Raw genomic sequence first — 110,422 nt, 5'->3', positions numbered from 1 at the left:
GGGCCACGGGCAGCACGCGCACATCGCTCAAGGGCTCACCGGGCGCGGACTGGAAGGCGAAACGGGCGTTCGTGCCGCCGATGTCGGCGAGCAGCCGGCCACCGGGGCTGGGGATGCGCTGGCTCATGGCGGCCGATGATAGGCCGCGCCCACTCAGCGGGGCAGGTGGGCGCGCACCCAACGCACGATGTCGGCCGCGCCCATGGCGCCGGGCTGGCGCGCGATCTCGCGGCCGCCCGAGAACAGCGCCAGCGTGGGAATGCTGCGGATGTTCATGGCCGCCGACAGCCCGGGCGCCTCTTCGGTGTTGAGCTTCACCAGCCGCACGCGCGGCTCGAGTTCGCGCGCCGCCGCCTCGAACTGCGGGGCCATCGCACGGCAGGGGCCGCACCAGGGCGCCCAGAAGTCCACCAGCACCGGCAGGCTGGAGCGTTCGATGGTCTTGCGCAGGCCGGCCTCGTCCAGCGCCACCGGCGCGCCCGTGAACAGCGGGGCGTGGCAGCGGCCGCAATCCGGCGCGCGGTCCAGCGCGTCGGGCGCGAGCCGGTTGGTGGTGCCACAGTGCGGGCAGACGAGGTGCAGGGGGGCGGCGGGGGCGTTCATGACCCCCAGATGAAGGCCGGCGCGCCGATTGCAAGCCCGCGGGCTCAGACCAGGTAGCCGATGAGGCTGGCGATGAAGCTCAGCAGCACGGTGCTGGCGAAAGGCAGGAACCAGTCGCGGCCAAAGGCGCGGAAACGCAGATCGCCCGGCAGCCGACCCAGGCCCAGGCGGCGCAACAGCGGCGTGGCCCAGCTGATGAGCAGCAGCGCCAGGAAGATGACGATCATCCAGCGGATCATGCTCAGAGCCGGTGGGTGCGGTCGCCCTGCGCGAAGCCGATCGGCGTCCAGCCCCCGGCGCTGGCGGGCGGCGCCAGCGCGATGACCTTGAACAGCTCGCCCATCTCGTGCTCAAGCACCAGCATCTGCATGCGCGAGCGCTCGCGCGGGTCGGCGCCCTGGGCGAGTTCGACCAGGCCCAGGTTGATGAGGAAGCGCCCCTGGCTGGTGTAGCCGATGACGTCCAGCCCCGCGTCCTGCGCCGCCAGCGCCACGCCGGTGAAGTTCACGTGCGCGGTGATGTCCTTCTCGCCCGGGTGATCGAGCACGGCGTCGTCGCTGCGGTGGGCGCGGTGCGCCACCAGCGTGCCCATGTGGCGCTGCGGGTGGTAGTACTCGGCCTCGGGGAAGCCGTAGTCGATGAACAGGGCCGCGCCGCGCGCGAGCCGGTCGGCGATGGTGCGCACGAAGGCCTCGACCTGCGGGTGCACCTCGGTGGTGTAGTCGTGCTCGCCGGGCACCGCCAGCGGCGGGCGCAGGGCGGTGGGCCGGTCCGCCCAGGCAAAGCCCTCGCCGGCGCGCACGACCACCCGCTCGTGCCAGACCCCGCCGAGGCGCGCCAGCGGCGTCACGGGAATGGCGTCGAGGATTTCGTTGCCCACCAGCACGCCCTCGAAGCGCTCGGGCAGCACCTCGACCCAGCGCACGCGGTCGCCGAAGGCCGCGAGGCGCTCGCGCTGGCGCTGGCGCAGCTCGCCCGGCAGGTCGACGATGGTGTAGCGCTCCAGGCGCTCGCCCGCCGCGTCCAGCGCCGCGATCAGCCCGGCCGCCAACGCCCCGCTGCCGGCGCCGAACTCCCACACCTCGCGCGTGCCCGTGGCCTGCAGGGCCTGCGCCACCTGGCGGGCCAGCGCGCGGGCGAACAGCGGCGTGAGCTCGGGTGCGGTGACGAAATCGCTGCCCTGGGCCGGGAAATGGCCGAATTTGGGCGTGGCCGTGGCGTAGTAGCCCAAGCCCGGCTCGTACAGCGCCATGCTCATGAAGCGCTCGAAGGGGATGTGGCCACCGGCCGCGTCGATGGCCGTGCCGATGCGCGCCGACAGGGCGCTGGCTACACTCCCGGGCTGGTTCACGAATGGGGCGTTCACGCGCCGATTGTCACCCATGCCCTCCCCTCATCCGCCCCGCACCGCGCTGGTCACCGGCGCCGGCCGGCGCCTGGGCCGGGAGATCGCCCTCACCCTGGCGCGCGCCGGCTGGAACGTGGCCGTGCACCACCGCCACTCGCTCGACGAGGCCCGCCAGACGGCGGCCGACTGCGAGGCCGCGAGCGGCCGCGCCGGCAGCGCCCACACCTTCTTCGCCGACCTGTCGGACGAGGCCGGCGCGCGCGCCCTGCTGCCCGCCGTGGCCGCGCGCTTCGGCGCCGTGGACGCGGTGGTCAACAGCGCCTCCACCTTCGAGCACGACAGCGCCGGCAGTTTCGACTTCGCCACCATGGAAGCCCACCTGCGCGCCAACACCGGCGCGCCCGTGCTGCTGGCCCAGGCCCTGCACGCCCACCTGGCCGAGCGCGACGCGCGCGGCGCGGTGGTCAACCTGCTGGACCAGAAACTGTGGAACATGAACCCCGACTTCTTCAGCTACACCCTGTCCAAGGCGGCGCTGGAGGCAGCCAACACCATGCTGGCGCTGGCCCTGGCCCCGCGCGTGCGGGTGGTGGGCGTGGCACCCGGGCTCACGCTCACCAGCCACCTGCTCAGCGACGAGCGCTTCGAGCAGCTGCACCGCCAGTCGCCGCTGGGCCGCTCCTCCACCGCGGCCGACGTGGCCGCCGCCGTGGCCTTCGCGCTGGACAACGGCTCCATCACCGGCACCACGCTGCTGGTGGACGGCGGCCAGCACCTGATGCGCTTCGAGCGCGACTTCTCCCTCATGTGAGGACCGCATGATCCCCACGACCGCCGCCACCCAGATCCTCACCCTCACCGGCCTGCGCTTCGACGCCAACCTGGGCATCCTCGACCGCGAAAAACACGCGCCGCAGCCCATTCAGGTGGACGCCGAGCTCAACCAGGGCACGCAGCCCCTGCTGCCCAAGGACGACGACATCACCCACGTGCTCGATTACCGCAAGGTGCGCCAGATCATCATCGACGAGTGCACCGCCGAGCACGTGAACCTGCTGGAGAGCCTGATCGGCAAGCTCACGCGCCGGCTCATGCAGCTGCCCGGCGTGATCGGCGTGCGCGTGAAGATCGCCAAGCTGGAAATCTTCGAGGACTGCGAGGTCGCCATCCGCATGGAAAGCGGGCAGTGGTGAACAGAGACACCCCCTGCGGCGCTGCGCGCCTCCCCCCTCCAGGGGGGCGATGCCGACGGCCCGGCGAAGCCGGCTCCGTGGCATCGCCGGGTTATGCGGGCTGGCGCTCGCCAAGGAATGGCCATGAACATTGAACTGGAAAACCACAAGCTCGAGAAGCGGCTGTGCCGCGAGGTCGGGCGCGCCATCGTCGACTACAACATGATCGAGGAAGGCGACCGCGTCATGGTCTGCCTCTCGGGCGGCAAGGACAGCTATGGCCTGCTCGACATCCTGCTGAAGCTGCAGCAGCGCGCGCCGGTGAAGTTCGAACTGATCGCGGTCAACCTCGACCAGAAGCAGCCCGGCTTCCCCGAACACGTGCTGCCCGAGTACCTGACGAAGCTGGGCGTGAGGTTCCACATCGAGAACCAGGACACCTATTCCATCGTCAAGCGCGTGATCCCCGAGGGCAAGACCCTGTGCAGCCTGTGCAGCCGGCTGCGCCGCGGCATCCTCTACCGCGTGGCCGACGAACTCGGCGCCACCAAGATCGCGCTCGGCCACCACCGCGACGACATCCTGCAGACCCTGCTGCTCAACCTGTTCTTCGGCGCCAAGCTCAAGGGCATGCCGGCCAAGCTGGTGAGCGACGACGGCAAGCACGTGGTGATCCGGCCCCTGGCCTACGTGCCCGAGAAAGACCTGGTGCGCTGGGCCGAGCTGCGCCAGTTCCCCATCATTCCCTGCACCCTGTGCGGCAGCCAGGAAAACCTGCAGCGCAAGCAGGTGGGCAACCTGCTGCGCGAGTGGGAGAAGAAGTACCCCGGCCGGGTGGAGAACATGGCCAGCGCGCTGCAGAACGTGGTGCCCAGCCACCTGATGGACCGCGCGCTGTTTCCGTTTGAAACGCTGCGCGCCACCGGCGTGCCGGACGACAGCGGCGACAAGGCCTTCGACGACGAGCCCGTGGCCGCGCCGGCCGCGCAGCCCTGCGCCGCGCCCGCGCCGCAGGGGAACCCGGCCGCGCCGCGCGCGGTCATACCCATCGCCACCGAAGCCAGCTGAGGCGCATCCGCACCACGCCAGCCACGAAGGGCCCCTCAACGCAGGAGACGTCCATGCCCTCGATCCGCCTTTTCGTCCTTGCCCTGGCCGCGCTGCTGCTGTCGGGCTGCGCGTCCGTCATCCTGGTCGACAACCAGGTGGAGAGCTTTCCGCGCTGGCAGGACCGCGCGGCCCATGCGACGGTGCCCACGCCGCCGCAGGTCTACCGCTTCGAGCGCCTGCCCTCGCAGCAACAGGACCAGCGCGCCGCGCGCGGCCAGGACGAGCTGGAGCGCTACGCCGAGGCCGCGCTGGCCAAGCTGGGCTGGACGCGCGCCGCCGCCAACGTGTCGGCCCCCTGGGCGGTTCAGGTGGGCGCCAGCAACGTGCGCCTACCGCGCGCGCCCTGGGAAGACCCCTGGGACACCTGGGGCTGGGGCCCCTTCGGATCGCCTTTCGCCATGCCCGGGCGCGACTACGTGGTCACGGGCACCGGCCAGGTGGTCTTCTTTCCCATGATGGCCCCGCGCTTCGAGACCCCCTACTACCAGCGCGCGGTGTCGCTGGTGATCCGCGACGCCGCCAGCGGGCGCGTGGTGTACGAAACGCGCGCCGCGCACGATGGCCGCTGGAACAGCACACCCGCGCTGTGGACGGCCATGCTCGACGCCGCGCTGCAGGGCTTCCCGGCGCCGCCCGCGGGCCTGCGGCAGGTCAACATCGAAGTGCCACGCTGAGGCGCCTCAGGCCGGCGCGGCGGCCAACAGTTCCCGGATCGCCAGCGCCAGCGCGTCCATGCTGTCCTGCTTGGACAGCACCTCGTGCACCCCGGCGGCGGCGGCCTCGCTCACCAGCCACTCGTTCACCTGCCCCGACACGATGGCAACGCGCAAGGCCGGGCGCAGCAGCCGCACGGCGCGCGCCACGTCCAGGCCCGACAGGCCTGGCATGTTCTGGTCCGTCACCAGCAGATCCGCGGGCTCATCGGGGTGGGCCTTGAGCCAGTCGAGGGCCGTCTCGCCCGAGGCGAACGGCGTCACCCGCACGCCGTGGCGGCCGAGCAGGCGCTGCACCAGCCCCACCAGCGCCTCGTAGTCGTCCACGTACAGCACATGCCGTCCGCTCAGGGCGTGCAGCGGCGCCGGGTCGGTGCGCGCTGCGGGCAAGGGCGCGACCGGGGCGCCGTCCCCCGCCGCCAGCGGCAGGTAGACATCGAACCGGGTGCCCTGCCCCGGGGTGCTGTCCAGGGTGATGGTGCCCTTGTGCGCTTTCACGATGCCGTGCACCACCGCGAGCCCCAGCCCCGTGCCTTCGCCGGGCGGCTTGGTGGTGAAGAAGGGTTCGAACACGCGCCGCCGCGTATCGGCGTCCATGCCGGGCCCGTTGTCGGCCACGCTCAGGCAGGCATAGTCACCGGGGCCCATGCCGCCCAGGCGCAGCGCCCGCGCGGCGTCCACGGATTCGGGGCCCAGGGCCACGGTGATCTCGCCGGCACGGCCCGAGAAAGCCTGCCAGGCGTTGCTGCACAGGTTCATCAGCACCTGCTGCACCTGGGTGCCGTCGGCCATGACATACAGCGGTTCCGGCGACAAGCGCGTGTCCAGGCGCACGCCCGCCGGCAGCAGTGTGCGCATCAGGCGCAGCGCTTCGTCCACCAGGGGCAATAGGGCTTGCCGCTCCATGGTCTGGGCCTGGCGGCGGCTGAAGGTGAGGATCTGCTGCACGAGCTGGCGGGCGCGGATGGCCGCACGATTGATCTCGGCCAGGCTTTCCTGCGCGGGATGCTCGGGTCCGACGTCCTCGCGGGCCAGCACCAGGTTGCCCAGGATGGCCGCCAGCAGGTTGTTGAAATCGTGCGCCACGCCGCCGGCCAGGGTGCCAATGGCCTCCATCTTCTGGCGCTCGCGCAACTGCGCCTCGAACTGGCGCTGCTGCTCCTCCGCCTGTTTGATCTCGGTGATGTCGGTGTGGGTGCCGACCAGGCGCGTCGGGCGGCCCTGGGCGTCGCGCTCCACCGCGGCGCCGCGCGTGAGCACCCATATCCAGCGACCATCGCGCGTGCGAACCCGGTGCTCGTTGCGGTAGGCGGCTATGCGCCCCTCGAAATGCGCCTGGCGCGCGACGAGCATGGCGGCCAGGTCGTCCGGGTGCGTGCGCTCGTCCAGGTCGGCGGCGAAGCCACGAAAGTCCTCGCGCGAATAGCCGTACATCGACAGCAGGCTGTCGGACAGGTATTCCTCGCCCGTGACCAGGTTCCAGTCCCACACGCCGTCGCCCGCGCTCTCCAGCGCCATCTTCCAGAGCGCCTCGCTGCGGTGCAGCGCCTCTTCCATGCGCTTGGGTTCGGTGATGTCGAGCAGAACGCCTACGCGGTGCACGCCCTCCTCGTCGCGGTAGACCTCGCAGGAGCGGTTGTGCACCCACTTGAGGACGCCATCGGGAGTGACGACGCGAAACTCGCCCGAGAGCACCGCCTTGCCATCCAGCAGCGCCTGCGTTTCGGCCGCCAGGCGCAGGCCTTCGTCCGGGTGCAGAAGGCGCGAGATCAGCGTGGGGTCGTCCACCAGGGCCTCGGGCTCGACGCCCAGCAACTCGCGTGCGCCCGAGCTCACGTAGCGGTAGCGGCGCGTGCCGTCGTGGCGCACGACGATGGAAAACACCACGCCGGGAATCTGGTCCGCCAGCGCCTGCATGCGCTCCTGCTGTTCCCGGAGGAAGCGCTGCTGCTGCACGCGCTCGGTGATGTCTTCCACCGTGCCTTCGTAGTGCAACACCTGGCCTGCCCCGTCGCGCACGGCGTGCGCGTTCTCGCTGACCCAGGCGCGCTCGCGCGTCTTGTGGCGGTAGACCTCCGACACGAAGCCGCGCACGAAGCCGTCGCGTTCGAGCAGGTGGCGGAATTCGTCGCGCCGGCGCGGGTCCACGTACCACTCGGAGGCGATGTCGCCGACGCCGGCGATCAGCGCGGTCTCGCTGTCGTGGCCGTTGAAGCGCACCAGGGCCTCGTTGGCCCGGATCATCCGGCCGTCGGGGGCGCTGCGGTAGGCGCCGATCGGCAGGAAGTTGAACAGCGATGAGAAGTCGCCATCGGGCGTGGCCATGCGCGGCATTGTCTCGCAAGGACCGGTACATTTCATCCAGATCGACCCACCCCACGGACGCCCCTTGCAAGTCACCCGCCTCCTGGCCGTGCGCCACGGTGAGACCGCCTGGAACCGCGACACGCGCATCCAGGGCCACACCGACATCGACCTCAACGACCACGGCCGCTGGCAGGCCGGTCGCCTGGCCGAGGCCCTGCGCGACGAGCCCATCGCCGCCATCTACAGCAGCGACCTCAAGCGCGCGCGCGACACCGCCCAGGCGGTGGCCGAGACGCGCACCTTGCCGGTGCACGCGCACATCGGCCTGCGCGAGCGCGGCTTCGGGCGCTTCGAAGGCCACACCTGGGACGAGCTGGAGCTGCGCTACCCCACCGAAACCCTGGCCTGGCGCAAGCGCATGCCCGACTTCGCGCCGCCCGGTGGCGAAACCCTGCTGGAGCTGCGCGAGCGCGTGGTGGGCGCGGCCCTGGAGCTGGCCGCGCGCCATCCGGGCGAGCAGATCCTGCTGGTCGCGCACGGCGGCGTGCTGGACGTGCTCTACCGCGCCGCCACCCGGCTGGAGCTGCAGGCCCCGCGCAGCTGGCAGCTCGCCAACTGCGCCATCAACCGCCTGCTGTGGTCGCCCGAAGGCCTGGCCCTGGTGGGCTGGGGCGATGTGGGCCACCTGCAGGTGAGCGACGACCAGGGGGTGCTGGATGAGCGCAGCGCCTGAGCGTTTCCTCGGCCTGGTCGGCCAGGGCGTGGCCGCCATCGACACGCCCGCGCTGGTGATCGACCTGGACGCCATGGAGCGCAACCTGCATCGGCTGGCCGACTGGTGCCGGGCGCGCGGCCTGCGGCTGCGCCCGCACGCCAAGATGCACAAGTGCGCCGAGCTGGCGAAGCTGCAGATGGCGCATGGCGCCGTGGGCGTGTGCGTGCAGAAGACCGGCGAGGCGCTCGCGCTGGCCGCCACCGGCGTCACCGACATCACCATCACCAACGAGGTGGTGGACCCGACCAAGCTGGCGCGCCTGGCGCGCGCCGTGCGCGCGGGCGGGACGCGCTTCGCCCTGGCGGTGGACAGCGCCCTCGGCATCGAGCGGCTCGCGCACGCCCTGGCCGAAGCCGGCGTGCGGGCGCCGGGCGCGATCGACGTGCTGGTGGAAATCGACGTGGGCCATGGCCGCTGCGGCGCGGCGCCGGGCGAGCCGGCCGTGGCGCTGGCGCGGGCCGTCGCCTCGCACGCCGCGCTGCGCTTCGCCGGCCTGCAGGCCTACCACGGCGCGGCACAGCACCAGCGCACGCCCGAGCAGCGCCGCGCCACCGTGGCCCGCGCCGCCGAGGCCGTGGCGCGCACGCGCGCGCTCATCGAAGGCGCGGGCCTGGCGGTGCCGCTGGTCACGGGCGCGGGCACCGGCACCTTCGTGCACGAGGCGGCCAGCGGCCAGTGGGGCGAGCTGCAGGCCGGCTCCTACCTCTTCATGGACGCCGACTACGCCGCCAACACCGCCGATGAGTACGCGCCAGGCTTCGAGCACGCGCTGTTCGTCAAGGCGCAGGTGATGAGCCGGCCCGAGGGACGCGCCGTGGTCGACGCCGGCCACAAGAGCCATGCCATCGACAGCGGCCTGCCGCGCGTCTGGCTGCCCGAGGGCCTGGCGTTCGCCAACGGCGGCGACGAGCACGGCGTGCTGCATGGCCCGGCCCTGCCCGCGCTGGGCGAAACGGTCTGGCTGGTGCCGGGCCACTGCGACCCCACCGTGAACCTGCACGACCACCTGATCGGCGTGCGCGGCGGCCTGCTCACGGGCCGCGTGGAGCGCGTGCTGCGGGTGGACGCGCGCGGCGCGCTGGACTGAGCGGCCGGCGCGCCCTCAGGGGCCGAACACGCGGGCCTCCAGGCCCAGGTTGCGCACGGTCTCGGCCGCGGTCTCGGCCTGCTCGCGCGTCTCGAACGGGCCGACGCGCACGCGCGTGAGCGGGCCGCGCGCCGACTCCACCGGGTCGCTGCGCACCGGCAGGCCGGCCTGGCGCAGCCGCGTGGCCGCGCGCTCGGCGTTGGCCGGGTCGCCAAAGATGCCCACGTTGACGCCGTGGCCGTGCCAGCGGGGGCGCGGCGCGTCGGTGGGGCCGGCGCTGTCGCCGCTCGCGCCGGGGGCCGGCGGCGCGGCAGCAGGCGCCGCCGCTGCGGGCCTCGCCAGGGCCGGGGCCGGCGTGGGCGCCGCCGCGGTCACCGTGCCCACCACCACCGCCCCACCGGGGGGGACAGCGGGGGACACCGGCGACACGGGCTCGATCACGCCCTCGGTGGACGGCGGCGGCGCGGGCGCGGCCGCGGGTACGGGCGGGGAGGCCGCCGGCGCCCCGGCCACCCCCTGCGGCGCCAGCACCGGCTCGGGCGCGGCCGCCACGGGGCCACCACCCGTGCGCAGCCCCAGCGTGCCCAGCAACGCCACCTGGGCCAGCAACGCCAGCACCCAGACCCAGCGCCCCGGCCCGCCGCGCTGCAACAGGCCGCAGGCCTCCTGCACCGTTCGCGCGCGGCGCACGGCCTGGGTCATGCGCTGGCGCACGTCGGCGTGCAGCCAGGCCGTGCCCCACCAGCCGGGCACCACCACCGCCAGCACGCCGATCGAGGCCAGCAGGCCCCAGCGCACGCCCGCCGGCCAGGCCGCCATGAAACCCCGCGCCCACCAACACAGCCCCAGCGCGGCGGCCAGGGCCAGGGCGTACAGCAGGGCCTGGCGCCACAGCCGCCGGTACAGCAGCCAGTTCAGGTTCAGCCAGGCCGCCGCGTGGTTCCAGTGCGTGCCCGCCAGGCCGCGCTCGTCGAAGCGCGCAAACACCGGCAGGTAGTCGGCCGTGCGGCCCGGGCCCAGCGCCGCGCGGTACAGCGCCTCGGTGGCGCTGGCCAGCGCCGCGGTGTCCGGGGGAGCGGGGGTCGGCGCGTTGGACATGGCGGGTTGGGCGGCTCAGTCGGCGGCGCCGAACAGGCCGCCCTCGGTGCGCGGCGGGTTCACGCCCAGGTGGCGGTAGGCCGCCAGTGTGGCCGTGCGTCCGCGCGGCGTGCGCTGCAGGTAGCCTTGCTGGATCAGGTAGGGCTCGATCACGTCCTCGATGGTGTCGCGCTCCTCGCCGATGCTGGCGGCGATGTTGTCCAGGCCCACGGGCCCGCCGTCGAAGCGGTGGATCACGGCCTCCAGCAGCTTGCGGTCCATCAGGTCGAAGCCCTGCGGGTCGACGTCGAGCATGGCCAGGGCGCGCTCGGCGATGTCCTTGCTGATGCGGCCGCTGCCCTTCACGTCGGCGTAGTCGCGCACGCGGCGCAGCAGGCGGTTGGCGATGCGCGGCGTGCCGCGCGAGCGGCGCGCGATCTCGAAGGCACCGTCCTCATCGATGGGCGCGTTGAGCAGCCCGGCGCTGCGCCGCACGATGCGCGCGAGTTCCTCGGCCGAGTAGAACTCCAGCCGCGCGACGATGCCGAAGCGGTCGCGCAGCGGGTTGGTGAGCATGCCCGCGCGCGTGGTGGCGCCCACCAGCGTGAAGGGCTGCAGGTCGAGCTTGATGCTGCGCGCGGCCGGGCCCTCGCCGATCATGATGTCGATCTGGTAGTCCTCCAGCGCGGGGTAGAGGATCTCCTCCACCACCGGCGAGAGGCGGTGGATCTCGTCGATGAAGAGCACGTCGTTGGGCTCGAGGTTGGTCAGCAGCGCCGCCAGGTCCTTGGGTTTTTCGAGCACGGGGCCGCTGGTCTGGCGCAGGTTCACGCCGAGTTCCTGGGCAATGATGTGCGACAGCGTGGTCTTGCCCAGGCCGGGCGGGCCGAACAGCAGCACGTGGTCCAGCGCCTCGGCGCGCTTCTTGGCGGCGCCGATGAAGATCTCCAGCTGCTCGCGCACCTTCATCTGGCCCACGTACTCGTCGAGCAGCTTGGGCCGCAGCGCGCGCTCGATCGCCTCTTCCTTGGGCGAACCCGCCAGCGGCGAGATCACGCGCGGCGCGGGGGCGAAGTCGTCGGTCTGGATGCTCATTTATTTGGCCAGCGCCTTCAGCGCCAGCTTGATGCCCTCGGCCACGCCCACCTCGGCCGGCAGGGCCTTGAGCGCGGCGGTGGCGTCTTTCTCGTTGTAGCCCAGGGCCATGAGGGCCTGCTGGATATCGGCCTGGGCATCGCTGCGCGCAGCGCCCGCGGGAAGGCCCAGGTCCACGCCGAGCTTGCCCTTGAGCTCCAGCAGCAGCCGCTCGGCCGTCTTCTTGCCGATGCCGGGCACCTTGACGATGCGCCCGGTCTCCTGCGTGCTCACGGCCTGGGCCAGGTCATTCACCGACAGGCCCGAGAGCACCGCCAGCGCGGTGCGCGGGCCCACGCCGCTGATCTTGATGAGTTGGCGAAAGGCGTCGCGCTCGGGCGCGGTGGCGAAGCCGTAGAGGATCTGCGCGTCCTCGCGCACCACGAAGTGCGTCAGCAGCGAGACCCGCTCGCCGCTGGCGGGCAGGTGGTAGAAGGTGCTCATGGGCACGTCCACCTCGTAGCCCACGCCATGGCAGTCCAGCAGGATCTGGGGCGGGTTCTTCTCCAGCAGCGTGCCGCTCAACTTGCCTATCATCGGTGTCCTTTTGGTCGTTCGCCGGGTCGCCCCAGGAACGACCGCGCCCCTCGCAGGGGCCTGGCGAAGCCAGGGTTGGGGGCCCTCTTTTTCTTCGGGATTATCGGCTTGATTCTCAGACACACCTTCAGCCCACCGGACAACACCCGCATGGCCCACCTGTGCGGGCCGCTCGACGCCCACATCCGCGCCATCGAGTCCGCGCTGCAGGTCAAGGTGGCGCACCGCTTCGAGCAGTTCCGCGTCGAAGGCCCCAAGGCCAAGGCGCAGCGCGCCATGGAAGTGCTGCAGGCCCTGTACGAGATGGCGCGCGGCCCGATCCCGGCCGAGCAGGTGCAGCTCATGCTCAACGGCAACACCGCGCTGGAACACCCCGGCGAGGGCGCGCTGAGCATGCAGACGCGCCGCGGCGAGGTGCGCGGGCGCACGCCCAACCAGGTGGGCTACCTGGAGAACATGGCCGCGCACGACATCACCTTCGGCATCGGCCCCGCGGGCACCGGCAAGACCTACCTGGCGGTGGCCTGCGCGGTGGACGCGCTGGAGCGCAGCGCGGTGCAGCGCATCGTGCTCACCCGCCCGGCCGTGGAAGCGGGCGAGAAGCTGGGCTTCCTGCCCGGCGACCTGGGCCAGAAGGTGGACCCCTACCTGCGCCCGCTGTACGACGCCCTGTACGACCTGATGGGCTTCGACCGCGTGCAAAAGGCCTTCGAGCGCCAGCAGATCGAGATCGCGCCGCTGGCGTTCATGCGCGGTCGCACGCTCAACCACGCCTTCGTCATCCTGGACGAGGCGCAGAACACCACGCCCGAGCAGATGAAGATGTTCCTCACCCGCATCGGCTTCGGCAGCAAGGCCGTGGTCACCGGCGACGTGAGCCAGATCGACCTGCCGCGCACCCAGCTCAGCGGCCTGATCGACGCCGAGCGCGTGCTCAAGCGCGTGCCGGGCATCGGCTTCACGCGTCTGACCAGCGCCGACGTGGTGCGCCACCCGCTGGTGGCGCGCATCGTCGACGCCTACGAGGCCCGCAGCCCGTCGCGCGAAGAGGCCGAACCGGTCCGCCGACGCGCCGGCTGACCCGCGCCAACCCCCAGGGAGGACCCGCATGCCACCGATCAGACCGCTCACCCTCGCCGCCCCGCTCGCCGCCGCCCTGCTGGCCGGCGGCTGCGCGCTGCACCAGCACCCGTCGGCGCCCGCCACCCAGGGCAGCATTCAGGGCCCGGGCTACAGCAGCGAGACCGTGCGCTACCGCTGCGAGGGCGGCGCCGAAATCGAGGTGGCCTACCTGGAGTTCGGCCATGGCGACAGCTTCGCGGCGCTGCACCACCAGGGCCGCACGGCGCTGCTCAAGAGCCGGCCCAGCGCTTCGGGTGTGCGCTACATCGCGCTGGACGAACAGCACAGCCTGCGCTGGAACACCAAGGGCGAGGAAGGCTTCCTGAGCTTCCTGGCGGCCGACCACACGGCACAGGAGCGCACGCTGCTGGCCAACTGCCGCTCGATCCCCTCCCTCAACGCCGGCAAGGCGGCCAGCTGATGGCCCTGCCCGCGCTCACCCTTTCGCTGCAGTTCGCGCGCTTCGACGGCGTGACCGAACACCGCGCCGCGCTGCCGCGCGCCTTCGTGGCGCGCTGCCTGCGCCGCGCGCTCGATGGCGATGCCGAACTCACCGTGCGCATCGTCGACGCTGAGGAGGGCCAGGCCCTCAACCGCGACTACCGCGGCCGCGACTACGCCACCAACGTGCTCACCTTCGACTATGCCCAGGAGCCCCTGGTGATGGCCGACCTGGTGCTGTGCGCGCCGGTGGTGGCGGCCGAAGCGAAACAGATGAAGAAGCCCCTGGCCGAGCACTACGCGCACCTGCTGGTGCACGGCGCGCTACACGCCCAGGGCTGGGACCACGAAACCAGCGAGGCCGACGCCGAGGCCATGGAGGCGCGCGAGACCGAGGTGCTGGCCGCGCTGGGCCAGCCCGATCCCTACGCCCGATCGCGCCGCCCCCGCAAGCCCGGGTAAATCCCCAGCAAAACGCCGGGGCACGGCGGCCGGCCGCCCCGCCCGCTCGCTAGCATGGGCTGGTCATCCACCCCAACCGAGGAGCGTCCATGGCAGGCTGGTACGAACTCACGAAGAACGGCAAAGGTCAGTATTCCTTCGTGCTCAAGGCGGGCAACGCGCAGGTGATCCTGCGCAGCGAGCAGTACGAGGCCAAGCCCTCGGCCCAGGGCGGCATCGAGTCGGTGCAGAAAAACTCGCCGCTGAGCGAGCGCTACGAGCTCAAGACGGCCAGCGACGGCAGCCCCTACTTCAACCTGAAGGCCTCGAACGGCCAGGTCATTGGCACCAGCCAGATGTACGCCTCCGAGGCCGCGCGCCAGAACGGCATCGACTCGGTGAAGACCAACGGCCCCAGCAAGGACGTGCGCGAGCCCTGATCCCACGCGACGGGCGCGCGACGGTGGCTCAACCGCAGTCGCGCGCGCCGTCCCAGCGCTGCACCGGAAAGCGCAGGCCGCCGGCGCCCAGGTCGCGCCCGGGTGGCACCAGCAGGTCCACCCGGCCCTCGCGCACGGCGTCGAACAGGGCCTGGTGGCCGGCCTGCGGCGCGCAGTTCGTGTCCAGGCCCTGGTCGGGCAGGTGGCCGCGCACGGCCCACTGCCCGCGCCCGTCGGCCCGCCAGATGCGCGCGCCGCCCGCCTCGCGCGCGCCCGGCGCCTGGCGCGCGAGCAGCGCATAGGCCCCATCGCCCAACACCTCGGGCGGCAGGCGCCAGATGAGGCAGGTCTGGGCCTCGCAGGCGCCCGGCAGGCCGCCGTCGCGCGCCAGGGCCTCCAGCAGCGCCGGCGGCGCCGTGGCGCCCGGCGGGAACACCGGCAGGGCGCGCAACCGTTCGGCCAGGCGCTCGCGCCGCGTCGTCGGGTCGCTCAGGGCGTCGCGCGCCAGCGCCTGGCGCGCGGCAGGCACGCCGCCGAACACCGGGTCGTCGGCGGCCAGGGCCTGCAGGGCGCGCCGGCCGAACACGCCGCCCTCGCGCGCGAGGTAGCGGATCGGGTCCTGCTCGTCGCTGGTGCCCCGCGCCAGGCGCTGCAGCTGGTCGTTCACGCTCACGCGGCGCGGGTCGATGGCGCCGCCCAGCAACGCCAGGATGCCCAGCACCACCACCGCCGCGGCCACGGCGTTGGTGGCGGGCACCAGGCAGCGTTCGGCACGGCCCAGCCACTCGGCCATGGCGTTGAGCGTGTAGCCCAGCGCGAACACCGCCACCACGACCGCCACGAACAGGCCCCAGAGACGGTCCACCGTCCAGCCGTACTGGCCGATGCGCAGGCCCAGCGCGTACAGCGCCACCGCCACCATGGGCAGCAGCACCAGAAGGCCGGTCGACAGGGCGCGGCGCAGCCAGCGCGGGTAGCGCGGCGCGTCCAGCCCGCCGCGCGAACTGGCGTTGACCAGCAGCACGCACAGCACCGCGAACCACAGCAGCAGGAAGGCCGCGCGCCGCGTCTGCAACAAGGGCTCGACACCCTGCACCAGCCAGCTCGCCACGAAGGCCACGCCCAATGCGCCCGCCAGCGGGTAGATCCAGCCGCACAGCTGCGTGAGCCGCTCGAACAGGAAGCGCGCCACGGTGCGCTGCGTGACCGCCAGCGACACGCCATAGGAAAACACCAGCGTGGTGGCGGGAATCCAGAACGCGCCGCGTTCGATGAGCTCGCCCAGGAAGGGCAGGCGCACCAGGCGAAACAGCGCCGCCGCGCTGAACATCACCAGCCAGAACAGGCCGGTGACCAGCCCGCCCTGCGCCAGCAGCAGGGTGTTGTGCAGCAAGGCGTCGAACCAGGACTCGTAGCGCACGCGGCCCTCGCGCGCCACGGCGGCGGCGGGCACGGCGACCATGAGCGCCAGGCCCAGCACGAAGGTGGGCCGCAGGTAGTCTTCCTCGCGGAAAGGCGCCTGCTCGCGCGCGCGCTCGGCCAGCCCGCCCACGGTCAGCCCGTGGTAGGCCCCGATGGCCAGGGCCAGCGCGCCCACGCCGAGTGCGATGGCCACGCGGCGCTGCAGCGGGGCCGCGCTGGCGAGGTAGAAGCCCAGCGGCGCCAGCGCCATCAGCAGGAACAGCGGCATGAAGGCCACGGCCTCGGTGGCCGGCCAGGCGCCGCGGCGCGCGGTCTCGTAGAGGGCGTAGGCCAGAGCGGCCTGCAAGGCCCCCACCAGCAGGTGGGCGCGGGCCTCGGATGCGGGGGCGGCGGGGGTGTGCAAGCGGTCCTCCTGAAAGCGCCCGGGCACCGGCGCGGGCTCAGGCCGTCAGGCGCATCGGGATCGACACCGGCCCGTCGTTCACCAGGTGCACCTGCATGTCGGCACCGAAGCGGCCGGTGGCCACCTGGGGATGCGCGGCGCGCGCGGCGGCCACGAAGGCATCGTAGAGCGATTCGCCAAGCGCGGGCGGCGCGGCGTGGGTGAAGCCCGGGCGGTTGCCGCCCGAGGTGTCGGCCGCCAGGGTGAACTGGCTGACGATGAGCAGGCCGCCGCCCACGTCCTGCAGGCTGAGGTTCATCTTGCCGGCGCCGTCGGCAAAGACGCGCAGCTTGAGCACCTTGTTGAGCAGCTTCAGGCCCACGGCCGGCGTATCGGCGGGCTCGGCGCAGACCAGCGCCAGCAGGCCGGGGCCGATGGCGCCCACGGTCTGGCCGGCGATGTCGACACGGGCCTGGCTCACGCGTTGCAGCAGGGCAATCACTGGAGGGTCTCCTCGGGTTCCTTGACGGCCAGCGCTTCCACGCCGGTGGGCAGCAGCTGGATGCTGGCGCGCAGGCCGGGCACGGCCTGCATCAGCGCCTGCTCCACCTCGCCGCGCAGCGCCGCCGCGCGGCCCAGCGGCCAGGCGGCGGGCAGGTGCATGTGCAGGTCGGCGAAGCGGCGCTGGCCGGCCTTGCGCGTGGTGACGTGGTCGAAGCGCACCAGTGGTTGCTTCTGGGCAAAGCCCGCCAGCACGCGCTCGATGCTGGACTGCAGCTCGGGGTCGAGCGCTTCGTCCATGAGGCCCTGCGAGGCGTCCTTGATGAGGTGCAGGCCCTCGCGCAGGATGTTGAGCGCCACCAGGATGGCCAGCACGGGGTCGAGCCAGAGCCAGCCGGTGACGGCGACCAGGCCGATGCCCAGCACCACGCCGACCGAGGTCCAGACGTCCGTGAACAGGTGGCGCGCGTCGCCTTCGAGCGCGACCGAGCGGTGCACGCGCGAGGCGCGCAGCATCACCCAGGCCAGCACGCCGTTGAACACCGAACTGATGACCGACAGCCACAGGCCCAGGCCCAGCTGCTCCAGCGGCTGCGGCTGCAGCAGGCGCCCCACCGCGGCCCAGACGATGCCGGCGGCCGCCGCGATGATGAGCACCCCCTCGAAGCCGGAAGAAAAGTACTCGGCCTTGTGGTGGCCGTAGGGATGCTCGGCGTCGGCCGGGCGCGCGGCGATGGTGACCATGAGCAGGCCGAAGCTCGCGCCCGCCAGGTTGACCAGGGACTCGAGCGCGTCGGACAGCAGGCCGACCGAGCCGGTGAGCCACCAGGCCGCCGTCTTCAGCGCGATGGTGAGCAGGGCCACGGCGATCGAGGCCTGCAGCAGGCGGCGCGGCGTGAGTCGGTCGAGCAGCGGGGTGATCACGCGCGGCATTGTGGCCCAGGCCCGCCGAACCCTGGTTCAGCGGACGTTGCAGAATCGCCGCCATGCGACGCGCGTGGATGTCCCGGCTGAACTGGATCGCGGCAGGTCTGGCCCTGTCGCTGCTGGGGGCGTGGTTCATCGCCCAGCGCGGCCTGGAGGCGCAGCGCGCCGCCTTCGAGACCGACGCGCGCATCGTGCATCGGCTGCTGAGCCAGCAGGTGGTGCAGCACGACGCGGTGCTCGCCACCCTGGCCCTGCTGGAGCCCGAACGGGCCGAGGCCTTGCCGCGCCTGAGCGCGATCTACCCCCGCCTGCTGAGCGTGATCGCGCGCGCGCCGGACGAGGCCTGGCGGCAGCCGGCGCTGGCGCGCGCCGAGGCGGCCTCGCGCACCGGCGGCCGCGGGGCCATGGCCGATGGCGACCTGGGCACGGGCCGCTACACGCTGGTGCTGGGCGCCGCGGGCGGTGGCGCCTACGCGCTGGTCATCGCGCTCGACGGCCTGGTGCCCGAGGCCGACTGGCCCATGGACCGCGCGCGCAGCCCGGTCCGGGTGGCGCTGCGCTGGAACGGCCAGGCGCATACCCTGCAGGCCGGCCTGCCGCTCACCCAGGGCTGGCGCTTCGACTTCGACAAGGTGGTGGCGGCCGAGAGCCAGCCGTTCCACGCCGTGGCCACGCGCTGGGTCGGCTGGGGCGAACTGCCCTGGCTTGGCATGGGCGCCTGGGCGCTCACCGTGCTGGCGGGGCTGGCCGCCCTGGCGCACGCGCTGCGCCTGCGCGAGGCCCGCCAGCGCGCCGAGGCCCTGCTGCGCCTGGGCCAGCTCGGCCGGCTCAACGCCATGGGCGAATTCGCGGCCGGCCTGGCGCACGAGCTGAACCAGCCCCTGACCGCCGTGCTGGCCAGCACGCAGGCCGCGCAGCGCCTGCTGGCCGACGAACCGCCCGCGCTGGACACCGCGCGCGAGGCCATGGGCCGCGCCGGCGCGCAGGCGCGCCGCGCGGCCGAGGTGCTGGCCCGGCTGCGGCGCGGCCTGCAGCCGCCGGCTGGCGCGGCCGAACAGCGCGCGCTGGACCTGGGCGCCTGCGTGCGCGAGGCCCTGCACCTGCTGCAGCCCGAGATCGACCGGCGCGGCGTGGCCGTGCGCTGGCTGGCCAGCGACCCCGCGGTGGTGCGGGCCGATCCGATCGCCATCGATCAGATCGTGCACAACCTGATCGCCAACGCCCTGCAGGCCATGGACCGCCAGGCCGAAGGCCCGCGCGAACTGCGCCTGGCCGTGCGGCGCGAGGGCGGGCAGGCCGTGCTCGACGTGGCCGACACCGGCCCGGGCCTGCCGCCCGAGGTGCTGCCGCGCCTGTTCGAGCCCTTCTTCAGCACCCGCGAGGGCGGCCTGGGCCTGGGCCTAACGCTGAGCGAATCGCTCGCGCAGGCGCAGGGCGGCCGCCTGGGCGCGGGCGCCGCGCCCGGCGGTGGCGCGCTGTTCTCGCTGCACCTGCCGCTCGACACCGAAACCCCGCCATGAACACCGCCAGCGACGCGCTCTCCCCCACCGTGCACCTGATCGACGACGACGAGGCGGTGCGCGACAGCCTCGCGCTGCTGATCGGCACCGTGGGCCTGCGCGTGGTGGCCTGGGCCGATCCGCGCACCTTCCTCGCCGGCTTCGAGCGCGACGGCATCGGCGCCATCGTGCTCGACGTGCGCATGCCCGGCATCAGCGGCCTGGGCGTGCTCGACACGCTGGTGGCCCAGGGCGTGGACCAACCCGTGATCATGCTCACCGGCCACGGCACGGTGGACATGTGCCGGCGCGCCTTCAAGGCCGGCGCGGCCGAGTTCCTGGAAAAGCCGGTGGACGACGAGGCCCTGATCGAGGCCCTGCAGCAGGCCGTGCGCCAGCACGTTCAGTTGCGCCAGCGCGCGCAGACCGACCGCGCCGCGCGCGAGCGCTGGCAGCAGCTCTCGCCGCGCGAACGCGAGGTGCTCGCGCTCATCGTCGAAGGCCTGAGCAACAAGGCCATCGCGCGCGCGCTCGACCTGTCGCCGCGCACGGTGGAAACGCACCGCGCCCATGTGTTCGAGAAGCTGGGCGTGGACTCGCTCGCCCAGCTGGTGCGCGGCTACGCGGCCCTGGTGAACGAGACGGGCGCTGCGTAGTTCTACGCAGCCGCGCCCGTAGCCGCGCGAATGGTGCGCGCGGCGGGCGCTTCCTACAGTGCGGGCACGGTTGATCGAACCGCAACGCCTTCACGGAGACCCGCTTCATGAACACCCCCATCCGCACCGCCCTGGCCCTCGCCCTCATCGGTGCCAGCGCCCTCGCCCAGGCCCAGAGCGGCGCCGTCCTCAGCGAGCGCAACGTCTCGCTGGCGCTGGCCAACCAGATCGCCAGCGCCACCGTGGCCGCCTGCAGCGCCAGCGGCTATGCCGTCACCGCCACCGTGGTGGACCGCGCCGGCAACGTGCGCGCCGTTCAGCGCGCCGACAACGCCGGCCCGCACACCCTGGAGGCCAGCCGCCTGAAGGCCTACACCTCGGCCTCCGCGCGCAACACCACGCTGGCCATGATGGAGGCCTCGCAGAAGAACCCCGCCGCGGCCAACCTGAAGGACATCCCCGGCTACCTGCTGCTCGGCGGCGGCGTGCCGGTGCGCGCGGGCAACGACGTGATCGGCGCCGTGGGCGTGGGCGGCGCGCCCGGCGGCCACCTGGACGAGCAGTGCGCCATGGCCGCGCTGGAGCAGGTGAAAGCGGCCCTGCAATGAAGCGGCGCGCGCTGCTGTCGCTGGCGCTGGCCACCGCGGCCGCGGGCGCCGCGCGGGCCCAGGTGCCGCCCTCGCCCGGCGAGGTCGCGGCCTACCAGGGCCTGCACGCCGCGGCGCAGCGCGGCGATGTGGCCGCCATCGCGCGGCTGCTGAAGTCTGGCGCGGCCATCGACGCCACCGACGGGGCTGGCCGCACGCCGCTGCACGTGGCCACCTTCGCGCGCCAGCGCGAGGCGGTGCGGGCGCTGCTGCAGGCCGGCGCCAACCACGCGGCCCTGGAGCACGGGCGCTACGACGCCGTCACCATCGCCGCCGTGGCCGACGACGAAGACACCTTGCGCCTGCTGCTGGCCGGCGGCGCGAGCGCGAAGCTGGTGACCAGCCGCTACGACGGCACCGCGCTGATCGCGGCGGCGCACCTGGGCCATGAAGGCGTGGTGCGCCAGCTCATCGCGGCCGGTGCGCCGCTGGACCACGTGAACAACCTGCACTGGACGGCCGCCATCGAATCCGTCGTGCTGGGCGACGGCGGCCCGCGCCACCAGGCCACGCTGCAGGCCCTGATCGACGCAGGCGCCAAGCTGCAACTGGCCGACCGCAGCGGCCACACGCCGCTGGCGCTGGCCCGCTCACGCGGCTACGCGGCCATGGTCGCGATGCTGGAAAAGGCCGGCGCTCGCTGACGTCCACCCCCCACGCTGCGCCGCGGCGCGGGTCGCCGCCCCAAGGGCGCTGATCCGGCCTGGGGCGGCCCGGCGCCGGATCGGCTCAGCCCAGCGTCACGCGCGCGAACTTGCGCTTGCCGACCTGCACCACGTAGGTGCCGGCGGAGAGCTTCAGGCCCTTGTCGCTCAGCACCGAGCCGTCCACGCGCACGCCGCCGCCATCGATGAGGCGGTTGGCCTCGCTGCTCGACGGCGCCAGGCCGGCCGACTTGAGCAGGGCCGCGATGCCCAGCGGCGCGCCCGTCAGCGACACCTCGGGGATCTCGTCCGGCACGCCGCCCTTGGAGCGGTTGATGAAGTCCTGCTCGGCCGCCTCGGCCGCCGCCGCGCTGTGGAAGCGCGCCGTGATCTCCTTGGCCAGCATCACCTTCGCGTCCTTGGGGTTGCGGCCGCCCGCCACCTCGCGCTGGAGCGCCTCGATCGCCCCCATCGACTGGAAGGACAGCAGCGTGTACCAGCGCCACATCAGCTCGTCGGAGATGCTCAGCACCTTGGCGAACATGGTGTTGGCGTCCTCGGTGATGCCGATGTAGTTGTTCTTGCTCTTGGACATCTTGTCCACGCCGTCCAATCCCTCCAGCAGCGGCATGGTCAGGATGCACTGCGGCTCCTGGCCGTACTCGGCCTGCAGGTGGCGGCCCATGAGCAGATTGAACTTCTGGTCGGTGCCACCGAGCTCGAGGTCGCTCTTGAGCGCCACCGAGTCGTAGCCCTGCATCAGCGGGTAGAGGAACTCGTGCACGCTGATCGGCGTGCCGGCGGTGAAGCGCTGGTGGAAGTCGTTGCGCTCCATCATGCGCGCCACGGTGTACTTGGCCGCGAGCTGGATCATGCCCATGGAGCCCAGCGGCAGGCTCCATTCGCTGTTGTAGCGGATCTCGGTCTTCGCCGGGTCCAGCACCAGGCTGGCCTGCTTGTAGTAGGTCTCGGCGTTGGCCTTGATCTGCTCGGGCGTGAGCGGCGGGCGCGTGCTGTTGCGGCCCGAGGGATCGCCGATCAGGCTGGTGAAGTCGCCAATAAGAAAAATGACTGTATGCCCCAGGTCCTGGAGCTGGCGCATCTTGTTGAGCACCACGGTGTGGCCGATGTGGATGTCGGGCGCCGTCGGGTCCAGGCCGAGCTTGATGCGCAGCGGCGTGCCGGTGCGCTCGGCACGTGACAATTTTTGCGCCCAGTCCGCCTCGGGGATCAATTCTTCGCAGCCCCGGCGGGTGACCGCCAGGGCGTGTCGCACGCCGTCCGTCAGGGCCTCGCCGCCGCTGGTGGGGCTGTCCGGCAAGGTGGGAATAGATAAGCCGTTATTCATACGTGTTTCTTCCGATAGGGACGGATCGCCAGCCCGCTACACTTGCCGGCTATCGCCGGATTTTAGTTGGCGTGCTTTTTGCACACGCTCCCGCACCCACGTAAAGCCCGGCCCGTGGCGTGAACTTCTCGCGTCGCTGCCCGCTCACTCCCTGGATGCCGGTGTGAGGCCCTGTGCCCCCACCGGCCCTTTCATGGATGACCGACCTTGATACGCCAGACCTTGAACGCCGCGGCCCAATGGGGCCAACAGATCGCTGAATCGATTGCCCAGCACCCCCGTCGCGTCATGGGGGGCATCGGCGTCCTCCTCCTCGGCACCGGGGTCACCGCCTTCGGTATCGCGCCGCTGGCGCCCGACGCCGCCGACCTGCCGGTGCGCCAGGTGGTGGAAGCCCTGCCGGTGACCGCCACTCCCCTGTACGCCGCCATTCCCGCCAGCGCCGACCTGCCCCCCGAGGCCCGTCCGGTGCTCGCCAGCCCCCAGCCCTGGACCCTGTACCGCAGCGACACCACGCGCAACGACGACACCCCCCAGTCGCTGCTGTTGCGCCTGGGCGTGAACGACGCTGAGGCCCAGGCCTTTCTGGCCCGCAACCCCTTGGCGCGCCAGCTGCTGGCCTCGCGCCAGAGCCGCCTGGTGCACGCCGAGGCCACCCCGCAGCAGGTGCTGCAGCGCCTCACCGCCCGCTGGCCCGATCCGAAGAACGATCGCGGCTTTCTGCGCCTGGTGGTCGAGCGGGGCGCCAACGGCCTGAGCGCCCGGCTCGAACCCGGCACCCTGGAGGCCGCCTCGCGCCTGGCCAGCGGCGAAATCCGCAGCTCCCTGTTCGCCTCCACCGACGCCGCGGGCATCCCCGACGCGGTGGCCGTGCAGCTCGCCGAGATGTTCGCCAGCGACATCGACTTCCGCCGCGACCTGCGCAAGGGCGACCGTTTCCAGGTCGTCTATGAAACCCTGAGCGCCGAAGGCGAGCCGATGAAGACCGGCCGCATCCTGTCGGCGGTGTTCGTCAACGACGGCCGCCCGCACGAGGCGGTGTGGTTCGAGGCGCCCGGCGTCAAGGGCGGCTACTACGGCTTCAACGGCGACAGCAAGCGCCGCTACTTCCTGTCCTCGCCACTGGAGTTTTCGCGCGTCAGCAGCGGCTACGGCATGCGTTTCCACCCGGTGCTCGGCCGCCAGCGCGCCCACCTGGGCGTGGACTACGCCGCCCCCACCGGCACGCCGGTGCGCACGGTGGCCGACGGCGTGATCGAGTTCGCCGGGGTGCAGCGCGGCTACGGCAACGTCATCTACGTGCGCCACCGCAACAACCAGGTAACGGTCTTCGCGCACCTGAGCCGCATCGGCGTGCGCACCGGCCAGCGCGTGAGCCAGGGCGAGTTCATCGGCAACGTCGGCACCACCGGCATGTCCACCGGACCGCACCTGCACTTCGAGTTCCGCGACAACGGCGAGCACCGCGACCCGCTGGTGATCGCTCGCCAAAGCGAGGCCATCAAGCTGCCCGAGAACCTGCGCAGCGCCTTCAACCAGGTCGCCCAGGCCCAGCGGCAGGAGCTCGCCGCCGCCGGCCGCCTGCAGCAGGCCCTGGCCAGCACCGACTCAGGCCGATGAGCCCGGCGGGACCCGCAAGGCCCCGCCCAAAACAAAAGGGAGCCAGTGGCTCCCTTTTTTCATGGCCGGCAAACAGCGGGTCTCAGACGCTGAAACTCGAGCCACAGCCGCAGGTGGTGGTGGCGTTGGGGTTCTTGATCACGAACTGGGCACCTTGCAGGTCTTCCTTGTAGTCGATCTCGGCGCCCACCAGGTACTGGTAGCTCATGGCGTCGATCAGCAGGGTCACGCCGTTCTTGCTCATGGAGGTGTCGTCTTCGTTGACGACCTCGTCGAAGGTGAAGCCGTACTGGAAGCCCGAGCAGCCGCCGCCTTGCACGAAAACGCGCAGCTTGAGGTCGGGATTGCCCTCTTCGGCCACCAGTTCGGCCACCTTGGCGGCGGCGCTGTCGGTGAAGACCAGCGGCGCGGGCATGTCGGTCTGGATGTTCTCGGCCACGGCACTCATGGGGATTCCTCTCGTAGGGGGCGGGCTGGGAACCCGCGAATACCACGAATGGTACGGTACGCCGCTCGGGTAGGCCCGTCAGCGGTGGTTTGCCGCCAGTTTCAGTGTGGGCTTTTCCTCGGCGCCGTCGCCGGCCATGGGGCGCAGCTGGCCTTCGATGGTGGCGCCCTGGTGCATCTCGATCGCACGGTAGGACACATCCCCCTCGATGCGCGCCTTGGGCTGCAGCTCCAGCAGCTGGCGCGCCAGCACCGGGCCCTTGACGTGGCCATTGATGATGACGTGGTCGGCCTCGATCGAGCCCTGCACCGAGGCCACCTCGCTCACGATCAGCAGGCTGGCGCCGTCCACCGCCGCCCGCACGTTGCCCACGACCTCGCCGTCGATGCGAAGCCCTTCGGCGAACAGCAGGTCGCCCTGGATGCGGGTGCCCTGCGCGATCAGGCTCTTGATCGGGGGCTGCTTGGGTTTGGCGAACATGCGTGATCTCCTGTCGACGGCCCTCGATCAGGGATCGAAGGTCTGAACCGACCGCACCGCGCTGCCCTGGAGGAGCTTGGCGGTCACAGTTTTTACAACGGCCTGCGCGGGCAGATCAACAACGCCTTCCTGCCGCAGGTAGCCTTTGACGAGCACCGGTTGCGGTGCGGGGGCGTGCTTCGCGGACCAGGGCTTGCCGGCCAGCGTGCCGGTGAAGACGATCTCGAGCGCACCCTTGAAGTCTGGCGCCTTGCGCGCGGCCTGGATCATCAGAACCTGCCAACGCCACTGTGTGGCCGACAGGCGTTCGGCCTGCAGGCCGCGGATGGCGAGCGCGTCGCCACCCGCGGGGATAAGGCGCTCGAAGAAACCGAGGTCGTTGCGCAGGCTCTGGTTGTCCGCCTCCAGCTGGCGGATCTGCACGCGCAGCTGGTCTTGCAGGGCGCGCTCGATGGTCAGGCGGCTCTCGGCGGTGTGGTCGACCGCGCTGCGCGACGCCAGTTCTTCGCGCAGGCCCACCACCTCGGAGCGCAGGCGCTCCAGCTCGTCGCGCGCGTGGCGGTCCAGGCCGGCGATGTCCTTGCCGAACTCGAAGGCCCACAGCGCCAGCGCCGCACACAGGCCCAGCATGACGGCAGCCCCAAGCCAGCGCAGTGGCCAGGGCAGGGCACTGCGGATCGACATGCGCGGGGCGCCTGCCGACCAGCGTCTACGTCCGAAGCGCAATCGCATGCAAACCTCTCAACTGCAAGCAAAAGAAAACAGCCCCCAGAAAGCAGAAACCGCCCCAAGCGGACTTGCAGGCGGTTTCTGGGGGGCGTTTCGCGAAGGCGATCAGCGCTTGCTGAACTGCTTGCGGCGCCGCGCAGAGCGCAGGCCGACCTTCTTGCGTTCCACCTCGCGGGCGTCGCGGGTCACGAAGCCGGCTTGCGACAGCGCGGGCTTGAGGCTCGCGTCGTAATCGATCAGCGCGCGGGTGATGCCGTGGCGCACAGCGCCGGCCTGGCCCGACTCACCGCCGCCGTGCACGTTGACCTGGATGTCGAAGGTCTCGACGTTGTCGGTCAGCACGAGCGGCTGCTTGGCGATCATGATCGAGGTCTCGCGGCCGAAGAACTGCTGGATCTCCTTGCCGTTGACCGTGATCTTGCCGCTGCCCTTCTTGAGGAACACGCGGGCGACGCTGGATTTGCGACGGCCGGTGCCGTTGTTCCATTCACCAATCATTCAGGGCTCCTTAGATGTCCAGCGTTTGCGGCTGCTGAGCGGTGTGCGGGTGCTCCGCGCCGCCGTAGACCTTGAGCTTCTTGATCATGGCGTAGCCCAGAGGACCCTTGGGCAGCATGCCCTTGACGGCCTTCTCGAGCGCGCGGCCGGGGTGCTTGGCCTGCATGTCGCGGAAGTTGGTCGCGTAGATACCGCCCGGGAAGCCCGAGTGGCGGTAGTACATCTTGTCGGTGGACTTGGTGCCGGTCACGCGCAGCTTGGCTGCGTTGATGATGACGATGTAGTCACCCGTGTCGACGTGAGGCGTGTAAATGGCCTTGTGCTTGCCGCGCAGTCGGAGAGCCACTTCACTGGCAACTCGTCCGAGGACCTTGTCGGTCGCGTCAATCACAAACCACTCGTGCTTCACGTCAGCGGGCTTGGCGCTGAACGTTTTGGTCATGTTGAACCTGATAGCGAGGGTTTGGCGGCCCTTTTCCACGGTCGGCGGTTCTCTGGTGGAACCCTCTTAGGTGGAGGTTTGCACTTCGCCGCGGGGCCACAGGAAAACGCTGCGAAGCCTGCCATTGTACGAAATCGGCGCCGGGGCGGCAAATCCGGCGCTACCATCGCCGGCCCATGTTCTCCTACCGCCACGCCTTCCACGCCGGCAACCACGCCGACGTGCTCAAGCACCTGCTGCTGATCGCCACCCTGCGCCACCTGCAGCTCAAGGAACCGGCCATCACCCTGATCGACACCCACGCTGGTGCGGGCCTGTACCGGCTGGACGGCGATTTCGCCGACAAGGGGGGCGAGGCGGTGAACGGCGTGGTGCGGCTGTTTGCCGCCTGTCGGCCGGCCACGGGCGCGCCGGCCGTGCAGACCACCCCGCTGATCGACGACTACCTCGACCTCGTGGCGGGCTTCAATCCCTCGGGCTCGCTGCGGGTCTACCCCGGCTCGCCTTTCGTGATTGAGCGCCTCATGCGCGCCGAATCGCGCGACCGGCTCAAGCTGTTCGAGCTGCACCCGACCGACGGCAAAACCCTGTCGGCCAACATCGCCCAGCTCGACGCCGGCCGCGCGGTGGTGGTCAAGCGCGAGGACGGCTTCGAGGGCCTCAAGCCCCTGCTGCCCCCGCCCGCCGACGCCAAGGGCTCGCGCCGGGCGATGGTGCTGATCGATCCCAGCTACGAGATCAAGAGCGATTACGCCAAAGTGAGCGCCTGCATACAGGATTCACTGAAGCGCTTCGCCACCGGCACCTACCTGGTCTGGTACCCGGTGATCCCGCGCGCCGAGGCCCACGACCTGCCGCGCAAGCTGCGCGGCCACGCCCAGCGCGCCGGCCGCCCCTGGCTGCACGCCACGCTGGCCGTGGGCCACCCGCCCCTGGGCCCGGACGAGCGCCCGGGCCTGACGGCCAGCGGCGTGTTCGTGATCAACCCGCCGCACACCCTGCACGCCGGGCTGGCCGAGGCCCTGCCGCTGCTGGTGGAAGCGCTGGGCCGCGGGCGCGGCCAGGGCCACACGCTGGAACACTCGGGCTGAGCCGCGCGGCCCGGCGCGGACGGGCCACAGGCCCCTCCATCGCGGCAAAAAAATTAACCGACCGGCCGGTCGGCTAACTTGGTACACTGCGCAGCCAGAGCCCCACCCGCCGAGGAGACCGCGCATGTACACGCAATCCTTCAACGTGCCCGACGGCACCGCCCCCGGCCCCCAGGCCGTGCCGGCCGCCGCCGACCCCGCCCTGCAGGCCCACTTCGATGCCGTGATCGACGCCGACGGCAAGATCGAGCCGCGCGACTGGATGCCCGAGGCCTACCGCAAGACCCTGGTGCGCCAGATCAGCCAGCACGCGCACAGCGAGATCGTGGGCATGCTGCCCGAGGGCAACTGGATCAGCCGCGCGCCCAGCCTCAAGCGCAAGGCCATCCTGCTGGCCAAGGTGCAGGACGAGGGCGGTCACGGCCTGTACCTCTACAGCGCAGCCGAGACCCTGGGCACCAGCCGCGACCAGATGGTCGAGGCGCTGCACAGCGGACGCGCCAAGTACAGCTCCATCTTCAACTACCCCACCCTCACCTGGGCCGACGTGGGCGTGATCGGCTGGCTGGTCGACGGCGCGGCGATCATGAACCAGATTCCCCTGTGCCGCTGCAGCTACGGCCCCTATGCGCGCGCCATGATCCGCGTCTGCAAGGAAGAGAGCTTCCACCAGCGCCAAGGCTACGAATCGCTGCTGACCATGATGCAGGGCACGGACGAGCAGAAGGCCATGGTGCAGGACGCGGTGAACCGCTGGTGGTGGAAGTGCCTGGCCATGTTCGGCCCGCCCGACGACAACAGCCCCAACAGCGTGCAGGGCATGCGCTGGGGCATCAAGCGCATCAGCAACGACGCGCTGCGCCAGAAATTCGTCGACGCCACCGTGCCGCAGGCCGAGGTGCTGGGCGTCACCCTGCCCGACCCCGAGCTGAAGTGGAACGCCGAGCGCGGCCAGCACGACTTCGGCGCCATCGACTGGGACGAGTTCTGGCAGGTGGTGAATGGCAACGGCCCCTGCAACAAGGAGCGCCTGGCCACCCGCGTGAAGGCCTGGGAAGACGGGGCCTGGGTGCGCGAGGCCGCCCTGGCCCACGCGCGCAAGCAAGCACAACGCACCATGAAGGAGGCCGCATGAGCACCGCACGACCGCCCGAACGGGCTCGCACCGCAGCGCGCCGCGCGGAGGTCTACCAATGAGCGACGCCAAAGCCCTCAAGGAATGGCCTCTGTGGGAGGTTTTCGTCCGCAGCAAGCAGGGCCTGGAGCACAAGCACTGCGGCAGCCTGCACGCCAGCGACGCGCGCCACGCCCTGCAGATGGCGCGCGACGTGTACACGCGCCGCCAGGAAGGCGTGAGCATCTGGGTCGTGCCCTCGGCCAGCATCGCCGCGAGCGAACCGGATTCGAAGGACGCCTTCTTCGATCCCGCCGCCGACAAGGTCTACCGCCACCCGACCTTCTACGACATCCCGGACAAAGTGGGGCACATGTGATGGGCGCCGCGCAGGACCGCTCCAAGCCAGCCGGCACCCCCTCGGGGGGCAGCGCACCACACGACGTGGGCCGCGTGGGGGCAGGCGACTCCGCTCCCGTCGACTACCTGCTGCACCTGGCCGACAACGCCCTCGTGCTCGGCCAGCGCAACGCCGAGTGGTGCGGCCACGGGCCCATCCTGGAAGAGGATCTGGCCCTGGCCAACCACGCGCTCGACCACCTGGGCCAGGCGCGCCTGCTCTACCAGCACGCGGCCCGGTGCATCAACGCCGAGCCCGCGCAGGCCCAGCGCTTCGCCCACCTGCAAGGCGCGCGCGCCGACGGCGCCCTGACCGAAGACAGCCTGGCCTACTTCCGCGCCACGCACGAGTTCCGCAACTTCACGCTGCTGGAGTTGCCGCACCACGGCCCGCTCGCCGGCCCCGCGCGCGCCGACCGCGACTTCGCCACCACCACCGTGCGCAACGTGCTCTACGCCGCGCTCATGAACCTGTGGTGGGAGCGCCTGCAGGCCAGCGCCGATCCGCAGCTCGCCGCCATCGCGGCCAAGTCGCTCAAAGAGGTGCGCTACCACCTGAGCCACGCCGGCGACTGGCTGGTGCGCCTGGGCGACGGCACCGATGAGAGCCGCGCCCGCGCGCAGGCCGCGCTGGACCACCTCATGCCGCACACCCAGGAGTTCTGGACCGGCGACGAGGCCGAGTCCGCCGCCGTGGCCAACGGCACTGGCGTGGCCCTCACCGAACTCAAGCCCGCCTGGGATGCGCTGCTGGACGAGGTGCTGGCCGAGGCCACGCTGCGACGCCCCGCCGACGGCGGCTACGTGACGCAGGGCAAGCGCGGCCTGCACTCCGAACACATGGGCTTCCTGCTCGCCGAAATGCAGAGCCTGGCCCGCGAACACCCCCAGGCCGTGTGGTGAGGCCATGGACGCGGCGCTGCGCGACCCCCCTTCGCTGGACGCCGTGCGCGCGGCCATCGCGCACCTGAGCGACCCCGAGATCCCCGTGGTGAGCCTGGCCGAGCTGGGCATCCTGCGCGAGGTGCGCCGGGGCGGGGACGGCGTGGCCGAGGTGGTCATCACGCCCACCTACAGCGGCTGCCCGGCCATGGGGCAAATCGAGGACGACATCCGCGCCGCGCTGCGCGACAGCGGCATCGCCGCACGCGTGGTGACGCAGCTCTCGCCCGCCTGGACCACCGACTGGATGGCGCCCGCCGCGCGCGAGAAGCTGCGCGCCTACGGCATCGCGCCGCCCAATGGCCGCGCCGCGCAGGCCGGCGCCCAGGTGGTGGGCTTCGCGCGCCGCGCCGCCGGCCAGCCCGTGCCCTGCCCGCGCTGCGGCTCCACCCACACCACACAAACCTCGCCCTTCGGCTCGACCGCGTGCAAGGCGCTCTACCGCTGCCTGGACTGCCTCGAACCCTTCGACCTCTTCAAGCCCTACTGACCATGAGCACCAGCCCCCGCGGATTCGTCGAGCTGCCCATTGCACGCGTGAGCCCCGAGGCCGCGGGCTCGGTGGCCGTCACCCTGGCCGTGCCCGCCGAGCGGCGCGGCGCCTTCGCCTTCGAGCCCGGCCAGTTCCTCACGGTGCGCGCGCTCATCGACGGCCAGGACGTGCGGCGCAGCTACTCCATCAGCAGCCCACGCAGCCTGTACACCAGCAAGGGCGAGCTCACGCTGGGCATCCGCCCGGTCGACGGCGGCGTGTTCAGCAACTGGGCCGCCACGCGGTTGAAGGCCGGCGACACGCTGCAGGCGATGCCGCCCGACGGCCGCTTCACCGTGCACCGCCCGCGCGCCCTGCACCGGGTGGGTTTCGCGGCGGGCTCGGGCATCACGCCCATCCTGTCCATCATGACCAGCACACTGGAGGAATCGCCCACCGCCAAGTTCACCCTGGTCTATGGCAACCGGCGCATGGCCAGCGTGATGTTCAACGAGGCCCTGCAAGACCTGAAGGACCGCTACCGCGACCGCCTCACGCTGATCCACATCCTCTCGCGCCAGGCGCAGGAGGTGCCGCTGCTGGAAGGCCGTATCGACGGCGACAAGGTGCGCGCCCTCATCGCCGCCCTGCTGCCCGTGCCCAGCATGGACGAGGTCTTCGTCTGCGGCCCCGAGGCCATGATCGAGGCCACCGAGCAGGCCCTGCTGGGCGCCGGCGTGAAGCCCGAGCGCATCCACACCGAGCGCTTCACCTCGCCGACGCTGGAGGCCCTGCCGCGCGGCGAGCGCGAGCGCGTGCAGCTGGGCCGCGCGCCCCAGGCCGAGGGCGAGGTGGCCCTGACCGTGGTGCTCGACGGCAAACCGCACGAACTGCGCATGGGCCGCGACCAGCGCGTGCTCGACGTGGCGCTGGAGGCCGGACTGGACCTGCCCTGGTCCTGCCGCGGCGGCGTGTGCTGCACCTGCCGCGCCAAGGTCATGGAAGGCCAGGTGGAGATGGAGAAGAACTTCACGCTGGAGCCCTGGGAAACCGAACAGGGCTTCGTGCTGAGCTGCCAGGCCCGCCCCACCACCGACCGGGTCGTCGTCAGCTACGACGAGCGCTGAGCGACCACCGGCGGCCCGCTCAATCGGTGTAGAGCACCACGGGCGCCACGCCCGCGCGGATGAGGCCGATGCGCTCGGCCGCCGCGCGGCTGAGGTCGATCACGCGCCCCGGCGCGAACGGCCCGCGGTCGTTGATGCGCACCACCACCGCCTGCCCCGTGACCGGGTTCTCCACGCGCACGCGCGTGCCGAATGGCAGGGTCTTGTGCGCAGCGGTGAGTTCGTTCATGTCGAAGACCTCGCCGTTCGCGGTGCGCCGGCCATGGTGCGGCTCGCCGTACCACGAGGCGTTGCCGCGCCCGATCTCGCGCGCCTCGTGCGCGGCCGGCCCGTCCGCGCCCCAGTCCTCGCCCGGCGGCCCGCCGCGGCTCGCGCAGCCCACGAGGGCGACGGCGAGCACGGCCAGGGCGGCGAGGCGGGTGGGCGTCATGCGGGTCAGGGGGCCATCAGCGGGCGTCGAGGCGGCGCAGGATCTCCAGCGTCGCCGCGCTCTGGTTCATCGTATAGAAGTGCAGGCCCGGCACCCCGCCGCGAAGCAATTGCTCACACAAGGACGTGACGACGTCGAGGCCGAAGGACTTGATCGAGGCCGTGTCGTCGCCGTAGGCCTGCAGGCGCAGCCGGATCCAGCGCGGGATCTCGGCCCCGCACGCATCGGAGAAACGCATGAGCTGCGTGGAACTGGTGATGGGCATGATGCCGGGCACCACCGGAATGTCGGCGCCCAGGGCGCGCGCCTCGTCGACGAAGCGGAAGTAGGCATCGGCGCTGTAGAAGTACTGCGTGATCGCCGAATGCGCGCCGGCCCGGACCTTGGTCACATACGCCTTGAGGTCGGCCTCGGGCGAGCGGGCCTGCGGGTGCACCTCGGGATAGGCCGCCACCTCCAGGTGGAAGTCCTCGCCGGTCTCGGCGCGGATGAAGGCCACGAGGTCGCTCGCGTAGTGGAACTCGCCGCCCAGGCCATAGCCGCTGGGCAGGTCGCCGCGCAGCGCCACCAGGCGCTTGACGCCCATGGCCTTGAGCTGCGCCAGCTGCTCGCGCACGCCGGCGCGCGTGGCGCCGATGCACGAGAAGTGCGAGGCCGCGTCCACGCCCTCGGCGAGGATCTCGCGCACGGTGCCGAAGGTGCCCTCCTGCGTGGAGCCGCCGGCGCCGTAGGTGACGGAGCAGAACAGCGGCGCGCGCGCGTAGAGCTGCTGGCGCACGGCGCGCAGCTTCTGCGCGCCTTCGGGCGTCTTGGGCGGGAAGAATTCGAAGCTGATGGGCAGGTTCATGCCGGTTTCCGAATGAAGACGAAGAACTCGCGGTTGCCATCGCCACCGGCGATGGGGCTGTCGAAATAGTCGAGCGGCTCAAGGCCCAGGCCTTGCAGCGCGGTCGTGATGCGCTCGCGCACCCGCGCGTACGAGGCGGCGTCCTTCACCAGGCCGCCCTTGCCGATGTCTTCGGGCTGCAGCTCGAACTGCGGCTTGACGAGCACCAGGCCGTGGCCGCCGGGCTTGAGCAGCGGCGCCAGCGCGGGCCACACCAGGGTCTGCGAGATGAAGGACAGGTCGCCGACGATCAGGTCGAAAGGCGGCTCGGCCCCGGCCTCGCGCAGGCGCTGGGCCGTCAAATCGCGCGCGTTGCAATGCTCGATGGCGATCACCCGCGCATCCCCGCGCAGGCGCGCGTTGAGCTGGCCGCTGCCCACGTCCACGCCCACCACCTGGGCCGCGCCGCGCTGCAGCAGGCAATCGGTGAAGCCGCCGGTGCTCTGGCCCACGTCGAGCGCGTGCAGGCCGCGCGGATCGACGCCGGTGTGCGCCAGCGCACCCTCCAGCTTCAGGCCGCCGCGCGAGACGTAGCGCGCCTCGGCCGCGTCCAGCAGCTCCAGCTCGGCGCCGGCGGGCAGCTCGTCGCCGTTCTTGGCCACGGGCCGCCAGCCGCCACCGGCGCGCCAGCGCACGCCGGCCGCGATCAGCCGCTGGGCCTGCGAGCGCGACGCCGCCAGACCACGCTCGACGAGCAACTGGTCGGCGCGCACGGCGGCGATCAGTAGCGGTAGGTGTCCGGCTTGTACGGGCCTTGCTTGGGCACGCCGATGTAGGCGGCCTGCTCGTCGCTCAGCTCGGTCAGCTGGGCACCGACCTTCTTCAGGTGCAGGCGCGCCACCTTTTCGTCCAGGTGCTTGGGCAGCACGTAAACCTTGCCCACGTCGTAGCCCTCGGGGTGCGTGAACAGCTCGATCTGCGCGATGGTCTGGTTCGCGAAGCTGGAGGACATCACGAAGCTGGGGTGACCGGTGCCGCAGCCCAGGTTCACCAGCCGGCCCTTGGCGAGCAGGATGATCTTCTTGCCGTCCGGGAAGATCACGTGGTCCACCTGGGGCTTGATCTCTTCCCACTGGCACTTCTCTTCCAGCCTGGCAACCTGGATCTCGTTGTCGAAGTGGCCGATGTTGCAGACGATCGCCTGGTCCTTCATGGCGGCCATGTGCTCGAAGGTGATGACGTCGCGGTTGCCGGTGGTGGTGACGAAGATGTCGGCCTTGTCGGCGGCGTACTCCATGGTCACCACGCGGTAGCCTTCCATCGCGGCCTGCAGGGCGTTGATGGGGTCGATCTCGGTCACCCACACCTGTGCGCTCAGCGCGCGCAGCGCCTGGGCCGAGCCCTTGCCCACGTCGCCGTAGCCGGCCACCACGGCCACCTTGCCGGCGATCATCACATCGGTCGCGCGCTTGATGCCGTCGACCAGCGACTCGCGGCAGCCATAGAGGTTGTCGAACTTGCTCTTGGTGACCGAGTCGTTGACGTTGATGGCGCGGAACATCAGCGAGCCCTTGACCGACATTTCCTTCAGGCGGTGCACGCCGGTGGTGGTCTCCTCGGTCACGCCAATGATCTGCGCGCTCTTGCGGCTGTACCAGGTGGCGTCCTCGGCCAGCTTGGCCTTGATGGCCGCGAACAGGATGCGCTCTTCCTCGCTGCCGGGCTTGGCCAGCACGGAGGGGTCCTTCTCGGCCTGCTTGCCCAGGTGCATGAGCAGCGTGGCATCGCCGCCGTCGTCGAGGATCATGTTGGGGCCTTCGCCTTCCGTGCCCTTGGCGCCGAAGTCGAAGATGCGGTGCGTGTAGTCCCAGTAGTCGACCAGGGTCTCGCCCTTGACGGCGAAGACCGGCGTGCCGGCGGCGGCGATGGCGGCGGCCGCGTGGTCCTGGGTGGAGAAGATGTTGCACGAGGCCCAGCGCACCTGCGCGCCCAGGGCCTGCAGCGTCTCGATGAGCACCGCGGTCTGGATGGTCATGTGCAGCGAACCGGTGATGCGCGCGCCTTTCAGCGGCTGCTTGGCCGCGTACTCTTCGCGGATGGCCATCAGGCCGGGCATCTCGGTCTCGGCGATCTTGATCTCTTTGCGGCCCCAGTCGGCCAGGCCGATGTCGGCGATCACGCAGTCGGCGGTGGGGTTGATTCGTGCATTCATGTGGCGCTCCAAAACGTTGAAAGCCACCGCGCGGGAAGGGAGACGAGGGAACCCATCGCACGTGCAGTGGATGAGCGTGGTTGCCGGTTGAAGGGTCCGAGCCTCACGCCCGCGGCCCGCTCGGTGCGGGTGGGGCGCTGCAACGCTCCTCGGATGGGCCGGCATTCTACTCGGCCTCCTTTCTGGCGTGGGGATATCCCCTCCCAGTGGCACCACGCCGGTGCGGCCCCTGTGAGAAACTGCCGCCCCTCCATGCAACCCACCCCGCTGGCCGACTGGCCCCCGCACGAGCGCGCGCGCATCCATGGCGTGCTCACCGACATCGACGACACCCTCACGGCCGAGGGGGCGCTGGCGCCCGAGGCGGGCGCGGCACTGCTCCGCCTGCGCGCGGCCGGCCTGCCGGTGTTCGCCGTCACCGGCCGCCCGGCCGGCTGGAGCGAACCCTTCGCGCTGAGCTGGCCGATCGACGCCATCGTGGCCGAGAACGGCGCCGTGGCGCTGTGGAACGACGGCGGGCGCCTGCGCAAGGCCTACGCGCAGGACGCGGCCACCCGCGCCGCGAACCTCACCCGCCTGCGGGCCGCCGCCGCGCGTGTGCTGCGCGAGCTGCCTCAGGCGCGCCTGGCCACCGACAGCGCGGGCCGCGAAACCGACATCGCCATCGACCACAGCGAGCACGCCCACCTGGGCGAGGCCGACATCGCGCGCGCACTCGGCATCCTGCGCGACGAAGGCCTCACCGCCACCGTGAGTTCCATCCACGTCAACGGCTGGATCGGCGCGCACGACAAGCTCAGCGGCGCGCGCTGGATCCTGCGCGAGCGCCTGGGGCGCGACCTCGACGCCGAGATCGATCACTGGGTCTACGTGGGCGACTCCACCAACGACGCCGCCATGTTCGCGCGCTTCCCGCACAGCGTGGGCGTGGCCAACATCGCGCGCTTCTGGGCGCAGCTCGCGCACCACCCCCGCTACGTGGCCCCGCGCGAACGGGGCCAGGGCTTCGCCGACGTGGCCGAGGCGGTGCTGGCGGCCAGAGGCCAGGCATGAGCGAACACCCGCTGCCCGCCGGCGGCCGAGCGCCCGCCGCGCCGCCGGCCCACGCCCGCCTGGGCCTGGTCGCCATCTTTGGCGCCACCTTCTTCGAGCTCGTGGGCTACTTCATGCTCACGCCCCTGCTGCTGCTGCGCCTGAAGGACGGCGGCGAGTCCACCGCCCTGGCCGGCGTGTTCGCGGCCAGCGGCTGGTTCGGCATCTTCCTCATGGTGCCTTTCGCCTCGTCCGTCACGCGCGCGCTGGGAAGGCGGCCCACGCTGTGGCTGTCGGCGCTCATCCCCACGCTGGCCACCATGGGCTTCGCGCTCTCGTCCTGGCTGCCGCTGTGGTTCGGGCTCAAGCTCATCGCCGGCATGGCCTCGGGCCTGCGCTGGGTGCTGGCCGAGGCCATCGTGGCCGAGTTCGCGCCGCCCGGCCAGCGCGGCCGCTACGTGGGCATCTTCGAAACCCTGGTCGGCGTCACCTTCGTGCTCGGCCCGCTGATGCTGGCCTGGGTGGGGCCGCAGAGCGACACCGCGATCTGGCTCGCCTTCGGCTGCATGGCCATCGGCCTGGCCTGGAGCCTGCTGATCCCCCGCGTGCCGCCCGCGGCCGACGCGCACGAGGCCCGCGTGGGCCTGGGCGGCGTGTGGCACGCGCTGGCCGCGCACCCGCTGATCATGACGGTGGGCTTCGTCGGTGGCTTCTTCGAAAGCGGGCTCACGTCCATCCTGCCGCTGTATGGCCTGGCCCTGGGCCTGGGCGCGGTGGTCTCGGCCCTGCTGGTCTCGGCCAGCGGGCTGGGCAGTGCGCTGATGATGCTGCCCGCTGGCGTGCTGTCCGACCGCCTGGCGCACCACCCGCGCCAGCGCTGGGGCGACGAGCGCGCCGCGCGCCTGCTGCTCATGCGCGGCTGCGCCTGGATCACGCTGCTCGGCACGCTGCTGATCCCCTTCGTCGCGAACACGCCCTGGCTGGCCGCGCCCGTGGCCTTCGTGTGGGGCGGCGCGGGCGGCTGCCTCTACACGTTGGCGATGATCGACATCGGCTCGCGCGAGCAAGGCATCACCCTGGTGAACAGCACCGCCGTGCTGGTGATGAGCTACACGCTCGGCGGCGTGCTGGCGCCCGCGCTGGGCGCGGCGGCGCTGCAGTGGTCGCCCACGCTGGGCTTCCCGGCGCTGCTGGTCGGCGTGGCGCTGCTGGGGGTGTTCCTGCTGCGGCGCCAGCCGGCCTGAGCTCGCGCTTCGATAGCAGGAAGCGGCCGGGCGGTGCCGCTCTCGGATAGGCGTCCTTGAGGATTTCGCGCCGCGGCGGCTGCCACCGAGAGGGGTTTTCCACTCCGCAGCGCCACGCGCGCCCTCTCCATGATCTCCCGCTCCAGCCCCAAACAATACAAGCTCGATGCCGCGCTGCCCGGCCAGGCCCAGGCGACGCCTCTGCGCCAGGTGGTCGAGGCCGCGGTGAACAAGACCGAGAAAGACCAGCAGCCCCGGGTGCTCTACCTGAAGACCACCGCCCCCTCGTCCGATCGGACCGCGCAGCCTTACATCACCACCAAGTTCGACTCTCGGCACGAAGACCCGCAGACCCGCGCCACGCAGCCGCGCAAGCTCAAGCAGACCCAGCACCAGGGCGCCACCGCGCAGCTGAAGGGCCTGACCACCTCCTGGCTCAAGCTGCCTTCAGCGCCGCGCGAAGCCCAGCGAGCGGCCCAGGATCTCGGCAGGCTGTGCGCGAGCGACAGCACCCAGGTGTTCGGCCTGCCCTGCACCCCCGAACTGCTGCAGCAACTCAAGCGGATGGAAAGCGCCCAGGTCGCGCCGCGCTCAACGGCGTCGACGCCACGGCAGCCGAGCGCGCACACGCCCCGGTCGAACACGGACAGATCGCCACGGCACCCGCCGACGGATGAAGACGAGAGCAGCACCGCGTCGCAAACGACGGTCTCGCTGAGCGAGGAGAGCTCGCCCCCCAACTCGGGCGGCACGCCCAGAAAGGTCAAAACCAGCAGGGTGGCCCGGCTGCCGGTCAAGCAGGTCGCCCGACAGAATCTGAACCCGATCAGACAGACCTACCTGGACCAACAGAAGCTGAAGCAAAAGCAGAAGCGGGAGCAGGCGCTGCTTGACCTTCAAGACCTGATGTTTCCCCCGGAAAAGCCCCTCGCATCGCCCCATACCCAAGTTGGCGCCCCTACCCTGCAACTGCCACTCTTGCCTGTGGGCCGGGACCGGCCATCGGCCCTGGAGCCGTCCGAGGAACCCGCCCCACCAGGCGCCCAGTCGGATCGGCCCAGGTCCAACGTCGAACCCATCCCGGAGGAAAGCCTGCGGACCAGCAAGTCCCAGTCGACGCCCACCAGCCCCACGCCGCCCGACCAGCCTCCGCCGACCAGCCCTCGAGGCCCGTTGAAGCCGCAGCGCGTGCCACGGCCCAGCCTTCGGTCCAGGCAGACGCCCACACCGCCAGCCACCCCAGGGGCGCCACCGGTGGATCCGGCGTCGCCCCCCACGACCAACCCGCCCGAGAGGATGTTCAACGAGCAGTGAGCCCGCTTGTCGCATGGTGACAAGCCCCCATGCGATCCTTGAGGCCGCCGGCCGGGCCCCACGCCCGCCCGGCCGAAAGGAGCCCCATGCCCATCCCCTGGATCGCCGCCTTGAAAATCATCCCCTGGGGCGACGTGATCGAACACGCACCCAAGGTGCTCGCGGCCGCGCGCAAACTGCTCGACAAACAGAAAGCGCCCAGCGCCCCCACGCCCGTGGGCACGCCCCTGGACCCGGCCGCCGAAACACCCAGCCTGGGCGAGCTGCGCCAGCACCTCATCGAGGCGCGCCAGCTCATCGACCAGCAGGCCACCGCCCAGCAGCAGATGGCCCAGACCCTCAGCGAGCTGGCCGAGCAGAACGCGCGCCTGGTGGAAGCGGTGCAGTTGCTGCGCGTGCGCACGCGGTTGCTGATCGCAGCGGCGGTGCTGCTGGCCATCGGCGTGGCGGTGCTGCTGGCGCGCTGAAGCGCGCGGCCCACCCGCGCCTCGGCCCCTGGGCCGCTGGAAAAAACCGAAGGGAACGCTCACCCATGCCGTGAGCGCTCGCAGCGGCACGGTTCCGCGCCGGCGACAGCGGCCTCCGCCATCCGGCCCATCGCGGAACCCGGGCCTCGCGCCGCGCCACGCAGAGACAGCCACAAGCTGCAGCAGCGCAAGGCAAGCCCGTGGCCTGACGCCCCCGCACCACCCTTCGAACCGCCATGATCAAGACCACACGCGCCCCTTACCACAAGCTGCCTGCCGACGCCCCAGCCAAGCCCAAGTACGCCGCGGTGGCGAACCACCCGATACAGGACCCCAGCGCGGGCGGCTCGCTCACGCTGGCCAAGGTCTCGGCGCTCGACGCCTTCCTCGGCGCGCAAAGCAAAAACGGCTTGCCCACCAACAAGACGCTGTATCTGAAGAAAAACAGCCAAGACACGCATCGGCTATCGACCACTCGGTCCCTCTGGAAAAGCAAACAGCAGCGGCAAAACTTCGTCGGCTACATCTATGCCTTGGGCTTGGACGGCCTCCACACCCTGCACTCACCACAGGTTCAGCAAGCGGCCCGAAACCTTTTCGACCTGGCCCATCTCGGGGCCGTCCACAAGCTCCAACACAGCGCGGCACTGTGCCAATGCGTGAAGGCACTGAAACAGGCCCTGGCGGAAGAGGCCGGCGAGCCAAGCACCGATACCGCTTTCACGATCGACAACGACCTCCGCACCACCAGCGATTCGGACACGTCCACGGTCGAACCCGAGCCCCCACGCACCCCGGTCCCCACACGCGCCCGAACCACCGTCTCCCCCGACGAGCGCCTCGACCATGAGCTGAGCAAGTACTTCAAGTGACCACTAGGCCACAGGCCCATTGGCCGCCGGCCGATCCACCTCGATCGCCGCATCGCAGCCCACGCCGGCGGCGATCCAGCGCCGCGCCAGGCGCCGCAGCAGCGGCGCCGCCCAGGCCCAGCGCGGACCCAACACCCCTGGCGCGTCGCTGATCGCGCCGCAGCGGTAGAGACCCGCCGCGTCGTCCCAGCGCAGGGCGTCGCAAGCGCCCCGGCGACGGCGCGATATCACGCGACCCAGGGGGCAGGGCTCGGCCAGGCAGCACACGCCGCAGCCATTGCAAGGCGCGCCCAGCGCGGGCTTGGCCGGCGCGGCGGGGTGGATGTGGATGGTTTGCAGGGGCATGCGGGGGCGGGGACGCCGGCCAGCGGCGCTGGCCCCGCATCATCGCGCCTGTTCGGGGCTGTCCACCGTGGGCGATCGCCGAAAGGCCGGCAGGCCACCCGCGCCGAACGGCCATTCGGCCAGGCCCGGAACCCGGCCACGGAGCCGCGCACTCAGTCCGCACCTCCTGACTGCCCGGCACCACGCCCGTCCCGACCATGCACCGAATGTCTTCTGCCGACCGCTGGCACCACAAATGCACCGCGGCCCAGCCCATCACCCCCCCGCCAGAAAACCTGGCGCCCAGCCAGAACGAACTGCGGGCCGCAGGCGCCGCCGCCACGTCCTTCAACGCGGTGCTCCAGCATGGGGTCCGCAACAACTACATCTACATCCACCGACACAAGAAGGGCGGCCTCGAGTACTTTGCCACCAATGCCTGGTCCGCGTACCAGTCCCTGCGGGACGTGTTCAAGCCGGTCAACTACACCCAGGCCCATCGGCAGACACGCGCGCGCGTCGCTGCCATGTATGCCACCCTGAGCCGGGACGAAGGACGACCCGACGTCGCCGAGGCCGCCAAGAACGTGTTGAATCTTCTGGATCAACAGAAGAAGGGCGTGGTCAATACCGCCGCACTGCGCCAGGCCTCCCTGAGGCTCTGCGCGGCCTTGAATGCCGCTTCAGCGCCCGGCGGTCCCGTGACCCGACCACTGCCCGAGATCAGGATCGGCCGGCTGAACCCGCAAGGGGAACACGTGCTGGCGAGCACCGCCCTGTCGGCGCTGCGCGACCACGTGAACCGGCTGCCCCTGGGCAGCGTGCTCCTGCAGTACGGCAACAACGACGCCAGCGATCCATGGGTGTACGCGGGGGCCCGCCGCCCGGACGATGCGCTCGCCGATGAGGAGCGCGCATCGAACCGGGATCTGGAGCGCGACTTCGCCGACACCCTGCATTTTTTGGCCCGCCAGCACCAGGTTGACGACAAGGACCCCGCCTGGTGGCCCGCGCTTGGCCTCATCCAGCATGTCAACACGCAAACCAAGGCCGACAAGCCCATCACCGTGACAGCGGAACTCCGCCAGCGCCTCGACGCGCTGTGCAGCAGCCTGCCCGTCCGGTGAAGATCCAAGGCGCTCAGCGCGCCGGCCCTGCGCGCCGCGCCGCCTCGGCGATGCTGGCCGCGTCCACCTGGAAGAACGCGCGCAGCGCCGCGCGCGTGTCGCTGCGGCCGAAGCCGTCGGTGCCCAGGGTGCGGTAGGCGCGGCCCGGCGGCAGCCAGGCGCGCAGCGCCTCGGGCACGGCGCGCACATAGTCGCTCGCGGCCAGCACCGGCCCGGCGGTGCCGGCCAGCACCTGGCCCAACCAAGAGTCGCGCCCCTCGGCCTCGGCGGCCTGCGCCTCGCGCGCGAGTTCGCTCCAGCTCGTGATGCTGCACACGTGCACGCAAAACCCCTGCTGCGCCAGCCGCTCGGCCGCGCCGCGCACCTCGGTGAGGATGGCGCCCGAGCCCAGCAGCGTGAGCGGCGCGCCGTCCACCGGCCCGAAGCGGCCGAAGACGTAGCCGCCCTTCAGCACGCCTTCGCGCGCCGAGGCTGGCAGGTCGGGCTGGGCATAGTTCTGGTTCATCAACGTGAGGTAGTAGAAAACGTCGCGCTGCTCCACCAGCATCTCGCGCAGGCCGGCGTCGACGATGAGCGCCAGCTCGCCCGCGAAGGCCGGGTCGTAGGCCTTGCAGTTGGGAATGGTCGCGGCCACCAGGTGGCTGCTGCCGTCCTGGTGCTGCAGGCCCTCGCCGCCCAGCGTGGTGCGGCCCGAGGTGGCGCCCAGCAGGAAGCCGCGCGCGCGCTGGTCGGCCGCGGCCCAGATGGCGTCGCCCACGCGCTGGAAACCGAACATCGAGTAGTAGATGTAGAAGGGCAGCATGGCCAGGCCGTGCACGCTGTAGCTGGTGGCCGCGGCCGTCCAGCTGGCGATGGCGCCGGCCTCGCTGATGCCCTCCTCCAGGATCTGCCCGTCCAGCGCCTCGCGGTAGCTCAGCACCGAGCCGATGTCCTCCGGCGCGTAGCGCTGGCCCACGCTGCTGTAGATGCCAACCTGCTTGAACAGGTTGGCCATGCCGAAGGTGCGCGCCTCGTCGGCCACGATGGGCACGATGCGCGGACCCAGCGCGCCGTCCTTGAGCAGGTTGCCCAGCAGGCGCACGAAGGCCATGGTGGTGCTCATCTCCTTGCCGCCGGCGTTCAGCGCGAAGCCCGCGTAGGCCTCGGCGGCGGGCACGGGCACCGGCTCGCACGCGGTCTCGCGCCGCGGCAGGGCGCCGCCCAGGGCGGCGCGGCGTTCGCGCAGGTAGCGCAGCTCGGCGCTGTCCTCGGCCGGCTTGTAGAAGGCCAGGCCCGTGGCCTGCTCGTCGCTCAGCGGCAGCGCGAAGCGGTCGCGAAAGGCCAGCAGGTCGTCGGCGTCGAGTTTCTTCTGGCTGTGCGTGGTCATGCGGCCCTGGCCGGCGGCGCCCATGCCGTAGCCCTTCTTGGTGTGCGCCAGGATCACCGTGGGCTGTCCGCGGTGCGCCACGGCGGCGGCGTAGGCGGCGTGGATCTTCACCAGGTCGTGCCCGCCGCGCTTGAGGCGATCGATCTGCTCGTCGCTCAGGCCCTGCACCAGCGCGGCCAGCGCCGGGTTCTGCCCGAAGAAGTTCTCGCGGTTGAAGCGGCCGTCCTTGGCGGCGAAGGTCTGCATCTGGCCATCCACCGTGTCGCCCAGGGCCTGCGCCAGCGCGCCGCCGGGATCGCGCGCGAACAGACCGTCCCAGTCGCTGCCCCACAGCAGCTTGATGACGTTCCAGCCCGCGCCCGCGAACAGGCGCTCCAGCTCGTCGATGATGCGATCGTTGCCGCGCACCGGGCCATCGAGCCGCTGCAGGTTGCAGTTGACCACCCACACCAGGTTGTCGAGCTTCTCGCGCGCGGCCAGGGTGAGCGCGCTCATGCTCTCGGGCTCGTCCATCTCGCCGTCGCCGAACACGCCCCACACGGTGCGCCCACCGGTGTCCAGCAGGCCTCGGTGCTGGAGGTAGCGCATGAAGCGCGCTTGGTAGATCGAGCTGATGGGGCCGATGCCCATGGAGCCCGTGGGGAACTGCCAGAAGTCGGGCATGAGCCAGGGGTGCGGGTAGCTGGACAGGCCCCGCGCACCCTGCCCGGGCGCGACGATCTCCTGGCGGTAGTGCATCAGGTCGCGCTCGCTCAGGCGCCCGTCGAGAAAGGCGCGCGCGTACACGCCGGGCGCGCTGTGCGGCTGGAAGAACACCAGGTCGCCGCCGTGCGATTCGCAGCGCGCGTGAAAGAAGTGGTTGAAGCCGGTCTCGAACAAGTCGGCCGCGCTGGCGTAGCTGGCGATGTGCCCGCCCAGCTCGCCATGGGCCTGGTTGGCGCGCACCACCATGGCCAGGGCGTTCCAGCGCATCAGCGAAGCCAGGCGCTCCTCGATGGCGAGGTCGCCCGGGAACGGGGGCTGCTGCTCGGCCGCGATGGTGTTCACGTAGGGCGTGTTCAGCCGCGGCCGCCAGCCCACGCGCTCGCGCCGCGCCAGCGCCACCAGGCCATCGAGCATCTGGCGCGCGCGCGCGGGGCCCTGCGACTGCAGCAGCGACAGGAAGGCCTCCTGCCATTCGGCGGTTTCCTGCGGGTCCGGGTCCTGGGAGATGAGGTCGTGGGGATTCATGGCGGGGCACTCTAGCCCCGCGGCCCCGGCATGTGCTGCCGAAACGCTCGCCAAAAGCCACCGAAGCAGCAGACAATGCCGTAATTTCAGATATTGACAGCACAAACCACCATGGACGCCCTTGATCGCCGGATCCTTGACGAGCTGCAGCGCGACGGCTCCCTGTCCAACGTGGCCCTGGCCCAGCGCGTGGGCCTCTCGCCCTCGCCTTGTCTGGCGCGCGTGAAGGCGTTGGAGCAGTCGGGCGTGATCCGCCAGTACGTGGCCCTGGCCGACGCCGCGCGCCTGGGCCTGGGGCTCAACGTGTTCATCAGCATCAGCCTGACCACGCAAAGCAAGGAAGCCCTGGCGCGTTTCGAGCAACGCATCGCCGACCTCGACGAGGTGATGGAGTGCTACCTGATGACGGGCGACTCCGACTACCTGCTGCGCGTGGTGGTGCCCGACATCGGCGCGCTGGAGCGCTTCATCCTCGAACGCCTTTCGCCCATGCCCGAGGTGGAAAAGATCCGCTCGGGCTTCGCGCTCAAGCAGGTGCGCTACAAGACCGCGCTGCCGCTGCCGCGCGGTTGAGGCGCTGGCGGCGTGGCGAAGGCCCAGCGCGGGCCTGGCCGGCGCCGCGGCGGGGACGTGGATGGTCGGGTGCGTCACAGGGCAACGGTCGCTGGCTTCCTGTCCCGCGCGGGCACGCCGAGCCGCGTGCTGTGGCCGCTGGTCCCATCCGCGATGGCTCCGTTCGCCAGGCGACTCCTATCATGGGCCGATGCGACCGCTCCTGACCTTCACCCTCCTGCTCGCCACCGCCTGGCTCGCCGGCTGCGAAACCACCCCCACCGTCAATCGCGACAGCCTGCGCGCCCTCCGGTCCAACACCAACGACGCGCAGGTCATCGAACGGCTTCGCACCAGCGACAGCGCCGACTTGCGCGACAACGCCCTGGCCGTCGGCCTGTGGGACCAGCGGCTCGACCTCGCGCGCGCCGCGCTGGCGGCCGGTGCCGGTCCGCGCCGCGTGCTGCCCTACCAGCAACTGGCCCAGTTGCGGCCCGCCGGCGACGGTCCCAGCCCGACGCGCCTGGCCGACGCCCTCTTCCTGCCGCCTCCCACGCTCCGTGAAGACCTCAGCCAGCGCCGGGTGGTCCCGACCCACCTGTTCGCGCGCAACCTCGCGGCGCTGAACCTGCTGCTCGAGCATGGCTTGAAGTTCGCGGACCAGGACGCGCTGGACGAGTCCCTGTACGCGGCGCTGATCGTGGGTCAGGACCCGGCCCTGGCCGACCGCCTGGTGGCCATGGGCGCGCGCATCCGCCTGCGGCCACGCCCCCTGTCCGAACCGCTGCCGCGCATGATCGCCGCCTTCGCCGAGCCTGCCATGCTCCAGGCCGCCCTGCGCCTCGGCCTGGACCCGAACGCGCGCTTCAGTTCCGACCCCGATTGGCGCCTGTCCCGCACCAAGGACGTGCCCTACTACGCCTACCAGGTCGACTACACCATGCTGCACATCCTGGGCCTGCGCGACACCTCGCCCGGCAACCCCGCGCGCGAACGCGACGGCGCCCAGGCGGTGGCCAGCGCACGCCTGCTGGTGGCCGCGGGCGCCGATGTCAACGCCCGCGCCACGCGCGTGCTCAGCGCGGGGCGCGAGTTCGCGCGGCACGACACCACGCCGCTGCACAACGCCTACCTGGGCCAGAACGGCACCGTCAATCAGGCCCTGATCGACTACCTGCTCGAGGCCGGTGCGGACCCGACGGCACGCAACAGCGCGGGCGAGCTGCCGCAGCAGATGACCGGGCAATCCGAGCGCACTCAACAGGAATATGCCCAACTGCTGGCCCAGCGGGAACAGCGGCAGGCGCAACGCACCGCCGCGTCCAGCGAATCGGACAGCGGCTTCTTCGGCCGGGCCATGGCCATCGCCGGCCTGGCCACCGTGGGAGGCATCGCCGCCGGCTCGGGCGCCGACCCGGGACAGCTTGCCCGGATCGTGGGCGGTGGCGTGGCCGATGTCCTCAGCGATGGCCGCGCCGGCGGCATCGCGCAAGCGCAACAACAGACGGCGCCACGCGCCGTGGCCCAGGCGCCCACCGGCCCGGCATTCCAGACCGAGAACCACCGCTTCACCTGCCCGTCGGGGGTGCAAGGCAGCGTGCCCCTGCGCTACCGCACGCCGCAATGCCGCGCCGCGATGATCGACTTCGCCCAGACCTACGCCTGCAACGCCGTCGAGCGCTTCGAGCGGGTTCGGCAGGCCTGCCAGAGCGCCTGCGGCGCGCCCACCTGCGAGCAGCGCTGACGCGGGTCAGCTCCTCGCCAACACCGGCGCCAGCACACGCCCGGTGTGCGTGCCCGCCGCCACCACCGCCTCGGGCGCTGCCGCGGCCACCACGCGGCCGCCGCCCGATCCCCCCTCGGGGCCCAGGTCGATGATCCAGTCCGCTTCGGCCATCACGTCCAGGTCGTGCTCGATCACCACCACGCTGTGGCCACCGTCCACCAGGCGGTGCAGCACGCGGATCAGCTTCTCCACGTCGGCCATGTGCAGGCCCACCGTGGGCTCGTCCAGCACGTAGAGCGTGTGCGGCGCCTTCTGCCCGCGCCGGCCCACTTCGTCGCGCACCTTGCTCAGTTCGGTGACGAGCTTGATGCGCTGCGCCTCGCCGCCCGACAGGGTGGGCGACGGCTGGCCCAGCGTGAGATAGCCCAGGCCCACGTCCTTGAGCAGCTGCAGCGGGTGGGCGATGGCGGGCATGGAGGCGAAGAACTCGACCGCCTCGTCCACCTCCATCTGCAGCACGTCGCCGATGCTCTTGCCTTTCCAGGTGACGGTCAGCGTCTCGGGGTTGAAGCGCGCGCCGTGGCAGGTTTCGCAGGGCACCTTCACGTCGGGCAGGAAGCTCATCTCGATGGTGCGCACGCCCTGACCTTCGCAGCTGGGGCAGCGGCCTTCGCCGGTGTTGAAGCTGAAGCGGCCCGGGCCGTAGCCGCGCGCCTTGGCCTCCAGGGTGTCGGCGAAGAGCTTGCGCACCGTGTCCCAGAAACCGATGTAGGTGGCCGGGCAGGAACGTGGCGTCTTGCCGATGGGCGTCTGGTCCACCTCGAGCACGCGGTCCACCGCCTCGCTGCCGATCAGGCGTTCGCAGCCCGACCAGGCGGGCCGCTCGCCCTTGTCCCAGGCCTTCTTGCCAGCCGCCGTGGCGCGCAGGGACACCGCCGCCGCGACGTTGGTGAGCAGCACGTCGCGCGCGAGCGTGCTCTTGCCGGAACCGCTCACGCCGGTGACCACCACCAGGCGCTTGAGCGGCACCTTCACGTCGAGTGCCTGCAGGTTGTGCAGCGCGGCACCGCGCAGGTCGAGCGCCTCCATGTCCGCCGGCATGGCGCGGCGCGCCTGCAGCGGGTGCTTCATGGCGTGCAGCAGGTAACGGCCCGTCACCGATTCGGGGTTGGCCGACAGGTCCGCCACCGAGCCCTGCGCCACCACCCGCCCGCCGCGCTTGCCGGCGCTGGGGCCGATGTCGATGACGTGGTCGGCTCGGCGGATGGTGTCTTCGTCGTGCTCCACCACCACCAGGGTGTTGCCCTGGTGGCCGAGCTGGTGCAGCGCGTCGAGCAGGATCTGGTTGTCGCGCGGGTGCAGGCCGATGGTGGGCTCGTCGAGCACGTAGCACACGCCCTGCAAATGGCTGCCGAGCTGGGCCGCCAGGCGGATGCGCTGCGCCTCGCCGCCGCTGAGCGTGGGCGCGCCACGGTCCAGGGTGAGGTAGTTCAGACCCACCTGCTCGAGGAAGGCCAGGCGGCTCTCGATCTCGGGCAGCAGGTCGCGCGCGATGTCGGCTTCGCGGCCGCTGAGGTCCTGGCCGTCCATGAGACGGCGCACCCAGGACCGGACCTCGCTCACCGACAGGCGCGCGATGTCGGTGATGGCCACACCACCGAACCGCACGGCGCGCGCCTGCGCATTGAGGCGCGAGCCTTCGCACGTGGGGCAGGCCTCGTCGCCCACGCCCTCCACTTCGGGCTCGGCGAAGCTCTGCTCGCGGCCTTTTTCGTCGGCGTCGCGCACCGAGTCGTCGAGCGCCTTGCGCTGCTCGCGCGAGAGCTTCACCCCTGTGCCCACGCAGTCCGGGCACCAGCCGTGCTTGCTGTTGTAGGAGAACAGGCGCGGGTCCAGCTCGGGGTAGCTGGTGCTGCACACCGGGCAGGCGCGCGCGGTGCTGAACACCTCCACGGCGCCGATGTCGCGCGTGGGTCGGCCCTCGGCGATGGCTTCTTTCAGTCCGTCGAGCGGGTGCAACAGGTGCAGGATGCCCTTGCCGTGCTCCAGCGCCTTCGCCAGTTCGCGGCGCAGCTGCGCCTCGTCGGCCGGGTTCACCACGAAATCCGCCACCGGCAATTCGATGGTGTGTTCCTTGAAGCGGTCGATGCGCGGGAAGCCGGTGGTGGGCAGGAAGTCGCCGTCCACGCGCAGGTGGCTGAAGCCGCGCGGGCGCGCCCAGTCGGCCAGTTCGGTGTACACGCCCTTGCGGTTGACCACCAGCGGCGCCAGCAGGCCCACATGCCGACCCGCGTGCTTGCGCAGGATGGCGGCCGCGATGCTGTCGGCGCTCTGCGGTTTCACGGCCGCGCCGTCGTGCACGCAGTGCTGGGTGCCCAGCTTCACGTAGAGCAGGCGCAGGAAATGCCAGACCTCGGTGGTGGTGCCCACCGTGCTCTTGCGCCCGCCGCGCGACAGGCGCTGCTCGATGGCCACGGTAGGCGGGATGCCGTAGACCGCGTCCACCTCGGGCCGGCCCGCCGGCTGCACGATGCTGCGCGCGTAGGCGTTGAGGCTTTCCAGGTAGCGGCGCTGGCCTTCGTTGAACAGGATGTCGAAGGCCAGCGTGCTCTTGCCCGAACCGCTCACGCCCGAGATGACGTTGAACTTGCCGCGCGGGATGTCCACGCTGAGCTGCTTGAGGTTGTGCTCCTTGGCGTTGACGATGCGGATGGCTTCGTCGCGCGGCGCGCGGCGCGCGGCGGCGCGCGCGCGGTAGGGCGCCGGCGCCTCGCCCACCGCGTGCACCTGGTCCATGGCCGCCGCGTACTCGCGCAGCGCCCGCGCGGTGTGGCTCGTGGGGTGCTCGCGCACCTGCTCGGGCGGGCCCTCGGCCACCACGGCACCGCCGCCGGCGCCGCCCTCGGGGCCGAGGTCGACCAGCCAGTCGGCGGCGCGGATCACGTCCAGGTTGTGCTCGATCACCACCAGCGAATGGCCGGCGTCCAGCAGCTTGCGCAGCGAGCGCATGAGCTTGGCGATGTCGTCGAAGTGCAGGCCGGTGGTGGGCTCGTCGAACAGGAACAGCGTGCCCTTGCGCGACACGGCCTGGCGGCTGGCGCTCGCGGACTTGGCGGCCTCGGCCAGGAAGCCCGCGAGCTTGAGGCGCTGCGCCTCGCCGCCCGAGAGCGTGGGAACGGGCTGTCCCAGCTTCACGTACTCCAGGCCCACGTCCACGATGGGTTGCAGCGCGCGGATCACCTCGCGGTCGTGCGCGAACAGCTGGGCCGCTTCGTTCACCGTGAGCTCCAGCGTGTCGGCCACGCTCAGCATCCGGCCGCCCCGATCGATCTTCACTTCCAGGATTTCGGGCCGGTAGCGCTTGCCGTCGCAATCGGGGCAGCGCAGGTAGACGTCGGAGAGGAACTGCATCTCCACGTGCTCGAAGCCCGAGCCGCCGCAGGTGGGGCAGCGGCCGTCGCCGCTGTTGAAGCTGAACTTGGCCGGCGTGTAGCTGCGCTGGCGCGCCAGCGGCGCGTCGGCGAACAGCGCGCGGATGGCGTCCCAGGCGCCGACGTAGCTCACCGGGTTGGAGCGCGCGGTCTTGCCGATGGGCGACTGGTCGACGAAGACCACGTCGGCCAGCTGCTCGGCGCCGAGCAGGCGGTCGTGCGCGCCGGGCGATTCGGTGCTCTGGCCGAAATGGCGCATGAGCGCGGGCGCCAGCACGTCCTGGATCAGCGTGGACTTGCCCGAGCCCGACACACCGGTGATCACCACCAGGCGCTGCAGGGGGAACTCCACCGACACGTTCTTCAGGTTGTGCTCGCTCGCGCCTTCCAGGATGAGGCGCGGCGTGCTGTCGGTGACGGCGCGCTTGAAACCCATGCCGATGGTCTTGCGCGCGCCCAGGTAGGCGCCGGTGAGCGTATCGGCCGAGCGGATCTGCGCCGGCGTGCCGTCGAACACGATGCGCCCGCCGCGCTCACCCGGGCCCGGGCCCATGTCGATCAGGCGGTCGGCCGCGAGCATGACGGCCGGGTCGTGCTCCACCACCACCAGGGTGTTGCCGGCGTCGCGCAGGCGCTTCATGGCGTCGACGATGCGCGCCATGTCGCGCGGGTGCAGGCCGATGCTGGGCTCGTCGAGCACGAACAGCGTATTGACCAGCGAGGTGCCGAGCGCGGTGGTGAGGTTGATGCGCTGCACCTCGCCGCCGCTGAGCGTGCGGCTTTGCCGGTCCAGCGTGAGGTAGCCGATACCGACCTCGCAGAGGTAGCGGATGCGGGTGTTGATTTCTTCCAGCAGCAGCTTGAGCGCCTGCTGCTCGCCGGTGCTGCCCGCCTGCGCAGGCACGATGGAATCGAAGAAGCGCCGCAAATCCGTCAGCGGCATGAGCATCAGGTCGTGCAGGCACAGGCCGGGCAGCGCCTCCAGCTGCGCGCGCGACCAGGCCACGCCCGCGGGCAGGTAGCGCTGCGACGGCGCCAGCACCGCGTCGGCCTGCGCCGCCGTGCCCACGCGCCAGAGCAGGCTGTCGGTCTTGAGGCGCGCGCCGCGGCACACCGGGCACTCGGTGTAGCTGCGGTACTTGGACAAGAGCACGCGGATGTGCATCTTGTAGGCCTTGCTCTCCAGGTACTCGAAGAAGCGGCCCACGCCGTACCACTGCTGGTTCCACTTGCCGTTCCACTGCGGCGAGCCGTTCTTCACCCAGGCCTGCTGCTCGGGCGTGAGCTTGGCCCAGGGCGTGTCGCGCGGGATGCCCGCCGCCTCGGCGTGGCGCATTAGGTCGTCCTGGCACTCCTTCCAGGCCGGCGTCTGGAACACCTTGATGGCGCCGTTGCGCAGCGTGAGCCTGTCGTTCGGGATCACCAGGCCGTAGTCGACGCCGATCACGCGGCCGAAGCCGCGGCAGCTGTCGCAGGCACCCACCGGCGAGTTGAACGAGAACATGGACGGCGCGGGCTCGCTGTAGCGGATGTCGCTCTCGGGGCAGTGCAGGCCGGTCGAAAACTTCCAGATCTCGGGCTCACCCGCTTCCTTCAAGGCGTACACCGTGAGCCGGCCGCCGCCGCGCTTGAGGCCGGTCTCGATGGCCTCCATCACGCGCGCGGGCTCGGCGCTGGCCACGCGGAAGCGGTCGGCCACCACGTCGAGCAGCTTCACGGCCTCGATCACCGGCTTGGCCTTCTTCGCCCCCTTGGCGGCGGGCGCCTCTTCCTTCGCCTCGCGCTGCACCGTGCGCTCGGCCTGCACGCGGGTGTAGCCGCTGGCCGAGAGCCACTGTTCGATTTCCTCGGGCGTGGTGTTGGCGGGCAATTCCACCGGGAAGGTCAGCACCAGCCGGGGATCCCCCTGCGCTTCGGCGCGCCGCCGCAGTTCGGCCGCGATGGTCTCGGGCGAGTCGTGCCGCACCGGCAGCGCGGTCTCGCGGTCGAACAGCTCGGCGCCGCGCGCGAACAGCAGCTTGAGGTGGTCGTTGAGCTCGGTCATGGTGCCCACGGTCGAGCGCGAGGACCGCACCGGGTTGGTCTGGTCGATGGCGATCGCGGGCGGCACGCCCTCCACGCGGTCCACCGCCGGCTTGTCCATGCGGTCCAGGAATTGCCGCGCGTAGGCGCTGAAGGTCTCGACGTAGCGGCGCTGGCCCTCGGCGAACAGGGTGTCGAACACCAGGCTGGATTTGCCCGAGCCACTGGGCCCGGTCACCACCGTCAGTTCGCCGGTGCGGATGTCCAGGTCCAGGCCCTTGAGGTTGTGCTGGCGCGCGCCGCGGATGCGGATCAGGCCCTCGGCGCCGCCCCCATCGGCCGCCCGTTCATCGGGTTCGGCCGGGGTGGAGAGGTCGGGGCGGCGATCGTCGGACATGCAGGGCTCCTGAGCGGGAAGCGGAAGATTCTAGGGACCGCCCGCGACCGCTGCCGCGCCCTACGTCATTTCCACACTGTCCTTCCGGGGGAGCCTCTGCGCAGACTCGCGCGCCATTACAAATGGTTGTACTTCGACGCCGTGAACGCCCGCGGCGGGGTACACGGCGAGAAGGTCGAACTGATCTCGGTCGACGACAGGTTCGACCCCAAGGTGACGGTGCAGGTCGCGCGCGAGCTGACCCGCCAGCGCGGCGTGCTGGCCCTGTTCCTCAACCGGGGCACACCGCACGCCGAGGCGCTGCTGCCGCTGCTGGCCGAACACAAGGTGCCGCTGGTGGCGCCCGGCACCGGGGCCATGGTGCTGCACCGGCCGGTCAACCCCTGGGTGTTCAATGTGCGCGCCACCTACCAGTGCGAAGCGGCGCCCGCCATGATGGAAGGCTTCGCGGGCGCCAAGGTGGTGGTGGAAGGCCTGCGCCGCGCCGGGCTGGACTTCGCCGACCTGTCCATCATCGACGGCAGCGGGCGCTTCCGGCGCTGAGCCGGGCGCCGCTCCCCGCGGCTCAGCCCTTGACGATCAGCACCGGGATGTGCGCGTGCGTCAGGACCTTCTGCGCGACGCTGCCCAGGATCAGGGCCTTGACCCCCTGGCGGCCGTGCGAGCCCATCACGATCAGGTCGCAGCCCTCGGCCTTGGCGGTTTCCAGGATGCCCTCCCACACCAGGTTGCGCTCGATGGTGTCGCCCGCGAACGGCACGTTCTTCGCGCGGCAGGCGTTGGCCACGCTGTCCAGCGCGTCGCCGGCCACGCGCTTGGCATCGCTCAGGTAGGCCTGCAGGCCCACGGCCGAGGCGTCGCCGATGCCGATGTAGGGGAAGGGGTCGATGACGTAGACGCCCACCACCTGCCCACCCGACTCGCTGGCCATCTGGGCCGCCGTGGCGGCGGCTTGGTGCCCCACCTCGGAGCCGTCGGTGGGAACGAGGATCTTCTTGAACATGCGGGTCTCCTGTGGTCGCGGGTCGATGGCCCATGAGGGGCCAGGGTCGCGGCCCGGGGCTTGAGGCAGGTCAGGCCGACGCCGCCTCGTGCGTCTCGGGCCGCACGTCCACCGCACAGTACTTGAGTTCGGCGATCTTGCCCAGCGGATCGAGCACGGGATTGGTCAGCAGGTTGGCCGCCGCCTCGGCGTAGGCGAAGGGGATGAAGGCCGTGTCGGGCGGCATCGCTTCGTCCACGCGCACCGGCAGGGCGATGGCGCCGCGCCGCGAGCGCACGCGCGCCAGCGCGCCCGCGCGCAGGCCCAAGCGCTCGGCGGTGGCGGGGTTCAGGCTCACCACCGGGCTGGGCTCGATCGCGTCGAGCACCGCGCTGCGCCGCGTCATGCTGCCGGTGTGCCAGTGCTCCAGCTGGCGGCCGGTGATGAGCACCAACGGGTACTCGCCGTCGGGCCGCTCGGCCGGCGGCACCAGCGCGGCGGGCACCAGGCGCGCGCGGCCTTCGGGCATGGGGAAGCCCTCTGTGAAGACCACGGGCTGGCCCGGGTCCTGCTCGTCGCTCACCGGGTAGGTCACCGCGCCATCGCGCCACAGGCGGGGCCACGACAGCCCGGCGATGCTGGGCATGAGCGCGCGCATCTCCTCGTACACGGCGCCGATGCCTTGCGCGCCGTCGCCGGTGCCCGAGCCGTCGGGCGCGATGCCATAGCCCCAGCCCAGGCCCAGGCGGCGGGCCAGCTGCTCGGTGATCCAGGCGTCGGCGCGCGCCTCGCCGGGCGAGGCCACGGCCTTGCGGCCCAGCTGCACGCAGCGATCGGTGTTGGTCACGCTGCCGGTCTTCTCGGGCCAGGCGGTGGCGGGCAGCACCACGTCGGCCAGCGCGGCGGTCTCGGTCAGAAAGATGTCCTGCACCACGAGGTGCTTCAGCCCCGCGAGCGCTGCGCGCGCGTGCGCGGCGTCGGGGTCGCTCATGGCCGGGTTCTCGCCCTGGACCAGCATGGCGCTGATGTCGCCGCGGTAGGCGGCCTCGATGATCTCGACCACCGTGAGCCCGGGCTCGGCGCCCAGGGTGCCGGGCGCCAGGCGCCACAGGGCCTCGGCGCGCTCGCGCGCCGAGGCGTCGTTCACGCGCGCGTAGTCGGGCAGCACCATGGGAATGAGGCCGGCGTCGCTCGCGCCCTGCACGTTGTTCTGGCCGCGCAAGGGGTGCAGGCCGGTGCCGGGCCGGCCGATCTGGCCCGTGATCAGCGAGAGCGCGATCAGCGCGCGCGCGTTCTCGGTGCCGTGCGCGTGCTGGCTCACGCCCATGCCCCAGAGGATCATGGCGCTCTTGGCGCTGGCGAAGGCGCGCGCGACCTCGCGGATCGCCTCGGGGGCGATACCGCAGACCGGCGCCATGGCCTCGGGCGTGAAGGCCGCGACGTGGGCCTGGATGGCGTCGAAGTCGCGCGTGTGCGCGGCGATGTAGGCGGGGTCGGTGAGGCCCTCGGCCACGATCACGTGCAGCATGGCGTTGAGCAGGGCCACGTCGCTGCCGGGCGAGAAGCCCAGGTAGCGCCAGGCGTGGCGCGCCAGCTCGGTGCGCCGCGGATCGGCCAGCACCAGCCGCGTGCCGCGGCGGATGGCGTTCTTGATCCAGGTCGCGCCCACCGGGTGGTTCTGCGCCGGGTTGGCGCCGATCAGCAGCACCAGCTCGGCGTGTTCGACGTCGCGCAGCGGGTTGCTCACCACGCCCGAGCCCAGGCCTTCCATGAGCGCGGCCACGCTGGAGGCGTGGCACAGGCGCGTGCAGTGGTCGACGTTGTGCGTACCGAAGGCCGTGCGCACCAGTTTCTGGAACAGGTAAGCCTCTTCGTTCGTGCCCTTGGCCGAGCCGAAGCCGGCCACCGGGCTGGCGCGGCCGCGCGCGGCGGTGGCGCCCAGCGCGGCGCGAAAGCCCGCGGCCGCGGCATCCAGGGCCTCGTCCCAGCTGGCTTCGCGGAACAGTTCGCGCACCTCCTGCGCGGTCTGGCGCCGTTCGATGGCCGTGGGGTCCTTGGGCGCGTCGGCGCGGCGGATCAGCGGGCGCGTGAGGCGCTCGGGGCTGTGCGCGTAGTCAAAGCCGAAGCGGCCCTTGACGCACAGGCGGCCCTCGTTGGCCGGGCCCGCGATGCCTTCGACGTGCGCGATGCGATCGTTCTCATCGACGTGGTAGCGCAGCTGGCAACCCACGCCGCAGAAGGGACAGACCGAGTCCACCCGCTTGAGCGAGGGCCGGGCGAAGGCGCCGTTGGCCGGCGCGAGGGCGCCCGTGGGGCAGGCCTGCACGCACTCACCGCAGGCCACGCAGGTGCTGGCGCCCATGGGGTCGTTCTGGTCGAACACGATTTGCGCGTGGCCGCCGCGGAAGGCCAGGCCCAGCACGTCGTTGCCCTGGGTCTCGCGGCAGGCGCGGATGCAGCGCGTGCACTGGATGCAAGCGTCGCGGTTCACCGCCATGGCCGGGTGGCTGAGGTCCTGGCCGACGGCCTCGCGCGGCGCGAAGCGGCCGGCGCGCGCGCCGCTCTCGCGCGCCCAGTGCGCGAGTTCGCTGTCGTGCTTGAGCGCGGTGGTGGCCGGCGCGTCGGCCTGCAGCAGCTCGAGCACGGTGCGGCGCGCGTTGGCGGCGCGCGGCGTGTCGCTCCTGACCACCATGCCGGCCGTGGGCGCGCGGCAGCACGAGGGCGCCAGCACGCGCTCGCCGTCGATCTCGACCACGCAGGCGCGGCAGTTGCCGGCCGGGCGCAGACCCTCGCTGGCGCACAGGCGGGGCAGTACCACGCCGGCGCGCTCGGCGGCGTCCAGCAGGCTCTCGCCGGGCGCGGCTTCCACCGCGCGGCCGTCGAGCGTGAAGGCAATGGGCGCCGCGGCGGGCGGCAGATCGCGGGTGCTCACAGGCCCACCTCCTTCGCGAAGAACCGGCGCACGCTGTCCACCGGGTTGGGCGCGGCCTGGCCCAGGCCGCAGATGCTGGCCTCGCGCATCACGGCCGAGAGTTCGTCCATGCGCTCGGCGTCCCAGCGCGGCGCCTGCATCAGGCGCACCAGCTGGCCGGTGCCCGCGCGGCAGGGGGTGCACTGGCCGCAGGACTCCATCTCGAAGAAGCGCATGAGGTTGAGCGCGGCGTCGCGCACGCTGTCGTGCTGGCCCATCACCACCACGGCCATGGAGCCGACGAAGGCGCCGTGCTCGGCCAGGGTGTCGAAGTCCAGCGGCACGTCGGCCAGCGCGGCGGGCAGGATGCCGCCCGAGGCGCCGCCTGGCAGGTAGGCGTGCAGCTCATGGCCGGCCTGCATGCCGCCCGCGAACTCGTCGACCAGCTCGCGCAGCGTGATGCCCGCCGGCGCCAGGTGCACGCCGGGCGTGTTCACCCGGCCCGACACCGAGAAGCGCCGCAGGCCGTGGCGCCCGCGCCGGCCCAGCGCGGCCCAGGCCGCCCCGCCCTGCGCCAGCAGCGCGGGCACCCACCACAGGGTCTCCAGGTTGTGCGCCAGCGTGGGCCGGCCGAACACGCCGTTCAGCGCTACGATGGGCGGCTTCAGGCGCGGCAGGCCGCGCCGGCCTTCGATGGACTCGATGAGCGCGGACTCCTCGCCGCAGATATAGGCGCCCGCGCCGCGCCGCAGCTCGATGCGCGGCGGCCGGTAGTGCGGGAAGCGCTCGCGCAGGGCCTGCAGGCGCGGCGCCAGCGCCTCGATCTCGCGCTGCAGCATCGGCCGCAGGTCGTGGTACTCGTCGCGCAGGTAGAGCCAGACGTGGTCCAGGCCCACCACCTCGGCCGCGACCAGCACGCCCTCCAGCACCTGCGGCGCGCCCATGCTGAGCACCAGCCAGTCCTTGAAGGTGCCGACCTCGCCCTCGTCGATGTTGACCACGCCGTGGCGCGGGCCGGGCTGCGCGCGCACCGTGTCCCATTTGCGCCAGGCCGGGAAGCCCGCGCCGCCCAGGCCGCGCAGGTTGGCGGCCTTGAGTTCGGCGATCACGCCCTCGGGCGTGAGGTCGCCCGCCAGCAGGCGCCCCAGCTGCGCCAGGTCGTTGGGCAGCGGGTGTGGCAGCTGGCGCGGCCCGGTTTCGCCGCGCGCCACGTGGTCCACGATGGACTCGGCCGTGGCCTTGGGCAGTTGCCGCTGGCCGGCGCAGGCGGCCGGGGCCTGGTGGCACTGGCCGATGCAGGGGGCTTCCTCCACCGCCACGTCGGCGCGGCCCGCCAAGGCCTCGCGCGCGCGGGCCAGCAGGTCCTCGCCACCGGCCATGGCGCAGGCCAGGCTGGTGCACACGCGCACCGTGGTGGCGGGCGCGGCGGCCTCGTCGTCGACGACGTGGAAGTGGTGGTAGAAGCTCGCGACCTCGTAGACCTCGACCTGGCTCAGGCGCAGGCGCTCGGCGAGCGCGGCGAGCTGGCCCCGGCGCAGGGCGCCCTCGGCGTCGTTGAGGCGGTGCAGGTGCTCGATCAGCAGATCGGGACGCGGCTCCAGGCCGGCACACAGAGCGGCCACGCGTTCGCGCGCGGCGGGCGCCACCTGGCGGCCTTTGGGGGTGCGGCGCGCAGCCCCACGCGCCTGCCGGTCCAGCGGGCGGATGGGGATGACCGCGCGGGTGTCGTGGGGCGGGTTCATCGTGCCGGCAGGCTAGCACCATGCACGGCACTTAATATGTTTTCGGCTGCCTATATGGACGCCGGTCGGCCCCGGCTCAGGACCCGGGGATGTCGTCGGTGTTCGTCCGGGGGGTGTCGGGCGCGGCGTCCCGGCCTCTGGACGAGGCCAGCAGCGACTGGGTCCGAAGGCGCTGCGCCTCTCGCACCTGCGGCGGCATCTGTACCGTGACCTGCGGGGGCGGTGCCTGCAACAGCCCCAGGTGACGCGCGCCCTGGCGCACCTGGGAGGCGAGCGCGGACGCCAGGTAGGCCAGCGCCACCAGCAGGCCGTCGGGGTTCCTGGGGTTGAAGCCGTCGCGCGGGGCCATCGCGGAGGCCCTGGGGTCGGTGGTTCTCAGGTAGCTCAGCTCCCGGCCGCGCAAGGCGCCGAGAAACCCGTTCAGCACCACCGCCACCCACTTGAAGAACAGCGCCAGCTCGTGCTGCCCCAGGTGGGCCGCCAGCGCCGACGCGGTGTTGAACGGGTCCTGCAGGCCGACGATGTCGCTGCGTCCGGCGATGTGGTCGGCCATGTGCGCGGGCACGGCCGCCGGTGGCAGGGGCACGCCGGGCTGCAGCAGGAAGTCGTCGTCGCCCAGCCCCAGGGCGCCTTTCAGCCAGGACACGAACCGGGCCGACAGGATGGCGATGTCGGGATTGAAGCCGTCCACCATTTCGTTCAGCGTCGACGGCAGCGTCTTCATCAGCTCGCGCAACAGCAGGTCGCCGGTGGAGCGCGGCGCGCCCCACCCGGCCATCTGTTCATCGAGGTGCCTGCCGAGGAAGAAGAGGAAGCCGATCGAGCTGCCCATGTAGAGGGCGTCGCGGCCGCAGTTCACGAAGAAGGTCAGCTGGGCGGGCAGGCCCGCGCCGCGCGCGTCGGTCAGGCGGAACAGGCGCGCCAGGGGCTGCGTGCCGCTCTGCATGACCTGCCGCAGCGCGCGCATGGCGTTCATGAGGTACAGCGCCTCGCCGAGGCCGAAGGGAACCTGGAGGCCGTTCGCCGCCGGCAGGATGCCTGTGCACAGCAGCAGCCCCGACAGGCACACCGTGTTCAGCACGGGGACGTACCGGATCAGGTTGTCCAGGATCGGGCTGGGGTTCAGCTGGTAGTCCGGCGACTTGGCGTGTTCGAGGTGGTACCGGGCCCACAACGACAGGACCCCGCAGACCCCACCCAGCAGCGGAAGGCTCCAGCCGCCCATGTAGTGCGCGCCCAGGCGCACCGCGAACATGGCCAATCCGTGCGCGCCGCCTTCGCGCACGCCGTTGGAGGCCACCCCCAGCGCGCGCAGCAGGATGGCGGGCGCGCTCATGGGCGGGTTGCGGCCGGCGTCGTTGCGCTCGGAATAGACCAGCTCGGACAGCAGGCGCCGCACCAGCAGGTACTTGTCGCGCCCGTCCGGGTCCGTGCTGGATTGCGCGATCTTCAACAGCGCGAGTTCCACGCGCTTGGGGGGCAGCGCCATCGCGCAGAGCAGGTGGTCGCACTGCTCGCCCGGGGTGAACTCGACGGCCTGCCCATCGGGGCCTGTCCGGGTGGTGGGCGGGTCCGACAGCCACGCCTGAACCTTGTGCAGGTCTTGATCAACCAGGGGCGCGTGTTCGCGCCAGCGGCTCAGCAGCTGCTGGTGGTGGTCCAGGGTCTGCGCCGACGCGTCCGGCCGGGCCGCACGGGGGTAGAAGATGTTCAACCGCTGGGGCGTTCTGGCCTTGTGGTAGGGCAAGGCAATGCAGAGCAGGCTGTGCTCGTGCTCGGCCATCAGGATCGCGGCGGCGCGCCGGATCAAGACGCGCTGGGTGTCGTCGAACGCTACCGCTTCCGCCAGCGCGGCCATCAGCGCCAGCGCGACGTTCGCGTCCAGGCCCAGGCGGTGGCGCAGCACCGCCAGCAGCGCATGCCCCGATGTCGACGCCGCCAACGCCGCCCTCACCGAGTCGAGCCACAGGGCCTCGGCGTGCTCGCGGTCCGTCTTGACGCCCAGCGCGTGCTGGTAATGCTCCAGGGCCCGGCCCAGTTCGGCCCGCTGGCGCGAGGGCTCGGGGTGGCGCTGGTACAGCAGGATCCACAGTTCCCGCACCCACTCCTCGGCCCCGATGCCCACGGGCACGGCGGGTGGCACCGCCAGGGCCCGGGCCTGGGTCGACACCAGCCGGTACCAGTCGCGCACGCGCTTCAGTGGCTGGTCACCGGGGTGCGCGCCCCGGAGCAAGGCCGCGAGCAGCCGGTCTTCTTCCTTCACCTCGACGCTCTGCCGCATGGCCTCGATGAGGGCGGCGATCCGGCGGCCGTCGGCGTCGCCGATCGTGTGCATGTCCAGGAGCTCGCACAGGCTGAGTTCGACTTGATCGAGCGCCCTGAGCCGATCGATCCCCTCCAGCGGGCCCACCGAATCCCGGACATCGCTCAGGTCCGCGCCCTCCCGGTGGTCGAGCAGCAGGTGGACCACGTGCCGCGCCTGCCGGTCGGACAGCGGCGCCTGGCGCGCCGGCCATGGCGGGCGGCGGGCCTCAACGACCGGCTCGGCGATGGGCTCGGCGATGGGCTCGGCGGTCGCCTCGGCGTCGGCGGTGGCCTCGTGCAGCAAGGGCTCGAACAGGTTGTTGAACGCCTTCAGCTCGTGGCGCCGGGCCCGCAGGCTCTCCTGCCCCACCCGCAGCACTTGCACGACGGCGTCGTACAGCGCCGGCCCCCTCAATGGCCCGAACAGGCTGCCGCGCGGGTCCTGGGGGTCCCACTGACCGGTCCAGTAGCTGTCGAAGACCGCCTGGGGATCGAACACCGCGCCGCCCAGCAGCTCGTCCACCGACTGGACGACGCTGGGCTTCAGCGGTGACGCCTGCGCAGGGTCACCGCCCCGCTGTGCGCCCTGGCCGCCCGGCCGGTCTCGGAGCGTGCCGACCGGCGCCGAGGCCGAGCGATGCAGGGGGAGCGCCGTGGACGGCCGGGATGCGAAAGGGTTCATGGGGAGACCAGCGGGTCAATGGAAAGGGAGGCCACGGGACTCGCGTCGGCCCGCGCGGCGCATCAGGACCAGGCCTCGGGAAACAGCAGGCCTCGGCGCCACCGCTCGGCCTGACTGGCCAGGTGACGCAGGCGCACGCGGAACGCCGCTTCCGCGCCTTCGGCCAAACAGAGTTCGTCCGTCAGGCACACGGCGTCGGCGCCGGCCTCCAGGCCGAGCACCGCGCCGCGGCCCCGCAAGGCGATGAGCAGATTGCCCTGCAGCAGGCTCAGCAGCATCGGCAGCGGATCGGGTCCGGGCAGCGGCCCCAGCACGCAGACCACGCGCGCGTGGTCGGGCCGGTTCTCCAGGTCGTGCTGCAGCAGCACCGTCTCGGTCCCCACCTTGCACTGGGCGGCGAGCAGCGACCCGGGGTCCTGCGACGGGTTCAGCGCGACGTCGAGCTCGACCGGGTACCAGGCGCAGCGCATGGCCGCCAGCCAATCCACCAGGTGGCGGCGCGGGTCGTGCGTGGCGAAGCGAAACATCGGTGGTGGGGTTGGCATGGGCGAGCGCCCTCCTGCCGGCCGGGCCGGCGCCGAAGCACATAGGGAACACAGGCCGGCTGGGGCGCACAGGGCCCGAGCCGCTCAGGCGCGCAGGCCGGCGCTCAAGCCGTCGGCCAGGGGCGCGGCGCCCAGCAGGTGGTCTTCCCGCCAGCGCCGCGCCATGTGCGCCAGGCCGGTCATGGTGGCCACCAGCAGGCGCGCGCTCGCGGTGGCCAATGGCACCACGTGCAGCAGGTGCAGGCGGCGATCGCCCGGCTCATAGCCGGCCACGGTGCCCGAGCCGGCCGTGAGCTGGCTCACGCGCAGCAACTGGCGCAGCGCGGCCTCGGCCAGGGCGGTGCCTTCGGGCACGGGCCCGAGCGGGCAGGCCACCGTGAGGCTGGCCGGCGCCTGCCGCGGATCGCAGAGCAGCGTCACGGGCATCGAGGCGATCTCGAAATCGAAGAGAAACGGCCCCTCGCCCCGTGGCAGGGCGAGGGGCCGGTCGGCGGGCAGTTCCTCGGACAGCGCGTTCAACAAGCGCTCGAGCAATTCGGGGGCTGGGGGTTCGGTCATGCGGGGCGTCCTGTGTGTTGCCGAAACGCTCACGAGGCCCATCCATCCCATCCTCGCGAACGCCTGAACGTCATTCATGCAAAAGGCGGACCTTAGGTATCCACTTGGCCGATGCTGGTTCTCTACCAATTCATCACGTCAGGAAACGGACAGGGCCCAGCCACCGCACCGCTCGATCGGCCAGCGCGCGGCCGCTCGCTTAATATGTCCGGCCATTCACATAGCCACCGCACCATGGCCGCCCGCCCCCCGTCCGCACCGCTGCGCGTGAGCCTGCAACCCCGCTGGCGCGTGGGCCGCGCGGACGATGCCCCGCTCGACGCCACCCCCCTGCTCGAACTGCTGGCCACGGTGCAGGCCACCGGCAGCATCGCCCAGGCCGGGCGCGAGGCCGGGCTGTCCTACCGCCACGCCTGGGGCCTGCTGCGCCAGGCCGAGGCCCTGTTCGGCGAACCGCTGCTGCTGCGCGGGCGCGGACGCGGCTCGGCCTTGACCGGGCTCGGCGAGAAGCTGGTGTGGGCCGACGCGCGCATCGGCGCGCGGCTGCAGCCGCTGCTGGAGTCCCTGGCCTCGGAGCTCGAAGGCGAGCTGGGCCGCGTGCGGCCGCACGCCCTCGCGGTGGCGCGCCTGCACGCCAGTCACGGCTTCGCGGTGGCCGCGCTGCGCGAGCAGCTGGCGGCGCGCCAGGTGCCGGTGGAGCTGCGCTACCGCTCCAGCCTGGAGGCCGTGGCCGCGCTGGCGCACGGCGAGTGCGACCTGGCCGGCTTTCATGTGCCGCTGGGTGAATTCGAAGCGGCGGCCGCGCAGCGCTACCTGGCCTGGCTGCGGCCCGAGCAGCACCGCCTGGTGCACCTGGCCGTGCGCACGCAGGGCCTGTTCGTGGCGCCCGGCAACCCGCTGGGCCTGCGCGGCCTGCAAGACCTCGCGCGGCCCGGCCTGCGCTTCGTGAACCGGCCCGAAGGCTCGGGCACGCGCGTGCTGATCGAGCTGCTGCTGCAGCGCCAGGGCATCGCGCCGCGCGCGCTGCTGGGCTACGACAACACCGAGTTCACGCACGCGGCCGTGGCCGCCTACGTGGCCAGCGGCATGGCCGACGCCGGCATCGGCGTGCAGACGGCGGCGCACCGCTTCGGCCTGCACTTCATCCCGCTGCTGCGCGAGCGCTACTTCTTCGCGGTGCCGGCCGACGCCTCGCAGCGCCCCGGCCTGCGACCGGTGCTGGCGGTGCTGCGCTCGCCGGCGTTTCGCGCGCGGGTGGCGGCGCTCAAGGGCTACGAGGCGGCGCAGACCGGCCGCGTGCTGACGCTGGCCGAGGCCTTCGGCGGCTGAGCCGCCTTGACGCTCGCGCAGGGGCGCCGTCTACTGGACCGCCCGGAGGAACACCCCATGCGATCCCTGCTGCTGTCCCTGTCCCTGTCCCTGTCCCTGCTCGCGGCCCTGCCCGCACCCGCCGCGCCCCCCGACGCCGAGGCCAGCGACCCCGCCCGCCTGGGCTGGATGAAGGGCGCGCCGCCGCCCGCCGAGCGCACCATCCGCTTCGCCGACGGCAGCTACGCCGACTTTCCGGCCTGGCGCTGGACCGTGGCGCACTTCCGCGAGCTCATGCCCACGGTGCAGGTCTCGCGCGGCCTGGGCGCACCGCGGCCGCTGCCGCGCGCCGAACGCGGCGACATCGACGGCCTGCGCTTCACGCCCCTGGGCGGCGGCGAGCCCATCACCTGGGCGCAATCGCTGGCGCTCAACTACACCGACGGCATCGTGGTGCTGCACCGTGGCCGCATCGTCTACGAGCGCTACTTCGGCGCGCTCACCGAAGAAGGCCAGCACGGCCTGATGTCGGTCACCAAATCCTTCACCGGCCTGCTGGGTGCGGTGCTGGTGGCCGAAGGCCGGCTGGACCCGGACCGGCGCGTGGACCACTACGTGCCCGAGCTGGCGTCCTCCGCCTTCGGCAGCGCCACCGTGCGGCAGCTGCTGGACATGACCACCGGCATCCGCTTCAGCGAGGACTACGCCGACCCCCAGGCCGACGTCTGGCAGCACGCGCAGGCGGGCAGCCCCCTGCCCAAGCCCGCCGGCTACCAGGGCCCGCGCAGCTACTTCGAGTACCTGCAGACGGTGCAGCCCCAGGGCCGCCACGGCGAGGCCTTCGGCTACAAGACCGCCAACAGCGACGCGCTGGGCTGGGTGATCGCGCGGGTCAGCGGCCAGTCGGTGGCCGAGCTGCTGTCACAGCGCCTGTGGCGGCGCATCGGCGCCGAGCAGGACGCCTACTTCACGGTCGACTCGATCGGCACGCCCTTCGCGGGCGGCGGCCTCAACGCCGGCCTGCGCGACCTCGCGCGCGTGGGCGAGCTGCTGCGCCACAACGGCCGCCTGGGCCGCGAGCAGATCCTTCCGCGCGCGGCCATCGCCGACATCCGGCGCGGCGGCTCCAAGGCCGATTTCGAGAAGGCCGGCTACGCCCTGCTCAAGGGCTGGAGCTACCGCAACATGTGGTGGGTGACGCACAACGAACACGGCGCCTACATGGCCCGCGGCGTGCACGGCCAGGCGCTGTACATCGACCCGAAGGCGGAGATGGTGATCGCGCGCTTCGCCTCGCACCCCACGGCCGGCAACGCGGCCAACGACCCGAACTCGCTGCCGGCGTACCACGCGCTGGCCAAGCACCTGATGAAGGCGCGGCGCTGAGCCCGCGCCCCGCGTTCAGCGCCGCTGCACGCCGACCGCCGTGCGCGCCGCGGCCTCCCAGGCGCCGCCCTGGAACCAGGCGTCGCCGTCCAGCCAGGCCTTGAGCATGGGCAGGGCGTCGAAGCCCCAGAAGAGGCGCCCGTCCACCACCAGGGCGGGCACGCCGAACAGGCCCAGGGCCAGGGCCTCTTCGCCGTTGGCGCGCAGCCGCTGCTTCACGGTGTCGCTGTCGGGCGCCAGCCAGGGCCGGCCGCGCTGGGCCATGTGGTCTTGCAGCCGGGCCTGCAGATCGGCCAGGCGCGCCGGATCGGCCGCATCGGCGCCGCCATGCCACACGTGCTGGAACAGCAGCTCGGTGACGTAGCGGCTGGTCTCGCCGGGCGCCTCGTCCACGGCGGTGGCCAGGCCCAGGCGCAGCAGCGGCAGCGGGTTGAAGGGGTGGGTGGCGGGCAGGTCCAGCCGGATGCCCTGCGTGTGCGCGAGCCACTGGACCTGGCGGTAGGTCCAGTCGCGCTTGGCCGGGATCTCGGCCGGCCCCAGCTGGCCGTGCGCCTTGAGCAGGCCGGCGAACAGCACCGGCCGGTGGTGCAGCACGACGCTGTGGCCCATGAGCGCCTGCGGCAGCGCCGCGAAGGCCAGGTGCGCGTAGGGCGAGATCGGGTCGTAGAAGAACTGGATGTCTTTCATTCAGCGATCACTTCCCGGGTTTCCAGCTGCGCCCACACGGCCAGCTTGTCGGCGTCGCTCATGCGGCTCCAGGCGCCGATCTCGGCCAGCGTGCGCAGGCAGCCCACGCACTGGCCACGGTGCTCGTCGAGCCGGCACACGCTCAGGCAGGGCGAGGGCACGGCCACGCCGGGCTGGCGCATGCGGGCGCGCTTGAAGTTGGGGCGCTCGGGCGCGTTCATGCGCGATCCGGCGCCGGGCCGCCCCCGGCCGGCCCCGCCCCCGCGGGGGGCAGCGACCCGCGCAGCGGCGGCGCGTGGGGGCCCTCGTCACCCTGGACCACGTCGGCCACGGGCGCGCCGGTGTAGCGCTCCAGCTCCTGCGGCGTGAGCGGGAACACCGCGTGAGGGTGGCCCGCCGCGGCCCAGACCACGTCGAAGCGGAACAGCTCGCGGTCGATCAGCGTGACGGGCTCGTGGGCGTGCGCCAGCGGCGACACGCCGCCGATGGAAAAGCCGGTCTGCGCCTTGACGAAGTCGGCGTCGGCGCGGCCCAGCTTGTGGCCCTCGCCACAGACCAGGGCCTGCACGCGCTTCTCGTCCACGCGGCGGTCGCCGGAGGTGATGACCAGCACCGCGCGTTCGTCGCCCTTGCGGCGGAAGATGATGCTCTTGGCGATCTGCCCCAGGGCCACGCCCAGCGCATCGGCCGCCTGCTGCGCGGTGCGCGCGGCGTCGTCGAGCATCACGGGCTCGTGCGCGTGGCCCAGCGCGGCCAGGCGCTCGGCCACGCGGCGGATGGCGGGAGAGGTTTGCAGTTCGGACACCGGTGTCATGCGATCAGCCCTGGCGCTTGGCCAGCACGGCGCGCGCCACGCGCGAGTTGGTGGGCCGGCCCAGCTGCTGGCTGATGTAGGCGCCGGCGTCGATCAGGGCATCGAGGTCGATGCCGGTGTCGATGCCCATGCCGTGCAGCAGGTAGACCACGTCCTCGGTGGCGACGTTGCCGGTGGCGCCCTTGGCGTACGGGCAGCCACCCAGGCCGGCCACGGAGGCGTCGAACTGCCACACCCCCATCTCCAGCGCGGCCAGGGTGTTGCCCACGGCCTGGCCGTAGGTGTCGTGGAAATGGCCCGACACCTGGTCGACGCCGTAGTGCTTGAAGGTGGCCTCGAAGGCGGCCTGCACCTTTTTCGGCGTGCCCACGCCGATGGTGTCGGCCACGCCCACGTGCTCCACGCCGATGCCCTTCATGAGGCCGGCGAGGTAGTCCACGCGCGAGGGCGGCACCTCGCCTTCGTAGGGGCAGCCCACGGTGCAGCTCATGGCGCCGCGCACGGCGATGCCCTTGGCCTTGGCTGCCGCCACCACGGGCGCGAAGCGCTCGATGCTTTCGGCGATGCTGCAGTTGATGTTCTTCTGGCTGAAGGCCTCGCTGGCGGCACCGAAGACCACGATTTCGTCGGGCCGGTCGGCCAGCGCGGCCTCGAAGCCCTTCAGGTTGGGCGTCAGCACCGAGTAGCGCACACCGGCGCGGCGCTGGATGCCCTGCATGACCTCGTGGTTGTCGGCCATCTGCGGCACCCACTTGGGGCTCACGTAGCTGGTGACCTCGATCTCGGTCAGGCCGGCGGCCTGCAGGCGGTGCACCAGCTCGATCTTGACCGCGGCGGGCACGGGCTGCTTCTCGTTCTGCAGGCCGTCGCGCGGGCCGACGTCGACGAGCTTGACGCGCGCAGGGAGCTTGTTCATGGGATGTCCTTTCAATAACCGCGCTGGCGGTCCACCTCGCCCGCCACGGGTTCGCCGCGTTGCAGCGCGGCGATCTTGCGCGCGATCTGCGCGATGCTTTCTTCGCGCAGGGTGCGGGCCGATGTGTGCGGCGTGAGCGTGATTTTCGGGTGGTTCCAGAAACCATGCCCGGCGGGCAGGGGTTCGGTGCGAAAGACGTCGAGGGCGGCGCCGGCCAGGTGACCGCTGTCGAGCAGGGCCAGCAGGTCCTCGTCCACCAGGTGGGCGCCGCGCGCGAGGTTGACGAGGTAGCCGCCGGGCCGCAGCAGGCCCAGGGTGCGGCGGTTCAGGATGTCCTGCGTCTGGGGCGTGAGCGGCAGCAGGTTGACGAGCACGCGGCAGCTCGACAGGAAGGTGTCGAGCTGCGCCTCGCCCGCGTGGCAGCGCACGCCGTCGATCGTTTTGGGCGAGCGGCTCCAGCCGTGCACGGGAAAGTCGAACACCGTGAGCGCGCGCGCCACGCGCTCGCCGAGCACGCCCAGGCCCATCACGCCGACCGGGAAGTCGGCGCGGGCGCGCGGCTTGCGGTAGCTCCAGCGGCCCTCTCGCACGTCGGCCTCGTAGGCGTCCAGTTCACGGAAGTGGCGGATCACCGCGTGGCAGGCGAACTCGGCCATCTGCACCGACATGCCGGCGTCGTCGAGCCGCACGAGGCGCGTGGACGGGGCGACGCGCAGGCTCAGCAGGGCGTCCACGCCGGCGCCGGTGTTGAACGCGGCCTTCAGGCCCGGCTGCTCGTCGAAGAAGGCCTGGGGCGGCGCCCAGACCACCGCGTAGTCGGCGGCGGCGGCGCCGGGCTGCCAGACGCTGACGGTGGCATCGGGCAGCGCGGCCTGCAGGCCCTCCTGCCAGGGTTCGGGCTTCTGTTGGCTGAGGCAGACGGTGATGTGCATGGTGTGAATGCTAGGGGAGACGCCGCCGGGTCGTCCCAGGGCGACTCGCGCCCCTCGGGAGCGGCGATGCCGCGCCGCGCGCGGCGTGGGGCCCTAGTGCGCGGCCAGCTTGAGCAGCTCCGCGCCCTCGGCCACCTGGTCACCGGGCGCGTAGAGCAGCTCGGCCACGGTGCCGTCGGCCGGCGCGGCGATGGTGTGCTCCATCTTCATCGCCTCCATCACCGCCAATGGCTGGCCCTTCTTCACCGCGTCGCCGGCCTTCACGGCGAAGGACACGACCTTGCCGGGCATGGGCGCGGTGAGGCGGCCGCCCTCGCCCTCGCCTTCGCCCGCGTGGGCCAGCCGATCGATCTCGACCAGGCTGGTGGCGCCGCGCGCGCAGAACACGTGCACGGTCTCGCCCGTGGTCCAGGTCTGCACGGTGTCGCGGCGGCCGGCGAACTGCAGGTCGAAACGCTCCCCCTGCGCACCGGGTGCCAGGGGCTCGACCACCAGCGGGCCCTGCACGTCGCCCAGCGCGAGCGTGAGCGCGCCGCCGCGCCCGTAGGTGAGCGTGGCCTGCAGCGTGGCGCCGGCGACCTCGAAGTCGAAGCGGCGCGTGGTCAGGCCGTGCGAGCGGAAGCCGTCGCGGCGCGAGAAGGGGTCGGCGCCTTCCAGGGCGCGTTCGCCCAGCAGGGTCTGGGCCACGGCGGCGGCCACGGCCGTGGGCGTGCCCACGCGGTCCTGCTGGAACAGCACGGCCGATTCGCGCGGGATGAGCGCCGTGTCCAGCCGCGCCTTCGCGAAGGACTCGCTGGCCACCACGTGGCGCAGGAACTGCACGTTGGTGGCCAGGCCGACGATGCGGGTCTCGGCCAGGGCCGCGTCCAGCCGCGCCAGGGCCTGCTCGCGGTTGTCGCCGTGCACGATGAGCTTGGCGATCATGGAATCGTAGAAGGGGCTGATGGCGTCGCCCTCGCGCACGCCGTCGTCCACGCGGGTGGGGCCACGCTCGAAGGCGGTGTGCGCCGGCTTGCGGTAGACCTGCAGCGTGCCGGTGGCGGGCAGGAACTGGTTGTCGGGGTTCTCGGCGCAGATGCGCGCCTCGATGGCGTGGCCGTTCATGCGCAGCTGGTCCTGGCGCAGCGGCAGGGGCTCGCCCGCGGCCACGCGCAGCTGCCACTCCACCAGGTCCAGACCGGTGATGGCCTCGGTCACCGGGTGCTCCACCTGCAGGCGCGTGTTCATCTCCATGAAGTAGAAGCGCATGGCCTCGGGGTGGTCGTAGCCCTCGGGCTGCTCGACGATGAACTCCACCGTGCCCGCGCCCACGTAATTCACCGCCTTCGCGGCCGCCACCGCGGCCTCGCCCATGCGCTGTCGCAGCGCGGGCGTCATGCCGGGCGCGGGCGCTTCCTCCAGCACCTTCTGGTGGCGCCGCTGCACCGAGCAGTCGCGCTCGAACAGGTAGACGCAGTGGCCCTGCGTGTCGCCGAAGACCTGGATCTCGATGTGGCGCGGGCGCTGCACGTACTTCTCGATCAGCACGGCGTCGCTGCCGAAGCTGTTGCGCGCCTCGCGCTGGCAGCTCGCCAGGGCGGCGGCGAAGTCCTCGCTTTTTTCCACCACGCGCATGCCCTTGCCGCCGCCGCCCGCGCTGGCCTTGATGAGCGCGGGGTAGCCGATGCGGTCGGCCTCGCGCTGCAGCAGGGCCGGGTCCTGGTCGGCACCGTGGTAGCCGGGCACCAGGGGCACGCCGGCCTTTTCCATCAGGCGCTTGGATTCGGCCTTCAGGCCCATGGCCTCGATGGCCGACGAGGGCGGGCCGATGAAGACGAGACCGGCCTTGGCGCAGGCATCGGCGAAGGCCTCGTTCTCGCTGAGGAAACCGTAGCCCGGGTGCACGGCCTGCGCGCCCGTGGCCCGCGCGGCCGCGAGGATGCGCTCCCACTGCAGGTAGCTGTCCTTGGGCGCGGAACCGCCGATGTGCACGGCCTCGTCGCAGGCGGCCACGTGCTTGGCGCGCGCGTCGGCGTCGGAGTACACGGCCACGGTCTTCACGCCCAGGCGGCGCGCGGTGGCGGCGACGCGGCAGGCGATCTCGCCGCGGTTGGCGATCAGGATCTTGTCAAACATGGGAGGGTCTCCGGGTGGATGGCCACGCGGGCGCGTGGTCCAGGGTGAGGTGCGGCGCGACGGCGCGCGGCGTGGGATCGGCCAGGTGCGGCACGCGGCCCCAGCAGGGCGCCCGCAGCAGCTGCTGCAGCGTCTGCAGGTTGTGATCGGCGTGGGTGAAGTCCGGGTCGACCGCGTTGGCCACCCAGCCCACCAGCCGCAGGCCACGCGCGCGCACGGCCTCGGCGGTGAGGGCGGCGTGGTTGAGGCAGCCCAGGCGCAGGCCCACCACCAGCAGCACGGGCAGGTCCAGCTCGACCGCGAGATCGGCGGTGTCCCAGTCCGGCAGCAGGGGCACGCGAAAACCACCGACGCCTTCGACCACCAGCAGGTCGGCGCGCGCCGCGAGCGCGCGCGCCGCCGCCAGCACGGCCACGCGCTCCACCGGCCGGCCCTCGCGCGCGGCCGCGATGTGCGGCGCACAGGCCTCGCGCCACTGGAACGGCCCGACCTCGGCCTCGTCCAGCCCCAGGGCCTGGGCCGAGTGCAGGTGGCGCACGTCTTCGTTGAACCAGCGGCCGTCGGCGTCCTGCCGCTGGCCGGCCGCCAGGGGCTTGAAGGGCGCCACGCGCCAGCCCCGCGCCTGCAGCGCGTGCACCAGGCCGGCGCTGACGCAGGTCTTGCCGATCTCGGTGTCGGTGCCGGTGACAAAGAGACCCTGCATCAGGCCACCTCCAGCGCGGCGGACAGCGCGGCGCGCTCCAGGGCGTGCAGCAGCTGGTCCACGTCCTCGGGCGCGTGGCTGGCGCACAGGGTCACGCGCAGCCGCGCGCTGCCCGTCGGCACCGTGGGGGGCCGGATGCCCGGCACGCGCAGGCCCTCGGCCTCCAGCCGCGCCGACAAGGCCATGGCCGGCGCGTTGCCGCCCACCACGAGGGCCTGCACCGGCGTGTGCGAATCGATCAGCCGCCAGCCCAGGCCGGGGTGGCGCGCCAGCAGGGCCTGGGCGCCCGCGCGCCACTGGGCAACGCGCTCGCGCAGTGCGGCGCGGCGGCGCCGGCCCTCGGGACCCTGGATGAGGCGCAGCGAGGCGAGCACGGCATGCTCCAGCAGCGGCGGCGCGGCGGTGGAGAAGATGTAGTTGCGCGCGCTCTGCAGCAGGAACTCGATCACGCGGTCCTGCGCCACCACGAAGGCGCCCGCCAGGCCTGCGGCCTTGCCCAGGGTGCCCATCAGCACCAGGCGCGGGCTGCGCAGGTCCAGCAGCTGCAGGGCGCCCAGGCCGTCTTCGCCCAGCACCCCGAAGCCGTGCGCGTCGTCGACCATCAGCAGGGCGTCGTGCGCCTCGGCCAGGGCCAGCAGCTCGCGCAGGGGGGCGATGTCGCCGTCCATGCTGAACACGCTGTCGGTGGCGATGAGCTTGCGCGCCGCCGTGCTGGCGGCCAGCCGCGCGGCCAGGGCCGCGGTGTCGGCGTGCGGGTAGACGCTCACGCGCGCCCGGGCCAGGCGCGCGCCGTCGATGAGCGAGGCGTGGTTGAGCTGGTCGCAAAAGAGCTCGACCTCGGCGTCGCCCAGCGCGGTGAGCACGCCCAGGTTGGCCATGTAGCCGGTGCAGAAACCCAGCGCGCGGGCCCGCGGGATGTGCCCGGCGAAGGCCTCACCCAGCCAGGCCGCGACGGCCGCGTGCGCGGCGCTGTGGCCGCTCACCAGCGGCGAGGCGCCCGAGCCACCGCCCCAGCGCCGCGCGCCCTCGGCCAGGGCCTCGGCGATGGCGGGGTGCGCGGCCAGGCCCAGGTAGTCGTTGCCGCAGAACATGAGCAGCTCGCGCGCACCGCCCTGCGGATCGCGCACGCGCTGGCGCGGCGCGGTGCCGCTGTCGGCCACGCGCAGGCGCCGCCGCAGGTCGCGCGCGTCGAGGCCGTCCAGGCGCTGGCGCAGGTGCTCAAACCACATCGTTCAGCGTGTCCGAGACGGCCTCGGCCAGCCAGGCCGCGGTGGGGGGATCGACCAGGTACGGCGGCATGAGGTAGACCGTGCGGCCGATGGGCCGGATCAACAGCCCGTGCGCGCGCCCCGCGAGGTGGAAACGCTCGGCGACATCGGCCGCCGCGCCCGGCAGGTCGAAGGCCAGGATGGTGCCGCGCTGGCGCAGGTGCGCCACGCGAGGGTCCTGCGCCAGCGGCGCGAAGGCCTGGGCCAGCCAGGCGGCCTGCTCGGCGCAGCGCGCCTCCTGGCCGGCGTCGAAGCGGTCGAGCACCGCGTTGGCGGCCGCGCAGGCCAGCGGGTTGCCGGTGTAGGAATGCGAGTGCAGGAAGGCCCGCGTGGGGTCGTCGGACCAGAACGCCTGGAACACGGCCTCGCTGCCGAGCGCCACCGACAGCGGCAGGGTGCCGCCGGTGATGCCCTTGGACAGCAGCAGGAAGTCGGGCCAGTCGGCCGGGCCGGCCGGCTCGGTGTGCGACCAGGCGAAGAAGCGCCCGGTGCGCCCGCAGCCGACGGCGATCTCGTCGGCGATCAGGTGCACGCCGTGCGCCGTGCACAAGCGGCGCAGCTCGCGCAGGTAGTCCGGCGAATGCATCACCATGCCGGCGGCGCCCTGCACCAGCGGTTCGATCAGCACGGCGGCCAGTTGGTCGGCCTCGCTCGCCAGCAGCGCGGCCAGCGCGGCCAGCGCCTGGTCTTGGTTGCCGAGGCGGCTGTCGGGCGCGTCCACCAGGCGGCTGCGCATCAGCAGCGGGTCGTAGGCGTCGCGGAAGATGGCCACGTCGGTCACCGAGAGCGCGCCCAGGGTCTCGCCGTGGTAGCCGCCGCGCAGGGCGACAAAGCCGCGCTTGCCCGCGCGGCCCTGGTTGCGCCAGGCGTGAAAGCTCTGCTTGAGCGCGATCTCGACCGCGCTCGCCCCGTCGCTGCCGAAAGAGGCGTGCGCCAGCGCGCCGCCGGTGCGCGCGCACAGGCGCTCGGCCAGGCGCACCACGGGCTCGTGCGTGCAGCCCGCCAGCATGGCGTGCGGCAGCGTGTTCAGCTGCGCGGTGATGGCCGCGCGCAGGCCCTCGTCGCTGTGGCCGAACAGGTTGACCCACCAGGAGGAGATGGCGTCGAAGTAGCGCCGGCCCTCGCTGTCGAACAGCCAGGGGCCTTCGCCGCGCGCCAGGGGCAGCGGCGGGCGCTGCGCGGCGCGCGCCATCGAGGTGCAGGGGTGCCAGACGCGCGCCAGGCTGCGCGCGGCCAGCTCGGGCATGAGCGATCCGTTGTTCGTCATACCGGTTCTTGAGCCCGCCCCAGCGCGCGGCGCCAGACGGCGCGCAGGAAACGGAACAGCGTCCACGTGATCCACCACATGGCCAGCACGATAACCACCAGCAGGACCGCAAACACCAGGGGGTGGTTCGTGGCCAGCCACAGCGCGGCCACCACCAGGCCGTCTTCGAGCAGGCTCAGGCCCAGGTTGGTGAAGGGCTCGGGCGAGGCGTTGGCGGCCGCGCGCGCGCTGGTCTTGGCGGCCTGGCTGGTGGCCGCCAGGGTGCCGCCCAGCAGCGCGGCCATCAGCGCCAGGGTGGCGCTGTCGGCGCCCAGCGCGCCGGCGGCGAGCGCGGCGCCGGCCGGCACACGGATCACGCTGTTGACCAGGTCCCAGAGGGAGTCGACCCAGGGGATCTTGTCGGCGAAGAACTCGATGAAGAGCATGAAGCCGCTGGCGCCCAGCAGCGCGGGGTGCTGCAGCACCTGCAGGCCGGGCGGCAGCTCCAGCCAGCCGATCCAGCCCGCCAGGCCGGTGAGAAAGACCACCAGGTACAGGCGCAGACCACTGGCCCAGCCGAGCGCGGCGGCCAGCGCCAGCAGCTCGGGGGTGCCCAGGTGGTTCAGCGCGTCCTGCATGGCCGGGCGCTCACTGCGGCGGCAGCCAGTTCGGCGCGCGCTTGTTCAGGAAGGAGGCCAGGCCTTCGCGGCCTTCCTCGCTGGCGCGGATGTCGGCGATGCGGCGCGCGGTGTCGGCGCGCAGCTCGGCCGTGAGCGGCTGGCCGGCGACGTCGCGCACCAGGGCCTTGCAGGCGCGCGCGGCGGCCGGTCCGTTGTTGGCCAGGGTGGCCACGATGCCCTCGACCGTGGCGTCCAGCGTCTCGGGCGTGGCCAGCTCGTGCACCATGCCCAGGGCGTGGGCCTGCGCGGCGCTGAAGCGCTCGGCCGTGACCATGTAGCGGCGCGCGGCCTGCGCGCCCATGGCGCGGACCACGTAGGGGCTGATGGTGGCCGGCAGCAGGCCCAGGCGCGCCTCGGACAGGCAGAAGGTCGCGCCCTCCACGGCCACCAGCACGTCGCAGATGGCCGCCAGGCCCATGCCGCCGGCGTAGCAGTCGCCCTGCACGCGCCCCACCACGGGCACCGGGCACTGGTCCAGGGTCCAGAGCATGTCGGCCAGGCGCTGGGCGTCGGCGCGGTTCTCTTCCCACGAATAGCCGGCCATGGCCTTCATCCAGTTCAGGTCGGCGCCGGCGCAGAAGGCCTTGCCGTGCGCACCCAGCACCACCACGCGCAGGTCCGCGTCCTGCGCCAGCGCGCCGAAGGCGTGCGTGAGCGCGGCGATCACCTCGTCGTTGAAGGCGTTGCGCACATCGGGGCGGTTGAGCCAGACGCGCGCCACGTGCGCGCTGGGGCGGGAAACCTCGATCACATCGCTCATGTCAGTACCTCTTCGCAACCTCTTCCAGCATCACTTCGGTGGCGCCGCCGCCGATGGCCAGCACGCGCGCGTCGCGCCACAGGCGCTCGATGGCGGTCTCGCGGATGAAGCCCATGCCGCCGTGGAACTGCTGGCAGGTCTGCACCACCTCGTTCACCAGTTCTCCGGTGAGCGCTTTCAGCATCGACACCTGCTGCACGATGTCCTTGCCCTGCGTGACCGCCCAGGCACAGTGGTACATGAACTGGCGCGCCGCGCGCACCTTGGCGTCGAGCATCGACAGGCGCTGGCGGATCACCTGCTGGTCCCACAGCGGCCCGCCGAAGGCCTGGCGCTGGCGCACGTGGTCCAGCGTGAGCTGCAGCGCGCGCTGGCAATGGCCCACGGCCATGGCACCCAGGGCGATGCGCTCGGTCTGGAAGTTCTTCATCACCGCGTAGAAGCCCTTGCCCTCCTCGCCCAGCAGGTTGGCGGCGGGGAGGCGCACGTTGTCGAACACCAGCTCGGCGGTGTCCGAGCTGAGCCAGCCCGTCTTGTGCAGCGCGCGGCCCACGCTGAAGCCGGGCGTGCCCTTCTCGACGATGAACATCGAGACCTCGCGCTTGCCCGGCCCGGTCTTGGCCGCGACGAAGTAGAGGTCGGCGTGCACGCCGTTGGTGATGAACATCTTGGTGCCGTTGAGCACCCATTCATCGCCCTCGCGCACGGCGCGCGTGCGGATGCCGGCGACGTCGGAGCCCGCGCCGGGTTCGGTGATCGCCACCGCGCAGATCGATTCGCCCGCGCAGACCTTGGGCAGGTGCCGGGCCTTCTGCGCGGCGTTGCCGGCGTGGTGCAGGTGCGGGCCGGCCATGTCGGTGTGCACCAGCACGGTGATCACGAAGCCGGCGAAGGTGCTCTGCGACAGCGCCTCGGCGAACACCAGGTTGGTCAGCGCATCGGCGTCGCCGCCGCCGTGTTCGCCCTCAAAGGCGATGCCCAGCAGGCCGGCCTGGCCCATGCGCCGCAGCACCTCGCGCGGCACGAAGCCCTGCTGCTCCCAGGCCATGCCGTGCGGCTCCACCTCGCGCGCGATGAAGCGCGCCACCTGCTCGCGCAGGGTCTGGTGCTCGGGGGTGTCGTAGATCGTGGGTTCCAAGGCTGGTGTCTCCGTCAAGGATGGCCGGCTTCAGCCGGGCTGAACTGCCTGCAGCTGCAGGTAGCGCACGAGGTCCAGTTCGGGCCCCGGCTGCCCCAGCAGGGTCAGTGCCGCCGTGATCTGGCCGCGGTGGTGCGTGGCGTGGTTGAACACATGGGCCAGCGCGGGCGCGAAGGGCAGGTCCACGGCCTCGCCATTCGAGCGCGTGTAGCGCAGGCGGCCGTCGAAGCGCTCGGCGGCCCAGTGGGCGATGGCGCCGTCCCACGCCAGCGCGCCGTCGAGCACCGCCTGCGCGAGCCGCGCGCGGTCGGGCTCGGCCTCCATGTCCAAGGCCAGCGCCGGCGATTCGCCGCGCGCGAAGCGGGGGAACCACAGCAGGCCTTCGCCCACCAGCAGGTGGTTCAACGTGCCGTGCACGCTCTTGAAGAACAGGCCGACGTCGCGCCGGTAGGCTTCTTCGTCGAGCGCGGACACCGCCTCCAGCAGGCGCCGCGTGGCCCAGGCGTGGTAGCGCGCGAGCGTGAGGAAATGGGCGCGGGCGTCCATGGCCGCGCTCACATGCGGAACACGCCGAACTTGGGATCGCCGATGGGCGCGTTCAGCGTGGCCGACATCGCCAGCGCCAGCACGCGGCGCGTGTCGGCGGGGTCGATCACGCCGTCGTCCCACAGGCGGGCGCTGGAGAAATAGGGGTGGGACTGGTGCGCGAACTGGTCGAGCAGGGGCTGCTTGAATTTCGCTTCTTCCTCGGCGCTCCAGGAACCGCCCTTGGCCTCGATGCCGTCGCGCTTGACGGTGGCCAGCACGCTCGCGGCCTGCTCGCCGCCCATGACGCTGATGCGCGCGTTGGGCCACATCCAGAGGAAGCGCGGGCTGTAGGCGCGGCCGCACATGCCGTAGTTGCCCGCGCCGTAGCTGCCGCCGATGATGATGGTGAACTTGGGCACCTGCACCGTGGCCACGGCCGTCACCATCTTGGCGCCGTGGCGCGCGATGCCCTCGTTTTCGTACTTGCGCCCCACCATGAAGCCGGTGATGTTCTGCAGGAACAGCAGCGGCACCTTGCGCTGGCCGCACAGCTCGATGAAGTGCGCGCCCTTCTGCGCGCTTTCGGAGAACAGCACGCCGTTGTTGGCCACGATGCCGATGGGCATGCCTTCGATGTGCGCGAAGCCGCAGACCAGGGTGCTGCCAAAGCGCGCCTTGAACTCGTGGAACTCGGAGCCGTCGACCAGGCGCGCGATGACCTCGCGCACGTCGTAGGGCTTGCGGGTGTCGGTGGGGATGACGCCGTACAGCTCCTCGGACGGGTACTTGGGCGCGCGCGGCTCGATCAGCGCCTGCCTCGCCTCCTTGCGGCGGTTCAGCGTGGCCACGGCCTGGCGCGCCAGCGCGATGGCGTGGGCGTCGTTCTGCGCCAGGTGGTCGGCCACGCCCGAGAGGCGCGTGTGCACGTCGCCGCCGCCCAGGTCCTCGGCGCTCACCACCTCGCCGATGGCGGCCTTCACCAGCGGTGGGCCGCCCAGGAAGATGGTGCCCTGGTTCTTCACGATGATGGTCTCGTCGCTCATGGCGGGCACGTAGGCGCCGCCGGCGGTGCACGAGCCCATCACCACCGCGATCTGCGCGATGCCCTGCGCGCTCATGTTGGCCTGGTTGTAGAAGATGCGGCCGAAGTGCTCGCGGTCGGGGAAGACGTCGTCCTGGTTGGGCAGATTGGCGCCGCCCGAATCCACCAGGTAGATGCAGGGCAGCTGGTTCTGCATCGCCACCTCCTGCGCCCGCAGGTGCTTTTTCACCGTCATGGGGTAGTAGGTGCCGCCCTTGACGGTGGCGTCGTTGCAGACGATCAGGCAGTCGACGCCGCTCACCCGGCCAATGCCGGCGATCAGGCCGGCGCAGGGCGCGTCGCCGTGGTACATGCCGTGCGCGGCCAGGGGCGCCAGCTCCAGGAAGGGCGTGCCGGGGTCCAGCAGCATCTGCACGCGCTCGCGCGGCAGCAGCTTGCCGCGCTTGACGTGCTTGGCGCGCGCGGCCTCGCCGCCGCCTTGGGCGGCCTGGGCGAGCTGGACCCTGAGGTCCTCCACCTGGGCGCGCATGGCCTCGGCGTTGGCCTGGAATTCGGCCGATCGGGGGTTGAGCTTGGTCTCCAGGATGGGCATGGCCTGTCTCGTGTGGTGGGCGAACGAAGGGCGAGGGTACACCCCGGGCCGCCGCCGCCGGCCGCCATGGCGGTTGCAAATCGCGCCAGCAAGACTGGCGCGGTGGCACACTCGCGCCATGCCCGCGGACACCCCCGACCTGCTGCCCGGCCCCGCCCTCACGCCCATGGCACTGGTCCAGGCCATGGCGCTGGCCTACCGGGCGCGCGGCATGGACCCGGCGGCGGCCCTGGCGCAGGCACAAATTCCGCCAGAACGCCTGAATGATCCGCACGCGCGCATCACCGCCGCGCAGATGGAGGCCGTGTCCTACGCGGCCATGCGCGAGCTCGACGACGAGGCCCTGGGCTGCTTCGAGCGCGCGCTGCCCTGGGGCAGCTACGGGCTGCTGGCGCGCGCCTCGCTGTCCTCGCCCACGCTGGCGGTGGCGCTCAAGCGCTGGTGCCGCCACCACGGCCTGCTGGCCGACGCGGTCGCGCTCTCGGTCGAGACCAGCGGCGAGCGCGCCGCCATCAACCTGCGCCTGCGCCGCGACCCCGGCCCGCTCACCGAGCTGTGCGTGGTCTCGGTGCTGCGCAACATCCACGGCCTGGCGGCCTGGTTCGTGGACTCGCGCATCCCCCTGCTGGAGGCGCATTTCCCCTACGCGCCGCCGCCGCACGTCGAGGCCTACGCGGTGCTGTTCGACGCCCCGGCCCGCTTCGGCGCGGACCAGGCCGCCATCCACTTCGACGCGCGCTACCTCGCCCTGCCCCTGCGCCGCGACGAAGCCGCCATGAGCCAGCTGCTGCAGCGCGCGCTGCCGCTGACGGTGCGCTCCTACCGGCGCGACCGCCTGCTGGTGCAGCGCGTGCGCCAGCTGCTGGCCCGCCAGCCGCTGGACACCCACAACGCCGACGACCTGGCCGCCCTGCTGCACACCTCGGCACGCACCCTGCACCGCCAGCTGAGGGAAGAAGGCGCCCATTTGCAGGCCCTGAAGGACGAGGTGCGGCGCGAACGCGCCAGCCAGCTGCTGCTGCGCACCGACCGGCCCATCAAACAGGTGGCCGAGGCGGCGGGCTTTCGCAACGAGAAGAGCTTCATCCGCGCCTTCCGGGCCTGGACGGGACAGTCACCCGGCGACTTCCGGCGACGCTGAGGGGGCCAGTGGCCCCGCCGAGCGTGGCCCGCCCCGCAAGGCGGCTTCGGCCCGGCCAAGCCGGCTCCGCGGTGTCTCCGGACAAAAGCCGGTCACAATCGGGAATCGTTCTCATTTAAATTGCCTGCCCATGATGCTGCGCATTCCCCAGGTGCTGACGCCCGAGCAGCTGCGCCAGTGCCGCCAGTCGCTGGAGGCCGCGGACTGGACCGACGGCCGCGCCACCGCCGGCCACCTGGCCGCCCAGGTCAAGCACAACCAGCAGTTGGGCGACGACCAGCCGGCGGCGCGCCAGGTGGGCGACCTGATCCTGCAGGCCCTGGGCCAGCACCCGCTCTTCCTGTCGGCCGCCCTGCCGCTGAAGGTGCTGCCGCCGCGCTTCAACCGCTACCAGGGCGGCGGCCGGTACGGCGCGCACGTGGACGCGGCCATCTTCAGCGTGCCGGGCACGCCGCACCGGGTGCGCAGCGACCTGTCGGCCACCCTGTTCTTCAGCGAGCCACACGAGTACGACGGCGGCGAGCTGACCGTGCAGGACAGCCTCGGCCAGCACAGCGCCAAGCTGGCGGCCGGCGACCTGGTGCTCTACCCCGGCACCAGCCTGCACCACGTCACCCCGGTCACGCGCGGCGTGCGGCTGGCGGCCTTCTTCTGGGTCCAGAGCCTGGTGCGCGACGACAGCCAGCGCACACTGATGCTCGAACTCGACACCGCCATCCAGCAACTCGTGCGCGACGCGCCCGGTCACCCCGCGCTGGACCGCCTCACCGGCGTGTACCACAACCTGCTGCGGCAATGGGCGAACACCTGAGGTCGCCATGGTGAGCCCACACGACATGAAGCCACCGCTGGCGCAGATCCCGCCCGAGGTGGCCGCCGTCAGCGACTACGAACCGCTGGCGCGCGAACGCATGACCCCCGCGGCCTGGGCCTGGCTGCAGGGCGGCGCGGCGGATGAAATCACGCTGCGCGAGAACCAGGCCGCCTTCCAGCGCCTGCGCCTGGCGCCGCGCGCGCTGGCCGAACTGGCCGGCGGCCACACCCGGCTCACGCTGCTGGGCCAGGCCTTCGAGCACCCCATCTTCGTCGCCCCGGTGGCCTACCAGCAGCTCGCCCACCCCGACGGCGAAATGGCCACGGCGCTCGCCGCCTCCGCCCTGGGCGCGGGCATGGTGGTGAGCACGCAGGCCGGCCTGCCATTGGAAGCGCTGGCGCGCCAGGCCACCGCGCCGCTGTGGTTCCAGCTCTATGTGCAGCACGACCGCGGCTTCACCCGCGAGCTGGTGCACCGCGTGCAAGCCGCGGGCTACCGCGCCCTGGTGGTGACGGTGGACGCCCCCGTGAGCGGCCCGCGCAACCGGGAGCAGCGCGCCGGCTTCACGCTGCCGCCGGGCCTGAGCGCCGTGAACCTGCAGGGCGCGCGGGCCCTGCCGCCCCACACCGCGCCCCTGGGCCGCCCGCCCCTGTTCGGCAGCCCGCTGCTGGACACGGCGCTGACCTGGCGCGACATCGCCTGGCTGCGCGAGCAGACCGCGCTGCCCATTCTGTTGAAGGGCGTGCTCTCGCCCGCGGACGCCGTGCGCGCGGCCGATGAGGACCTGGCCGGCGCGATCGTCTCCAACCACGGCGGGCGCGTGCTCGACACCGTGCCCGCCACCATCGATGCCCTGCCCGCCATCGCGCGCGCCGTGAACGGCCGCCTGCCCCTGCTGCTGGATGGTGGCGTGCGCCGCGGCACCGACGTGTTCAAGGCGCTGGCCCTGGGCGCCTCGGCCGTGCTGGTGGGCCGACCCGTGCTGCATGGCCTGGCCACCGCCGGCGCGACCGGCGTGGCGCACGTGCTGCACCTGCTGCGCGCGGAGCTGGAGATGGCGATGGCGCTGACGGGCTGCCGCACGCTGGCGGATATCGACGAGGGCCGGCTCTGGCGCGGCGGCTGAGCCGCGCCCCGCTCAGAGCCGCAGCTCGCGCATGTGGTGGAAGACCCGCGCCACCGGCAGGCCCTCGAAGGCACGGCCATGGCCCTGGGTGCAGAAACCCCAGACCGTGGCACCCGCGGCCAGGCCGGCCTGGGCGCCGGGCGCGGTGTCCTCGATGACCAGGCAGCGCTTCGGGTCCACCCCCAGGTGCGCGGCGGCGGCCAGGTAGACGTCGGGCGCGGGCTTGGAGCGCGGCAGGTCGTGGCCGCTGAAGACGGCGTCGCCGAACCAGCGCGCCAGGTCCACCTGCTCGAGCTGCATCACCACCTTGGCGCGGTCGGCGCCCGAGGCACAGGCGATGCGCCCGCCCACCGACCCGTGCAGCCGCGCCACGGCCTCGTGCACGCCATCGATGGCCTTGAGCTCGGCGCGCAGGCGCTGATTGCGCCGCGCATAGAAGGCCTGCAGCCATTCCTCGGACCAGGGGCGGCCGGTGTGCTGCTCGATCAGCGCGCGCTGGTCGCGCACCGCGCGGCCGATGAACAGGCGCTCGCAATCCGCGGGCGAAATCGCCCAGCCGGCCTCGATGAGCGACTCGCGCAGCACACCGTTGGTGATGGGTTCGCTGTCGACCAGCACGCCGTCGCAGTCAAACAAAATCGCCTCGAAGCTCACCACTTGTCCTTGTTCGGAAAATCGCCGTCCACGTAGAACCACTGCCCGCCCTCGCGCACGAAGCGGCTGCGCTCGTGCAGGCGCTGGCCCCGGCCCGCCACGCGCGAGCGCGCGACGAACTCCACCTCGGCGTGCTCGGCGTCGATGGCGCGGTGCGCGCGCACCTGCAGCCCCAGCCATTTCACGCCAGGCTCCAGGTCCAGCGTGGCCGGCCGCGTGCTGGCGTGCCAGGTGGCCAGCAGGTGCGCCACGTCGCCGCGCACGAAGGCGCTGTAGCGCGAGCGCATGAGCGATTCGGCGTCGGGGGCGGCGGTGGCGGTGCCGAGGTAGCGACCGCAGCAGGCGTTGAAGGCGGGGCCGCGGCCGCAGGGACAGGGCGCGCTGGTGGGGGTGGGCATCGGAAATCGCGGGAGAGAACGGATTATCGATGCCCCTGCAATCCCTGGGGCCACGCGGGGCGGACCGCACAATGCGCGCACCCCAAGGAGAACCCATGACCGCTCTCGACAGCTTCCCGATCACGAAGAAGTGGCCGGCCCGGCACCCGGACCGCCTCCAGCTCTACTCCCTGCCCACGCCCAACGGCGTGAAGGTGTCCATCGCCCTGGAAGAGACCGGCCTGCCGTACGAGCCCCACCTGGTGCGCTTCGACACCAATGACCAGCTCTCGCCCGAGTTCCTCTCGCTCAACCCAAACAACAAGATCCCGGCCATCATCGACCCGCAGGGCCCCGAGGGCACACCGCTGGCGCTGTGGGAATCGGGCGCCATCCTGGTCTACCTGGCCAGCAAGAGCGGCCAGCTCCTGCCCCGCGACACCGGCGCGCGCTACGAGACCCTGCAGTGGCTGATGTTCCAGATGGGCGGCATCGGCCCCATGTTCGGCCAGCTCGGCTTCTTCCACAAATTCGCCGGCAAGGACTTCGAGGACAAGCGCCCGCGCGACCGCTACGTGAACGAGAGCAAGCGCCTGCTGGCGGTGCTCGACCAGCACCTCAAGGGCAAGCGCTGGATCATGGGCGAGCAGTACACCATCGCCGACATCGCCACCTTTCCCTGGGTGCGCAACCTCGTGGGCTTCTATGGCGCGGGCGAGATCGTCGGCTTCCAGGACTTCCCCGAGGTGCAGCGCGTGCTCGAGGCTTTCGTCGCGCGCCCCGCCGTGCAGCGCGGCCTCAACATCCCGGCGCGCGACTAAGTCTCACGCACGAAGGGTCTTCGTCCAGGGGCGCCGCGGAACTGGCTTCGCCAGGCCGCAGGCGCCGTCCCCCTCCGGGGGGAAGCCGCGCAGCGGCGCAGGCGGGCTTCCTACTTCCGCCAGAAGTGGCCGGTGAAGAGCACCAGCACCGTCAGCAGCTCCAGCCGGCCCAGCATCATCGCGAAGCTCAGCACCCAGATCTGGCCGTCGTTGAGCACGCCGTAGTTGCTCGCCGGCCCCACCAGTCCCAGGCCCGGGCCGATGTTGTTGACCGTGGCGACCACGGCGGAGAAGGCGGTGACGATGTCCAGGCCGGTGAGCAGCAGCATCATGGTCAGGCCCACGGTGGCCGCGCCATAGATCAGCATGAAGCCGAACACCGCGTTCATCACCTGCGGCGGCACCACACCGCCGGCCAGCGTGACCGGGTTGACCACGCGCGGGTGGATGATGCGGACCAGTTCGCGCCGCGCCTGCTTGATCAGCAGCACCATGCGGACCATCTTGATGCCGCCGCCCGTGGACCCCGCGCAGGAGGCGAAGCAGCCCAGGAACATGAGCAGCACCGGCACGAACACCGGCCACTGCGCGTAGTCGACCGACGCATAGCCCGTGGTGGTGGCCACCGAGACCACGTGGAAGGCCGCGCTGCGAAGGGCGGTGCCGAAGTCCGTGTACACCCCGTTCACCAGCAGCAGCAGCGTCACCACGGCGATGGCGGCGGCCAGCACCACCAGGTAGGTGCGGATCTCGCGGTCGTTGGTGATGGGCCGCAGCGAGCGGTGCTTGATGACCACGAAGTAGCGCAGGAAGCTGATGCCCGCCATCGTCATGAAGGCGGTGGCCACCCATTCGATGCGCGCCGAGTTGTAGTGGCCAAAGCTGGCGTCGTAGGGCGACAGGCCGCCCAGGCCCATGGTGGTGCACATGTGCATGAAGGCGTCGGCCCAGCCCATGCCGGCCCAGCGGTAGGCCAGCATGCAGGCCACCGAGAACAGCGCGTACACGCCCCACAGGCCGCGCGCGGTCTCGGCGATGCGCGGGGTGAACTTGGTGTCCTTCATGGGGCCGGGCGTCTCGGCGCGGTAGATCTGCATGCCACCCAGCCCCAGCAGCGGCAGCACGGCCACCACCAGCAGCATGATGCCCAGGCCACCGACGAGCTGCAGGAAGCAGCGCCAGACGTTGATGGACACCGGCAGCAGGTCCAGCCCCGAGATCGCGGTGGCGCCGGTGGCGGTGAGCCCGCTCATGGCCTCGAAGTAGGCCTTGCTCAGGCTCAGGTCTGGGACGCTGTAGTACAGCGGCGCGGCGGCGTAGGCCGGCAGCACCACCCACACCAGGTTCACCAGCAGGAAGCCGTCGCGCGGCATGAGCTCGCGGCGGTGCCGCCGCGTGAGCATCCACAGGGCCCAGCCGCTGCACACGGTGGCCGCGAAGCCGAAGGCCCAGACCAGCACGTGGTGGTCCTTGTCGAGGAACCAGGCCCAGGCCATGGGCACCAGGAAGGTCGGCGAGAACGCCAGCAGCACGCGCGAGAAGACGTTGAGGACGGGCAGCCAGAGGGATTGCATGGTCGCTCGGCCGTCAGCCGAAGAAGGTGGCGCTGACCTGGAACAGCTTCTCGACCTCGCGCACCAGGCGCTTGTTCGGAATGAACAGGATGATGTGGTCGCCGGCCTCGATGAGCAGGTCGTGGTGCGGCATCAGGACCTCGGAGTTGCGCCCTTCGCCACGCACGATGCCACCGATGCGCGTGCCCTTGGGCAGCTTGAGTTCTTCGATGCGGCGGCCCACGAGCTTGCTGGTTTTGGCGTCGCCGCGCGCGATGCCCTCGAAGGCCTCGGCCGCGCCGCGGCGCAGGCTGTGCACGGCCGCCACGTCGCCGCGGCGGATGTGGGTGAGCAGCTCGCCGATGACGGCCTGCGAGGGCGAGATTGCGATGTCGATGGTGCCGCCCTGCATCATGTCGGCGTAGGCGCGGCGATTGATGAGGGCCATGACGCGCCCCGCGCCCAGGCGCTTGGCCAGCATGGCCGACATGATGTTGTCCTCGTCGTCGCTGGTGAGCGCGAGGAACATGTCCATCTCGCCCACGTTTTCCTCCTCGAGCAGGTCCTCGTCGGCGCCATCGCCCTGCAGGATCAGCATGCTGGAGGGCAGCTGGCTCGCTAGGTACTCGCAGCGCTTCTTGTCGCGCTCCAGCAGCTTCACCTCGCACTGACCCACCAGGCTGCGCGCCAGGCGCAGGCCGACACGGCCGCCGCCGGCGATCATCACGCGCTGCACGGGCTTGTCGGTGTTGTGGATGGCCGAGAGCACGTCGCGGATCTTGTCGGTGTCGGCGAGCACGAAGACCTCGTCGCCCGCGAGGATGCGGGTGGACGGCGTGGCCTCCATCTCGGTGTCGAGCCGGTAGAGCGCGACCACGCGCATTTCGCAGCGGGTGTAGCGCTCGCGGAACTCGCCGATGGTGTGGCCCACGAGCGCGCCGCCGTGGTTGGCACGCACCGCGATGAGGCTGGCGCGGCCGTCGGCGAACTCCAGCACCTGCAAGGCCTCGGGGTAGCTGATGAGCTGGCGGATGTAGCGCGTGACGGACTCTTCCGGACAGAGCACGTGGCTGACGGAGAAGCCGGTCTGCGAAAGCAGCTCGTCGCCCTCGATGAACTCGGACGAGCGCAGGCGCGCGATGGTGGTGGGCACGTTGAACACGTCGTGCGCCACCTTGCAGGTCACGAGATTGGTCTCGTCGGCCGCCGCGCAGGCGATGACCATGTCCGCGTCCTTGGCGCCGGCGTCGCGCAGCACCGAGGGCTGGATGCCATTGCCCACCACGCCACGCAGATCGAGCTTGTCCTCGAGCAGGCGCAGGCGCGCCGGGTCCATGTCGATGACGGTGATGTCGTTCTGCTCGGAGACCAGGCTCTCGGCCACGCTCTCGCCCACGCGGCCGGCCCCGAGGATGATGATGTTCATGGCGCGGAATGGTATCCCGCCGCGCCGCCTGCGGCGCCTCGATTCAGGACAGGGCGCGCTGGATGAGGATCTTCTGCACGTCCGAGGTGCCCTCGTAGATCTGGCACACGCGCACGTCGCGCCAGATGCGCTCGACCGGGAAGTCGCTCACGTAGCCGTAACCGCCGTGCACCTGAATGGCGTCGCTGCACACGCGCTCGGCCATCTCGCTGGCGAACAGCTTGGCCATGGCCGCCTCCTTCAGGCAGGGGCGCCCGGCATCGCGCAGCGCGGCCGCGTGGTGCACCATGGCGCGCGCCACGTCGATCTGCGTCGCCATCTCGGCGAGGCGGAAACCCACCGCCTGGTGGTTGAAGATGGGCTGGCCGAAGCTCTCGCGCTGCTTGGCGTAGGCCAGCGCGCAGTCGAAGGCGCTGCGCGCCATGCCGACGCTCTGCGCCGCGATGCCGATGCGCCCGCCCTCCAGCGCCGACAGCGCGATCTTGTAGCCCTCGCCCTCCGCGCCGATGAGGTTGTCGGCCGGGATGCGGCAGTTCTCGAAGTTGATCTGCGCCGTGTCGCTGCTGTGCTGGCCCACCTTGTCTTCCAGCCGCGCCACCCCATAGCCCGGCGTGTCGGTGGGCACCACGAAGGCGCTCATGCCGCGCTTGCCCGCGGCCTTGTCGGTCACGGCGATGACGATGGCGAGCTGGCCGTTCTTGCCGCTGGTGATGAACTGCTTGACGCCATTGAGCACGTAGTCGCCGCCCTGCTTCATCGCGGTGGTGCGCAAGGCCGAGGCGTCCGATCCCACGTGCGGTTCGGTGAGGCAGAACGCGCCCAGCATCTGGCCGGCGGCCAGCGGGCGCAGCCAGCGCTCCTGCTGCCGGGCGCTGCCGTAGCGCATGAGGATGGCGTTGACGGGGCAGTTGGTGACACTGATGGCCGTGCTGGTGCCGCCGTCGCCGGCGGCGATTTCCTCCAGCACCACGGCCAGGCTCACATAGTCCAGGCCGGCGCCGCCCAGCGATTCGGGCACGCAGATGCCGTAGGCGCCGAGTTCGGCGAGGCCACGGTGCGCCTCCTGGGGAAAGTGATGCTCCTTGTCCCACGTCGCGGCGTGGGGCCAGAGCTCGGCCTGGGCGAAGGCGCGCACCGCCTCGCGGACGGCTTCCTGATCGGGGGTCAGCAGCATGTCATTCCTTTTCGGGGCTTCGTTCCTGGGCCAGCTGCGCGAGGTAGCGCGCGCGCATGGCCTCCTGGGTTTCGCTGGGCGCGGCGAGTCCCATCTGGTCGCTGATCATCTGGTTCATGGTCGGCAGCGCGTCGCGCGCCGGCCAGCCCGCCGGCTCCCACAGCCGCGAGCGCATGAAGGCCTTGGCGCAGTGCAGGTAGACCTCGCGCGCCGCGACTTCGATCACCAGCTTGGGCCGCTGGCGCTCCTGGGCGAAACGGTCCACGAATTCGGGCTCGTCGCGCAGGCGCGCGCGGCCGTTGATGCGCAGGGTCTCCTCCACGCCGGGCACCAGGAAGATCAGCGACAGGCGCGGGTCGGCGATCAGGTTCTCCAGCGTATCGAGCCGGTTGTTGCCGCCCGAGTCGGGCAGCAGCAGGGTGTGCTCGTCGAGCACCTTCACGAAGCCGGCCTCGCCGCCGCGCGGCGAGGCGTCGAGCAGGCGCCCGTTGGCGCCGCCGCTGGCGAGCACGCAGAAGGGCGACAGCGCGATGAAGCGGCGGGCGTGCGCGTCGATGCCCGACAGCTGCTTGCGGCGCGCGCGCTCGCCCGGGGCGGCGTAGAGGCCGCGCAACTGCTCGAGGGTCTGGATCATGGAAGGTCCCTGGCTCACCAGCCGTCGAATGGCCGGCCGTCGTGGTCGATGAAGCGGCCGCCCTCGCGCGGCGTGAGGCGCGCGAGGGTGCGGCGCATGTCCGCCACGCTGCGCTCGGGCGAGAGCGGGGCCGAGGCCCCGCCCATGTCGGTCTGCACCCAGCCGGGCGAGATGGCGACGAGGATGGCCTCCGGGTAGTCGTGCTGGGCCGCGGCCACCGCCATGTTCAGCGCGGCCTTGCTCGCGCGGTAGACCCAGCCGCGGCTATCGGATACGCCCGCGATCTGCGCCATGGCGCTGGACAGGACAGCGAAGCGCCCGCGCGCGGCCTCCACCAGCGGGGCCACCTGCGGGATCACCTGCATGGCGCCCAGCAGGTTGACGTGCATGGCGTGGTCGAAGGCCTCGCGGGTGGGCGGCGTCAGCGCGCTGCCCTGCGGGAACACGCCGGCCACGTACAGGGCCACATCGATCTTCTCGCCCTCGAGCGGCCAGGCCAGGCCGCTCACGCTGGCGGGATCTGCCACGTCCACGCGCAGGGCCTCGGCGCCGAGTTCGCGCAGGCGCGCCAGCCCGGCGTCGTCGCGCGCGGTGGCGATCACGCGGTCACCGGCCTCGCGGTACTGGCCCACGAATTCGAGGCCGATGCCGCGCGAGGCGCCGATGACCAGGACCGTGGCCATGCGCGGACGATCAGATCAGCTCGATCGCCATCGCCGTGGCTTCGCCGCCGCCGATGCACAGCGTGGCCACGCCGCGCTTACCGCCGCGCGCCTGCAGCGCGTGGATCAGGGTGACCAGGATGCGCGCGCCGCTGGCGCCGATGGGGTGGCCCAAGGCGCAGGCGCCGCCGTTGACGTTGAGCTTGTCGTGCGAGACCTTGAGCTCGGCCATCAGGGCCATGGGCACCACGGCGAAGGCTTCGTTCACTTCCCACAGGTCCACGTCACCCACCTTCCAGCCGGTGGCGGCCAGCAGCTTCTGCGTGGCGTAGACGGGCGCGGTGGTGAACCAGTTGGGCTCCTGCGCGTGCGTGGCGTGACCGACGATGCGGGCGATGGGCTTGGCGCCCAGGCGCTGCGCGGTGGAGGCCTTGGCCAGAACCAGCGCGGCGGCGCCGTCGTTGATGGAGGAGCTGGAGGCGGCGGTGATGGTGCCGTCCTTCTTGAACGCCGGCTTGAGCGCGGGGATCTTGTCGAGCTTGATCTTGCCCGGGCCTTCGTCGATGGAGACCACGCGCTCGCCGCTGCGGTCCTTCACGGTGACGGCGGCGATCTCCTTGGCGAAGGCACCGCTCTCGGTGGCGGCCTTGGCGCGCGACACCGAGGCGGTGGCGAAGGCGTCCTGCTGCTCGCGCGTGAAGGCGTACTTGGCGGCGCAGTCCTCGCCGAAGGTGCCCATGCTGCGGCCGGGTTCGTAGGCGTCTTCCAGGCCGTCGAGCATCATGTGGTCGAAGATGCGGTCGTGGCCCATGCGGTAGCCGCCGCGCCCCTTGAGCATGAGGTAGGGCGCGTTGGTCATGCTCTCCATGCCGCCGGACACCATGAGCTGCGCGCTGCCGGCCATCAGCATGTCGTGCGCCAGCATGGTGGCCTTCATGCCCGAGCCGCACATCTTGGACAGCGTGACCGCGCCGGTGGACAGCGGCAGCCCGCCCTTGAGCGCGGCCTGGCGCGCGGGCGCCTGGCCCTGGCCGGCCATCAGGCAGTTGCCGAACAGCACCTCGTCGACGCCCTTCGGGTCGACGCCACTGCGTTCGATGGCGGCCTTGATGGCGACGCCACCGAGGTCGTGCGCGGCCAGCGGCGAGAAGTCGCCCTGGAAGGCGCCCATGGGCGTGCGCGCGGCGCCGAGGATGACGATGGGATCGGACATGGTGTACTCCTTGGTTCGAAAGATCGGTCGAAAACGGTGGCGGCGCGCGGGCGGCGGCAAGGCCGGCGGAACTCAGCCGCGCCGGCGGTCCTTGACGCCGGCCACGGCCTGGCGGTGCACGGCCTCCAGGTCGGCGTTGCCGCGCACGGTCATGTGCAGGTCCTGCACCAGGCCGTCCTTGAGGCCGTAGACCCAGCCGTGCAGGGCCACGGCCTGGCCGCGCTCCCAGGCGTCCTGCAGCACCGTGGTCTGCGCGACGTTGAGCACCTGCTCGATGGCGTTGAGTTCACACAGCGCGTCGTGGCGGTGCGCCTCGGGCAGCGCAGACAAGAGCGTGGCATGCTTGTCGCGCACGTCCTTGATATGGCGCAACCAGTTGTCCGCCAGACCCACGCGGGTGTCGCGCAGCGCGGCCTGCACGCCGCCGCAGCCGTAGTGGCCCACCACCATGAGGTGCTCTACCTTGAGCACGTCCACCGCGAACTGGACGGTGGACAGGCAGTTCAGGTCGGTCGGCACCACCACGTTGGCCACGTTGCGGTGCACGAAGACCTCGCCCGGGTCCAGACCGGTGATCTGGTTGGCGGGCACGCGGCTGTCGGAGCAGCCGATCCACATGTAGCGCGGGCTCTGCTGCTGCGAGAGCTTGGTGAAGAAGCCGGGGCGTTCGGCCTCGATCTGGGCCGCCCAGCGCCGGTTGTGATCCAGCAGGTGTTGAAGGTCGTCGCTCATGGAAGGATTGTGCTGCCTGCCGCCCACCGGGCGGCTTACATGGTTTCGGCGAAGAGTTCGCGGCCGATGAGCATGCGGCGGATCTCGCTCGTGCCGGCGCCGATCTCGTAGAGCTTGGCGTCGCGCCACAGGCGGCCCAGCGGGTACTCATTGATGTAGCCGTTGCCGCCGAAGATCTGCACGCCCTCGCCGGCCATCCAGGTGGCCTTCTCGGCCGTCCACAGGATGACGGAGGCGCAGTCCTTGCGCACGCGGCGCACGTGCTCGCTGCCCAGCACGTCCAGGTTCTTGGCCACCGTGTAGGCGAAGCTGCGCGCGGCCTGCAGCACGGTGTACATGTCGGCCACCTTGCCCTGGATGAGCTGGAACTCGCCGATGCTCTGGCCAAACTGCTTGCGGTCGTGGATGTAGGGCACCACGTTGTCCATCACCGCCTGCATGATGCCCAGCGGCCCGCCGCTGAGCACGGCGCGCTCGTAGTCCAGCCCGCTCATGAGCACCTTGGCGCCGTTGTTGAGGCCGCCCAGGATGTTCTCCGCCGGCACCTCCACGTTCTGGAACACCAGCTCGCCGGTGTGGCTGCCGCGCATGCCCAGCTTGTCGAGCTTCTGCGCGATGGAGAAGCCCTTCATGCCCTTCTCGATGAGGAAGGCCGTGACGCCGCGCGCGCCCAGCTCGGGCTCGCTCTTGGCGTAGACCACCAGGGTGTCGGCGTCCGGGCCGTTGGTGATCCACATCTTGCTGCCGTTGAGCAGGTAGTAGCCGCCCTTGTCCTCGGCCTTGAGCTTCATGCTGATGACATCGGAGCCCGCGCCGGGCTCGCTCATGGCCAGCGCGCCCACGTGCTCGCCGCTGATGAGCTTGGGCAGGTACTTCTGGCGCTGCGCGTCGTTGCCGTTGCGCTTGATCTGGTTGACGCACAGGTTGGAGTGCGCGCCGTAGGACAGGCCCACCGAGGCGCTGGCGCGGCTGATCTCCTCCATGGCGACCATGTGCGCCAGGTAGCCCATGTTGGCGCCGCCGTAGGTGTCGGGCACGGTGATGCCCAGCACGCCCAGCTCGCCCATCTTGCGCCACAGGTCCATGGGGAACTGGTCGCTGCGGTCGATCTCGGCCGCGCGCGGCGCGATCTCGGCCTGCGCGAAGTCGCGCACGGCGTCGCGCAGGGCGTCGATGTCCTCGCCAAGCTGGAAGTCGAGGCCGGGCAGTTGGGTCATGGAAAGTCTCCTGTGGGTGTTGGTGTGGTGGGTGTCAGCCGCGCACCTTGTCGCGGCCCAGAACGGTCATGAGGGTGCAGCCCATGGTGGCCACGAGCTTCTCCCGGCCCTCGTGCAGGGCATAGGCCTGACCTTCGGCCACGGTGACGGTGCGCCCGGGCTTGATGACCGTGCCGACCATGCGGAAGGACTCGCCCTGCGCGGGCGCGAGCAGGTTGATCTTGAACTCGATGGTGAGCACGGCGGCGTCGGCCGGCATGAGCGAAAACCCCGCGTAGCCGCAGGCCGAGTCGAGCGCCGTGGACACCATGCCCGCGTGCAGGAAGCCGTGCTGCTGCGTGAGGCGCGCGGCCCATGGCAAGGTGATGACCACGCGCCCCGGCGCCACCTCGGCCAGCGAGGCGCCCAGCGTGTCCATGGCGGCCTGGCGCGCGAAGCTCTCGCGCACGCGCGTTGCGTAGTTCGGGTCCTGGGCCTGGAAGGGGGTGCTCATCGGTGCGGGGCCGTGCGGCCCGGGGGATGGGAGAGCCCCGATTCTAGGTTGACGTTTACGTAAACGTCAAACCAGCGATCGACCGGGCCGGCGGCGGCTCAGGCGCCCTTGCGCTCGATCTTGTTGAGCAGGGCACGCGCCTCCTTCTCGTGCGCCTTGACCTCGTCGAGGTTGGCCACCAGGTCGGCCATCTGCTCCTCGAGCTGGCGGCGGTGCTCCGCCAGCACGGCGAGGAACTTGCGCAGCTGCGGCCCGGTGTCGCGCGGGCTGTCGTACATGTCGATGATGTCCTTGGCCTCGGTGAGCGACAGGCCCAGGCGCTTGGCGCGCAGCGTGAGTTTCAGGCGGGTGCGGTCGCGCGCGCTGTAGACGCGGTTGCGCCCGCCCGGGCCTTCGCGCAGCGGCTGCAGCAGGCCCACGTCTTCGTAGAAGCGGATGGCGCGGGTGGTCAGGTCGAACTCGCGCGCCAGGTCGCTGATGGTGTAGGTGGGATTGGTGGCCATGTGCCGGGGTACCGGGGTGTCGGGTGGCGGACAGGGAAAGGGAACGGTGGCTCCGTAGAATGCCCTTTTCTTGACGTTTACGTCAACGTCAAGGCGCGCGCATCTTACTGAAATCACTTCCCCGCCATGAGTCCCACCCGCGATCAGCTCGAAGCCCGGCTTCACTACCCCCTGGGCACCACCCTGCCCGAGCCTGGCCGCGCCCTGGTGGTGGCGCCTGGCGTGAAGTGGATCCGCATGACGCTGCCCTTCGCGCTCGACCACATCAACCTCTGGCTGCTGCGCGACACGCTGGACGGCCGCGAGGGCTGGACGGTGGTGGACTGCTGCATCGCCCGCGAGGAGGCCAAGGCGCAGTGGGAGCAGGTGTTCGCCAACGAGCTGGACGGCCTGCCCGTGTTGCGCGTGATCGTGACGCACATGCACCCGGACCACATCGGCCTGGCGCACTGGCTGTGCGAGAAGTGGGACTGCCGTTTGTGGATCAGCGCCACCGACCACGCGATGGCGCGCCTGGGCACCCAGACCACCACCGGCTTCGGCGGCGACGCGGCGGCGGCCTACTTCGCCAGCCACGGCCTCACGGACCCGCAGAGCGTGGCCAAGGTGCGGGCGCGCGCCGGCTACTACCCGAACCTGGTGCCGTCCGTGCCCGCGCAGTCGCGCCGCCTGCTCGACGGCCTGGCGGTGCGGATCGGCGAGCACGACTGGCGCTGCATCAGCGGCTACGGCCACGCGCCCGAGCACATGGCCCTGTGGAGCGAGTCCCTGGGCGTGCTGATCAGCGGCGACATGATCCTGCCGCGCATCTCCACCAACGTGAGCGTGTACGAGCAGGAGCCCGAGGCCGACTCGCTCCAGCGCTTCCTCGACTCCATCGACAAGTTCCTGCCGCTGCCCGAGCACACGCTGGTGCTGCCCTCGCACGGGAGGCCCTTCACCGGCCTGCACGAGCGCATCGCGCAACTGCACGCGCACCACGACGAGCGCCTGGCCGAGGTGGCGGCGGCCTGCCGCGAAAGGCCCCTGAGCGCCTTCGACGCGCTGCCCGTGCTGTTCCAGCGCCAGCTGGACCTGCACCAGACCACCTTCGCCATGGGCGAGGCGGTGGCGCACCTGAACCGGCTGTGGCACGCGGGCACGCTGGCGCGCACCCGCGGCGCCGACGGCGTCTGGCGCTTCAGCCCTCGGTGAAGGGCAGCGCCGCGTCCTTGAGCGCGCGGCGGCGCTCGGCGTGATCGGGCATCACGCTGGCGACCACGTCCCAGAAGCGCGGGCTGTGGTCCATGTGGTGCAGGTGGCTGAGCTCGTGCACCACCACGTAGTCGATCGCGTCCATGGACAGGTGGATCAGCCGCCAGTTGAGCCGGATGCGCCCGTCGGCGCTGGCGCTGCCCCAGCGCGTGTCGGCGTTGGACAGGCTCAGCCGGGTCCATTGCACGCCCAGGCGCGGCGCGAAGTGGTCCAGGCGCTGCGTGAACACGGTGCGCGCGTGGCGCATCAGCCAGGCCTGTGCGGCGTCGCGGATCTGCGCCTCGCTGGCGTGGCGCGGCAGGCCGACACGCAACACGCGCGCGGCCGCGTCGAAGGCGCCGCCGCGGCCCGAGAAGCCGTGCGCCGGGTCGAGCGCCAGGCGCACGGGCTCGCCCAGCAGCGGCAGCTCGGCGCCGTCGGCCCAGCGGATGCGCGAGCTGGCCTGGCGCTCGGCGCGCTCGCGCGCCTCGGCCAGCTTGTCGAGCACCCAGCCGGCCTTCTCCTGCAGCACGGCCTCCACATCGCCCAGCGTGCTCCAGCGCGGGGCGCGCACGCTCAGGCCATCGGTGCCCACGCTCAGGCCGATGGTGCGGCGCTTGCCGCGCAGGAATTCGTAGCCCACCTCGGCCCCGCGCAGGCGCACCAGGCGGTTGGCGCGCGGGTGGTGCCAGGTGCCGGGCTGGAACACCTCGGCCAGCGGCAGCGCATGATCGGTGCCGACCGGCGCGACCGGGGCCGATGGGGCCGGCGCGGCGCGCGGCGGCTCGGGCTCGGCGGCGGGGCCGAACAGATCGAACGCCAGCTGCACGAAGCCCTTCACGCCGGCCTCAGCGATAGGCCTCGGGGTCGAGCCGGCGCATTTCGCCTTCGATCCAGGCCTCGACCTCGCGCATGAGCTCGTCGGCCTCGCGGCCCTGGCTGGGGATGGGCTTGCCGATGGAAAAGTCCACCACGCCGGGCCGCTTGATGAAGGCCTTGCGCGGCCAGCACTTGGCCGAGGTCACGGCGATGGGGATGACCGGCGCGCCGGTGGCCACGGCCAGGCGCGTGCCGCCAGTCTTGTAGCTGCCCTTCTCGCCGCGCGGGATGCGCGTGCCCTCGGGGAACATGATCACCCAGGTGCCCTGGTCGAGCAGACGCTGGCCCTGCTCGACCACCTTGTTGAAGGCCTGGGTGCGCTTGCTGCGGTCGATGTGGATCATGTCCAGCCGGCCCATGGCCCAGCCGAAGAAGGGCACGTAGAGCAGCTCCTTCTTGAACACGTAGGCCAGCGGGTGCGGCATCAGCGTGGGCATGGCGAAGGTTTCCCAGGTGGACTGGTGCTTGAGCAGCAGCACGGCCGGCGCGGTGCTGCCCACGGGCAGGTTCTCCAGGCCCGTGACGCGGTTGCGGATGCCCAGGATCAGCGTGCCGCTGTGCACCGCCACGCGCAGCCAGTTCGCGCACATCCAGTACAGCGTGGTGCTGCTCACGAAGGGCGAGACGATCACCACCGCCAGCCCCCAGGGGATCACGGTGATCACCATCACCAGCAAGTGCAACACGGAGCGCAGGAAGTGAATAGCGATCATGCTCGGGGGTCAGGCGGTCGGCTTGGAAGGGGGCGGGACCTGGGCCAGCAGCCAGTCGGCAAAGGCGCTGAGGTCGGCGTGGACCTGGGTGGCGGGCGGCAGGCCCGCGATGGCGGCGCCGGGCTGGCCGCCCAACGCGGCCGACTGGCCCGTGAGCAGCAGGTGCGTGGCGCAACCGGCGGCGGCGCCAGCCTGCACGTGGCGCAGCGAGTTGCCGGCGGCCACCACCTCGGCCAGGGGCACGCCGAAACGCGCGCCGATCTGCTGGAACAGGCCGGGCGCGGGCTTGCGGCAGCCGCAGGCGTCTTCTGGCGCGTGCGGGCAGATGAAGATGGCCTCCACCCGCGCGCCGGCGGCCGCCAGCAGGCGGTGCATCTTGAGGTGGATGGCGTTGAGCGAGGCCATGTCGAACAGGCCGCGGCCGATGCCCGACTGGTTGGTGGCCAACACCACGCGCCAGCCGCCGTGGTTGAGCCGCGCCACCGCCTCGAGCGCGCCCGGCAAAGGCTCCCATTCGTCCGGCGACGCCACCTTGTCGTCGCGGCCGCGGTTGAGCGTGCCGTCGCGGTCGAGGATGAGCAGCTTCATGCCACGATCATGCCGCGAGTCGCGAAAGGTCGGCCACGCGGTTCATCGCGCGGTGCAGCTGCTGCAGCAGGGCCAGGCGGTTGGCCTTGAGCGCGGGGTCGTCGGCGTTGACCATGACGCCGTCGAAGAAGGCGTCGACCGGCGCGCGCAGCGCGGCCAGGGCCTGCAGGCTGGCGGTGAAATCGCCGGCCTCGAACCGCGCGTCGGCGCCGGGCACGGTGGCCTGCATGGCGTCGAACAGGGCCTTCTCGGCGGGCTCTTTCAGCAGGCCGGCATTGACGGGCCCGCCCACGCCTTCGGACTTCTTGAGGATGTTGCCGATGCGCTTGTTGGCGGCCGCCAGGGCGGGGGCCTCGGGCAAGGACGCGAACTCCAACACAGCGTGCAATTGCGCGTCCAGTGACCTCAGCAGTTGCGGACGCAGCGCCAGCACGGCGTCGATCTCGGCATTCGTGTAGGCATGAGGTACTGAAACACCCCGAGGGTGCTTAACCGAGCGATCCTCATCACGGAAGTAGCCACGAAGCCGCTCATAAATGAACTGCTCAAGTTCAGCCGAGGGATCTTTGATCAACGTACCAAACGGCACCGCAGCAGCCCCGAGCAGCCAATCAAGGTTCACAGGCACATCTGCCTCGATCAGCATGCGCACCACCCCCAGCGCGTGCCGGCGCAGCGCGAACGGGTCCTTGTCGCCCGTGGGCAGGTTGCCGATGCCGAACATGCCCACCAGGGTTTCCAGCTTGTCGGCCAGTGCCACCACCGTGCCCACGGCGTTGCGCGGCAGCGCGTCGCCCGCGAAGCGCGGCTTGTAGTGGTCTTCGATGGCGAAGGCGATGTCCTCGCTCAGGCCGTCGTGGCGCGCGTAGTAGCCGCCCATGATGCCCTGCAGCTCGGGGAACTCACCCACCATGTCGGTGAGCAGGTCGGTCTTGGCCAGGCGCGCGGCGGTGTCGGCCTGCTGGGCGAGCACGTCGCCGCCGAGCCGCTGGCCGATGGCCCGCGCGATGGCGCGCACGCGCTCCACGCGCTCGCCCTGCGTGCCGAGCTGGTTGTGGTAGACCACCTTGCCCAACCCCTCGACGCGCGATTCCAGCGTCTTCTTGCGGTCCTGGTCGAAGAAGAACTTGGCGTCGGCCAGGCGCGGGCGCACCACGCGCTCGTTGCCGCCGATCACGGCGCTGGCGTCGTCGGGGCGGATGTTGCTGACCACCAGGAACCGGTTCGTGAGCCGGCCTTGCGCGTCGAGCAGCGGGAAGTACTTCTGGTTGGCCTTCATCGTCAGGATGAGGCACTCCTGCGGCACGTCGAGGAACTGCTTCTCGAATTCGCAGATGAGCACGTTCGGGCGCTCGACCAGCGCGGTCACCTCGTCGAGCAGGGCCTCGTCCTCGACGGGCCGGCAAGCGCCGCCCACCTGGGCCGCGGCGGCCGCGAGCTGGCGCGCGATCTCGGCGCGGCGCTCGGCGAAGGAGGCGATGACGGCGCCGTCCTGCGCAAGCGTGTCGGCGTAGGCATCGGCGTGGGCGATGGCGACCGGGTCGACGCGGGCTTCGAAGCGGTGGCCGTGGGTGGCATTGCCGGCCTTCAGGCCCAGCGCCTTCACAGGCACCACCTCGGCCCCGTGCAGTGCCACGAGCCCGTGCGCGGGGCGCACGAACTGCACGCTGTCCCAGCCCGGCAGGGCACAGCCCGACTCGAGCTGGTAGGTCATGACCTTGGGAATGGGCAACTGCGCGATGGCCTCGTCCAGGGCCTTCTGCAGGCCGGCCGCGAGTTCGACGCCGGGCGCGATGCTGTCGAAGAACAGGGCCTCGGCCTTGCCGTCCACGGCGCGGCGCAGGCCCGCCACGGCCGAGGCGTCGGCGCCCAGCGCACCCAGGCGCTTGAGCAGCGCGGGCGTGGGCTGGCCGCTGGCGTCCAGCCCCACGGACACGGGCATGAGCTTGTGCGACTGGGGCTTGTCGGCGGCGCGCGCGAGCACACCCGCCACGTGGGCGGCCAGGCGGCGCGGCGAGGCGAAGGCGGTCACGGCGGCGTCGGCCGGCGCCAGGCCCTGCGCCTGGAGGCTGGCGGCCAGGCCGGTGGCGAAGGCTTCGCCGAGCTTTTTCAGCGCCTTGGGCGGCAGTTCCTCGACGAAGAGTTCGACGAGCAGGTTCTGTGCGGACATCGTTGTTCTTCTCTTCCCGGCTCAGGCGGCCTTTTTCTCGATCTGCGCCACCCACTCGCGCGGCGCCATGGGGAAGCCCAGGCGCTCGCGGCTTTCGTAGTAGCTCTGGGCCACGCTGCGCGCGAGGTTGCGGATGCGGCCGATGTAGGCGGCGCGTTCGGTCACGCTGATCGCGCCGCGCGCGTCCAGCAGGTTGAAGCTGTGCGCGCACTTGAGCACCTGCTCGTAGGCGGGCAGCGCGAGTCGCTCGGCCATGAGGTGCTTGGCCTGCTTCTCGTGCGCGGCGAAGGCGGTGAACAGGAAGTCGGCGTCGCTGTGCTCGAAGTTGTAGGTGGACTGCTCCACCTCGTTCTGCTTGTAGACGTCGCCGTAGCTCAGGCCCTCGGTCCAGGTGAGGTCGTAGACGTTCTCCACGCCCTGCAGGTACATGGCCAGGCGCTCCAGGCCGTAGGTGATCTCGCCGGTGGCGGGCCGGCAGTCGATGCCGCCGACCTGCTGGAAGTAGGTGAACTGGGTCACCTCCATGCCGTTGAGCCAGACCTCCCAACCCAGGCCCCAGGCGCCCAGCGTGGGGTTTTCCCAGTCGTCCTCGACAAAGCGGATGTCGTTCTTCTTCAGGTCGAAGCCCAGGGCCTCGAGCGAGCCCAGGTAGAGCTCCAGGATGTTGGCCGGCGCCGGCTTGAGCACCACCTGGTATTGGTAGTAGTGCTGCAGGCGGTTGGGGTTCTCGCCGTAGCGGCCGTCCTTGGGGCGGCGGCTGGGCTGCACGTAGGCGGCCTTCCAGGGCTCGGGGCCGATGGCGCGCAGGAAGGTGGCGGTGTGGCTGGTGCCGGCGCCCACCTCCATGTCGTAGGGCTGCAGCAGCGCACAGCCCTGGTTGGCCCAGTACGTCTGCAGCGTGAGGATGATTTGCTGGAAGGTCAACATGCGCGTGAGGCCCGCGCGTGGGCGGGCCGGCGGAAAGTGAGAGGTCTTGTTGGGGGGTGCGCGGTGCGCCGCCCAGGCGGGCCACCGGCGGAATGCGCGATTTTACGGGCCGGGGGTCGGCCCGGCCGGGCTCAGCGCCGCCGCGTGCGGCCGCCCCGGCGGCCCAGCTGGCGCAGCGAGGCGATGACCAGCAGCAGCGCACCGCAGACCACCCACAGCGGCATCAGGCCCCAGCGCGCCGTCCATTGCGCGTAGGGCGTGAGGCCGCTGCGGCCTTCCACGGTGGCCTCCAGCCGGCCGCGCTCCAGGCGCGGCAGCCGCTGGGTGACCACGCCGCGGTGGTCGATGGCGGCGGTGGCGCCGGTGTTGGTGGCGCGCAGCATCGGCCGACCGAACTCCAGCGCACGCAGGCGCGAGATCTGCAGGTGCTGGTCGATGGCGATGGAGTCGCCGAACCAGGCGATGTTGCTGAGGTTCACCAGCACGGTGGGCGCGCCCTCGGCGGTGGTGAAGCCGGCGGCGATCTCCTCGCCGAACAGGTCTTCGTAGCAGATGTTGGGTGCGATGCGCTGGCCCGCCCAGGTCCAGGGCGCCTGGGGCAGCGCGCCGCGCGCGAAGTCGCCCAGGGGGATGTTCATCATCTGCGTGAACCAGCGGAAGAAGGGCGGGATGAACTCGCCGAAGGGCACCAGGTGGTGCTTGTCGTAGCGGTGCACCTCGGGCGACTGGGCGTTGGCCAGGGCGCGGCGCGCGGCGGCCGGCGTGAAGCCCCAGGTGGAGTTGGTGTAGCCGCTCTCCAGGCTGCCCAGGGGCAGGCCGGTGAGCACGGCGGCGGCGCCCGGGCCGGCCTGCTCGGCGATGGGCTGCAGCAGCGGCTGCCAGAAGGCCGCGCCCAGCTGCTCGGGCAGCAGGGGCACGGCGGTTTCCGGCGCCACGATGAGCTGGGGCCCGTCGGCGCGCGCGCTGGCGGCCGCGATGCCCTCGCGCATCTGGCGCGGGTACCACTCCAGCGCCTGGGCCACGCCGGTGCCGGGCACGAACTTCTGGTCCTGCGGAATGTTGCCCTGCAGCAGCCAGACGCGCAGCGGACCGGTGCCGGCCGTCTCGGCCTGGCCCAGGCCGCGCCAGCGCTCGCCGCCGCCCAGGCAACTGATGACCAGCAGCAGCACCACCAGCCAGGCCAGGGCGCCGCGCGCCACGGTGAACGGCGACCAGTGGCGCGCCTGCACGCGGGCGGTGGGCGGCGTGGACACGTAGACGCCGCCGGCGGCGCGCACGGGCACGGGCCGCACGGGCTGGCGCATCCAGGCCAGGGCGGCGTGCACCGCCCAGGTGAGGACCGAGGCCAGCACATAGGCCAGGATGGCCGCGATGAAGCCCATGCCATAGACGCCGACCAGCGGCGCCCAGGGCGCCATCAGGTCGACCTGGGCGTAGCCGCCCGCGCCCCAGGGAAAGCCGGTGAAGAGCTGGCCGCGCGCGAGCTCGGCCAGCGTCCAGGCGGCGGCGAACATCAGCGCCTGCGCGCTGCGCGCCAGCGGCGCCCAGGCGCAGAGGAAGCCCACGGCCAGGGCATAGTACAGCGCCAGCGCGCCGGCCAGCGCCAGCACGGCCAGGGCGGCCAGCCAGGCCGGCAGGCCACCGTAGGTGTTCATGGAGATGAACAGCCACCAGAAGCTGCCGGCCAGCCAGGCGGTGGCGAACAGCCAGCCGCGCCACATGGCCTGGCCCACGCGCGTGGCGAACTGCAGGGCAAAGACCAGCAGGGCCAGCGAAACGATCTGCAGCCCGCCGCTCGGCTGCCCTGGCACCAGGCCCGGCGGCACCCAGGCCGCCGAGGGCCAGGCGATGGCGGCGGCCTGACCCAGGCCCCCCAGCAGACAGACCCAGAAGAACAGCAAACCCGCCAGCCGCGAACCGCGCCCGGGCGGGCGGCGCGTCATGGGGTGGAAGCTCGAGGGGGTGTGGAGCGATCCGAAAAGGCTGCGCATGGGCCGTGGGTGGGGGGAAGGGGGTCAGGGTTCGGCGGGCACCGGCGCCACCTTGAACCACTTCACGGCACCGCCCTTGGCGTGTAGCACGGTGAAGCGCAGGCCCTCGATCTCGTGCGCCTCGCCGCGCTTGGGCACGTGACCCATGGTGTGCGCGATGAGGCCGCCGATGGTGTCGAAGTCCTCGTCGGAGAGGTGGAGCTCGAAGGCCTCGTTGATGCGTTCGATCGGGGTGTCGCCACTGACGCGCCAGGTGCTGTCGGCCAGCGCGAAGACGTCGCCGGCGTCCTCGTCGACGTCGAACTCGTCCTCGATCTCGCCGACGATTTCCTCCAGCACGTCCTCGATGGTGATGAGGCCGGCGACGCGGCCGAACTCGTCGATGACGATGGCCAGGTGGTTGCGGTTGCCGCGGAACTCGCGCAGCAGGTCGTTCAGGCCCTTGCTCTCGGGCACGAAGGTGGCCGGGCGCAGCAGGGCGCGGATGTTGAGCGAGGGCGCGCGCTGCAGCTTGAGCAGGTCCTTGGCGAGCAGGATGCCGATGATGTTCTCGCGCTCGCCCTCGTAGACCGGAAAGCGCGAGTGCGCGGTGTCGATCACCAGGTGCAGCAGCTCGTCGTAGGGCGCGTCGATGGCGATCATGTCCATGCGCGGCGCGGCCACCATGACGTCGCCGGCGGTCATGTCGGCGATGCGGATCACGCCTTCGAGCATCACGCGGGATTCGGCGTTGATGATGTCGTTGTCCTCGGCCTCGGCGAGGGTCTCGATCAGCTCGTCTTTGGAGTCCGGACCGGGGTTGATGAACTCGACAAGCTTCTGCAGGAATCCGCGTTTGTCGGGGGGCCGCAGGCCGCGCTGCGGCCCGCTACTGGGGGGGTGGTCGGCCACTGGGGGAGACGGTGGTTGTAACAACGGGCGAGGATACCCCATGGGTTTGAAGGGACAAACCCCTGCCGCGCCGGTGGCGCACCCGGTCCGGCCGCTCAGCCGCGCGCGCGGTCGCGGGCGTCGCGCACGCCTTGGCGGATCTCCTGCAGCAGGCGGATCACGCCCCAGAACTGCTTGGCCTGGGCCTTGAGGTGGTAGTCGGTCACGGCCACCTGGTCGCTGAGCAGTTCGCTCACGCGCGAGTCGAAGTCGGCCGGCGGCAGGCGCAGGTGGGCCTCGGTCTCGGAGCCGGCGCGCTCCAGCACCGCACCGGCGTTGCGGGCGATCTTGAGCATGGCCGTGTTCTCGGACAGGGCGTGGATGAAGAGCTGGGAGACGCCCTCGTTGCGCGCGTGCGTGACGGCGCGCTCGAACAGCCGGCTGCCGTATCCCTTGCCACGCGAGGCCTTGGCCACCGAGACGCCGAACTCGGCGCAGCTGCGCAGCTGCGGGTCGACCGAAAAGGCCAGGTGGGCCATGGCGATGAGGTGCAGGCGGCGGTTGAAGATGCCGAAGACCGCGTCGCGGTCGAAGTCCAGGCGCTCGGCGTAGCGGCCGATCTGCTCGTCGGTGGCGGCGTAGCCGAAGCGCAGGTAGCGGTCGGAGGCGTCCAGCGAGAGCAGGTGCCGCACGATCTCGGCGCGGTGGCCGCTGTCGAGCGCGCGGATGGGCACCGTGCCGCTGTCGGCTCGGTCGTCGCGGGGCGGGGCGGGGTCGCGGGTCGCCATGGGTGTGCGGACTGGGGAAAGCACCCAAGTCTGGCCGCAAGCACCGCCACGCGCAAGCGCCTGCGCCCCAGCGCCCGCTCAGAGCGGCAGCGCGGTGGTGCTCTTGACGCGGTCCATCACGAAGCTGGTCTTGCAGTCCTGCACGCTGGGGTGCTTGAGCAGGGTGTCCATCATGAAGCGCGAGTAGGCGGCCATGTCGGCCACCACGAGGCGCAGCTGGTAGTCCATGTCGCCGGTGAGCGCCACGCACTCCACCACCTCGGGCCAGGCCATCACGCTGGCGCGGAACTCGTCCATGGGGTTGCGCTTGTTGCCCTCGGCGTGCTTTTCCAGGCGCACGCTCACGTGGGCCGTGAGGCCCAGGCCCACGGCCTCGGGCCGCAGCAGGGCCACGTAGCGCGCGATCACGCCCGCCTCTTCCAGGCGGCGCACCCGGCGCAGCACCGCGCTGGCCGACAGGCCCACGGTCTCGGCGACCTGGTCGTAGGTGGCGCGCCCATCGGCCTGCAGGCTGCGCAGGATGGCGCGATCGAGCTTGTCCAAGGCTTCCATCGCCGGCATTGTGCAGAAATCCTGCGTGATGGACAAATGGCGCGCCCACAAACGCCGGAATCGTGACACCCTGCGCCGATACAGTGGCCCATCCCCCAGAACCCACGAAGGAGACCGCCATGAACGCCGCCCTGCCCGCTTCCGCCACCGCCTTTCAGGGCTGGGACAACCCCATGGGCACCGACGGGTTCGAGTTCATCGAGTACGCCGCGCCCGACCCCGTGGCCATGGGCGCGCTGTTCGAGCGCATGGGCTTCAAGGCGATCGCCAGGCACCGCCACAAGGCCGTGACCCTGTACCGCCAGGGCGAGATCAACTTCATCATCAACGCCGAGCCCGACAGCTTCGCGCAGCGCTTCGCGCGCCAGCACGGGCCCAGCGTCTGCGCCATCGCCTTTCGCGTGAAGGACGCCAAGGCCGCCCACGAGCGCGCGATCTCCCTGGGCGCCTGGGGCTACGCGGGGCAGGCCGGCCCGGGCGAGCTCAACATCCCCGCCATCAAGGGCATCGGCGACTCCATCATCTATTTCATCGACCGCTGGCGCGGCAAGAACGGCGCCAAGGACGGCGAGATCGGCAACATCGGTTTCTACGACGTCGACTTCGAGCCCTTGCCCGGCGCCGAGCTTGCCCCGGTGGGCCACGGCCTCACCTACATCGATCACCTCACGCACAACGTGCACCGGGGCCGCATGGCCGAGTGGGCCGACTTCTACGAGCGCCTGTTCAACTTCCGCGAGGTGCGCTACTTCGACATCGAGGGCCAGGCCACCGGCGTCAAGAGCAAGGCCATGACCAGCCCCTGCGGCAAGATCCGCATCCCGATCAACGAAGAGGGCAACGAGAAGTCGGGCCAGATCCAGGAGTACCTGGACCGCTACCACGGCGAAGGCATCCAGCACATCGCCATGGGATCGACCAACTTGTACGACACGGTCGACGCGCTGCAGATGGCGGGCGTGAAACTGCTGACCACCAGCGAGACCTACTACGAGCTGCTGCCCAGGCGCATCCCGAACCTGGCCGAGGACATCGAAGCCCTGAAGCAGCGCAACATCCTGGTGGACGGCGCGCCCGGCGAACTGCTGCTGCAGATCTTCAGCGAGAACCAGCTCGGCCCCATCTTCTTCGAGTTCATTCAGCGCAAGGGCAACCAGGGCTTCGGCGAAGGCAACTTCAAGGCCCTGTTCGAGACCATGGAGCTCGACCAGATGCGCCGCGGTGTGCTGCAGAAGTCCTGAGGATCCGGCGGAGAACGAGACCATGGCCGTCGAACCCGTCGTCTATGGCGCCAGCGAGCGCCCCCCGCGCGGGGACTACTCGCGCGCCCACGACGACTACACCTGCCCGCAGAACTGGTCGGCCTACACCGAGGCCGACCACGACACCTACCGCCGGCTCTACGAACGACAGAGCGCCCTGTTGCCCGGCCTGGCCGCGCAGGCCTTTGTCGACGCCCTGCCCGCCCTCGGCGTGCGCGACCGCATCCCGCGCTTCGACGAGATCAACGAGCGCCTGCGCCCGGCCACCGGTTGGGAAATCGTTGCCGTGCCCGGGTTGATCCCCGAGCGCCCCTTCTTCGACCTGCTGGCCCACCGCCGCTTCCCGGTGACCGACTGGATCCGCACGCCGCAGGAGTTCGACTACATCGTCGAACCCGACGTCTTCCACGACCTGTTCGGCCACGTGCCCCTGCTGTTCAACCCGGTGTTCGCGGACTACGTGCAACGCTATGGCCAGGGCGGGCTGAAGGCACACGACCTCGGCGCGGGCGAGCTGCTCTCGCGCCTGTACTGGTACACCATCGAGTTCGGGCTGATCCGCGAGCCGCAGGGCCTGCGCGCCTATGGCGCCGGCATCCTCAGTTCGTCCGGCGAACTGCGCCACAGCGTGACCAGCCCGCGCGCGCGGCGCATCGCGCTCGACCTGGTGCGCTGCATGCGCACCCGCTACAAGATCGACGATTACCAGGCCACCTACTTCGTCATCGACAGCTTCGAGCAGCTCTTCGACATGACGGCGCCCGATTTCACGCCGATCTACGACACCGTGCGCTCGCTCGGCGAACTGCCGGCCGACGCCAGCATCGCCAGCGACTCGCCCATCACCCTCGGCTGAAACGCCAGATCGACGTGCGCCGCGCCCGGCACCAGGCGGTTGTCGGCGCCGGGCAGCGTGGCGGTGGGTGCCGGGAACACGATGTTGTCGGTGTCCGCGTACCAGCACACGAAGCCGGCGTAGGGCGCCTCGCCGCGCAGCGCGCGCTCGCGCGCGGCGAGCCGGCCCAGCCAGTCGCCGTCCACGCGCATCTGGCGGCCATTGACGACGCGGCTGAAGCGGCTGATCCAGGTGCCGCGGTGCGGGCTGCCGATGGTGACCACCCTTGCCACGCGCGCGGCGTTGCGCGGATCGGCCACCATCCAGGCACGGGCGGCGAGGCCGCCCATGCTGTGGCACACCAGGGTCGGCAGGCCCGGGCCCAATCGCTCGGCGCGCCGCACGGCCTCCTCCACCAATGGCACGTAGTCGTCGATCGAGCCGAACACTGGCTCGAGGTTGACGGTCGCGTAGGCCAGGCCCCGTTCGCGCAATGCCTGCAGCCAGGGCAGCCAGAAGCCCCGGTTGCACACGAAGCCATGGACCAGCACCACGGCGCCACCGGGGCCGGGCATCGGCGCTTGGGGGTCCGGGAGGAGACGCCAGCGAAAGGGTTGGCGCCAGGCGAACACCCGTGGGGCCACCAACACCTCGCGCCACCAGGCGCGCACCCATGCGGTCCAGGGCGTGTCCGCACCGTGGCCCTGGCGGCGGGTGTCCTCGCGGTTCACCCAGGCCGCCAGCGCACATTCGACACCCAAGGCCAGGGCGTGCCCGCACAGCACGCTCGCCGCCAGCAGCAGCGCCCCGATCGGGTGCCCGCGCCGCCACAGGCCCACCGCCAGCAACAGCAACAGAACGGCGCCGAACACCAGCACACGCTGCAAGTCGGCCAGGGCCGAGCGGGCGGTAGGATGTGGTGTCGGCTCGCGCATGCGCCGACTATCTCACGCCAACGGCCTCCATCGCCGCCGATCACCCCGGGTTTCACCTTCACATGAGCTCGAACACGGCTTTCGCCGACCAGATCCGCGCCCACCTGCACAGTGTGGCGGCGCTGCGCCAGGGCGCCCTGGGTGCGCCCGCCCAGGCCGCCGCGGTGCACACCGTAAAGGGGCTTCAGGCCCGGCGCTTCCGCGCCAGCTACGCCGACCTTGCCGCCGATCCTCGCAGCCAGCCGGCGGTGCGCTTCTTTCTGGAAGAGCTGTACGGTGAACACGACTTCTCTCGCCGCGACGAGCAATTCGGGCGCATCGCCGGCGCGCTCGAACGCCTGTTCCCCGCCGCCGTCGCGCAACTGGCGGTCGACCTGACCGAAATGCACGCGCTCACCGAGCGGCTGGACGATGCACTCGCGGGCCACTGGCTGGGGCAGGCCGAGGGCACGCCCGCCGCCGAGCGCTACACCCTGGCCTGGCGTGCCTGCGGCGCCCGCGGCGAGCGCGAGCGCCAGTTGGCCGTGGTGCAGCACATGGGCCAGGAGCTGCAGCGGCTGACCCGCATGCGCTCACTGCGCCTGGGCCTTCGCATGATGCGCAAACCCGCGGAGGCGGCCGGCCTGGACGCCCTGCAGCACTTTCTCGAGTCCGGCTTCGATGCCTTCGCTGCGCTCGGCGACGCCTCTGCCTTCCTGCGCACCATCGCCGACCGGGAAGCCCGCTGGATCGACTGCCTCTTCGACGCGCCGCTGGCCGAGGCCTGTCGCCGACTCGACGCCGAGTGGTCCCGCGCACCGGCATAGGGGGCCGGTCCGACCCACAATCGCCCATGGCTCACGCACCCATCCTCGCCCATCCCGCGCCCGATGAGCCCTTGGCGGCGCTGGGCATCCAGGTGCTCGAGCGGGGATGGCTGTCGGCCAACAGCGTGGTCATGCGCACCGAGGCCGGGGGCCTGGTGGTCGACACAGGCTACGCCAGCCACGCCCGGCAGACCGTGGCCCTCATCCGCCAGGCCCTCGACGGCCAAACACTGACGCAGGTGGTGAACACCCACTTGCACAGCGACCACTGCGGCGGCAACGCTGCGCTGCTGGAAGCCTGGCCAGCGGCCCGGGTTGCCATCCCGCCCGGACAGGCTTCGGCGGTACGCCATTGGGACCCGGTCGCCTTGACCTACACACCCACCGGCCAGTTCTGCCCGCGCTTCGACTACGACGAACTGCTGTGGCCGGGCGGGCGTCTTCGCGCTGGCGCTCTGCGATGGGATGTGCGGTCGGCCCCGGGCCACGACCCGCACGCGGTCCTGCTGCACGAGCCGGAACACGGCGTGCTGATTTCCGGCGATGCCCTGTGGGGCAATGGCTTCGGTGTTGTCTTTCCTGAGCTGGACGGCGTCGATGCGTTTGAAGAGGTCGGCGCCACCCTGGACCTGATCGAGTCGCTGGCCCCTTCGACCGTGATTCCTGGCCATGGCCCCGTTTTCCGGGGGGAAGAAGTTGGCATCGCCCTCGCCCGCGCTCGCAGCCGCCTTGACCAGTTCCGGCGCGACCCCGCCAAGCACCGATCGCATGCGCTCAAAGTGCTGGTGAAATTCAAAATGCTGGAATGGCAGCGCGTTGAGTTGGCTCAGCTGCAAAGCTGGTTTGCCGCGTCGGACTATTTCCTTCGCATTGCACGCATGGATCACCCGGGAACACCATCGGAGGTGCTGGACATGCTCCTGGCCGATCTGATTCGGGTACAAGCGCTCGCCATGGACGGCGCTTGGGTGTGCAATCGTTGATTGCCGCAAACGACAAGCAATAACAGATCGGCGGCACTGGCCACAACGCTTTTGGGATGCCCCAAAAGACAAACCCCCAACCGATTGGTTGGGGGTTTGGTTGTAAGAGCCTGACGATGACCTACTTTCACACGGGAATCCGCACTATCATCGGCGCAAAGGCGTTTCACTGTCCTGTTCGGGATGGGAAGGAGTGGGGCCACCTTGCTATGGTCGTCAGGCATAACGGGTTGCTTGGCTGCTGATTGTTCAGCCAAGCGAATTCATAGAGTCGCGATCCGCGCATTGTGTGGCGGATCGATCAGCGTTTCATTTGATTGCGACAACGATTGGCATATCGTTGCATTTGCTATTGATGTGAGACATCAAAGTTATAGGGTCAAGCCGCACGGGCAATTAGTACTGGTTAGCTTAACGCATTGCTGCGCTTCCACACCCAGCCTATCAACGTCGTGGTCTACGACGACCCTTCAGGGGGCTCAAGGCCCCGGCAGATCTCATCTTGGAACGAGTTTCCCGCTTAGATGCTTTCAGCGGTTATCTCTTCCGCACTTAGCTACCCGGCAATGCCACTGGCGTGACAACCGGTACACCAGAGGTGCGTCCACTCCGGTCCTCTCGTACTAGGAGCAGGCTTCCTCAAATCTGCAGCGCCCACGGAAGATAGGGACCAAACTGTCTCACGACGTTTTAAACCCAGCTCACGTACCTCTTTAAATGGCGAACAGCCATACCCTTGGGACCGGCTACAGCCCCAGGATGAGATGAGCCGACATCGAGGTGCCAAACACCGCCGTCGATATGAACTCTTGGGCGGTATCAGCCTGTTATCCCCAGAGTACCTTTTATCCGTTGAGCGATGGCCCTTCCATACAGAACCACCGGATCACTATGTCCTGCTTTCGCATCTGCTCGACTTGTCAGTCTCGCAGTTAAGCACGCTTATGCCATTGCACTATTAGCACGATGTCCGACCGTACCTAGCGTACCTTCGAACTCCTCCGTTACGCTTTGGGAGGAGACCGCCCCAGTCAAACTGCCTACCATGCACTGTCCCCGATCCAGATAATGGACCTAGGTTAGAACCTCAAACACACCAGGGTGGTATTTCAACGTTGGCTCCACCCGATCTAGCGACCGGGCTTCAAAGCCTCCCACCTATCCTACACAGATCTGTTCAAAGTCCAATACAAAGCTACAGTAAAGGTTCATGGGGTCTTTCCGTCTTTCCGCGGGGAGATTGCATCATCACAAACATTTCAACTTCGCTGAGTCTCGGGAGGAGACAGTGTGGCCATCGTTACGCCATTCGTGCAGGTCGGAACTTACCCGACAAGGAATTTCGCTACCTTAGGACCGTTATAGTTACGGCCGCCGTTTACTGGGACTTCGATCAAGAGCTTGCACCCCATCAATTAATCTTCCAGCACCGGGCAGGCGTCACACCCTATACGTCCACTTTCGTGTTTGCAGAGTGCTGTGTTTTTAATAAACAGTCGCAGCCACCTATTTTTTGCAACCCGTTCATGCTTCGTTGTTCACTACACACTACTAGGGCACACCTTCTTCCGAAGTTACGGTGTCAATTTGCCGAGTTCCTTCTCCCGAGTTCTCTCAAGCGCCTTAGAATACTCATCTCGCGCACCAGTGTCGGTTTGCGGTACGGTCGATCACAAGCTGAAGCTTAGTGGCTTTTCCTGGGACCTCGTTCAGTTACTTCGCGAGCAAGCTCGCTCGATCGGCAGCCTCGGTATATGCGCGCCGGATTTGCCTGACGCACGCCTACTTCTGCCTAAACCGGGACATCCAACACCCGGATAACCTATTAAGATCCGTCCCCACATCGCACTTGTAATCGGTGCAGGAATATTGACCTGCTTGCCATCAGCTACGCATCTCTGCCTCGCCTTAGGGGCCGACTCACCCTACGCCGATGAACGTTGCGTAGGAAACCTTGCGCTTACGGCGAGCGGGCTTTTCACCCGCTTTAACGCTACTCATGTCAGCATTCGCACTTCTGATACCTCCAGCAGCCTTTACAAGCCACCTTCACAGGCTTACAGAACGCTCTCCTACCACTCGCCATTGCTGGCGAATCCGCAGCTTCGGTAACTGGCTTGAGCCCCGTTACATCTTCCGCGCAGGACGACTCGATCAGTGAGCTATTACGCTTTCTTTAAATGATGGCTGCTTCTAAGCCAACATCCTGACTGTTTTAGCCTTCCCACTTCGTTTCCCACTTAG

General features: G+C 71.1%; 107 protein-coding genes, 2 rRNA genes and 1 riboswitch (2 of these 110 cut by a window edge). Of the genes, 41 read left to right on the top strand and 68 right to left on the bottom strand.

Annotated elements, in window-relative coordinates; genetic code table 11:
• The 4 genes in view from glk to SOM08_RS02635 are tightly spaced (at most 44 nt apart) and all read right to left on the bottom strand, a layout consistent with a single transcriptional unit that may run on beyond the window.
• Window positions 1-127 carry the beginning of a glucokinase gene (glk, locus tag SOM08_RS02650; RefSeq protein WP_116958680.1) on the bottom strand. Its footprint begins 857 nt before the window's first position, so the window shows 127 of its 984 coding nt (coding positions 1-127); it begins with the start codon at window positions 125-127; its stop codon lies off the left edge, out of view.
• A 26-nt stretch (window positions 128-153) separates the two neighbouring features.
• Window positions 154-603: a thioredoxin TrxC gene (gene trxC, locus SOM08_RS02645; RefSeq protein ID WP_116958679.1), complete on the bottom strand. Its 450-nt coding sequence runs from the start codon at window positions 601-603 to the stop codon at window positions 154-156.
• Between the two features lie 44 nt (window positions 604-647).
• The gene (locus SOM08_RS02640) at window positions 648-842 is read right to left on the bottom strand and encodes a DUF2905 family protein (RefSeq protein WP_070400356.1); all 195 of its coding nucleotides are present in this window, start codon (window positions 840-842) and stop codon (window positions 648-650) included.
• Window positions 843-844: 2 nt separating this feature from the next.
• Window positions 845-1,987: a class I SAM-dependent methyltransferase gene (locus tag SOM08_RS02635; protein ID WP_322470006.1), complete on the bottom strand. Its 1,143-nt coding sequence runs from the start codon at window positions 1,985-1,987 to the stop codon at window positions 845-847.
• Between SOM08_RS02635 and SOM08_RS02630 the strand changes: the two genes are divergently transcribed.
• The 4 genes from SOM08_RS02630 to SOM08_RS02615 all read left to right on the top strand — a co-directional run bounded on the left by SOM08_RS02630 (window position 1,986) and on the right by SOM08_RS02615 (window position 4,907).
• Window positions 1,986-2,762, top strand: coding sequence for an SDR family oxidoreductase (locus SOM08_RS02630; protein WP_116958677.1), 777 nt, complete (start codon window positions 1,986-1,988; stop codon window positions 2,760-2,762). The two genes, SOM08_RS02635 and SOM08_RS02630, sit on opposite strands and share 2 nt — an antisense overlap.
• Window positions 2,763-2,769: 7 nt before the next feature.
• Window positions 2,770-3,144, top strand: coding sequence for a dihydroneopterin aldolase (locus SOM08_RS02625; RefSeq protein WP_070400359.1), 375 nt, complete (start codon window positions 2,770-2,772; stop codon window positions 3,142-3,144).
• Window positions 3,145-3,267: 123 nt separating this feature from the next.
• Window positions 3,268-4,191 (top strand): tRNA 2-thiocytidine(32) synthetase TtcA, encoded by a 924-nt coding sequence (gene ttcA, locus SOM08_RS02620; RefSeq protein ID WP_116958676.1) that lies wholly within the window; start codon window positions 3,268-3,270, stop codon window positions 4,189-4,191.
• Window positions 4,192-4,244: 53 nt separating this feature from the next.
• The gene (locus SOM08_RS02615) at window positions 4,245-4,907 is read left to right on the top strand and encodes a DUF4136 domain-containing protein (RefSeq protein WP_322470005.1); all 663 of its coding nucleotides are present in this window, start codon (window positions 4,245-4,247) and stop codon (window positions 4,905-4,907) included.
• A 6-nt stretch (window positions 4,908-4,913) separates the two neighbouring features.
• Here the strand turns inward: SOM08_RS02615 and SOM08_RS02610 are convergent, their stop codons facing one another.
• On the bottom strand, window positions 4,914-7,271 hold the full coding sequence (locus tag SOM08_RS02610; protein WP_322470004.1) for a PAS domain-containing protein: 2,358 nt from the start codon (window positions 7,269-7,271) through the stop codon (window positions 4,914-4,916).
• Window positions 7,272-7,335: 64 nt separating this feature from the next.
• Between SOM08_RS02610 and SOM08_RS02605 the strand changes: the two genes are divergently transcribed.
• Window positions 7,336-7,986, top strand: coding sequence for a histidine phosphatase family protein (locus SOM08_RS02605; RefSeq protein WP_116958825.1), 651 nt, complete (start codon window positions 7,336-7,338; stop codon window positions 7,984-7,986).
• Window positions 7,970-9,115 (top strand): DSD1 family PLP-dependent enzyme, encoded by a 1,146-nt coding sequence (locus tag SOM08_RS02600; protein ID WP_322470003.1) that lies wholly within the window; start codon window positions 7,970-7,972, stop codon window positions 9,113-9,115. Before SOM08_RS02605 ends, SOM08_RS02600 begins: the two co-directional genes overlap by 17 nt.
• A gap of 15 nt (window positions 9,116-9,130) precedes the next feature.
• Here the strand turns inward: SOM08_RS02600 and SOM08_RS02595 are convergent, their stop codons facing one another.
• The 3 genes from SOM08_RS02595 to ruvA are packed head-to-tail and all read right to left on the bottom strand — an operon-like array spanning window position 9,131 to window position 11,863.
• Window positions 9,131-10,213, bottom strand: a complete 1,083-nt coding sequence (locus tag SOM08_RS02595; RefSeq protein ID WP_322470002.1) for an SPOR domain-containing protein — start codon at window positions 10,211-10,213, stop codon at window positions 9,131-9,133.
• Window positions 10,214-10,228: 15 nt separating this feature from the next.
• A complete protein-coding gene (gene ruvB, locus SOM08_RS02590) occupies window positions 10,229-11,287 on the bottom strand; it encodes a Holliday junction branch migration DNA helicase RuvB (RefSeq protein WP_116958671.1) in 1,059 nt (352 codons plus the stop codon).
• Complete coding sequence (ruvA, locus tag SOM08_RS02585; RefSeq protein WP_116958670.1) at window positions 11,288-11,863, bottom strand: Holliday junction branch migration protein RuvA; 576 nt, start codon at window positions 11,861-11,863, stop codon at window positions 11,288-11,290.
• 108 nt (window positions 11,864-11,971) lie between these two features.
• Here ruvA and SOM08_RS02580 point away from each other — a divergent pair, with 108 nt between their 5' ends.
• The 4 genes from SOM08_RS02580 to SOM08_RS02565 all read left to right on the top strand — a co-directional run bounded on the left by SOM08_RS02580 (window position 11,972) and on the right by SOM08_RS02565 (window position 14,307).
• Entirely contained in the window at window positions 11,972-12,943 is a 972-nt protein-coding gene (locus SOM08_RS02580; RefSeq protein ID WP_322470001.1) for a PhoH family protein, read from the top strand.
• 28 nt (window positions 12,944-12,971) lie between these two features.
• Entirely contained in the window at window positions 12,972-13,406 is a 435-nt protein-coding gene (locus SOM08_RS02575; protein WP_245980913.1) for an MliC family protein, read from the top strand.
• Complete coding sequence (gene ybeY / locus SOM08_RS02570; protein ID WP_116958669.1) at window positions 13,406-13,888, top strand: rRNA maturation RNase YbeY; 483 nt, start codon at window positions 13,406-13,408, stop codon at window positions 13,886-13,888. Before SOM08_RS02575 ends, ybeY begins: the two co-directional genes overlap by 1 nt.
• A gap of 89 nt (window positions 13,889-13,977) precedes the next feature.
• Window positions 13,978-14,307 carry a YegP family protein gene (locus tag SOM08_RS02565; RefSeq protein ID WP_116958668.1) on the top strand — a complete coding sequence of 110 codons (330 nt, stop codon included), beginning with the start codon at window positions 13,978-13,980 and terminating at the stop codon, window positions 14,305-14,307.
• A 28-nt stretch (window positions 14,308-14,335) separates the two neighbouring features.
• Here SOM08_RS02565 and SOM08_RS02560 read toward each other — a convergent pair whose 3' ends face one another.
• The 3 genes from SOM08_RS02560 to SOM08_RS02550 are packed head-to-tail and all read right to left on the bottom strand — an operon-like array spanning window position 14,336 to window position 17,545.
• Window positions 14,336-16,132: a DUF4153 domain-containing protein gene (locus SOM08_RS02560; protein ID WP_116958667.1), complete on the bottom strand. Its 1,797-nt coding sequence runs from the start codon at window positions 16,130-16,132 to the stop codon at window positions 14,336-14,338.
• 37 nt (window positions 16,133-16,169) lie between these two features.
• Entirely contained in the window at window positions 16,170-16,613 is a 444-nt protein-coding gene (dtd, locus tag SOM08_RS02555; protein WP_322470000.1) for a D-aminoacyl-tRNA deacylase, read from the bottom strand.
• Window positions 16,610-17,545: a cation diffusion facilitator family transporter gene (locus SOM08_RS02550; RefSeq protein WP_116958665.1), complete on the bottom strand. Its 936-nt coding sequence runs from the start codon at window positions 17,543-17,545 to the stop codon at window positions 16,610-16,612. The genes dtd and SOM08_RS02550 overlap by 4 nt, the downstream gene beginning before the upstream one ends.
• 53 nt (window positions 17,546-17,598) lie before the next feature.
• Between SOM08_RS02550 and SOM08_RS02545 the strand changes: the two genes are divergently transcribed.
• The 4 genes from SOM08_RS02545 (at window position 17,599) to SOM08_RS02530 (ending at window position 20,985) form a co-directional block, all read left to right on the top strand.
• Entirely contained in the window at window positions 17,599-19,059 is a 1,461-nt protein-coding gene (locus SOM08_RS02545; protein WP_116958664.1) for an ATP-binding protein, read from the top strand.
• Window positions 19,056-19,694, top strand: a complete 639-nt coding sequence (locus tag SOM08_RS02540) for a response regulator transcription factor (protein ID WP_322469999.1) — start codon at window positions 19,056-19,058, stop codon at window positions 19,692-19,694. Before SOM08_RS02545 ends, SOM08_RS02540 begins: the two co-directional genes overlap by 4 nt.
• Before the next feature lie 107 nt (window positions 19,695-19,801).
• Window positions 19,802-20,302 (top strand): GlcG/HbpS family heme-binding protein, encoded by a 501-nt coding sequence (locus SOM08_RS02535; RefSeq protein ID WP_116958662.1) that lies wholly within the window; start codon window positions 19,802-19,804, stop codon window positions 20,300-20,302.
• On the top strand, window positions 20,299-20,985 hold the full coding sequence (locus tag SOM08_RS02530; RefSeq protein WP_116958661.1) for an ankyrin repeat domain-containing protein: 687 nt from the start codon (window positions 20,299-20,301) through the stop codon (window positions 20,983-20,985). The genes SOM08_RS02535 and SOM08_RS02530 overlap by 4 nt, the downstream gene beginning before the upstream one ends.
• Window positions 20,986-21,070: 85 nt before the next feature.
• Here SOM08_RS02530 and tyrS read toward each other — a convergent pair whose 3' ends face one another.
• Entirely contained in the window at window positions 21,071-22,333 is a 1,263-nt protein-coding gene (gene tyrS / locus SOM08_RS02525) for a tyrosine--tRNA ligase (protein WP_322469998.1), read from the bottom strand.
• Between the two features lie 222 nt (window positions 22,334-22,555).
• Between tyrS and SOM08_RS02520 the strand changes: the two genes are divergently transcribed.
• Window positions 22,556-23,953, top strand: coding sequence for a M23 family metallopeptidase (locus tag SOM08_RS02520; RefSeq protein ID WP_322469997.1), 1,398 nt, complete (start codon window positions 22,556-22,558; stop codon window positions 23,951-23,953).
• An 82-nt stretch (window positions 23,954-24,035) separates the two neighbouring features.
• On the opposite strand, the gene erpA is transcribed toward SOM08_RS02520, so the two are convergent.
• The 5 genes from erpA to rplM form a co-directional block, all read right to left on the bottom strand.
• The gene (gene erpA / locus SOM08_RS02515; RefSeq protein ID WP_116958658.1) at window positions 24,036-24,401 is read right to left on the bottom strand and encodes an iron-sulfur cluster insertion protein ErpA; all 366 of its coding nucleotides are present in this window, start codon (window positions 24,399-24,401) and stop codon (window positions 24,036-24,038) included.
• A gap of 78 nt (window positions 24,402-24,479) precedes the next feature.
• Window positions 24,480-24,881, bottom strand: coding sequence for a bactofilin family protein (locus SOM08_RS02510; RefSeq protein ID WP_116958657.1), 402 nt, complete (start codon window positions 24,879-24,881; stop codon window positions 24,480-24,482).
• 27 nt (window positions 24,882-24,908) lie between these two features.
• The gene (locus SOM08_RS02505; protein WP_116958656.1) at window positions 24,909-25,613 is read right to left on the bottom strand and encodes a DUF6776 family protein; all 705 of its coding nucleotides are present in this window, start codon (window positions 25,611-25,613) and stop codon (window positions 24,909-24,911) included.
• A gap of 102 nt (window positions 25,614-25,715) precedes the next feature.
• Window positions 25,716-26,108: a 30S ribosomal protein S9 gene (rpsI, locus tag SOM08_RS02500; protein WP_070400384.1), complete on the bottom strand. Its 393-nt coding sequence runs from the start codon at window positions 26,106-26,108 to the stop codon at window positions 25,716-25,718.
• A 10-nt stretch (window positions 26,109-26,118) separates the two neighbouring features.
• Complete coding sequence (gene rplM / locus SOM08_RS02495) at window positions 26,119-26,550, bottom strand: 50S ribosomal protein L13 (RefSeq protein ID WP_070400385.1); 432 nt, start codon at window positions 26,548-26,550, stop codon at window positions 26,119-26,121.
• A gap of 176 nt (window positions 26,551-26,726) precedes the next feature.
• Here rplM and SOM08_RS02490 point away from each other — a divergent pair, with 176 nt between their 5' ends.
• The 6 genes from SOM08_RS02490 (at window position 26,727) to SOM08_RS02465 (ending at window position 31,695) form a co-directional block, all read left to right on the top strand.
• The gene (locus tag SOM08_RS02490) at window positions 26,727-27,641 is read left to right on the top strand and encodes a 23S rRNA (adenine(2030)-N(6))-methyltransferase RlmJ (RefSeq protein WP_116958655.1); all 915 of its coding nucleotides are present in this window, start codon (window positions 26,727-26,729) and stop codon (window positions 27,639-27,641) included.
• A 124-nt stretch (window positions 27,642-27,765) separates the two neighbouring features.
• The gene (gene paaA / locus SOM08_RS02485) at window positions 27,766-28,776 is read left to right on the top strand and encodes a 1,2-phenylacetyl-CoA epoxidase subunit PaaA (protein WP_116958654.1); all 1,011 of its coding nucleotides are present in this window, start codon (window positions 27,766-27,768) and stop codon (window positions 28,774-28,776) included.
• Window positions 28,777-28,834: 58 nt separating this feature from the next.
• Window positions 28,835-29,134 (top strand): 1,2-phenylacetyl-CoA epoxidase subunit PaaB, encoded by a 300-nt coding sequence (gene paaB / locus SOM08_RS02480; RefSeq protein ID WP_116958653.1) that lies wholly within the window; start codon window positions 28,835-28,837, stop codon window positions 29,132-29,134.
• Complete coding sequence (paaC, locus tag SOM08_RS02475) at window positions 29,134-30,057, top strand: 1,2-phenylacetyl-CoA epoxidase subunit PaaC (protein WP_322469996.1); 924 nt, start codon at window positions 29,134-29,136, stop codon at window positions 30,055-30,057. The genes paaB and paaC overlap by 1 nt, the downstream gene beginning before the upstream one ends.
• Before the next feature lie 4 nt (window positions 30,058-30,061).
• The gene (paaD, locus tag SOM08_RS02470; protein ID WP_116958652.1) at window positions 30,062-30,586 is read left to right on the top strand and encodes a 1,2-phenylacetyl-CoA epoxidase subunit PaaD; all 525 of its coding nucleotides are present in this window, start codon (window positions 30,062-30,064) and stop codon (window positions 30,584-30,586) included.
• Between the two features lie 2 nt (window positions 30,587-30,588).
• Window positions 30,589-31,695, top strand: a complete 1,107-nt coding sequence (locus SOM08_RS02465) for a 2Fe-2S iron-sulfur cluster-binding protein (protein WP_116958651.1) — start codon at window positions 30,589-30,591, stop codon at window positions 31,693-31,695.
• A gap of 19 nt (window positions 31,696-31,714) precedes the next feature.
• Here SOM08_RS02465 and SOM08_RS02460 read toward each other — a convergent pair whose 3' ends face one another.
• The 4 genes from SOM08_RS02460 to ahcY are packed head-to-tail and all read right to left on the bottom strand — an operon-like array spanning window position 31,715 to window position 35,163.
• Window positions 31,715-32,125 carry a septal ring lytic transglycosylase RlpA family protein gene (locus SOM08_RS02460; RefSeq protein WP_416186990.1) on the bottom strand — a complete coding sequence of 137 codons (411 nt, stop codon included), beginning with the start codon at window positions 32,123-32,125 and terminating at the stop codon, window positions 31,715-31,717.
• 16 nt (window positions 32,126-32,141) lie between these two features.
• A complete protein-coding gene (metF, locus tag SOM08_RS02455) occupies window positions 32,142-32,972 on the bottom strand; it encodes a methylenetetrahydrofolate reductase [NAD(P)H] (RefSeq protein ID WP_116958649.1) in 831 nt (276 codons plus the stop codon).
• Window positions 32,969-33,724: a TlyA family RNA methyltransferase gene (locus tag SOM08_RS02450; protein ID WP_322469995.1), complete on the bottom strand. Its 756-nt coding sequence runs from the start codon at window positions 33,722-33,724 to the stop codon at window positions 32,969-32,971. The genes metF and SOM08_RS02450 overlap by 4 nt, the downstream gene beginning before the upstream one ends.
• 8 nt (window positions 33,725-33,732) lie before the next feature.
• Window positions 33,733-35,163 carry an adenosylhomocysteinase gene (ahcY, locus tag SOM08_RS02445; protein ID WP_116958647.1) on the bottom strand — a complete coding sequence of 477 codons (1,431 nt, stop codon included), beginning with the start codon at window positions 35,161-35,163 and terminating at the stop codon, window positions 33,733-33,735.
• 65 nt (window positions 35,164-35,228) lie between these two features.
• A riboswitch (S-adenosyl-L-homocysteine riboswitch) is annotated at window positions 35,229-35,320 on the bottom strand.
• Window positions 35,321-35,415: 95 nt separating this feature from the next.
• Here ahcY and SOM08_RS02440 point away from each other — a divergent pair.
• The 5 genes from SOM08_RS02440 to SOM08_RS02420 all read left to right on the top strand — a co-directional run bounded on the left by SOM08_RS02440 (window position 35,416) and on the right by SOM08_RS02420 (window position 40,092).
• Window positions 35,416-36,216 (top strand): HAD-IIB family hydrolase, encoded by an 801-nt coding sequence (locus SOM08_RS02440; protein ID WP_322469994.1) that lies wholly within the window; start codon window positions 35,416-35,418, stop codon window positions 36,214-36,216.
• Window positions 36,213-37,439, top strand: coding sequence for an MFS transporter (locus tag SOM08_RS02435; protein WP_116958645.1), 1,227 nt, complete (start codon window positions 36,213-36,215; stop codon window positions 37,437-37,439). The genes SOM08_RS02440 and SOM08_RS02435 overlap by 4 nt, the downstream gene beginning before the upstream one ends.
• A 129-nt stretch (window positions 37,440-37,568) precedes the next feature.
• Window positions 37,569-38,753 (top strand): hypothetical protein, encoded by a 1,185-nt coding sequence (locus SOM08_RS02430; protein WP_322469993.1) that lies wholly within the window; start codon window positions 37,569-37,571, stop codon window positions 38,751-38,753.
• A gap of 86 nt (window positions 38,754-38,839) precedes the next feature.
• A complete protein-coding gene (locus SOM08_RS02425; RefSeq protein ID WP_322469992.1) occupies window positions 38,840-39,220 on the top strand; it encodes a hypothetical protein in 381 nt (126 codons plus the stop codon).
• Window positions 39,221-39,456: 236 nt separating this feature from the next.
• The gene (locus SOM08_RS02420; RefSeq protein ID WP_322469991.1) at window positions 39,457-40,092 is read left to right on the top strand and encodes a hypothetical protein; all 636 of its coding nucleotides are present in this window, start codon (window positions 39,457-39,459) and stop codon (window positions 40,090-40,092) included.
• Between the two features lie 3 nt (window positions 40,093-40,095).
• Here the strand turns inward: SOM08_RS02420 and SOM08_RS02415 are convergent, their stop codons facing one another.
• Entirely contained in the window at window positions 40,096-40,437 is a 342-nt protein-coding gene (locus tag SOM08_RS02415; RefSeq protein ID WP_116958642.1) for a hypothetical protein, read from the bottom strand.
• Window positions 40,438-40,643: 206 nt separating this feature from the next.
• On the opposite strand from SOM08_RS02415, the gene SOM08_RS02410 reads away from it, so the two are divergent.
• Complete coding sequence (locus SOM08_RS02410) at window positions 40,644-41,543, top strand: hypothetical protein (RefSeq protein ID WP_322469990.1); 900 nt, start codon at window positions 40,644-40,646, stop codon at window positions 41,541-41,543.
• Window positions 41,544-41,556: 13 nt separating this feature from the next.
• On the opposite strand, the gene mdeB is transcribed toward SOM08_RS02410, so the two are convergent.
• Window positions 41,557-44,139 carry an alpha-ketoglutarate dehydrogenase gene (gene mdeB, locus SOM08_RS02405; RefSeq protein WP_322469989.1) on the bottom strand — a complete coding sequence of 861 codons (2,583 nt, stop codon included), beginning with the start codon at window positions 44,137-44,139 and terminating at the stop codon, window positions 41,557-41,559.
• Between the two features lie 111 nt (window positions 44,140-44,250).
• Here mdeB and SOM08_RS02400 point away from each other — a divergent pair, with 111 nt between their 5' ends.
• Together SOM08_RS02400 and SOM08_RS02395 are read left to right on the top strand one after the other, a co-directional pair.
• Complete coding sequence (locus SOM08_RS02400) at window positions 44,251-44,712, top strand: Lrp/AsnC family transcriptional regulator (protein WP_116958639.1); 462 nt, start codon at window positions 44,251-44,253, stop codon at window positions 44,710-44,712.
• A 190-nt stretch (window positions 44,713-44,902) separates the two neighbouring features.
• Window positions 44,903-46,435, top strand: coding sequence for a hypothetical protein (locus tag SOM08_RS02395; protein WP_116958638.1), 1,533 nt, complete (start codon window positions 44,903-44,905; stop codon window positions 46,433-46,435).
• 6 nt (window positions 46,436-46,441) lie between these two features.
• Here SOM08_RS02395 and uvrA read toward each other — a convergent pair whose 3' ends face one another.
• Window positions 46,442-52,267, bottom strand: a complete 5,826-nt coding sequence (gene uvrA / locus SOM08_RS02390) for an excinuclease ABC subunit UvrA (protein ID WP_245980908.1) — start codon at window positions 52,265-52,267, stop codon at window positions 46,442-46,444.
• Window positions 52,268-52,408: 141 nt separating this feature from the next.
• Between uvrA and SOM08_RS02385 the strand changes: the two genes are divergently transcribed.
• Window positions 52,409-52,810: an ABC transporter substrate-binding protein gene (locus SOM08_RS02385; protein ID WP_322469988.1), complete on the top strand. Its 402-nt coding sequence runs from the start codon at window positions 52,409-52,411 to the stop codon at window positions 52,808-52,810.
• 22 nt (window positions 52,811-52,832) lie between these two features.
• Here the strand turns inward: SOM08_RS02385 and SOM08_RS02380 are convergent, their stop codons facing one another.
• From SOM08_RS02380 to SOM08_RS02355, 6 genes are all read right to left on the bottom strand, one after another.
• The gene (locus tag SOM08_RS02380) at window positions 52,833-53,270 is read right to left on the bottom strand and encodes a universal stress protein (protein WP_070400405.1); all 438 of its coding nucleotides are present in this window, start codon (window positions 53,268-53,270) and stop codon (window positions 52,833-52,835) included.
• 70 nt (window positions 53,271-53,340) lie between these two features.
• Window positions 53,341-56,181: a molybdopterin-dependent oxidoreductase gene (locus SOM08_RS02375; RefSeq protein WP_322469987.1), complete on the bottom strand. Its 2,841-nt coding sequence runs from the start codon at window positions 56,179-56,181 to the stop codon at window positions 53,341-53,343.
• Window positions 56,178-57,902 carry an NADH-ubiquinone oxidoreductase-F iron-sulfur binding region domain-containing protein gene (locus tag SOM08_RS02370; RefSeq protein WP_322469986.1) on the bottom strand — a complete coding sequence of 575 codons (1,725 nt, stop codon included), beginning with the start codon at window positions 57,900-57,902 and terminating at the stop codon, window positions 56,178-56,180. Before SOM08_RS02370 ends, SOM08_RS02375 begins: the two co-directional genes overlap by 4 nt.
• A 76-nt stretch (window positions 57,903-57,978) precedes the next feature.
• Entirely contained in the window at window positions 57,979-60,888 is a 2,910-nt protein-coding gene (locus tag SOM08_RS02365) for a hypothetical protein (RefSeq protein WP_322469985.1), read from the bottom strand.
• A gap of 62 nt (window positions 60,889-60,950) precedes the next feature.
• A complete protein-coding gene (locus tag SOM08_RS02360; RefSeq protein WP_322469984.1) occupies window positions 60,951-61,433 on the bottom strand; it encodes a hypothetical protein in 483 nt (160 codons plus the stop codon).
• A gap of 84 nt (window positions 61,434-61,517) precedes the next feature.
• Window positions 61,518-61,991, bottom strand: coding sequence for a hypothetical protein (locus tag SOM08_RS02355; RefSeq protein WP_116958633.1), 474 nt, complete (start codon window positions 61,989-61,991; stop codon window positions 61,518-61,520).
• A gap of 234 nt (window positions 61,992-62,225) precedes the next feature.
• Between SOM08_RS02355 and SOM08_RS02350 the strand changes: the two genes are divergently transcribed.
• Both SOM08_RS02350 and SOM08_RS02345 read left to right on the top strand, forming a co-directional pair.
• The gene (locus tag SOM08_RS02350) at window positions 62,226-63,320 is read left to right on the top strand and encodes a substrate-binding domain-containing protein (RefSeq protein ID WP_322469983.1); all 1,095 of its coding nucleotides are present in this window, start codon (window positions 62,226-62,228) and stop codon (window positions 63,318-63,320) included.
• Window positions 63,321-63,377: 57 nt separating this feature from the next.
• On the top strand, window positions 63,378-64,685 hold the full coding sequence (locus SOM08_RS02345; RefSeq protein ID WP_416186989.1) for a serine hydrolase domain-containing protein: 1,308 nt from the start codon (window positions 63,378-63,380) through the stop codon (window positions 64,683-64,685).
• A gap of 15 nt (window positions 64,686-64,700) precedes the next feature.
• Here the strand turns inward: SOM08_RS02345 and SOM08_RS02340 are convergent, their stop codons facing one another.
• The 14 genes from SOM08_RS02340 to SOM08_RS02275 form a co-directional block, all read right to left on the bottom strand.
• Entirely contained in the window at window positions 64,701-65,372 is a 672-nt protein-coding gene (locus SOM08_RS02340) for a 2-hydroxychromene-2-carboxylate isomerase (protein ID WP_116958630.1), read from the bottom strand.
• On the bottom strand, window positions 65,369-65,593 hold the full coding sequence (locus SOM08_RS02335; protein WP_116958629.1) for a DUF1289 domain-containing protein: 225 nt from the start codon (window positions 65,591-65,593) through the stop codon (window positions 65,369-65,371). The genes SOM08_RS02340 and SOM08_RS02335 overlap by 4 nt, the downstream gene beginning before the upstream one ends.
• Entirely contained in the window at window positions 65,590-66,186 is a 597-nt protein-coding gene (locus SOM08_RS02330; protein ID WP_416186988.1) for a YbaK/EbsC family protein, read from the bottom strand. Before SOM08_RS02330 ends, SOM08_RS02335 begins: the two co-directional genes overlap by 4 nt.
• A 4-nt stretch (window positions 66,187-66,190) precedes the next feature.
• Window positions 66,191-67,102, bottom strand: a complete 912-nt coding sequence (locus tag SOM08_RS02325; protein ID WP_322469982.1) for a hydroxymethylglutaryl-CoA lyase — start codon at window positions 67,100-67,102, stop codon at window positions 66,191-66,193.
• 11 nt (window positions 67,103-67,113) lie between these two features.
• Window positions 67,114-68,034: a glyoxylate/hydroxypyruvate reductase A gene (locus SOM08_RS02320; protein ID WP_322469981.1), complete on the bottom strand. Its 921-nt coding sequence runs from the start codon at window positions 68,032-68,034 to the stop codon at window positions 67,114-67,116.
• 93 nt (window positions 68,035-68,127) lie between these two features.
• Window positions 68,128-70,149 carry an acetyl/propionyl/methylcrotonyl-CoA carboxylase subunit alpha gene (locus tag SOM08_RS02315; RefSeq protein WP_116958626.1) on the bottom strand — a complete coding sequence of 674 codons (2,022 nt, stop codon included), beginning with the start codon at window positions 70,147-70,149 and terminating at the stop codon, window positions 68,128-68,130.
• A complete protein-coding gene (gene bioD, locus SOM08_RS02310) occupies window positions 70,142-70,852 on the bottom strand; it encodes a dethiobiotin synthase (RefSeq protein ID WP_116958625.1) in 711 nt (236 codons plus the stop codon). Before bioD ends, SOM08_RS02315 begins: the two co-directional genes overlap by 8 nt.
• Entirely contained in the window at window positions 70,852-72,081 is a 1,230-nt protein-coding gene (locus tag SOM08_RS02305) for an 8-amino-7-oxononanoate synthase (RefSeq protein ID WP_116958624.1), read from the bottom strand. Before SOM08_RS02305 ends, bioD begins: the two co-directional genes overlap by 1 nt.
• Window positions 72,071-73,387, bottom strand: coding sequence for an adenosylmethionine--8-amino-7-oxononanoate transaminase (gene bioA / locus SOM08_RS02300; protein WP_322469980.1), 1,317 nt, complete (start codon window positions 73,385-73,387; stop codon window positions 72,071-72,073). The genes SOM08_RS02305 and bioA overlap by 11 nt, the downstream gene beginning before the upstream one ends.
• Window positions 73,384-74,004 (bottom strand): DUF4126 domain-containing protein, encoded by a 621-nt coding sequence (locus SOM08_RS02295; RefSeq protein WP_116958622.1) that lies wholly within the window; start codon window positions 74,002-74,004, stop codon window positions 73,384-73,386. The genes bioA and SOM08_RS02295 overlap by 4 nt, the downstream gene beginning before the upstream one ends.
• A 10-nt stretch (window positions 74,005-74,014) precedes the next feature.
• Window positions 74,015-74,806, bottom strand: a complete 792-nt coding sequence (locus SOM08_RS02290) for an enoyl-CoA hydratase/isomerase family protein (protein WP_116958621.1) — start codon at window positions 74,804-74,806, stop codon at window positions 74,015-74,017.
• Window position 74,807: 1 nt separating this feature from the next.
• Window positions 74,808-75,944, bottom strand: a complete 1,137-nt coding sequence (locus tag SOM08_RS02285) for an acyl-CoA dehydrogenase family protein (protein WP_116958620.1) — start codon at window positions 75,942-75,944, stop codon at window positions 74,808-74,810.
• Between the two features lie 30 nt (window positions 75,945-75,974).
• Complete coding sequence (locus SOM08_RS02280; protein ID WP_322469979.1) at window positions 75,975-76,490, bottom strand: DinB family protein; 516 nt, start codon at window positions 76,488-76,490, stop codon at window positions 75,975-75,977.
• Between the two features lie 8 nt (window positions 76,491-76,498).
• Window positions 76,499-78,106 (bottom strand): carboxyl transferase domain-containing protein, encoded by a 1,608-nt coding sequence (locus SOM08_RS02275; protein ID WP_116958619.1) that lies wholly within the window; start codon window positions 78,104-78,106, stop codon window positions 76,499-76,501.
• A gap of 118 nt (window positions 78,107-78,224) precedes the next feature.
• Here SOM08_RS02275 and SOM08_RS02270 point away from each other — a divergent pair, with 118 nt between their 5' ends.
• The 3 genes from SOM08_RS02270 to SOM08_RS02260 all read left to right on the top strand — a co-directional run bounded on the left by SOM08_RS02270 (window position 78,225) and on the right by SOM08_RS02260 (window position 81,187).
• The gene (locus SOM08_RS02270) at window positions 78,225-79,247 is read left to right on the top strand and encodes an AraC family transcriptional regulator (RefSeq protein ID WP_245980907.1); all 1,023 of its coding nucleotides are present in this window, start codon (window positions 78,225-78,227) and stop codon (window positions 79,245-79,247) included.
• Between the two features lie 130 nt (window positions 79,248-79,377).
• Window positions 79,378-80,058: a Fe2+-dependent dioxygenase gene (locus tag SOM08_RS02265; RefSeq protein WP_322469978.1), complete on the top strand. Its 681-nt coding sequence runs from the start codon at window positions 79,378-79,380 to the stop codon at window positions 80,056-80,058.
• 7 nt (window positions 80,059-80,065) lie between these two features.
• Window positions 80,066-81,187, top strand: a complete 1,122-nt coding sequence (locus tag SOM08_RS02260) for an alpha-hydroxy acid oxidase (RefSeq protein WP_322469977.1) — start codon at window positions 80,066-80,068, stop codon at window positions 81,185-81,187.
• 12 nt (window positions 81,188-81,199) lie between these two features.
• Here the strand turns inward: SOM08_RS02260 and SOM08_RS02255 are convergent, their stop codons facing one another.
• Window positions 81,200-81,841 carry an HAD family hydrolase gene (locus SOM08_RS02255; RefSeq protein WP_181936460.1) on the bottom strand — a complete coding sequence of 214 codons (642 nt, stop codon included), beginning with the start codon at window positions 81,839-81,841 and terminating at the stop codon, window positions 81,200-81,202.
• On the bottom strand, window positions 81,838-82,239 hold the full coding sequence (locus SOM08_RS02250; protein WP_116958615.1) for a YchJ family protein: 402 nt from the start codon (window positions 82,237-82,239) through the stop codon (window positions 81,838-81,840). Before SOM08_RS02250 ends, SOM08_RS02255 begins: the two co-directional genes overlap by 4 nt.
• 95 nt (window positions 82,240-82,334) lie before the next feature.
• Here SOM08_RS02250 and SOM08_RS02245 point away from each other — a divergent pair, with 95 nt between their 5' ends.
• Complete coding sequence (locus SOM08_RS02245) at window positions 82,335-83,039, top strand: glutathione S-transferase N-terminal domain-containing protein (protein WP_322469976.1); 705 nt, start codon at window positions 82,335-82,337, stop codon at window positions 83,037-83,039.
• A gap of 110 nt (window positions 83,040-83,149) precedes the next feature.
• Here SOM08_RS02245 and SOM08_RS02240 read toward each other — a convergent pair whose 3' ends face one another.
• From SOM08_RS02240 to SOM08_RS02195, 10 genes are all read right to left on the bottom strand, one after another.
• Complete coding sequence (locus tag SOM08_RS02240; RefSeq protein ID WP_116958613.1) at window positions 83,150-84,613, bottom strand: TrkH family potassium uptake protein; 1,464 nt, start codon at window positions 84,611-84,613, stop codon at window positions 83,150-83,152.
• Between the two features lie 13 nt (window positions 84,614-84,626).
• Entirely contained in the window at window positions 84,627-86,018 is a 1,392-nt protein-coding gene (gene trkA, locus SOM08_RS02235; RefSeq protein WP_322469975.1) for a Trk system potassium transporter TrkA, read from the bottom strand.
• Between the two features lie 43 nt (window positions 86,019-86,061).
• Window positions 86,062-87,192 (bottom strand): acyl-CoA dehydrogenase family protein, encoded by a 1,131-nt coding sequence (locus SOM08_RS02230; RefSeq protein WP_322469974.1) that lies wholly within the window; start codon window positions 87,190-87,192, stop codon window positions 86,062-86,064.
• Window position 87,193: 1 nt separating this feature from the next.
• Window positions 87,194-87,826, bottom strand: a complete 633-nt coding sequence (locus SOM08_RS02225) for a pyridoxamine 5'-phosphate oxidase family protein (protein ID WP_116958610.1) — start codon at window positions 87,824-87,826, stop codon at window positions 87,194-87,196.
• A 14-nt stretch (window positions 87,827-87,840) separates the two neighbouring features.
• On the bottom strand, window positions 87,841-88,509 hold the full coding sequence (locus SOM08_RS02220) for an SDR family oxidoreductase (protein ID WP_322469973.1): 669 nt from the start codon (window positions 88,507-88,509) through the stop codon (window positions 87,841-87,843).
• 10 nt (window positions 88,510-88,519) lie between these two features.
• A complete protein-coding gene (locus SOM08_RS02215) occupies window positions 88,520-89,701 on the bottom strand; it encodes an acetyl-CoA C-acyltransferase (protein WP_116958608.1) in 1,182 nt (393 codons plus the stop codon).
• 72 nt (window positions 89,702-89,773) lie between these two features.
• Window positions 89,774-90,433: a carbonate dehydratase gene (gene can, locus SOM08_RS02210; RefSeq protein ID WP_116958607.1), complete on the bottom strand. Its 660-nt coding sequence runs from the start codon at window positions 90,431-90,433 to the stop codon at window positions 89,774-89,776.
• 35 nt (window positions 90,434-90,468) lie between these two features.
• Window positions 90,469-91,650 (bottom strand): isovaleryl-CoA dehydrogenase, encoded by a 1,182-nt coding sequence (locus tag SOM08_RS02205; RefSeq protein WP_116958606.1) that lies wholly within the window; start codon window positions 91,648-91,650, stop codon window positions 90,469-90,471.
• A gap of 34 nt (window positions 91,651-91,684) precedes the next feature.
• Window positions 91,685-92,143 carry a PaaI family thioesterase gene (locus tag SOM08_RS02200; protein WP_116958605.1) on the bottom strand — a complete coding sequence of 153 codons (459 nt, stop codon included), beginning with the start codon at window positions 92,141-92,143 and terminating at the stop codon, window positions 91,685-91,687.
• Between the two features lie 98 nt (window positions 92,144-92,241).
• Window positions 92,242-92,646, bottom strand: coding sequence for a MerR family transcriptional regulator (locus SOM08_RS02195; protein WP_116958604.1), 405 nt, complete (start codon window positions 92,644-92,646; stop codon window positions 92,242-92,244).
• 126 nt (window positions 92,647-92,772) lie between these two features.
• On the opposite strand from SOM08_RS02195, the gene SOM08_RS02190 reads away from it, so the two are divergent.
• Window positions 92,773-93,840 carry an MBL fold metallo-hydrolase gene (locus SOM08_RS02190; RefSeq protein ID WP_322469972.1) on the top strand — a complete coding sequence of 356 codons (1,068 nt, stop codon included), beginning with the start codon at window positions 92,773-92,775 and terminating at the stop codon, window positions 93,838-93,840.
• On the opposite strand, the gene SOM08_RS02185 is transcribed toward SOM08_RS02190, so the two are convergent.
• From SOM08_RS02185 to SOM08_RS02145, 9 genes are all read right to left on the bottom strand, one after another.
• Window positions 93,827-94,720 (bottom strand): SprT family zinc-dependent metalloprotease, encoded by an 894-nt coding sequence (locus SOM08_RS02185; RefSeq protein ID WP_322469971.1) that lies wholly within the window; start codon window positions 94,718-94,720, stop codon window positions 93,827-93,829. The two genes, SOM08_RS02190 and SOM08_RS02185, sit on opposite strands and share 14 nt — an antisense overlap.
• Before the next feature lie 7 nt (window positions 94,721-94,727).
• Window positions 94,728-95,462, bottom strand: a complete 735-nt coding sequence (locus SOM08_RS02180; RefSeq protein ID WP_116958817.1) for a lysophospholipid acyltransferase family protein — start codon at window positions 95,460-95,462, stop codon at window positions 94,728-94,730.
• A gap of 18 nt (window positions 95,463-95,480) precedes the next feature.
• The gene (gene gmhB, locus SOM08_RS02175; RefSeq protein WP_116958601.1) at window positions 95,481-96,059 is read right to left on the bottom strand and encodes a D-glycero-beta-D-manno-heptose 1,7-bisphosphate 7-phosphatase; all 579 of its coding nucleotides are present in this window, start codon (window positions 96,057-96,059) and stop codon (window positions 95,481-95,483) included.
• Window positions 96,060-96,066: 7 nt separating this feature from the next.
• On the bottom strand, window positions 96,067-98,229 hold the full coding sequence (gene glyS, locus SOM08_RS02170) for a glycine--tRNA ligase subunit beta (protein WP_322469970.1): 2,163 nt from the start codon (window positions 98,227-98,229) through the stop codon (window positions 96,067-96,069).
• Window positions 98,230-98,250: 21 nt separating this feature from the next.
• On the bottom strand, window positions 98,251-99,156 hold the full coding sequence (gene glyQ, locus SOM08_RS02165; protein ID WP_116958599.1) for a glycine--tRNA ligase subunit alpha: 906 nt from the start codon (window positions 99,154-99,156) through the stop codon (window positions 98,251-98,253).
• Between the two features lie 131 nt (window positions 99,157-99,287).
• Complete coding sequence (gene lnt / locus SOM08_RS02160) at window positions 99,288-101,099, bottom strand: apolipoprotein N-acyltransferase (protein WP_116958598.1); 1,812 nt, start codon at window positions 101,097-101,099, stop codon at window positions 99,288-99,290.
• A gap of 72 nt (window positions 101,100-101,171) precedes the next feature.
• Entirely contained in the window at window positions 101,172-102,038 is an 867-nt protein-coding gene (locus SOM08_RS02155) for an HlyC/CorC family transporter (RefSeq protein ID WP_175442878.1), read from the bottom strand.
• Window positions 102,039-102,133: 95 nt separating this feature from the next.
• A complete protein-coding gene (locus SOM08_RS02150; protein ID WP_116958597.1) occupies window positions 102,134-102,805 on the bottom strand; it encodes a GNAT family N-acetyltransferase in 672 nt (223 codons plus the stop codon).
• A 78-nt stretch (window positions 102,806-102,883) separates the two neighbouring features.
• Window positions 102,884-103,357 (bottom strand): Lrp/AsnC family transcriptional regulator, encoded by a 474-nt coding sequence (locus SOM08_RS02145; protein ID WP_116958596.1) that lies wholly within the window; start codon window positions 103,355-103,357, stop codon window positions 102,884-102,886.
• Between the two features lie 119 nt (window positions 103,358-103,476).
• On the opposite strand from SOM08_RS02145, the gene hppD reads away from it, so the two are divergent.
• Window positions 103,477-104,598: a 4-hydroxyphenylpyruvate dioxygenase gene (hppD, locus tag SOM08_RS02140; protein ID WP_116958595.1), complete on the top strand. Its 1,122-nt coding sequence runs from the start codon at window positions 103,477-103,479 to the stop codon at window positions 104,596-104,598.
• A 22-nt stretch (window positions 104,599-104,620) separates the two neighbouring features.
• Window positions 104,621-105,475 (top strand): phenylalanine 4-monooxygenase, encoded by an 855-nt coding sequence (phhA, locus tag SOM08_RS02135; protein ID WP_322469969.1) that lies wholly within the window; start codon window positions 104,621-104,623, stop codon window positions 105,473-105,475.
• On the opposite strand, the gene SOM08_RS02130 is transcribed toward phhA, so the two are convergent.
• Window positions 105,397-106,389: an alpha/beta fold hydrolase gene (locus tag SOM08_RS02130; RefSeq protein WP_322469968.1), complete on the bottom strand. Its 993-nt coding sequence runs from the start codon at window positions 106,387-106,389 to the stop codon at window positions 105,397-105,399. The two genes, phhA and SOM08_RS02130, sit on opposite strands and share 79 nt — an antisense overlap.
• Before the next feature lie 62 nt (window positions 106,390-106,451).
• Here SOM08_RS02130 and SOM08_RS02125 point away from each other — a divergent pair, with 62 nt between their 5' ends.
• Window positions 106,452-107,195 carry an FFLEELY motif protein gene (locus SOM08_RS02125; RefSeq protein ID WP_245980905.1) on the top strand — a complete coding sequence of 248 codons (744 nt, stop codon included), beginning with the start codon at window positions 106,452-106,454 and terminating at the stop codon, window positions 107,193-107,195.
• 26 nt (window positions 107,196-107,221) lie between these two features.
• Window positions 107,222-108,178 (top strand): MBL fold metallo-hydrolase, encoded by a 957-nt coding sequence (locus tag SOM08_RS02120; protein WP_322469967.1) that lies wholly within the window; start codon window positions 107,222-107,224, stop codon window positions 108,176-108,178.
• Between the two features lie 108 nt (window positions 108,179-108,286).
• On the opposite strand, the gene rrf is transcribed toward SOM08_RS02120, so the two are convergent.
• Together rrf and SOM08_RS02110 are read right to left on the bottom strand one after the other, a co-directional pair.
• Window positions 108,287-108,399: ribosomal RNA gene (rrf, locus tag SOM08_RS02115) — 5S ribosomal RNA — on the bottom strand.
• Window positions 108,400-108,553: 154 nt separating this feature from the next.
• A 23S ribosomal RNA gene (locus SOM08_RS02110) occupies window positions 108,554-110,422 on the bottom strand (it continues 1,005 nt past the right edge of the window).

This window comes from Hydrogenophaga sp. SNF1 (genome assembly GCF_034421675.1).
Classification (GTDB): domain Bacteria; phylum Pseudomonadota; class Gammaproteobacteria; order Burkholderiales; family Burkholderiaceae_C; genus Hydrogenophaga; species Hydrogenophaga borbori.
The sequence above is the reverse complement of the archived record's forward strand: the minus strand, read 5'-3'. Positions and strand labels throughout refer to the sequence as shown.

Coding starts and splice junctions, on each gene's coding strand:
- SOM08_RS02305 (WP_116958624.1), bottom strand. CDS start 72,081: ATGTGGTTTGAGCACCTGCGCCAGCGCCTGGACGGCCTCGACGCGCGC.
- SOM08_RS02535 (WP_116958662.1), top strand. CDS start 19,802: ATGAACACCCCCATCCGCACCGCCCTGGCCCTCGCCCTCATCGGTGCC.
- metF (WP_116958649.1), bottom strand. CDS start 32,972: ATGAACCTGCCCATCAGCTTCGAATTCTTCCCGCCCAAGACGCCCGAA.
- SOM08_RS02205 (WP_116958606.1), bottom strand. CDS start 91,650: ATGACCCAACTGCCCGGCCTCGACTTCCAGCTTGGCGAGGACATCGAC.
- SOM08_RS02150 (WP_116958597.1), bottom strand. CDS start 102,805: ATGGCGACCCGCGACCCCGCCCCGCCCCGCGACGACCGAGCCGACAGC.
- trkA (WP_322469975.1), bottom strand. CDS start 86,018: ATGAACATCATCATCCTCGGGGCCGGCCGCGTGGGCGAGAGCGTGGCC.
- SOM08_RS02250 (WP_116958615.1), bottom strand. CDS start 82,239: ATGCCCACCCCCACCAGCGCGCCCTGTCCCTGCGGCCGCGGCCCCGCC.
- SOM08_RS02415 (WP_116958642.1), bottom strand. CDS start 40,437: ATGCCCCTGCAAACCATCCACATCCACCCCGCCGCGCCGGCCAAGCCC.
- can (WP_116958607.1), bottom strand. CDS start 90,433: ATGAGCGACGACCTTCAACACCTGCTGGATCACAACCGGCGCTGGGCG.
- SOM08_RS02190 (WP_322469972.1), top strand. CDS start 92,773: ATGAGTCCCACCCGCGATCAGCTCGAAGCCCGGCTTCACTACCCCCTG.
- SOM08_RS02275 (WP_116958619.1), bottom strand. CDS start 78,106: ATGCCCATCCTGGAGACCAAGCTCAACCCCCGATCGGCCGAATTCCAG.
- phhA (WP_322469969.1), top strand. CDS start 104,621: ATGGCCGTCGAACCCGTCGTCTATGGCGCCAGCGAGCGCCCCCCGCGC.
- paaA (WP_116958654.1), top strand. CDS start 27,766: ATGTACACGCAATCCTTCAACGTGCCCGACGGCACCGCCCCCGGCCCC.
- SOM08_RS02225 (WP_116958610.1), bottom strand. CDS start 87,826: ATGATCCAGACCCTCGAGCAGTTGCGCGGCCTCTACGCCGCCCCGGGC.
- rplM (WP_070400385.1), bottom strand. CDS start 26,550: ATGACCAAAACGTTCAGCGCCAAGCCCGCTGACGTGAAGCACGAGTGG.
- SOM08_RS02435 (WP_116958645.1), top strand. CDS start 36,213: ATGAGCGAACACCCGCTGCCCGCCGGCGGCCGAGCGCCCGCCGCGCCG.
- SOM08_RS02465 (WP_116958651.1), top strand. CDS start 30,589: ATGAGCACCAGCCCCCGCGGATTCGTCGAGCTGCCCATTGCACGCGTG.
- glyQ (WP_116958599.1), bottom strand. CDS start 99,156: ATGTTGACCTTCCAGCAAATCATCCTCACGCTGCAGACGTACTGGGCC.
- SOM08_RS02380 (WP_070400405.1), bottom strand. CDS start 53,270: ATGTTCAAGAAGATCCTCGTTCCCACCGACGGCTCCGAGGTGGGGCAC.
- SOM08_RS02120 (WP_322469967.1), top strand. CDS start 107,222: ATGGCTCACGCACCCATCCTCGCCCATCCCGCGCCCGATGAGCCCTTG.
- SOM08_RS02600 (WP_322470003.1), top strand. CDS start 7,970: ATGAGCGCAGCGCCTGAGCGTTTCCTCGGCCTGGTCGGCCAGGGCGTG.
- SOM08_RS02220 (WP_322469973.1), bottom strand. CDS start 88,509: ATGGCCACGGTCCTGGTCATCGGCGCCTCGCGCGGCATCGGCCTCGAA.
- SOM08_RS02630 (WP_116958677.1), top strand. CDS start 1,986: ATGCCCTCCCCTCATCCGCCCCGCACCGCGCTGGTCACCGGCGCCGGC.
- hppD (WP_116958595.1), top strand. CDS start 103,477: ATGAACGCCGCCCTGCCCGCTTCCGCCACCGCCTTTCAGGGCTGGGAC.
- SOM08_RS02530 (WP_116958661.1), top strand. CDS start 20,299: ATGAAGCGGCGCGCGCTGCTGTCGCTGGCGCTGGCCACCGCGGCCGCG.
- ttcA (WP_116958676.1), top strand. CDS start 3,268: ATGAACATTGAACTGGAAAACCACAAGCTCGAGAAGCGGCTGTGCCGC.
- SOM08_RS02365 (WP_322469985.1), bottom strand. CDS start 60,888: ATGAACCCTTTCGCATCCCGGCCGTCCACGGCGCTCCCCCTGCATCGC.
- SOM08_RS02640 (WP_070400356.1), bottom strand. CDS start 842: ATGATCCGCTGGATGATCGTCATCTTCCTGGCGCTGCTGCTCATCAGC.
- SOM08_RS02625 (WP_070400359.1), top strand. CDS start 2,770: ATGATCCCCACGACCGCCGCCACCCAGATCCTCACCCTCACCGGCCTG.
- SOM08_RS02370 (WP_322469986.1), bottom strand. CDS start 57,902: ATGAACCCGCCCCACGACACCCGCGCGGTCATCCCCATCCGCCCGCTG.
- SOM08_RS02230 (WP_322469974.1), bottom strand. CDS start 87,192: ATGCTGCTGACCCCCGATCAGGAAGCCGTCCGCGAGGCGGTGCGCGCC.
- uvrA (WP_245980908.1), bottom strand. CDS start 52,267: ATGTCCGACGATCGCCGCCCCGACCTCTCCACCCCGGCCGAACCCGAT.
- SOM08_RS02315 (WP_116958626.1), bottom strand. CDS start 70,149: ATGTTTGACAAGATCCTGATCGCCAACCGCGGCGAGATCGCCTGCCGC.
- SOM08_RS02245 (WP_322469976.1), top strand. CDS start 82,335: ATGACCGCTCTCGACAGCTTCCCGATCACGAAGAAGTGGCCGGCCCGG.
- SOM08_RS02195 (WP_116958604.1), bottom strand. CDS start 92,646: ATGGCCACCAATCCCACCTACACCATCAGCGACCTGGCGCGCGAGTTC.
- SOM08_RS02130 (WP_322469968.1), bottom strand. CDS start 106,389: ATGCGCGAGCCGACACCACATCCTACCGCCCGCTCGGCCCTGGCCGAC.
- SOM08_RS02270 (WP_245980907.1), top strand. CDS start 78,225: ATGCCCGCGGACACCCCCGACCTGCTGCCCGGCCCCGCCCTCACGCCC.
- ruvA (WP_116958670.1), bottom strand. CDS start 11,863: ATGATAGGCAAGTTGAGCGGCACGCTGCTGGAGAAGAACCCGCCCCAG.
- paaB (WP_116958653.1), top strand. CDS start 28,835: ATGAGCGACGCCAAAGCCCTCAAGGAATGGCCTCTGTGGGAGGTTTTC.
- SOM08_RS02265 (WP_322469978.1), top strand. CDS start 79,378: ATGATGCTGCGCATTCCCCAGGTGCTGACGCCCGAGCAGCTGCGCCAG.
- paaD (WP_116958652.1), top strand. CDS start 30,062: ATGGACGCGGCGCTGCGCGACCCCCCTTCGCTGGACGCCGTGCGCGCG.
- ybeY (WP_116958669.1), top strand. CDS start 13,406: ATGGCCCTGCCCGCGCTCACCCTTTCGCTGCAGTTCGCGCGCTTCGAC.
- erpA (WP_116958658.1), bottom strand. CDS start 24,401: ATGAGTGCCGTGGCCGAGAACATCCAGACCGACATGCCCGCGCCGCTG.
- SOM08_RS02330 (WP_416186988.1), bottom strand. CDS start 66,186: ATGACACCGGTGTCCGAACTGCAAACCTCTCCCGCCATCCGCCGCGTG.
- SOM08_RS02290 (WP_116958621.1), bottom strand. CDS start 74,806: ATGAGCGATGTGATCGAGGTTTCCCGCCCCAGCGCGCACGTGGCGCGC.
- SOM08_RS02550 (WP_116958665.1), bottom strand. CDS start 17,545: ATGCCGCGCGTGATCACCCCGCTGCTCGACCGACTCACGCCGCGCCGC.
- SOM08_RS02615 (WP_322470005.1), top strand. CDS start 4,245: ATGCCCTCGATCCGCCTTTTCGTCCTTGCCCTGGCCGCGCTGCTGCTG.
- SOM08_RS02400 (WP_116958639.1), top strand. CDS start 44,251: ATGGACGCCCTTGATCGCCGGATCCTTGACGAGCTGCAGCGCGACGGC.
- SOM08_RS02410 (WP_322469990.1), top strand. CDS start 40,644: ATGTCTTCTGCCGACCGCTGGCACCACAAATGCACCGCGGCCCAGCCC.
- bioD (WP_116958625.1), bottom strand. CDS start 70,852: ATGCAGGGTCTCTTTGTCACCGGCACCGACACCGAGATCGGCAAGACC.
- SOM08_RS02395 (WP_116958638.1), top strand. CDS start 44,903: ATGCGACCGCTCCTGACCTTCACCCTCCTGCTCGCCACCGCCTGGCTC.
- SOM08_RS02325 (WP_322469982.1), bottom strand. CDS start 67,102: ATGAACAAGCTCCCTGCGCGCGTCAAGCTCGTCGACGTCGGCCCGCGC.
- SOM08_RS02320 (WP_322469981.1), bottom strand. CDS start 68,034: ATGCACATCACCGTCTGCCTCAGCCAACAGAAGCCCGAACCCTGGCAG.
- SOM08_RS02355 (WP_116958633.1), bottom strand. CDS start 61,991: ATGACCGAACCCCCAGCCCCCGAATTGCTCGAGCGCTTGTTGAACGCG.
- trxC (WP_116958679.1), bottom strand. CDS start 603: ATGAACGCCCCCGCCGCCCCCCTGCACCTCGTCTGCCCGCACTGTGGC.
- SOM08_RS02260 (WP_322469977.1), top strand. CDS start 80,066: ATGGTGAGCCCACACGACATGAAGCCACCGCTGGCGCAGATCCCGCCC.
- glyS (WP_322469970.1), bottom strand. CDS start 98,229: ATGTCCGCACAGAACCTGCTCGTCGAACTCTTCGTCGAGGAACTGCCG.
- SOM08_RS02125 (WP_245980905.1), top strand. CDS start 106,452: ATGAGCTCGAACACGGCTTTCGCCGACCAGATCCGCGCCCACCTGCAC.
- paaC (WP_322469996.1), top strand. CDS start 29,134: ATGGGCGCCGCGCAGGACCGCTCCAAGCCAGCCGGCACCCCCTCGGGG.
- SOM08_RS02215 (WP_116958608.1), bottom strand. CDS start 89,701: ATGTCCGATCCCATCGTCATCCTCGGCGCCGCGCGCACGCCCATGGGC.
- SOM08_RS02430 (WP_322469993.1), top strand. CDS start 37,569: ATGATCTCCCGCTCCAGCCCCAAACAATACAAGCTCGATGCCGCGCTG.
- SOM08_RS02440 (WP_322469994.1), top strand. CDS start 35,416: ATGCAACCCACCCCGCTGGCCGACTGGCCCCCGCACGAGCGCGCGCGC.
- SOM08_RS02540 (WP_322469999.1), top strand. CDS start 19,056: ATGAACACCGCCAGCGACGCGCTCTCCCCCACCGTGCACCTGATCGAC.
- SOM08_RS02350 (WP_322469983.1), top strand. CDS start 62,226: ATGGCCGCCCGCCCCCCGTCCGCACCGCTGCGCGTGAGCCTGCAACCC.
- SOM08_RS02505 (WP_116958656.1), bottom strand. CDS start 25,613: ATGCGATTGCGCTTCGGACGTAGACGCTGGTCGGCAGGCGCCCCGCGC.
- SOM08_RS02240 (WP_116958613.1), bottom strand. CDS start 84,613: ATGCAATCCCTCTGGCTGCCCGTCCTCAACGTCTTCTCGCGCGTGCTG.
- bioA (WP_322469980.1), bottom strand. CDS start 73,387: ATGACGAACAACGGATCGCTCATGCCCGAGCTGGCCGCGCGCAGCCTG.
- SOM08_RS02595 (WP_322470002.1), bottom strand. CDS start 10,213: ATGTCCAACGCGCCGACCCCCGCTCCCCCGGACACCGCGGCGCTGGCC.
- SOM08_RS02610 (WP_322470004.1), bottom strand. CDS start 7,271: ATGGCCACGCCCGATGGCGACTTCTCATCGCTGTTCAACTTCCTGCCG.
- SOM08_RS02345 (WP_416186989.1), top strand. CDS start 63,378: ATGCGATCCCTGCTGCTGTCCCTGTCCCTGTCCCTGTCCCTGCTCGCG.
- SOM08_RS02145 (WP_116958596.1), bottom strand. CDS start 103,357: ATGGAAGCCTTGGACAAGCTCGATCGCGCCATCCTGCGCAGCCTGCAG.
- SOM08_RS02490 (WP_116958655.1), top strand. CDS start 26,727: ATGTTCTCCTACCGCCACGCCTTCCACGCCGGCAACCACGCCGACGTG.
- SOM08_RS02335 (WP_116958629.1), bottom strand. CDS start 65,593: ATGAACGCGCCCGAGCGCCCCAACTTCAAGCGCGCCCGCATGCGCCAG.
- SOM08_RS02565 (WP_116958668.1), top strand. CDS start 13,978: ATGGCAGGCTGGTACGAACTCACGAAGAACGGCAAAGGTCAGTATTCC.
- SOM08_RS02420 (WP_322469991.1), top strand. CDS start 39,457: ATGATCAAGACCACACGCGCCCCTTACCACAAGCTGCCTGCCGACGCC.
- ahcY (WP_116958647.1), bottom strand. CDS start 35,163: ATGAATGCACGAATCAACCCCACCGCCGACTGCGTGATCGCCGACATC.
- SOM08_RS02545 (WP_116958664.1), top strand. CDS start 17,599: ATGCGACGCGCGTGGATGTCCCGGCTGAACTGGATCGCGGCAGGTCTG.
- SOM08_RS02200 (WP_116958605.1), bottom strand. CDS start 92,143: ATGAGCACCCCCTTCCAGGCCCAGGACCCGAACTACGCAACGCGCGTG.
- SOM08_RS02635 (WP_322470006.1), bottom strand. CDS start 1,987: ATGGGTGACAATCGGCGCGTGAACGCCCCATTCGTGAACCAGCCCGGG.
- SOM08_RS02340 (WP_116958630.1), bottom strand. CDS start 65,372: ATGAAAGACATCCAGTTCTTCTACGACCCGATCTCGCCCTACGCGCAC.
- SOM08_RS02460 (WP_416186990.1), bottom strand. CDS start 32,125: ATGACGCCCACCCGCCTCGCCGCCCTGGCCGTGCTCGCCGTCGCCCTC.
- lnt (WP_116958598.1), bottom strand. CDS start 101,099: ATGACGCGCCGCCCGCCCGGGCGCGGTTCGCGGCTGGCGGGTTTGCTG.
- SOM08_RS02510 (WP_116958657.1), bottom strand. CDS start 24,881: ATGTTCGCCAAACCCAAGCAGCCCCCGATCAAGAGCCTGATCGCGCAG.
- mdeB (WP_322469989.1), bottom strand. CDS start 44,139: ATGAATCCCCACGACCTCATCTCCCAGGACCCGGACCCGCAGGAAACC.
- ruvB (WP_116958671.1), bottom strand. CDS start 11,287: ATGAGCATCCAGACCGACGACTTCGCCCCCGCGCCGCGCGTGATCTCG.
- SOM08_RS02295 (WP_116958622.1), bottom strand. CDS start 74,004: ATGCAGGACGCGCTGAACCACCTGGGCACCCCCGAGCTGCTGGCGCTG.
- tyrS (WP_322469998.1), bottom strand. CDS start 22,333: ATGAATAACGGCTTATCTATTCCCACCTTGCCGGACAGCCCCACCAGC.
- rpsI (WP_070400384.1), bottom strand. CDS start 26,108: ATGATTGGTGAATGGAACAACGGCACCGGCCGTCGCAAATCCAGCGTC.
- SOM08_RS02425 (WP_322469992.1), top strand. CDS start 38,840: ATGCCCATCCCCTGGATCGCCGCCTTGAAAATCATCCCCTGGGGCGAC.
- SOM08_RS02360 (WP_322469984.1), bottom strand. CDS start 61,433: ATGCCAACCCCACCACCGATGTTTCGCTTCGCCACGCACGACCCGCGC.
- SOM08_RS02280 (WP_322469979.1), bottom strand. CDS start 76,490: ATGGACGCCCGCGCCCATTTCCTCACGCTCGCGCGCTACCACGCCTGG.
- gmhB (WP_116958601.1), bottom strand. CDS start 96,059: ATGAAGCTGCTCATCCTCGACCGCGACGGCACGCTCAACCGCGGCCGC.
- SOM08_RS02575 (WP_245980913.1), top strand. CDS start 12,972: ATGCCACCGATCAGACCGCTCACCCTCGCCGCCCCGCTCGCCGCCGCC.